Annotated in this window: 100 protein-coding genes and 1 tRNA gene (2 of these 101 only partly in view); 46 read left to right on the top strand and 55 right to left on the bottom strand. The window is 69.6% G+C overall.

Annotated elements, in window-relative coordinates; all coding sequences use genetic code 11:
- On the top strand, window positions 1-480 hold the 3' portion of the coding sequence (locus I7X39_RS03350) for a LysR family transcriptional regulator (RefSeq protein ID WP_198109555.1). It extends 423 nt beyond the left edge of the window; the window shows 480 of its 903 coding nt (coding positions 424-903); its start codon lies off the left edge, out of view; the stop codon is at window positions 478-480.
- 430 nt (window positions 481-910) lie between these two features.
- Complete coding sequence (locus tag I7X39_RS03345; RefSeq protein ID WP_198109554.1) at window positions 911-1591, top strand: hypothetical protein; 681 nt, start codon at window positions 911-913, stop codon at window positions 1589-1591.
- Window positions 1592-2060: 469 nt separating this feature from the next.
- Here I7X39_RS03345 and I7X39_RS03340 read toward each other — a convergent pair whose 3' ends face one another.
- The 5 genes from I7X39_RS03340 to I7X39_RS03320 all read right to left on the bottom strand — a co-directional run bounded on the left by I7X39_RS03340 (window position 2061) and on the right by I7X39_RS03320 (window position 7613).
- Window positions 2061-2774: a hypothetical protein gene (locus I7X39_RS03340; protein ID WP_198109553.1), complete on the bottom strand. Its 714-nt coding sequence runs from the start codon at window positions 2772-2774 to the stop codon at window positions 2061-2063.
- Between the two features lie 144 nt (window positions 2775-2918).
- Complete coding sequence (locus I7X39_RS03335) at window positions 2919-4490, bottom strand: ABC transporter substrate-binding protein (RefSeq protein ID WP_198109552.1); 1572 nt, start codon at window positions 4488-4490, stop codon at window positions 2919-2921.
- 33 nt (window positions 4491-4523) lie between these two features.
- Window positions 4524-4886 carry a hypothetical protein gene (locus tag I7X39_RS03330; protein WP_198109551.1) on the bottom strand — a complete coding sequence of 121 codons (363 nt, stop codon included), beginning with the start codon at window positions 4884-4886 and terminating at the stop codon, window positions 4524-4526.
- Window positions 4887-4889: 3 nt separating this feature from the next.
- Window positions 4890-6761: an ATP-binding protein gene (locus tag I7X39_RS03325; RefSeq protein ID WP_198109550.1), complete on the bottom strand. Its 1872-nt coding sequence runs from the start codon at window positions 6759-6761 to the stop codon at window positions 4890-4892.
- 9 nt (window positions 6762-6770) lie between these two features.
- The gene (locus I7X39_RS03320) at window positions 6771-7613 is read right to left on the bottom strand and encodes a 2OG-Fe(II) oxygenase family protein (protein WP_198109549.1); all 843 of its coding nucleotides are present in this window, start codon (window positions 7611-7613) and stop codon (window positions 6771-6773) included.
- 267 nt (window positions 7614-7880) lie between these two features.
- On the opposite strand from I7X39_RS03320, the gene I7X39_RS03315 reads away from it, so the two are divergent.
- The 8 genes from I7X39_RS03315 (at window position 7881) to I7X39_RS03280 (ending at window position 17835) form a co-directional block, all read left to right on the top strand.
- The gene (locus I7X39_RS03315; protein WP_198109895.1) at window positions 7881-10736 is read left to right on the top strand and encodes a 2-oxoglutarate dehydrogenase E1 component; all 2856 of its coding nucleotides are present in this window, start codon (window positions 7881-7883) and stop codon (window positions 10734-10736) included.
- 21 nt (window positions 10737-10757) lie between these two features.
- Window positions 10758-12011, top strand: coding sequence for a 2-oxoglutarate dehydrogenase complex dihydrolipoyllysine-residue succinyltransferase (gene odhB, locus I7X39_RS03310; protein ID WP_198109548.1), 1254 nt, complete (start codon window positions 10758-10760; stop codon window positions 12009-12011).
- Between the two features lie 15 nt (window positions 12012-12026).
- Window positions 12027-12353 carry a PspC domain-containing protein gene (locus I7X39_RS03305; RefSeq protein WP_198109547.1) on the top strand — a complete coding sequence of 109 codons (327 nt, stop codon included), beginning with the start codon at window positions 12027-12029 and terminating at the stop codon, window positions 12351-12353.
- Between the two features lie 10 nt (window positions 12354-12363).
- Entirely contained in the window at window positions 12364-13785 is a 1422-nt protein-coding gene (gene lpdA, locus I7X39_RS03300) for a dihydrolipoyl dehydrogenase (protein WP_198109546.1), read from the top strand.
- A 7-nt stretch (window positions 13786-13792) separates the two neighbouring features.
- Window positions 13793-14890, top strand: a complete 1098-nt coding sequence (gene zapE / locus I7X39_RS03295; protein WP_198109545.1) for a cell division protein ZapE — start codon at window positions 13793-13795, stop codon at window positions 14888-14890.
- A gap of 227 nt (window positions 14891-15117) precedes the next feature.
- Window positions 15118-15432 (top strand): BON domain-containing protein, encoded by a 315-nt coding sequence (locus I7X39_RS03290; protein WP_198109544.1) that lies wholly within the window; start codon window positions 15118-15120, stop codon window positions 15430-15432.
- Between the two features lie 196 nt (window positions 15433-15628).
- The gene (locus tag I7X39_RS03285; protein ID WP_198109543.1) at window positions 15629-15982 is read left to right on the top strand and encodes a hypothetical protein; all 354 of its coding nucleotides are present in this window, start codon (window positions 15629-15631) and stop codon (window positions 15980-15982) included.
- A 218-nt stretch (window positions 15983-16200) separates the two neighbouring features.
- Window positions 16201-17835, top strand: a complete 1635-nt coding sequence (locus I7X39_RS03280; RefSeq protein ID WP_198109542.1) for a sulfurtransferase — start codon at window positions 16201-16203, stop codon at window positions 17833-17835.
- Here the strand turns inward: I7X39_RS03280 and I7X39_RS03275 are convergent.
- Both I7X39_RS03275 and alaS read right to left on the bottom strand, forming a co-directional pair.
- Complete coding sequence (locus tag I7X39_RS03275) at window positions 17816-18361, bottom strand: GNAT family N-acetyltransferase (protein WP_198109541.1); 546 nt, start codon at window positions 18359-18361, stop codon at window positions 17816-17818. The two genes, I7X39_RS03280 and I7X39_RS03275, sit on opposite strands and share 20 nt — an antisense overlap.
- A complete protein-coding gene (alaS, locus tag I7X39_RS03270; protein WP_198109540.1) occupies window positions 18358-20988 on the bottom strand; it encodes an alanine--tRNA ligase in 2631 nt (876 codons plus the stop codon). The genes I7X39_RS03275 and alaS overlap by 4 nt, the downstream gene beginning before the upstream one ends.
- A gap of 96 nt (window positions 20989-21084) precedes the next feature.
- On the opposite strand from alaS, the gene I7X39_RS03265 reads away from it, so the two are divergent.
- Window positions 21085-22563 carry an NAD-dependent succinate-semialdehyde dehydrogenase gene (locus I7X39_RS03265; RefSeq protein ID WP_198109539.1) on the top strand — a complete coding sequence of 493 codons (1479 nt, stop codon included), beginning with the start codon at window positions 21085-21087 and terminating at the stop codon, window positions 22561-22563.
- 50 nt (window positions 22564-22613) lie between these two features.
- Entirely contained in the window at window positions 22614-28046 is a 5433-nt protein-coding gene (locus tag I7X39_RS03260; RefSeq protein ID WP_198109538.1) for a PAS domain S-box protein, read from the top strand.
- Here I7X39_RS03260 and I7X39_RS03255 read toward each other — a convergent pair.
- The 3 genes from I7X39_RS03255 to I7X39_RS03245 are packed head-to-tail and all read right to left on the bottom strand — an operon-like array spanning window position 28041 to window position 29717.
- Window positions 28041-28730: an RluA family pseudouridine synthase gene (locus I7X39_RS03255; RefSeq protein WP_198109537.1), complete on the bottom strand. Its 690-nt coding sequence runs from the start codon at window positions 28728-28730 to the stop codon at window positions 28041-28043. The genes I7X39_RS03260 and I7X39_RS03255 overlap by 6 nt on opposite strands.
- Window positions 28708-29100 (bottom strand): YchJ family protein, encoded by a 393-nt coding sequence (locus tag I7X39_RS03250; protein WP_198109536.1) that lies wholly within the window; start codon window positions 29098-29100, stop codon window positions 28708-28710. The genes I7X39_RS03255 and I7X39_RS03250 overlap by 23 nt, the downstream gene beginning before the upstream one ends.
- Window positions 29097-29717, bottom strand: coding sequence for a LuxR C-terminal-related transcriptional regulator (locus I7X39_RS03245; protein ID WP_198109535.1), 621 nt, complete (start codon window positions 29715-29717; stop codon window positions 29097-29099). Before I7X39_RS03245 ends, I7X39_RS03250 begins: the two co-directional genes overlap by 4 nt.
- Here I7X39_RS03245 and I7X39_RS03240 point away from each other — a divergent pair.
- From I7X39_RS03240 to I7X39_RS03230, 3 genes are read left to right on the top strand one after another with little or no spacing between them, the layout of a single operon-like run.
- Window positions 29701-31545, top strand: a complete 1845-nt coding sequence (locus I7X39_RS03240) for a 7TM diverse intracellular signaling domain-containing protein (protein WP_198109534.1) — start codon at window positions 29701-29703, stop codon at window positions 31543-31545. The two genes, I7X39_RS03245 and I7X39_RS03240, sit on opposite strands and share 17 nt — an antisense overlap.
- A gap of 49 nt (window positions 31546-31594) precedes the next feature.
- Window positions 31595-32740: a hypothetical protein gene (locus I7X39_RS03235; RefSeq protein ID WP_198109533.1), complete on the top strand. Its 1146-nt coding sequence runs from the start codon at window positions 31595-31597 to the stop codon at window positions 32738-32740.
- Window positions 32741-32760: 20 nt separating this feature from the next.
- Window positions 32761-33903, top strand: a complete 1143-nt coding sequence (locus tag I7X39_RS03230; RefSeq protein WP_198109532.1) for a hypothetical protein — start codon at window positions 32761-32763, stop codon at window positions 33901-33903.
- Here I7X39_RS03230 and I7X39_RS03225 read toward each other — a convergent pair.
- Window positions 33900-34802: a LysR family transcriptional regulator gene (locus I7X39_RS03225; RefSeq protein WP_198109531.1), complete on the bottom strand. Its 903-nt coding sequence runs from the start codon at window positions 34800-34802 to the stop codon at window positions 33900-33902. The two genes, I7X39_RS03230 and I7X39_RS03225, sit on opposite strands and share 4 nt — an antisense overlap.
- A 72-nt stretch (window positions 34803-34874) precedes the next feature.
- Here I7X39_RS03225 and lysA point away from each other — a divergent pair, with 72 nt between their 5' ends.
- From lysA to ahpF, 4 genes are all read left to right on the top strand, one after another.
- Window positions 34875-36140, top strand: a complete 1266-nt coding sequence (gene lysA, locus I7X39_RS03220) for a diaminopimelate decarboxylase (RefSeq protein ID WP_375140736.1) — start codon at window positions 34875-34877, stop codon at window positions 36138-36140.
- A 60-nt stretch (window positions 36141-36200) separates the two neighbouring features.
- Window positions 36201-36908, top strand: coding sequence for a substrate-binding periplasmic protein (locus I7X39_RS03215; RefSeq protein WP_198109529.1), 708 nt, complete (start codon window positions 36201-36203; stop codon window positions 36906-36908).
- 112 nt (window positions 36909-37020) lie between these two features.
- Complete coding sequence (gene ahpC / locus I7X39_RS03210; RefSeq protein ID WP_198109528.1) at window positions 37021-37584, top strand: alkyl hydroperoxide reductase subunit C; 564 nt, start codon at window positions 37021-37023, stop codon at window positions 37582-37584.
- Between the two features lie 134 nt (window positions 37585-37718).
- Entirely contained in the window at window positions 37719-39287 is a 1569-nt protein-coding gene (gene ahpF, locus I7X39_RS03205; protein WP_198109527.1) for an alkyl hydroperoxide reductase subunit F, read from the top strand.
- Between the two features lie 205 nt (window positions 39288-39492).
- Here ahpF and I7X39_RS03200 read toward each other — a convergent pair.
- Window positions 39493-39566, bottom strand: a tRNA-Gly gene (locus I7X39_RS03200).
- A 39-nt stretch (window positions 39567-39605) separates the two neighbouring features.
- Here I7X39_RS03200 and I7X39_RS03195 point away from each other — a divergent pair.
- Together I7X39_RS03195 and I7X39_RS03190 are read left to right on the top strand one after the other, a co-directional pair.
- A complete protein-coding gene (locus tag I7X39_RS03195; protein WP_198109526.1) occupies window positions 39606-41183 on the top strand; it encodes a glycerol-3-phosphate dehydrogenase/oxidase in 1578 nt (525 codons plus the stop codon).
- 33 nt (window positions 41184-41216) lie between these two features.
- Complete coding sequence (locus I7X39_RS03190) at window positions 41217-43742, top strand: ABC transporter permease (RefSeq protein WP_198109525.1); 2526 nt, start codon at window positions 41217-41219, stop codon at window positions 43740-43742.
- Between the two features lie 60 nt (window positions 43743-43802).
- On the opposite strand, the gene I7X39_RS23590 is transcribed toward I7X39_RS03190, so the two are convergent.
- The 6 genes from I7X39_RS23590 to I7X39_RS03160 all read right to left on the bottom strand — a co-directional run bounded on the left by I7X39_RS23590 (window position 43803) and on the right by I7X39_RS03160 (window position 51623).
- Window positions 43803-45824 carry a methyl-accepting chemotaxis protein gene (locus I7X39_RS23590; protein ID WP_198109524.1) on the bottom strand — a complete coding sequence of 674 codons (2022 nt, stop codon included), beginning with the start codon at window positions 45822-45824 and terminating at the stop codon, window positions 43803-43805.
- 23 nt (window positions 45825-45847) lie between these two features.
- A complete protein-coding gene (locus I7X39_RS03180; RefSeq protein ID WP_198109523.1) occupies window positions 45848-47983 on the bottom strand; it encodes a methyl-accepting chemotaxis protein in 2136 nt (711 codons plus the stop codon).
- Between the two features lie 67 nt (window positions 47984-48050).
- Complete coding sequence (locus I7X39_RS03175) at window positions 48051-48566, bottom strand: chemotaxis protein CheW (RefSeq protein WP_198109522.1); 516 nt, start codon at window positions 48564-48566, stop codon at window positions 48051-48053.
- Between the two features lie 21 nt (window positions 48567-48587).
- The gene (locus I7X39_RS03170; RefSeq protein WP_198109521.1) at window positions 48588-50720 is read right to left on the bottom strand and encodes a chemotaxis protein CheA; all 2133 of its coding nucleotides are present in this window, start codon (window positions 50718-50720) and stop codon (window positions 48588-48590) included.
- A gap of 14 nt (window positions 50721-50734) precedes the next feature.
- The gene (locus tag I7X39_RS03165) at window positions 50735-51097 is read right to left on the bottom strand and encodes a response regulator (RefSeq protein ID WP_198109520.1); all 363 of its coding nucleotides are present in this window, start codon (window positions 51095-51097) and stop codon (window positions 50735-50737) included.
- A 31-nt stretch (window positions 51098-51128) separates the two neighbouring features.
- Window positions 51129-51623: a hypothetical protein gene (locus I7X39_RS03160; RefSeq protein WP_232351681.1), complete on the bottom strand. Its 495-nt coding sequence runs from the start codon at window positions 51621-51623 to the stop codon at window positions 51129-51131.
- A gap of 245 nt (window positions 51624-51868) precedes the next feature.
- Between I7X39_RS03160 and I7X39_RS03155 the strand changes: the two genes are divergently transcribed.
- Genes I7X39_RS03155 through I7X39_RS03135 form a run of 5 tightly spaced genes read left to right on the top strand, consistent with a single transcriptional unit; the run spans window position 51869 to window position 57300 of the window.
- On the top strand, window positions 51869-52972 hold the full coding sequence (locus tag I7X39_RS03155; protein ID WP_310739842.1) for a hybrid sensor histidine kinase/response regulator: 1104 nt from the start codon (window positions 51869-51871) through the stop codon (window positions 52970-52972).
- On the top strand, window positions 52969-53607 hold the full coding sequence (locus I7X39_RS03150) for a response regulator (protein ID WP_198109518.1): 639 nt from the start codon (window positions 52969-52971) through the stop codon (window positions 53605-53607). Before I7X39_RS03155 ends, I7X39_RS03150 begins: the two co-directional genes overlap by 4 nt.
- Window positions 53604-54851 carry a sensor domain-containing diguanylate cyclase gene (locus tag I7X39_RS03145; protein WP_198109517.1) on the top strand — a complete coding sequence of 416 codons (1248 nt, stop codon included), beginning with the start codon at window positions 53604-53606 and terminating at the stop codon, window positions 54849-54851. The genes I7X39_RS03150 and I7X39_RS03145 overlap by 4 nt, the downstream gene beginning before the upstream one ends.
- The gene (locus I7X39_RS03140; protein WP_198109516.1) at window positions 54848-56794 is read left to right on the top strand and encodes a TonB-dependent receptor; all 1947 of its coding nucleotides are present in this window, start codon (window positions 54848-54850) and stop codon (window positions 56792-56794) included. The genes I7X39_RS03145 and I7X39_RS03140 overlap by 4 nt, the downstream gene beginning before the upstream one ends.
- The gene (locus I7X39_RS03135) at window positions 56791-57300 is read left to right on the top strand and encodes a YfiR family protein (protein ID WP_198109515.1); all 510 of its coding nucleotides are present in this window, start codon (window positions 56791-56793) and stop codon (window positions 57298-57300) included. Before I7X39_RS03140 ends, I7X39_RS03135 begins: the two co-directional genes overlap by 4 nt.
- On the opposite strand, the gene fliR is transcribed toward I7X39_RS03135, so the two are convergent.
- The 13 genes from fliR to fliF all read right to left on the bottom strand — a co-directional run bounded on the left by fliR (window position 57293) and on the right by fliF (window position 68683).
- Entirely contained in the window at window positions 57293-58057 is a 765-nt protein-coding gene (gene fliR, locus I7X39_RS03130; RefSeq protein ID WP_198109514.1) for a flagellar biosynthetic protein FliR, read from the bottom strand. The two genes, I7X39_RS03135 and fliR, sit on opposite strands and share 8 nt — an antisense overlap.
- A gap of 4 nt (window positions 58058-58061) precedes the next feature.
- Window positions 58062-58331, bottom strand: a complete 270-nt coding sequence (gene fliQ, locus I7X39_RS03125) for a flagellar biosynthesis protein FliQ (RefSeq protein WP_198109513.1) — start codon at window positions 58329-58331, stop codon at window positions 58062-58064.
- Between the two features lie 10 nt (window positions 58332-58341).
- A complete protein-coding gene (gene fliP / locus I7X39_RS03120; protein WP_198109512.1) occupies window positions 58342-59088 on the bottom strand; it encodes a flagellar type III secretion system pore protein FliP in 747 nt (248 codons plus the stop codon).
- On the bottom strand, window positions 59085-59420 hold the full coding sequence (locus tag I7X39_RS03115) for a FliO/MopB family protein (RefSeq protein WP_198109511.1): 336 nt from the start codon (window positions 59418-59420) through the stop codon (window positions 59085-59087). The genes fliP and I7X39_RS03115 overlap by 4 nt, the downstream gene beginning before the upstream one ends.
- Window positions 59421-59505: 85 nt before the next feature.
- A complete protein-coding gene (fliN, locus tag I7X39_RS03110) occupies window positions 59506-59955 on the bottom strand; it encodes a flagellar motor switch protein FliN (RefSeq protein ID WP_198109510.1) in 450 nt (149 codons plus the stop codon).
- Window positions 59945-60949 (bottom strand): flagellar motor switch protein FliM, encoded by a 1005-nt coding sequence (fliM, locus tag I7X39_RS03105; RefSeq protein WP_198109509.1) that lies wholly within the window; start codon window positions 60947-60949, stop codon window positions 59945-59947. Before fliM ends, fliN begins: the two co-directional genes overlap by 11 nt.
- Window positions 60950-60961: 12 nt before the next feature.
- Complete coding sequence (locus tag I7X39_RS03100; protein ID WP_198109508.1) at window positions 60962-61570, bottom strand: flagellar basal body-associated FliL family protein; 609 nt, start codon at window positions 61568-61570, stop codon at window positions 60962-60964.
- 92 nt (window positions 61571-61662) lie between these two features.
- Window positions 61663-63309, bottom strand: coding sequence for a flagellar hook-length control protein FliK (locus tag I7X39_RS03095; protein WP_198109507.1), 1647 nt, complete (start codon window positions 63307-63309; stop codon window positions 61663-61665).
- Between the two features lie 16 nt (window positions 63310-63325).
- On the bottom strand, window positions 63326-63769 hold the full coding sequence (gene fliJ, locus I7X39_RS03090; RefSeq protein ID WP_198109506.1) for a flagellar export protein FliJ: 444 nt from the start codon (window positions 63767-63769) through the stop codon (window positions 63326-63328).
- A 7-nt stretch (window positions 63770-63776) separates the two neighbouring features.
- Window positions 63777-65189 carry a flagellar protein export ATPase FliI gene (fliI, locus tag I7X39_RS03085; protein WP_198109505.1) on the bottom strand — a complete coding sequence of 471 codons (1413 nt, stop codon included), beginning with the start codon at window positions 65187-65189 and terminating at the stop codon, window positions 63777-63779.
- The gene (locus tag I7X39_RS03080) at window positions 65186-65944 is read right to left on the bottom strand and encodes a FliH/SctL family protein (protein ID WP_198109504.1); all 759 of its coding nucleotides are present in this window, start codon (window positions 65942-65944) and stop codon (window positions 65186-65188) included. The genes fliI and I7X39_RS03080 overlap by 4 nt, the downstream gene beginning before the upstream one ends.
- 36 nt (window positions 65945-65980) lie before the next feature.
- Window positions 65981-66976 carry a flagellar motor switch protein FliG gene (fliG, locus tag I7X39_RS03075; RefSeq protein ID WP_198109503.1) on the bottom strand — a complete coding sequence of 332 codons (996 nt, stop codon included), beginning with the start codon at window positions 66974-66976 and terminating at the stop codon, window positions 65981-65983.
- Between the two features lie 9 nt (window positions 66977-66985).
- Window positions 66986-68683, bottom strand: coding sequence for a flagellar basal-body MS-ring/collar protein FliF (gene fliF / locus I7X39_RS03070; RefSeq protein WP_198109502.1), 1698 nt, complete (start codon window positions 68681-68683; stop codon window positions 66986-66988).
- A 111-nt stretch (window positions 68684-68794) separates the two neighbouring features.
- Between fliF and fliE the strand changes: the two genes are divergently transcribed.
- Window positions 68795-69115: a flagellar hook-basal body complex protein FliE gene (gene fliE / locus I7X39_RS03065; protein ID WP_375140730.1), complete on the top strand. Its 321-nt coding sequence runs from the start codon at window positions 68795-68797 to the stop codon at window positions 69113-69115.
- A 184-nt stretch (window positions 69116-69299) separates the two neighbouring features.
- Here fliE and I7X39_RS03060 read toward each other — a convergent pair whose 3' ends face one another.
- The 8 genes from I7X39_RS03060 to I7X39_RS03025 form a co-directional block, all read right to left on the bottom strand.
- Window positions 69300-69797: a pilus assembly FimT family protein gene (locus tag I7X39_RS03060; RefSeq protein ID WP_198109501.1), complete on the bottom strand. Its 498-nt coding sequence runs from the start codon at window positions 69795-69797 to the stop codon at window positions 69300-69302.
- Window positions 69794-70507: a flagellar brake protein gene (locus tag I7X39_RS03055; RefSeq protein ID WP_198109500.1), complete on the bottom strand. Its 714-nt coding sequence runs from the start codon at window positions 70505-70507 to the stop codon at window positions 69794-69796. The genes I7X39_RS03060 and I7X39_RS03055 overlap by 4 nt, the downstream gene beginning before the upstream one ends.
- A gap of 42 nt (window positions 70508-70549) precedes the next feature.
- The gene (locus I7X39_RS03050) at window positions 70550-70849 is read right to left on the bottom strand and encodes a flagellar protein FliT (protein WP_198109499.1); all 300 of its coding nucleotides are present in this window, start codon (window positions 70847-70849) and stop codon (window positions 70550-70552) included.
- A gap of 33 nt (window positions 70850-70882) precedes the next feature.
- Window positions 70883-71320 carry a flagellar export chaperone FliS gene (gene fliS, locus I7X39_RS03045; protein ID WP_198109498.1) on the bottom strand — a complete coding sequence of 146 codons (438 nt, stop codon included), beginning with the start codon at window positions 71318-71320 and terminating at the stop codon, window positions 70883-70885.
- 193 nt (window positions 71321-71513) lie between these two features.
- Window positions 71514-72947, bottom strand: a complete 1434-nt coding sequence (gene fliD / locus I7X39_RS03040) for a flagellar filament capping protein FliD (protein ID WP_198109497.1) — start codon at window positions 72945-72947, stop codon at window positions 71514-71516.
- Between the two features lie 119 nt (window positions 72948-73066).
- Window positions 73067-73930: a flagellin N-terminal helical domain-containing protein gene (locus tag I7X39_RS03035; RefSeq protein WP_198109496.1), complete on the bottom strand. Its 864-nt coding sequence runs from the start codon at window positions 73928-73930 to the stop codon at window positions 73067-73069.
- Window positions 73931-74270: 340 nt separating this feature from the next.
- Entirely contained in the window at window positions 74271-75107 is an 837-nt protein-coding gene (locus I7X39_RS03030) for a flagellin N-terminal helical domain-containing protein (protein ID WP_198109495.1), read from the bottom strand.
- Window positions 75108-75459: 352 nt separating this feature from the next.
- Complete coding sequence (locus I7X39_RS03025) at window positions 75460-76293, bottom strand: flagellin N-terminal helical domain-containing protein (RefSeq protein ID WP_198109494.1); 834 nt, start codon at window positions 76291-76293, stop codon at window positions 75460-75462.
- 452 nt (window positions 76294-76745) lie between these two features.
- On the opposite strand from I7X39_RS03025, the gene I7X39_RS03020 reads away from it, so the two are divergent.
- From I7X39_RS03020 to I7X39_RS02950, 15 genes are all read left to right on the top strand, one after another.
- Window positions 76746-77246, top strand: coding sequence for a tetratricopeptide repeat protein (locus I7X39_RS03020; RefSeq protein WP_198109493.1), 501 nt, complete (start codon window positions 76746-76748; stop codon window positions 77244-77246).
- 148 nt (window positions 77247-77394) lie between these two features.
- On the top strand, window positions 77395-77718 hold the full coding sequence (flhD, locus tag I7X39_RS03015; RefSeq protein WP_198109492.1) for a flagellar transcriptional regulator FlhD: 324 nt from the start codon (window positions 77395-77397) through the stop codon (window positions 77716-77718).
- A gap of 27 nt (window positions 77719-77745) precedes the next feature.
- The gene (gene flhC / locus I7X39_RS03010) at window positions 77746-78285 is read left to right on the top strand and encodes a flagellar transcriptional regulator FlhC (protein WP_198109491.1); all 540 of its coding nucleotides are present in this window, start codon (window positions 77746-77748) and stop codon (window positions 78283-78285) included.
- Window positions 78285-79010: a class I SAM-dependent methyltransferase gene (locus I7X39_RS03005; RefSeq protein ID WP_198109490.1), complete on the top strand. Its 726-nt coding sequence runs from the start codon at window positions 78285-78287 to the stop codon at window positions 79008-79010. Before flhC ends, I7X39_RS03005 begins: the two co-directional genes overlap by 1 nt.
- Before the next feature lie 82 nt (window positions 79011-79092).
- Window positions 79093-79950 carry a flagellar motor stator protein MotA gene (gene motA, locus I7X39_RS03000; protein ID WP_198109489.1) on the top strand — a complete coding sequence of 286 codons (858 nt, stop codon included), beginning with the start codon at window positions 79093-79095 and terminating at the stop codon, window positions 79948-79950.
- Between the two features lie 15 nt (window positions 79951-79965).
- The gene (gene motB, locus I7X39_RS02995; RefSeq protein ID WP_198109488.1) at window positions 79966-80889 is read left to right on the top strand and encodes a flagellar motor protein MotB; all 924 of its coding nucleotides are present in this window, start codon (window positions 79966-79968) and stop codon (window positions 80887-80889) included.
- Window positions 80890-80909: 20 nt separating this feature from the next.
- Window positions 80910-81299, top strand: a complete 390-nt coding sequence (cheY, locus tag I7X39_RS02990; RefSeq protein WP_198109487.1) for a chemotaxis response regulator CheY — start codon at window positions 80910-80912, stop codon at window positions 81297-81299.
- A 17-nt stretch (window positions 81300-81316) separates the two neighbouring features.
- Window positions 81317-81949, top strand: coding sequence for a protein phosphatase CheZ (locus tag I7X39_RS02985; RefSeq protein ID WP_198109486.1), 633 nt, complete (start codon window positions 81317-81319; stop codon window positions 81947-81949).
- Window positions 81950-82112: 163 nt separating this feature from the next.
- The gene (flhB, locus tag I7X39_RS02980; protein WP_198109485.1) at window positions 82113-83276 is read left to right on the top strand and encodes a flagellar biosynthesis protein FlhB; all 1164 of its coding nucleotides are present in this window, start codon (window positions 82113-82115) and stop codon (window positions 83274-83276) included.
- A complete protein-coding gene (gene flhA, locus I7X39_RS02975; RefSeq protein ID WP_198109484.1) occupies window positions 83273-85360 on the top strand; it encodes a flagellar biosynthesis protein FlhA in 2088 nt (695 codons plus the stop codon). Before flhB ends, flhA begins: the two co-directional genes overlap by 4 nt.
- Window positions 85357-87018, top strand: a complete 1662-nt coding sequence (flhF, locus tag I7X39_RS02970) for a flagellar biosynthesis GTPase FlhF (RefSeq protein ID WP_198109483.1) — start codon at window positions 85357-85359, stop codon at window positions 87016-87018. Before flhA ends, flhF begins: the two co-directional genes overlap by 4 nt.
- Before the next feature lie 12 nt (window positions 87019-87030).
- Complete coding sequence (locus I7X39_RS02965) at window positions 87031-87786, top strand: MinD/ParA family ATP-binding protein (RefSeq protein WP_198109482.1); 756 nt, start codon at window positions 87031-87033, stop codon at window positions 87784-87786.
- Complete coding sequence (locus tag I7X39_RS02960; RefSeq protein WP_198109481.1) at window positions 87786-88499, top strand: RNA polymerase sigma factor FliA; 714 nt, start codon at window positions 87786-87788, stop codon at window positions 88497-88499. The genes I7X39_RS02965 and I7X39_RS02960 overlap by 1 nt, the downstream gene beginning before the upstream one ends.
- A 58-nt stretch (window positions 88500-88557) precedes the next feature.
- Window positions 88558-89436 (top strand): transporter substrate-binding domain-containing protein, encoded by an 879-nt coding sequence (locus I7X39_RS02955; RefSeq protein ID WP_198109480.1) that lies wholly within the window; start codon window positions 88558-88560, stop codon window positions 89434-89436.
- Window positions 89433-91187 (top strand): sensor domain-containing diguanylate cyclase, encoded by a 1755-nt coding sequence (locus tag I7X39_RS02950; RefSeq protein ID WP_198109479.1) that lies wholly within the window; start codon window positions 89433-89435, stop codon window positions 91185-91187. Before I7X39_RS02955 ends, I7X39_RS02950 begins: the two co-directional genes overlap by 4 nt.
- Here the strand turns inward: I7X39_RS02950 and I7X39_RS02945 are convergent.
- The 15 genes from I7X39_RS02945 to flgB form a co-directional block, all read right to left on the bottom strand.
- A complete protein-coding gene (locus tag I7X39_RS02945) occupies window positions 91180-93033 on the bottom strand; it encodes a GGDEF domain-containing protein (protein WP_198109478.1) in 1854 nt (617 codons plus the stop codon). The genes I7X39_RS02950 and I7X39_RS02945 overlap by 8 nt on opposite strands.
- 54 nt (window positions 93034-93087) lie before the next feature.
- Window positions 93088-95301, bottom strand: coding sequence for a putative bifunctional diguanylate cyclase/phosphodiesterase (locus I7X39_RS02940; RefSeq protein WP_198109477.1), 2214 nt, complete (start codon window positions 95299-95301; stop codon window positions 93088-93090).
- Complete coding sequence (locus I7X39_RS02935; RefSeq protein ID WP_198109476.1) at window positions 95298-95657, bottom strand: Hpt domain-containing protein; 360 nt, start codon at window positions 95655-95657, stop codon at window positions 95298-95300. Before I7X39_RS02935 ends, I7X39_RS02940 begins: the two co-directional genes overlap by 4 nt.
- Window positions 95654-96814, bottom strand: a complete 1161-nt coding sequence (locus I7X39_RS02930; RefSeq protein WP_198109475.1) for an EAL and HDOD domain-containing protein — start codon at window positions 96812-96814, stop codon at window positions 95654-95656. Before I7X39_RS02930 ends, I7X39_RS02935 begins: the two co-directional genes overlap by 4 nt.
- 61 nt (window positions 96815-96875) lie before the next feature.
- Window positions 96876-98087 carry a flagellar hook-associated protein FlgL gene (gene flgL / locus I7X39_RS02925; RefSeq protein WP_198109474.1) on the bottom strand — a complete coding sequence of 404 codons (1212 nt, stop codon included), beginning with the start codon at window positions 98085-98087 and terminating at the stop codon, window positions 96876-96878.
- 5 nt (window positions 98088-98092) lie between these two features.
- Window positions 98093-100123, bottom strand: a complete 2031-nt coding sequence (gene flgK / locus I7X39_RS02920; RefSeq protein ID WP_198109473.1) for a flagellar hook-associated protein FlgK — start codon at window positions 100121-100123, stop codon at window positions 98093-98095.
- Between the two features lie 171 nt (window positions 100124-100294).
- Complete coding sequence (flgJ, locus tag I7X39_RS02915; RefSeq protein ID WP_198109472.1) at window positions 100295-101161, bottom strand: flagellar assembly peptidoglycan hydrolase FlgJ; 867 nt, start codon at window positions 101159-101161, stop codon at window positions 100295-100297.
- Window positions 101158-102252, bottom strand: coding sequence for a flagellar basal body P-ring protein FlgI (locus I7X39_RS02910; protein WP_198109471.1), 1095 nt, complete (start codon window positions 102250-102252; stop codon window positions 101158-101160). Before I7X39_RS02910 ends, flgJ begins: the two co-directional genes overlap by 4 nt.
- 46 nt (window positions 102253-102298) lie before the next feature.
- Window positions 102299-102964 (bottom strand): flagellar basal body L-ring protein FlgH, encoded by a 666-nt coding sequence (locus tag I7X39_RS02905; RefSeq protein ID WP_198109470.1) that lies wholly within the window; start codon window positions 102962-102964, stop codon window positions 102299-102301.
- Window positions 102965-102973: 9 nt separating this feature from the next.
- The gene (gene flgG, locus I7X39_RS02900) at window positions 102974-103756 is read right to left on the bottom strand and encodes a flagellar basal-body rod protein FlgG (RefSeq protein ID WP_198109469.1); all 783 of its coding nucleotides are present in this window, start codon (window positions 103754-103756) and stop codon (window positions 102974-102976) included.
- Between the two features lie 97 nt (window positions 103757-103853).
- A complete protein-coding gene (flgF, locus tag I7X39_RS02895) occupies window positions 103854-104576 on the bottom strand; it encodes a flagellar basal-body rod protein FlgF (RefSeq protein WP_198109468.1) in 723 nt (240 codons plus the stop codon).
- Between the two features lie 11 nt (window positions 104577-104587).
- On the bottom strand, window positions 104588-105964 hold the full coding sequence (flgE, locus tag I7X39_RS02890; RefSeq protein ID WP_198109467.1) for a flagellar hook protein FlgE: 1377 nt from the start codon (window positions 105962-105964) through the stop codon (window positions 104588-104590).
- Between the two features lie 9 nt (window positions 105965-105973).
- Complete coding sequence (locus I7X39_RS02885) at window positions 105974-106612, bottom strand: flagellar hook assembly protein FlgD (RefSeq protein ID WP_198109466.1); 639 nt, start codon at window positions 106610-106612, stop codon at window positions 105974-105976.
- Window positions 106613-106623: 11 nt separating this feature from the next.
- On the bottom strand, window positions 106624-107052 hold the full coding sequence (gene flgC, locus I7X39_RS02880; RefSeq protein ID WP_198109465.1) for a flagellar basal body rod protein FlgC: 429 nt from the start codon (window positions 107050-107052) through the stop codon (window positions 106624-106626).
- Window positions 107053-107063: 11 nt separating this feature from the next.
- Window positions 107064-107459, bottom strand: a complete 396-nt coding sequence (flgB, locus tag I7X39_RS02875) for a flagellar basal body rod protein FlgB (RefSeq protein ID WP_198109464.1) — start codon at window positions 107457-107459, stop codon at window positions 107064-107066.
- 145 nt (window positions 107460-107604) lie between these two features.
- On the opposite strand from flgB, the gene flgA reads away from it, so the two are divergent.
- The 3 genes from flgA to I7X39_RS02860 all read left to right on the top strand — a co-directional run bounded on the left by flgA (window position 107605) and on the right by I7X39_RS02860 (window position 109189).
- Window positions 107605-108291: a flagellar basal body P-ring formation chaperone FlgA gene (gene flgA, locus I7X39_RS02870; RefSeq protein ID WP_198109463.1), complete on the top strand. Its 687-nt coding sequence runs from the start codon at window positions 107605-107607 to the stop codon at window positions 108289-108291.
- 96 nt (window positions 108292-108387) lie between these two features.
- Window positions 108388-108753 carry a flagellar biosynthesis anti-sigma factor FlgM gene (gene flgM / locus I7X39_RS02865; RefSeq protein ID WP_198109462.1) on the top strand — a complete coding sequence of 122 codons (366 nt, stop codon included), beginning with the start codon at window positions 108388-108390 and terminating at the stop codon, window positions 108751-108753.
- A 55-nt stretch (window positions 108754-108808) separates the two neighbouring features.
- Window positions 108809-109189: a hypothetical protein gene (locus I7X39_RS02860; protein ID WP_198109461.1), complete on the top strand. Its 381-nt coding sequence runs from the start codon at window positions 108809-108811 to the stop codon at window positions 109187-109189.
- Here I7X39_RS02860 and I7X39_RS02855 read toward each other — a convergent pair.
- Complete coding sequence (locus I7X39_RS02855) at window positions 109179-109610, bottom strand: DUF1841 family protein (RefSeq protein WP_198109460.1); 432 nt, start codon at window positions 109608-109610, stop codon at window positions 109179-109181. The genes I7X39_RS02860 and I7X39_RS02855 overlap by 11 nt on opposite strands.
- 59 nt (window positions 109611-109669) lie before the next feature.
- On the opposite strand from I7X39_RS02855, the gene I7X39_RS02850 reads away from it, so the two are divergent.
- Window positions 109670-109915, top strand: the 5' portion of a protein-coding gene (locus I7X39_RS02850) for a nucleotide-binding protein (protein ID WP_198109459.1). The gene runs 378 nt beyond the window's last position; 246 of the gene's 624 nt are visible here — the first part of the coding sequence; its start codon is at window positions 109670-109672; its stop codon lies off the right edge, out of view.

Raw genomic sequence — 109915 nt, 5'->3', positions numbered from 1 at the left:
GACATCGCCTTGCGCCATGTGCGCCCCACCGAGCCCGAGCTCATCGGCCGCCTGCTGCGTGAGGCCAGCGCCAGCTTCTACGCATCCAAGGACTGGGTGCGCCGCCACGGCCACCCGCGCCAGGCCGCCGAGGCCGCGCGCCACGCCTTCGTGGGCAGCGACCGCAGCGGCCACTACCTCGGCTACCTGCGCGCCCATGGCCTGCCGCTGAGCGAAGACAACTTCAGCGCCTACGCCGAGAACTCGCACACCGGCTGGGCCCTGGTGCGCCAGGGCCTGGGCATCGGCGCCATGATGGACGAGGTGGCGCAGAGCGACCCCGATGTGGTGCGCGTGCTCGACGAGGTGCCCCCCGTCGTGTTCCCGATCTGGCTCGTCACCCACCGCGAACTGCGCACGGCGCGGCGCATCCGCATCGTGTGCGACCTGCTGGCGCAGGCCTTGATGGCGCCGGCTGGTGCTGCGGCGGGCTCGGCTTGATGCGGCCTGGCGGGAGCTTGTTGCGATGCCTGCCGCGTCGGTCGCGGGGCCGGTGCGCGAACAGGAGCGCGCGGCAGGGGGTGCTGGCGGTCTGATCACGCGCGGTCGTGCCGCGCCTCGCCCTGCTTGAATGGATGGGGTGGCCGTTCGCTGCACGCGAAGCGCCGCACCGGCGCCCGTGCCCCGCGGCAAGGGCTGCCGCAGAGCGGCAGAGGGCAACGCAGAGGGCGCGCGCGAGCCCGCCTGCACCGCGGCCCGAGAGGCCGCCCCTGCGCGCGCTGCCTTGCACCGTGCGACACCGCTGCGTTAGTATGAAAGCGCTTTCAAACGACGCCGCCGGCATCCGCTAGCGCCCCGCGTTCGCTGAAGCCCCGGGCCCCGGCAGCCGCCGGGCCCGCCCTCCCGCAACCCACTCTTGAACAGGATCTCCATGAAACGCTCGCGTGCGCTCGCCCTGCTGGCCGGCGCGGTATTCAGCCTCAATGCCATGGCCTGGACCGTCAGCTTCTCCGGCACCATCGACCAGGGTTTCGACAACAGCGGCGTGTTCGGCGTGGCCGGTCGCGACCTGCGCGGCCTGAGCTTCACCCAGACCATCGAGATCGCCACCGACCCCGCGCTCTGGAGCGTCACCAACGGCGGCCCGGTGTTCACCGACATCTCCGGCCACGGCCCCGCCTTTGTCGACACCGTCACGGTGGACGGTCAGACCGTCCGCTTCGAGGTCGAGGCCACCGGCTACGGCCGCCAATTCCTGTTCGACGAGTTCAGCACCCAGCACACGGGCGCCGACTACCTCTACACCGACCAACGCGGCCTGGCCCAGGGCGACACCCTGCGCGCCTTCCAGTACGCCTACAGCTACCTGCAGGCCTTCATGCCCAGCCTGGATTTCGACCAGCGCCTGGACCTTCCCGCCAGCGGGCTCACCACCTGGTCGGAATTCGTCATCACCGGCCAGCGCCACGCCAATTTCTACGGCAACGCCAGCTCCATCCGCGTGAACGGCGGCCCGGGCCAGGAAGTACCCGAGCCCACGCCGCTGGCACTGGCGGGCTTCGGCTTGCTGCTGCTGGGTGGGCATGCGCGCCGGCGCGGGCGCGGCGCTTGAACGCTCGACTGCGCCGGCTGCTCTGAGCTTTGCTCGGTGAAGTTGGTGCGAGATCAGGAGGGCGGGGCACCCTGCTCCGTCCATGTCCCCCTCCGCCGCGCTGCCCGCGCAGCGGATTCCTCCTTGACTTCCCTCCGCAAGGCGCCCCGCCCTGCTGATCGACGGAGACCGAGGACGACTGAGATCAAGAGGGCCGTTCTTGCGCTTGTGGCTCTGTGTTCCCGATGCACGCCACGCTGTGGCCGGATCAGGTCGTCAGGGCCCCATGCGTAGGCAAGTCAAGGGGGAATCCGCCGGCCCGGCAGGCCGGCGGAGGAGGACATGGACGGAGCAGGGGGCCCTGGCGGCCTGATCACGCGCGGGGGTTGGCGGGGCAACTGGCTTGGATCAGGCCTTTTGGCGGACGCTGGGCTAAAAACTGAAGGCCTGACCCTGGTTCCCTCATCTCAGACTTGAGGCCGCCGATTTATTAAGGATTCAGATGGAACCGAATGGCTGAGTCAAGCGCCTGGTGCAGAGGGCTTTTCTGTCCTTGCTGTACCTGCTTCATTGGTGAAACGGTACGGGTGAATCGTCGAACCCCTTCGGTATCGCTATCGATGAATACAACGATGGCAGACGTCCCCTCTTTCAATTCCGCCTCGGTATACAGCGCCCGTTTGTACTCATTCTCTCCAGATAAAGCGGCGAAGCTCTCTGGGTTGACTAATGTGTGCGAAGTTTCACCATCTCGGATGATGGTGTCATTTGCGATCGCGGCACCGATCATTCCTCCTAGCGCAGCACCGAGCGCAACCTTCTTTAACTCGGCGCGCATGTTCATGTATACGACGAAGTGATGAAGCTTTGTGCGCGGTACAGGATTTTTTCCATGCTTTTCTTGCAGCATATGTGCGAACAGCCTCGGCCCTGTAGGCTCCGTGAGATCTTGTGCAAGCCGATGGAATCCGTACTGGTCGCTTGTAATCAATAAGCTGAAGATTTCACGCGTCCCTTCGGTTGCAGGGCGGAGATCCTCGACTTTTGTATTGGCTGAGGAATCGATATTGTCAATAGTAAGCGGAACAGGCGTGCTTGCGCAGCCAACCAAAATAATGGTTGCAAGGACCGAAAATAAAGTTCGCATTTGATGGGGTGGGTGAGAAAGAGGGGCGGATATTCTATGCGGGATGGAATGGCGCACACGAGGCTGCAGGGTCAAGTGCCACAGGAGAAGTCCCAGTTTCTGCTGGTGTTGTTCTGCATGGAAATTGACCTCTGCCAGTTGGCGCCAAACACAGACGTGGTGTTGTTCCGATGATCAGTTTGGGGGGCTATCCACTCGCTATCACTTCCCGAAATTCGTAAACCTCGCCTCCGGCTTGTCATCCGACCGATGCACCGTGGTGACATTGGGCTTCATCGCCCAGGGCCGCACCTGGTGGTGGATGGGGATGAAGAACTGCTCTTCCTTCATGCGCTGCAGCACGGCGTTGATCAGCGCGTTGCGCTTCACCGGCTCCAGCTCGACCTTGATGTCGTCGATCAGCTGGTCCATGCGCGGGTCGCTGATCTTGAAGTAGTTGTAGTTGCCGTCCGCCCCGCCGGCACGGCTGCGCGCCAGGCTCTGGAAGCTGTAGAGCGCGTCGTAGGTGGGGATGCCCCAGCCGTACAGGAAGAGCTGGAACTCGAAGTTCTGGATCTTGGGCGAGTAGCTGCTGAAGCTTTCGGTGCCCAGCTTGGCCTTGACGCCCACGCGCGCCCACATGCTGACGATGGCCTGGCAGATTTCCTCGTCGTTGACGTAGCGGTTGTTCGGGCAGTTGAACGGCGTCTCGAAGCCGTTCGGGTAACCGGCTTCGGCCAGCAGTTTCTTGGCGCGCTCGGGGTCGGCCTTGGGTGCGGCGTCGAGCTGCGGGTTGTGGCCGTTCACGCCCGGGGCCACCATGGTGGCGGCGGGTACGGAGAGCCCGCGCATGATGGCGCGCTGGATGCCGTGGCGGTCGATGGCCAGGCTCAGGGCCTCGCGCACGCGGCGGTCCTTCAGCGGGTTGCCCTGCACATTGCTGCCCTTGAGCTGGTCCGAACCCTGGTCCATGCCCACGAAGATGGTGCGGACCTCATTGCCCTCGACCACCTTGAACTTGCCGTCGCCCTTGATCTTGGCGACGTCCTGCGTGGGCATGTCCGTCATCATGTCCACCTCACCCGAGAGCAGCGCGGCCACGCGCGTCTGGTCGCTCTTGATGGGGGTGTAGATGACTTCCTTGACGTTGCTTGCGTTCTTGGCGTCCCACCAGTCGGGGTTCTGCGCCATGGTGATGCGCTGCTCGGGCTGCCAGCTGACGATCTTGTACGGCCCGGTGCCCATGGCGTTGCGGGTGGCGTAGTTCTCTTCTTTGGCCTTGTAGTTGGGCGGGGCGATGGCCTTGTTCTTCTCGGCCCAGGCCTTGCTGACGATGCGGAAGTCGACGATGGTGCGCGTCAGGATGGGGTTGGGGCGCTCAAGGATGAAGTCCACCGTGTGGCTGTCCACCTTCTTCACCTCCTTCACGCCGGCCACGAAGGCCTGCAGCGTGGAGGTGGGCGACATGATGCGCTGGAAGCTGAACACCACGTCGTCGGCGGTGAAGGGCGTGCCGTCCTGGAACTTGACGCCCTTGCGCAGCGTGAAGCGCACCTGGGTGGGGCTGAGCTGCTTCCACTCGGTGGCGAGCGCGCCCTCGATCTTGTAGTCGCGCGTGTAGCGCGTCAGCCCTTCGTAGGCGTGCTGCAGCAGGGCGCTGGTGGTGCTGTGGTTCTGGCTGTGCGGGTCCAGGGTCAGCACATCGTTCTGGGCGGCCCAGCGCAGGGTGTTGGCGGGGGCGGCGGTGGCGAACAGGGCAGCGGCGGCCAGGGCGCCAAGGGTGCGGGTCAGCATGCGGTTTCCTCCGAAGCGAAGGGCGCATGGTAGTCAGGCCGGCGGCGCTTTCTGCTCGTTCGGGTGCAGGGTTTCCAGCTCCGCATCGCAGCCGCTGCCGGCGGCAATCCAGCGGCGCGCCAGGGCGCGCAGCGGGCCGTCCAGCGCGTGCGCCTGCTTGGTTGGGCGGCCCAGCAGATGGGCGAGCGGCGCGCGCAGCAGGCCGCAGCGGTAGCGCATCTGTGTGGGCTCCCATTCCAGCGCCGCGCATTCGCCGTGGCGGCGCCGGCTGGCCAGCACGCCGAGCGGGCAGGGCTCGGCCAGGCAGCATTGGCCGCAGCCGTTGCAGGGCGCGCCCACGGCCGGCTTCGGCGGGGCGGCGGCTTCGATGCGAATCCAGCGCGTGGGGCCGGGCATGGTTCAGGCGTGGGCGGGCAGTGCCAGCTCCACCCGGCAGCCCCGGCCGGGTTGGCTGTGCAGCTCGATACGCCCACCCAGGCGCTGCTCGACGATGGCGCGGCTGACGAACAGACCCAGGCCGCTGCGCCCCTGGCCGAAGCGGCTGGTGGCATAGGGCTCGAACAGCTGGGGCAGCAGCTCGGCCGGCACGCCGGGGCCTTGGTCCTGCACGCTCAAGAGCAGCCAGTCGGGGCGCTCGAACTGCGCGTCCACGGTCACCGCGCCGGGCTGGCCCTGCGGGTAGGCGTGGCGGGCGGTGTTTTGCAGCAGTTGCTGCAGCACCTCCAGCAGGGCCTCGCCGTCCAGGCGCGCGCGCTCGGGCACGGTCAGCTGCAGGCGGATGGTGTCGGGCAGGCTGCGCTGCGCGGCGGCCCGCACCAGCGCGGGCAGGTCCACGGGCTCGCCGGCTTGCTGGCGGGTGAGGGTGGGCAGGTCGCGAAAGCCGCCGAGCAGCTCGGAGGCGCGTGTGAGGCTGGTGACGACGAGGCGGCTGCCTTCGTGCAGGGTCTGCAGCTGGCGTTCCAGCTCGCTGCGGCGCAGCTGCCCGCCCTGCAGGGCGCGCGGCAGCTCGGCGGCCAGCTGCTCCAGCGCGCTGGCGGTGGTCAGCGCATTGCCCACCGGCGTGTTGATCTCGTGCGCCATGCCGGCCAGCATGCGGCCCAGGGCGGCGTGCTTGGCGGCATCCAGCAGCTGGCGTTGCGTGGCGCTGAGGTCGTCCAGCGCGCGCTGCAGGCGGCGGTTGGTGCGGGCCAGCTCGGTGGCATGGGCCTCGCTTTGCGCGCGGCGCTGGCGCTCGTGCGCCAGCTCCAGTGCCTGGCGGGCGGCACGCAGGTCGCCTTCGCCATGCGCGCGCTGGGCCGCCAGGGCCACGCGGTGGCTCTCGGCCAGGCTGTCCAGGGCCTCCTGCGCCTGGCCGGCCTGGGCCTGCCAGCGCGCCAGGCGCTCCAGGAAGAAGATCTGGTCCACCGGCTGCAGCTGCTCGCGCACGCTGGCCAGCCAGTCCTTGGCCAGGGCAATGGCGGCCTCATGCGCGCCTTCGGCGAACAGCAGGCTGCTGTTGGCCAGCTGCAGGCCGGCGCGCACGGGGGCCTGGGGCGGCGCCTGGCGGGCCAAGTGCTCGGCCTCGCGCAGGTAGGCCCTGGCTTCGTCCAGGCGCTGCGCGCCCAGCGCGATTTCGATCTGCTCGCAGGTGAGGTTGCAGGCCTCGGCCCAGCGGCATTGCGCCAGCAGCACCTGTTTGCCTTCGTGGATGACGGCCAAGCGCTCGGCCGGGCTGGCCAGGTTGCGCAGCGCCACGATGAGGGCGGCGTACACATGGGCCCAGGGGCCGCCGTCGCCGCTGCGCTGCAGCAGGGTCAGGGCCTCGCGCAGGTGCTCGGCGGCGCGCATACCGTCGCCCTGGCGGGCGGCAAAGTGCCCCAGCGCCATGTGCGCGTAGCCCCAGGCCAGCACTTCCTCGCCCAGCTGCGCCAGCTGCAGCGCGCGTTCGATCTCCGGCAGCGCTTCATCGAGCCGGCCTTGCGCCACCAGGGCGCGCGCGTGCAGGGCCTGCAGCAGGGCCTGGCGCTGCGGCGCCGCGCCGCGCAGGTTCCAGTTCACCAGCTGCGCCAACGGGGCCCAGCCCTGGCTGTAGCGGCGCGTTTCCAGGCAGAGCTCGATGAACAACAGCCCCAGCTCGACGCCGAACTCGCTTTCGCGGTCGGCCTCCAGCAGGGGCTGCAACTGCGCCTGCACCGGCGCCAGCAGGGTGTGGGCGCGGTCGGGCTGCTCGGAGTAGTGCGCCCGCAGCGCGGCCAGCTCGGCGAGCGTGCTGGGCGGCGGCGGGTGGGGCATGGCCCGAGGTTAGCTTTTCACGCCCAGCTCGCGCAGTCGCTCGTCCAGGTAGCTGCCGGCGGTGTAGCGATCGCTCAGCACCACGTCGTTGCGTGGGTGCAGGAACAGCGGCAAGGAGACGCGGCTGCGCTTGGCGCCCTCGCCGGTGGGGTTCAGCACCTGGTGCAGGGTGCTGGGGTAGTAGCCCTGGCTGGCTTCCTGCAGCATGTCGCCGATGTTGATGGCCAGGGTGCCGAAGTCGCAGGGCACGTCGCGCCACTGGTTGTCGGTGCCCTTGATCTGCAGGCCCGGCTCGTTGGCGGCGGGCAGGATGGTGAGCAGGTTGATGTCGCCATGCGCCGCGGCGCGAACGGCACCGGGCGGCTCGTTGCCGGTCAGCGGCGGGTAGCGCAGCACGCGCAGCAAGGTGTGGTCGCTGCCCTTGATCATGTTGGAGAGCGGCTCGCGGTAACTCTTGGCGATTTCCGGCGGGGTGTAGCGCTCCACCCAGCCCAGCAGCTCCTCGGCCAGGGCGTTGGCCTTGGCGTAGTAATCCATGGCATCGGCCTTCAGCTGCGGCGGGATGCGACCCCAGGGGTAGATGTGGAAGTACTCCTTGATGTCCTTCTGCGTGAAGCCCTTGGCCGTCTCGGAGATGGCGGTGCTGAAGTAGCCGTCCTGCTTTTCCTTGCTGAAGGCGTACTCGTGCTTGGCGTCGGAGTCGAAGAATTCCAGCCAGGTCTTGTAGATGCGCTCGACCAGCTCCTGCGGGATGGGGTGGTTCTTCAGCACGCCGAAGCCGGTTTCATGCAGGCTGCGCGTGAAGCGCTCGGCGGCGTCGGGGGCGCGGTAATCAACAACTTGCACTTCCATCGCCAGGCTCCTGTAGTTTTACCAGTTGGTCGAATTTCGCCAGTCTAGGCCATTGCCCGCCGTCAGCTTCCTGGAAGAGACCCGGTGCTACAGTCGGCGCCCCGCTCAGTCCGTATGTAACTGAGCGGAATGGATTTCAGAGTTTGCCCACTTGTAGCCCTTCCCGTCCCCCATTACGGGTCGCAATCCGCTAACCGGTCTGGCCGTGTCGCGGAAGGTTCGATAACCAGCCAATTGCTTTGGAAACCGAAGCGTGAGGTCAGCGAAATGATGCAGCAATACAGGTCGAACTCGTACCTCTTCGGGGGCAATGCGCCCTATGTGGAAGAGATGTACGAGGCCTACCTCGACAACCCCGGTTCGGTGCCGGACAACTGGCGCGCCTACTTTGACGCGCTGCAACATGTGCCCGCCACCAATGGCACCGACGCCCGCGACGTGGCGCATGCCCCGGTGGTCGAGAGCTTCGCCCAGCGCGCCAAGGCCAACGCCTTCGCCAGCAAGGCCAGCAGTGCCGATCTGGCCGTGGCCCGCAAGCAGGTGCATGTGCAGAGCCTGATCGCGGCCTACCGCTTCCTGGGCAACCGCTGGGCCGATCTGGACCCGCTCAAGCGCGCCGAGCGCCCCAAGATCCCCGAACTCGAACCGGCGTTCTACGACCTGTCCGAGTCCGACATGGACATCAATTTCTCCGCCACCAACACGTATTTCGGTGGCGAGACCATGACGCTGCGCGCCATCCACCAGGCGCTGCGCGAGAGTTACTGCGGCAGCATCGGCGCCGAGTTCATGCACTGCACGGACCCGGGCGAGAAGCGCTGGTGGCAGGAGCGTCTTGAAAAGCAGCTCGGTCGCCCGAACTTCACGGCCGAGAAGAAGAAGGCCATCCTGGAGCGCCTGACGGCGGCCGAAGGCCTGGAGCGCTACCTGCACACCAAGTACGTCGGCCAGAAGCGCTTCAGCCTGGAAGGCGGTGAGAGCTTCATCGCCGCGATGGACGAGCTGATCCGCCGCGCCGGCGAGAACGGCGTGCAGGAAATCGTCATCGGCATGGCCCACCGCGGCCGCCTGAACGTGCTGGTGAACACCCTGGGCAAGATGCCCTCGGAGCTGTTCGCCGAGTTCGAAGGCAAGAAGGACATCGACCTGCCGGCCGGCGACGTGAAGTACCACCAGGGCTTCAGTTCGGACGTCAGCACCCCTGGCGGCCCGGTGCATCTGAGCCTGGCCTTCAACCCCTCGCACCTGGAGATCGTCAACCCGGTGGTCGAGGGCAGCGTGCGCGCCCGCCAGGATCGCCGCGGTGACAAGGAAGGCCGCCAGGTGCTGCCCGTGCTGGTGCACGGCGATGCCGCCTTCGGTGGCCAAGGCGTGGTGCAGGAAACCCTGGCGATGGCGCAGACGCGCGGCTACCGCACCGGCGGCACCGTGCACCTGGTCATCAACAACCAGATCGGCTTCACCACCAGCGACCCGCGCGACCTGCGTTCCACCACCTACTGCTCCGACGTCGTCAAGATGATCGAGGCGCCGGTGCTGCACGTGAACGGCGACGACCCCGAGGCCGTGGTGTGGGCCATGCAGCTGTGCATGGACTACCGCGCGCAGTTCCGCAAGGACGTGGTGCTGGACATCGTCTGCTTCCGCAAGCTCGGCCACAACGAGCAGGACACGCCGGCCCTGACCCAGCCGCTGATGTACAAGAAGATCGCCCAGCACCCGGGCACGCGCAAGGTCTACGCCGACAAGCTGGTGGCCCAGGGCGTGCTGCCCGAGCAGGGCCCTGACGACATGATCAAGGCCTATCGCACCGCGATGGACGAAGGCCGCCACACCGTCGACCCGGTGCTGACCAACTTCAAGAGCAAGTACGCGACCGACTGGTCGCCCTTCCTCGGCAAGAAGTGGACCGACAGCTGCGACACGGCGATCCCCGGCGCCGAGTGGAAGCGCCTGGCAGAGAAGCTGACGACCCTGCCCAAGGATTTCGCCGCCCACCCGCTGGCCGCCAAGGTGTACGCCGACCGCGCCGCCATGGGCAGGGGCGAGACGAACGTGGACTGGGGCATGGGCGAGGCCATGGCCTTCGCCTCGCTGGTGGCCTCCGGCTACCCGGTGCGCCTGTCCGGTGAGGACTGTGGCCGCGGCACCTTCACGCACCGCCACGCCGTGCTGCATGACCAGCAGCGCGCCAACTGGGACGAAGGCACCTACATCCCGCTGCAGAACGTGGCCGAGGGTCAGGCGCCCTTCACGGTCATCGACTCCATCCTCAGCGAGGAAGCGGTGCTGGGCTTCGAGTACGGCTATGCCGCCGCCGAACCGAACACGCTGACGATCTGGGAAGCGCAGTTCGGCGACTTCGTGAACGGCGCCCAGGTGGTGATCGACCAGTTCATCGCCAGCGGCGAGGTGAAGTGGGGCCGTGCCAACGGCCTGACCATGATGCTGCCGCACGGCTACGAGGGCCAAGGCCCCGAGCACAGCTCGGCGCGCCTGGAGCGCTTCATGCAGTTGGCCGCGGACAACAACATGCAGATCGTGCAGCCCACCACGGCCTCGCAGATCTTCCATGTGCTGCGCCGCCAGATGCTGCGCATGTTCCGCAAGCCCCTGGTCATCATGACCCCCAAGAGCCTGCTGCGCGCCAAGGACGCGACCTCGCCGCTGCAGGAGTTCACCAAGGGCGAGTTCAAGACGGTGATCGGCGAGACCGATGCCAACGTCAAGGGCGACAAGGTCAAGCGCGTGCTGGTCTGCTCGGGCAAGGTGGTCTACGACCTGCAGAAGAAGCGCGAGGAGAAGAAGGCCGACGACGTGGCCATCATCCGCGTCGAGCAGCTCTACCCCTTCCCGCACAAGGCCTTCGCCGCCGAGTTGAAGAAGTATCCGAACGCCACCGAACTGGTGTGGTGCCAGGACGAACCGCAGAACCAGGGCGCCTGGTTCTTCGTGCAGCACTACGTGCACGAAAACATGGCCGATGGCCAGAAGCTGGGCTACGCCGGCCGTCCCGCCTCGGCCTCGCCCGCCTGTGGCTACGCCGGTCTGCACCAGGAGCAGCAGAAGGCCCTGCTGGATCAGGCCTTCGCCAAGCTCAAGGGCTTTGTCCTCACCAAATAAGCAAGCAAAGAAGAACACACCATGGCAATCGTTGACGTCAAGGTCCCGCAGCTGTCCGAATCCGTGGCCGAGGCCACCCTGCTGCAATGGAAGAAGCAACCCGGTGAAGCCGTTGCGCTGGACGAAATCCTGATCGAGATCGAGACCGACAAGGTCGTGCTCGAGGTGCCGGCGCCCGCCGCCGGCGTGCTCGCGGCCCATGTGGTGGCCAGTGGCGGCACCGTGGCCAGTGAGCAGGTCATCGCCCAGATCGACACCGAAGGCAAGGCTGGCGCCGTGGCCGCCGCCGCACCGGCTGCGGCCGCGCCCGCCGCCGCTGCAGCAGCCCCGGCGGCCGACAAGAGCGGCGTGGCCATGCCCGCCGCCGCCAAGATGATGGCCGACAACCACCTGCCCGCCGGCTCGGTGCCGGGCACGGGCAAGGACGGTCGCATCACCAAGGGCGATGTGATCGGCGCGCTCGAAAAGCCGGCCGCTCCGGCTGCGGTCGCCGCTCCGGTGGCGGTGGCCGCCGCGCCCGCCGTCGCCAAGCCTCTGCCGGCCGTGGCCGCCCCGGTCGCGCCCAATCTGGGCGATCGCCCCGAGCAGCGCGTGCCGATGAGCCGCCTGCGCGCCCGCGTCGCCGAGCGCCTGCTGCAGTCGCAAGCCACCAATGCCATCCTGACCACCTTCAACGAGGTCAACATGGCCCCGCTGATGGAGATGCGCAAGAAGTTCCAGGAGAAGTTCGAGAAGGAGCACGGCGTCAAGCTCGGCTTCATGAGCTTCTTCGTCAAGGCCGCGGTGGCGGCGCTGAAGAAGTACCCGGTGCTGAACGCCAGCGTGGACGGCAATGACATCGTCTACCACGGCTACTTCGACATCGGCATCGCCGTCGGTTCGCCGCGCGGCCTGGTGGTGCCCATCATCCGCAACGCCGACCAGATGAGCTTTGCTGAGATCGAGAAGACCATCGCCGGCTTCGGTCAGAAGGCCAAGGACGGCAAGCTCAGCATCGAAGAGCTGACCGGCGGCACCTTCTCGATCAGCAACGGCGGCACCTTCGGCTCGATGCTGTCGACGCCCATCATCAACCCGCCGCAGTCGGCCATCTTGGGCGTGCACGCCACCAAGGACCGCGCCGTGGTGGAGAACGGCCAGATCGTGATCCGTCCGATCAACTACCTGGCGATGAGCTACGACCACCGCATCATCGACGGCCGCGAGGCCGTGTTGGGCCTGGTGACGATGAAGGAAGCGCTGGAAGACCCGGCCCGCCTGCTGTTCGACATCTAACCCTCGGGAGCCGCCATGGCCATCGCCGAAGAACTCGAACGCCTGAAGCAGCTGCACGCGCAGGGTGCGCTCAGCGACGAGGAATACACCCGCGCCAAGGAGCGGGTGATCGGCGGCGGTGGCACGGCGGCACCGGCGGGCGGCAGCCCGCTGGACGAGGTGGCCAAGCTGCGCCGCAGCAAGAGTGACCGGATGCTCGGCGGCGTGTGCGGCGGCATTGCCAAGCTCAGCGGCGTCGAGACCTGGATCTGGCGCCTGATCCTGGTGGGTCTGGTGCTGTGCTTCGGCAGCGGCGTCCTCTTGTATTTGCTCCTCTGGCTCTTTGTGCCAGAGGAAGTCTGAAGGTTTCCTCATGAGCACCAAGAACTTCGACGTCGTCGTCATCGGCGGCGGCCCGGGCGGCTACATCGCTGCCATCCGCGCGGCGCAGCTGGGCATGAACGTGGCCTGTATCGACGAGTGGAAGAACGCCAAGGGCGGCCCCGCGCCTGGCGGCACTTGCACGAACGTGGGCTGCATTCCCTCCAAGGCCCTGCTGCAGAGCAGCGAGCACTACGAGCACCTGAACCACCACTTTGCCGAGCATGGCATCACGGCCGACAACGTCCAGATTGACGTGGCCAAGATGCTGGCCCGCAAGGACCTGGTGGTGAAGCAGAACAACGACGGCATCCTCTACCTGTTCAAGAAGAACAAGGTGACTTTCTTCCACGGCCGCGGCAGCTTCGTCGGCGCCAAGGAAGGCGGCTACGAGATCAAGGCCGGCGAGGAAGTGATCCAGGCCAAGCAGGTCATCGTGGCCACGGGCTCGAACGCGCGCGCCTTGCCGGGTGCACCGTTTGATGAGGAGTTCATCCTTTCCAACGACGGCGCGCTGCGCATCGGCGGCACGCCGAAGAAGCTGGGCGTCATCGGCGCCGGCGTCATCGGCCTGGAGATGGGTTCGGTGTGGCGCCGCCTGGGCGCCGAAGTGACCGTGCTGGAAGGCCTGCCGGTCTTCCTGGGCGCGGTGGACGAGGGCGTGGCCAAGGAGGCCGCCAAGGTCTTCAAGAAGCAGGGCCTGGACATCCAGCTCGGCGTCAAGATCAGCGAGGTCAAGACCGCCAAGAGCGGCGTGACCGTGAGCTACGCCGATGCCAAGGGCGAGGCCAAGAGCCTGGAAGTGGACAAGCTGATCGTCTCGATCGGCCGGGTGCCCAACACCATCGGCCTGAACCCCGAGGCCGTGGGCCTGGCGCTTGACGAGCGTGGCGCCATCGTCGTGGACGCCGACTGCCGCACCAATCTGCCCGGCGTGTGGGCGGTGGGTGATGTGGTGCGCGGCCCGATGCTGGCGCACAAGGCCGAGGAAGAGGGCGTGGCGGTGGCCGAGCGCATCGCCGGCCAGCATGGTCATGTCGACTTCGACATCATTCCCTGGGTCATCTACACCAGCCCGGAAATTGCCTGGGTGGGCAAGACCGAGCAGCAGCTCAAGGCCGAAGGCCGTGCCTACAAGGCCGGCCAGTTCCCCTTCATGGCCAACGGCCGCGCGCGTGCGCTGGGCGACACCACCGGCTTCGTGAAGATGCTGGCGGACGCCAAGACCGACGAGATCCTGGGCGTGCACATCATTGGCCCCTTCGCCAGCGAGCTGGTGGCCGAGTGCGTGGTGGCGATGGCCTTCAAGGCCAGCAGCGAGGACATCGCGCGCATCTGCCATGCGCACCCCTCCTTGAGCGAAAGCACCAAGGAAGCCGCGCTGGCGGTGGATAAGCGCACGCTCAACTTCTAAGCACGACGTGTCCACAAGCTCGGCCTACCAGGCCGAACTGGCTTCGCGCGGCTTCAAAGCCGACGCCGCGCAGCTGCAGGGCCTGGCGGCCCTGCAGCGCTGCGAGGACGACTGGATCGCCTACAAGGCGCGACGCGGCAATGCGGTGACCAAGCTGTTGGTCAAGCCGCCGATCCCGCGCGGCGTGTACCTGTACGGCGGGGTGGGGCGGGGTAAGAGCTTCCTGATGGATGCCTTCTTCCACGCCGTGCCACTGCAGCGCAAGGCGCGCCTGCACTTCCACGAGTTCATGCGCGAGGTGCACCGCGAGCTGCACGAGCTCAAGGGCATTGCCGATCCGATCGACGAGTTGTGCCGGCGCATGGCGCGGCGCTACCGCCTGATTTGCTTCGACGAGTTCCACGTCGCCGACGTGACCGACGCGATGATCCTGCTGCGCCTGCTGGAAGGCATGGCCAAGCACCGCATCGGCATGGTGACGACGAGCAACTTCCACCCCGACGGGCTCTACCCCAACGGCCTGCACCGCGACCGCATCCTGCCCGCCATCGCCCTGCTCAAGCAGGGCATGGAGATCGTCAACGTGGATGCCGGCGTCGACTACCGGCGCCGTACGCTGACCGACGCCAAGGTCTACCACTGCCCGCTGGGCCCGCGTGCCGAGACGGCGCTGGACGTGCTGTTCGGCGAACTGGCCGAGGTGGCCGATGAAGACCCGGTGCTGCACATCGAGCACCGCACCCTGCGCGCCAAGCGGCGCGCTGGCGGCGTGGTCTGGTTCGATTTCGCCACCCTGTGCGGCGGCCCGCGCTCGCAGAACGACTACCTGGAGCTGGCGACCCAGTTCCACACCGTCTTCCTGTCCGAGGTGCCGGAAATGCCGGTGCGCCTGGCCAGCGAGGCGCGCCGCTTCACCTGGCTGGTGGACGTGCTGTACGACCGCAAGGTCAAGCTGGTGATCTCCGCCGCGGTGGAGCCGGAGCAGCTCTATACCGAGGGCCCGCTGGCGCATGAGTTTCCGCGCACGGTGAGCCGGCTGCGCGAGATGCAGTCGGCCGAGTACCTGGCGCAGGCGCGTCGCGAGGTGGATACCGGTCTGACCTGACCCGGTCGGTGCGCGGCGCGTCCGCGTGCAGGACGGCGCGCTGGCGCCCGGGCCGAACGGCCCGGCTGTCGGTCCTGTCCGACAGGGAATCGGGGCGCAGGCTGATAGGGCGGAGGGCCGCCCCGGCCTACGGTGTCGGTGCCGGCTCCTGTCACGGGCCGGAAGGAGTCGCGATGAAGTCACCCGTTCGGCCCGAGCCGTTGAGCCCCTTCCGGAAGGAAGGCCCCATGAAACTGCTCAAGTTGCTTCCCCTGACGCTGGCCCTCGGTCTGGGCCTGGGCCCGTTGCAAGGCTGCGCCGTCTGGCGCGAACAGGAAACCGTCGGCGCCTATGTCGACGACGCCACCCTGACCTCGCGGGTGAAGGCGAAATTCGCCGCGGACCCGCGCGTCAGCGCCATGGCCATCAAGGTCGAGACCCTGAAGGGCGTGGTGCAGCTCTCCGGCTTTGCCAAGACGGCCGAAGAGCGCTGGCAGGCGGAAAAGCTGGCCCGCTCCACCTCTGGGGTGGTGGCGGTGCGCAACGACATCGTCGTCAGCTGAATCCGGGGGGCCCCCGCTGGCGCGCCGGCCCCCCCGGTTCGGCGCGCCAGGCCGCAGCTGATCCCCCGCCAAGGCAGTTCATGCCCGCAAAAGGGTCATTCGTCACCCCCGCCTTGTGGCACCCCCCCTGACGCGCAGACACTCCCGGCCATTCCAAACAGGGTTCAACCGACCCCAAGAAGACCTAGGGAAAACCATGAGTGCCGTCCGTCCCCTGCTGTTTGCCGTCCTGGCCGCCGCCCTGTGGGCGCCGGCGCCTGCCGCCCAGGCCAGTGAGCTGGTCAAGCTGGCCAAGTTGATCGTGACCGGCAAGCGCAGCCCGACGGTGCCGCTGGAGACCAAGCCACTGCCGGCCACGACGCCGGTGGCGCCGGTGCAGCCGCGCAGCGAGGCCGCCGCTCCTGCGCCGGCGAACGAGCGCAACGGCCAGTTCGAGCCCCAGGAAGGGCAGGACGGCAGCGCCCCGGCACAGCGCCTGGAGTTGCCGCGCACCGAGCGCGGGGGCGGCGACCGCGTGGGAGCCCATCCCAGCCGTCCGCAGGTCGGCTGAAGCGCGCCGCACCGGATGCGAAGCCGCCCTCGGGCGGCTTCGTCGTTTCTGGGCCGGCCCGCTCACCGCCGTTCGCTCCCGCCGGGCGCGTCTGGGCGCGGCCGGGGCGCGGCTCGTCGCTCGGGGCGCTGCGACGCCGGCGCGGCCCGCCACAGTGGCGTGGCCAGCCGCTGGACCGGGGTGACTGGCCTGTGCATCGCCGGCAAGGGAATTGGCCCATGAACCCCCTCATCCACAACGGTCTGCGCCGCACCCTGCAGGCCTTTCGGGCGGCGCTGGCACTCCTGTTCCTGTTGCTGGCTCGCCCGGCGCTGGCGCTCGATCTGCCCGGCCCACTGGTCAGCGTGGAGTGGCTGCAGCAGCAGTTGGGGCGCGAGGACCTGCGCCTGCTCGATGCCTCGCTGCCGCCCCGGCATGCGGCCGGCCATGTGCCGGGTGCGGTGTCCGTCAATCTCTACGGCTACGCCATCCACGAGCGCAGCCCGGCGCAGATGGCCGAGCTGCTGCGCAGCTGGGGCCTGAACCCCGGCCAGCGCATCGTGGTGATGGACCAGGGGGGCGACTCGATGGCCCCACGCGTCTACTACGACCTGCTGCGGCTGGGCGTGCCGCAGCAGCAGCTGGCCCTGCTGGACGGCGGCCTGGCCCGCTGGAAGGCCCTGGGCGGCGCGCTGACGCAGGAGGCCACGCCGGCGCCCGCTCCCGGCCGGTTGGAGCTGGGCCCCCTGCGCGAGGAGCTGCGCGTGCGCCTGCCGGAGTTCCTGGCTGCCTCGGCGGACCCGCAGCGCCACGCGCTGGTGGAGGCGCTGGAGCCTGAATATCACTACGGCGGCCGGCGCTTCTTCGACCGCGCCGGCCATGTGCCGAACGCCATCCTGGCGCCCTCGGAAGACTTCTTCAACGCCGACAAGACCTTCAAGTCGCCCGCCGAGATCCGCCGCATGGCCCTGCACCTGGGCATCCGGCCCGAGCAGCAGGTGCATGCGCACTGCGGTGGCGGCGTGGCGGCGGCGGTGCCGTTCTTTGCGCTGCGCATGCTGGCCGGCTACCCGGACGTGCGCCTGTTCCAGGAGTCGCAGCTGGCCTGGCTGCGCGACGAGCGCCAGCTGCCTTTCTGGACCTACGGCCGCCCGCAGCTGCTGCGCGAGGCCGACTGGCTGGCCGGCTGGGACGCCCCGCTGCTTCGCCGCATGGGCGTGACACGCATCGCCGTGCTGGACGTGCGCGAGCCCGCGGCCTTTGCCTTGGGGCACCTGCCCCATGCGCAGAACCTGCCGGCCACCTGGATCGAGCGGCATTTGCACGACCCGCAGGCACTGGCCGCCCGACTGGGGCAGCAGGGCGTGCGTCCGGAGGACGAGGCGGTGATCGTGGGCGAGAGCGGCATCAACGAAGCCACGGCCCTGAGCCTGCTGGCACTGGAGCAGCTGGGCCAGCGCCAGGTGGCGCTGCTGCGCCAGTCGGTGGATGAATGGGGTCTGCGCGGCCAGACCCTGAGCCGGGAGGCGATGGGCGCCAAGCCGGTGGCCCGAGCGCCGCGCACGCAGCCCGGGCCGCTGATCCGTCAGGCCGGTGACAGCCAGGGCCAGTACCCCAAGCTGTATCTGGTGTCGGGCGAGCAACGTCCGGCAGGCCTGCCGGAGGGCGAGGTGCGCCAGTTGCCTTACCGCGAGCTGCTGCAGGCCGACGGGGCCCCGAAGCCCGCGCACGAGATCTGGGCCCTGCTGAAGAAAGCCGGAGTGAGCCGCTATGCCGAGATCGTCTGCGTGGGCAGCCGGCCCGGCGAGGCGGCGGTGAACTACCTGCTGCTGCGCCTGATGGGCTTCAGCGACGTCAAGGTTCTGCTGCCATGAGCCCTGGCGGCCGGGGGTGCCAGCGCGCCATGCTCAGGGTATCGACGTACTGCCCGTTGCGCAGGCCGTAGCCGCGCAGCAGGCCTTCGCGCACGAAGCCGAAGCGCTCGTAGAGCGCAATAGCGCGGGCGTTGTCGCTGTAGACCGTGAGTTCCAGGCGCAGCACCCCCAGCCAGTTGTCGGCCAGGTCGGTCAGCGCCGCCATCAGCAGCTTGCCCACGCCCTGGCCCTGGGCCGTGGCGGCGATGGTGATGCCCAGGTGCATGGCGTGGCGGCGCCGTGCCGAGGCACCGGCCGAGTGCAGGCCGGCCATGCCGACGAACTGGCCTTCGCGCTCCGCCACCAGCACATGGTCGCTGCTGCCCGGGGCCAGCATGCCCTCGATGCGCGCGCGCCAGCCGGCCTCGCCCGGGTAGGGCAGTTGCAGCGTGCCGCTGTACATCTCCGGGTCGGCAAAGGCTGCGGCGATGGCCGCCGCGTCGCTGACCGCGATACGGCGGATCCGAACGGCGGGCGCGGCGCTCATGCGGCTTTGCCTGCCACCCAATCCTTCACCGAAGCCAGCGCGCCGGCCAGGGCGGCCGGGTTGCTGCCGCCGGCCATGGCCATGTCGGGCTTGCCGCCACCCTTGCCGCCCACCTGCTGGGCCACGTGGTTCACCAGCTCGCCGGCCTTCAGGCCCTTGGCCACGCCGTCGGGCGTCACCGCAGCGGCCAGCTGCACCTTGTCGCCGTCCACCGTGGCCAGCACGATGGCCGCGCTCTTGAGCTTGTCGCGCAGCTTGTCCAGGGTGTCGCGCAGGGTCTTGGCGTCGGCGCCGTCCAGCTTGGCGGCCAGCACCTTCAGGCCGGCCACGTCCACGGCCTGCTCCAGCAGGGCGTCGCCCTGGCTGGAGGCCAGCTTGCCCTTGACGGCGGCGAGTTCCTTGTCCAGCTGGCGGATCTGTTCCAGCAGCGCATCCACCCGCGTGGCGGCGTCGGCCGGGGCCACCTTCAGGCTGTGGGCGATGTGGCCGATGCGGCCTTCCAGCTGCTGCAGATAGGCCAGCGCGTTGGCGCCGGTGACGGCTTCGACGCGGCGGATGCCGGCCGCGACCGCGCCTTCGCCGACGATCTTGAACAGGCCGATGTCACCCGCGCGCTTCACATGGGTGCCCCCGCAGAGTTCCTTGCTGGAGCCGATGCTGAGCACGCGCACGGTCTCGCCGTACTTCTCGCCGAACAGCATCATGGCGCCGCTCTTCTGGGCGTCGTCCAGCTTCATCACCTGGGCAGCGGTGTCGGCATTGGCCAGGATCTCGGCATTCACCAGGCGCTCGACCTCGGCGATCTGCTCGGCCGTCATGGCGGCGCCATGGGCGAAGTCAAAGCGGGTCCGCTCAGCATTCACCAGCGAGCCCTTCTGCTGCACATGGTCGCCCAGCACCTCGCGCAGGGCCTTGTGCATCAGGTGGGTGGCGCTGTGGTTGCGCATGGTGTGGGCGCGCGCCTCGGCATCCACCTTGGCGGCCAGCTTGTCGCCCACCTTCAGCTCGCCTTCCAGCACCGAGCCATGGTGGCCGAACACATCGGCCTGGATCTTCAGCGTGTCGTGCACGGCCACGCGGCTGGTGGGGTTGCGCAGCTCGCCGCGGTCGCCCACCTGGCCGCCGCTCTCGGCGTAGAAGGGGGTGTGGTCCAGCACCACCACCACGTCGTCGCCGGCGCGCGCCACGGCCACCGGGGCGCCGTCCACGTAGAGGGCGGTGATCTGGCTGGTCTCGCACACCAGGTGCTCGTAGCCGTGGAAGGCGGTGGGCTGGCCGTCATAGGCCAGGCCCTGGGCCATCTTGAACTTGCCGGCCTCGCGGGCGCGGGTCTTCTGCTCTTCCAGCAGTTCGTTGAAGCGGGCCTCGTCCACGCTCACGCCGCGCTCGCGGCAGACGTCACCGGTCAGGTCGACCGGGAAGCCATAGGTGTCGTGCAGCTTGAAGGCGGTGTCGCCGTCCACATTGCCGCCCTTGGCCAGGGCCGCTTCGAGGATTTCCATGCCGTTGGCGATGGTGCGGAAGAAGCGCTCTTCCTCTTGCTGCAGCACCTCGGTCACGCGGCTTTCGGCCTGGCGCAGCTCGGGGTAGGCCTCGCCCATCTGCTCCACCAGGGCCTTCACCAGCTTGTGGAAGAAGGGCGTGCGCGCGCCCAGCTTGTAGCCGTGGCGGATGGCACGGCGGGCGATGCGGCGCAGCACGTAGCCGCGGCCGGCGTTGCCGGGGATGACACCGTCGCAGACGGTGAAGCTGCAGGCGCGGATGTGGTCGGCGATGACCTTCAGGCTCGGGCTGTCCTTGTCGCAGTCACCCGCGCCGGCCTCGTCCACCGCCTTCTTGGCTGCGCCCAGCAGGGCGGCGAACAGGTCGATCTCGTAGTTCGAGTGCACATGCTGCAGCACGGCGGTCAGGCGCTCCAGGCCCATGCCGGTGTCCACGCTGGGCTTGGGCAGCGGATGCATCACACCGTCTTCGGTGCGGTTGAACTGCATGAAGACGTTGTTCCAGATCTCGATGTAGCGGTCGCCGTCCTGCTCCGGGCTGCCCGGGGGACCGCCGGCCACGTCGGGGCCGTGGTCGTAGAAGATTTCCGAGCAGGGGCCGCAGGGGCCGGTGTCGCCCATCATCCAGAAGTTGTCAGACATGTAGCGGCCGCCCTTGTTGTCGCCGATGCGCACGATGCGCTCAGGCGGCAGGCCGATGACGTTCTTCCAGATGTCGTAGGCCTCGTCGTCCTCGGCGTACACGGTGGCCCAGAGCTTGTCGGCCGGCAGCTTGAAGTGGACGGTCAGCAGCTCCCAGGCGTACTGGATCGCATCCTTCTTGAAGTAATCGCCGAAGCTGAAGTTGCCCAGCATCTCGAAGAAGGTGTGGTGGCGCGCGGTGTAGCCGACGTTGTCCAGGTCGTTGTGCTTGCCGCCGGCGCGGATGCACTTCTGGCTGGTGGCGGCGCGGCTGTAGGGGCGCTTGTCAAAGCCCAGGAACACGTCCTTGAACTGGTTCATGCCCGCGTTCGTGAACAGCAGCGTGGGGTCGTCACCGGGCACCACGGGCGAGCTGGCCACGACGGCATGGCCCTTGGACTCGAAGAACTTCAGAAACGTGGCGCGGATGTCGGCGGCTTTCATGGCACGGCGGGGCTCGTCGGGCGAGCCGATTCAATCGGTTGCAGGGGAGGGTGGGGCGGCGGCTAGAGTGCGGTCCCTCCCATCAGGATTTACCCCATGAGCGAGACCACCAGCGCCCTGCCAGCCCTCAATGATGCCAGCCTGCTACGGATTGCCGGCCTGATCGACGGCGAATGGGTGGCCGGCTCCAATCCCCTGGCCGTGCACGACCCCGCCAGCGGCGCCTTCCTGGCCGAGGTGGCCGGTCATGGGGCCGAGCAGGCGCAGGCCGCGATCCAGGCCGCGGAACGGGCCCTGCCGGCCTGGCGCGCCCGCAGCGCGCGCGACCGCGGCCTGATGCTGGCCCGCTGGGCCCAACAGCTGCGTCAGCACGCCGCCGACCTGGCCGCGCTGATGACCGCCGAGCAGGGCAAGCCCCTCACCGAAGCCAAGGGCGAGGTGCTGTACGCCGCCAGCTTCCTGGACTGGTATGCCGAGGAAGGCAAGCGCGTCTACGGCGAGACCGTGCCGGCCAGCGACCCGAGCAAGCGCTACTGGGTGTGGAAGCAGCCGGTCGGCGTGTGCGCCGCCATCACGCCCTGGAACTTCCCGCTCGCCATGATCACCCGCAAGGTGGCGCCGGCCCTGGCCGCGGGCTGCACGGTGATGGTCAAGCCGGCCGAGCAGACCCCGCTCACCGCCCTGGCCTGCGCCGAGCTGGCGTTGCGCGCCGGCCTGCCCGCCGGCGTGTTGGGGGTGCTGCCGGCCACGGCCGAGGAGTCGATCGCGATCGGCAAGGTCTGGTGCGAGTCGCCCGTGGTGCGGCACTTGAGCTTCACCGGTTCCACCGAGGTGGGCCGCCTGCTGGCCGCGCAGTGCGCACCCACGCTCAAGCGGCTCTCGCTGGAGCTCGGCGGACATGCCCCCTTCATCGTCTTTGACGACGCCGATGTGGACGCCGCGGTGGAAGGCGCGATGCAGAGCAAATACCGCAACGCCGGCCAGACTTGCATCTGCGCCAACCGCTTCTATGTGCAGGCCGGCATCCACGACGCCTTCGTGGAGCGCTTGGCCGAGCGCGTGGCGGCCCTGCAGCTCGGCCCGGGCAACGCGGCGAATGTGCAGGTCGGCCCGCTGATCGACGGCCAGGCCCTGGCCAAGGTGCGCTCGCACGTGGACGACGCCCTGGCCCTGGGCGCACAGCTGCGCGTGGGCGGGCAGCTGCGCGGCGACCTGGGCGCCAGCTTCTTCGAACCCACGCTGCTCACCGGCGTGACCGCGCGCATGCGCGTGGCGGTGGAGGAGACCTTCGGCCCGGTGGCCGCGGTGCTGAAGTTCGACACCGAGGCCCAGGCCATCCAATTTGCCAATGCCACCGAGTTCGGCCTGGCCAGCTACTTCTACACGCGCGACATCGGCCGCGCGCTGCGCGTGGCCGAGGCCCTGGACTACGGCATGGTGGGCCTGAACACCGGCCTGATCGCCAGCGCAGAGGCGCCCTTTGGCGGTGTCAAGCAAAGCGGCTATGGCCGCGAGGGCGGCCACCAGGGCATCGACGAGTACCTGGACATCAAGACCGTCTGCGTGCAGGTCTGAACGCCGAACTTCGCCCCTAGACTGGGCCCCTCCCACCCGAGCGGCCCTGCATGACCGTCGCCTCCCCGAACGAGCCCGGCCTGACGGCCCCGGCCCTGCGCCGGGTGATCCGCACCGGCTTGCTCAGCCTGCTGGCCGGCCTGGCGCTCACGGCGGCCTGCCTGTTCGGTCTGTACGAGCTGGAGCGCCGCGCCGAGCGGCAGCGCCTGCAGCGCCTGGGCGAGTGGATCGAGCAGGATCTGCAGCGCCGCCTCACCCCGCTGCAGCAGCTGATGGTGATGGCGCGCGTGCTGGTGCAGCAGCCCCAGGCCGATGGCCAGCACCCCGACCTGCAACTGCTGAGCGAAGGCCAGCCGCTGCAGCGCCAGGTGCCGGGCCTGGAGGAATTGCGCTGGGTGGAGCGCGTGGCCGGTGAGTCCGAGCAATGGCTGCAGCGCAGCGGCTTGCCGGTGCGCACGGAACGGCGCGACCAGCCTCTGCCGCTGTCTCCCGCGCTGCGCACCCTGCTGGAGCGCAGCAGTGCCGGCGGGCAGCTCTTCCTGGCGCTGGACCCGCAGGCCGTGCCGACGCGGCTGTGGGCGGCGCTGCCGGTCTACCGCAGCGGCTCGGAGCCCGGCAACCCGGCGCAGCGCGCGCTGACCCTGCGCGGCTGGTTGCTGGCCGATCTGGACCCGCAGGCCTGGCTGCTCAACCTGGGCGAGCAGGGCCAGGGCCCGCTGCCGCTGGCCCTGCTGACGCTGGACGCCCCGGCCCAGCGCTTCTGGGGCGCGCCGCTGCCCAGCGACGTGGCGCGGCGCGAGCTGCAGCTCGCCGGCCTGCGCCTGGAGCTGCAACTGGGGCGCCGGCTGGCGCTGGGCCTGCTGCAGGGCCATTGGGTGCTGCTGGGCCTGGGGGGCGGCATGAGCCTGCTGTTCGCCCTGGCCATGACCCGCCTGCGCGCGCGCCGCGAGCAGTTGCAGGCGCGCAACCTGCGCGAGGCCGAGGGCCTGGAGCGCCTGGCGCGCGTGGCCGAGCACACCCGCCAGGCGGTGCTGACGCTGGACCGCGAGGGCCGCGTGGAATGGGCCAATGCTGCCTTGCTGGAGCTCAGCGGCCGGCGGGACTTCGAGGTGCAGGGCGCCGATGCGGCCGAGCTGCTCGGCCTGCCCGCGGGCGAGCCGCGCACGCAGCTGGAACAGGCCCTGCGCGAGGGCCGGGCCCTGCGCCTGGAGCTGGCGGTGCAGGATGCCGAGGGCCGCGAACGCTGGCTGGACCTGGAACTACAGCCCGTGCACAAGGCTGATGGTGCCCCCGCGGGCATGGTGCTGCTGGGCCTGGACCTGAGCCAGCGCCGCCAGACCGAGCAGCGCCTGGCGGCGGCGCTGCGCGAGCACGAGGACCTGCTGCGCACCGTGCGTGAGCACGCCGTCGTCTGCGTCACCGATCCGCAGGGCCGCGTGGTGGACGTCAACGAGGCCTTCTGCCAGCTCAGCGGCCACCCACGCAGCGAGCTGATCGGCATGGCCCACGCCCAGCTGGCGGGCCTACGCGGTGCGGCCTTCTGGGAGCCGATCTGGCGCCAGCTGCAGGCCGGCAAGAGCTGGCGCGGCGCCATCGGCAACCGCCGGCCCGATGGCGGCGTGTACTGGATCGACGCCATCCTTGCGCCCTTCTTCGATGCCGGCGGGGCGATCGAGCGCTTCGTCTGCATCGGCTTCGACATCACCGCCAGTGAGGCCGCGCAGGCCGAGCTGCAGCGCGAGCGCGAGCGCCTGAACGCCATCATCGAAGGCACCCAGGCTGGCACCTGGGAATGGAATTACCAGAGCGGCGAGTGGCTGGTGAACCCGCGCTTTGCCGAGCTGCTGGGCGAGACGCCGCGCACCCTGCAGCCCTGGAACCAGGCCGCCTGGCTGGAACGCGTGCACCCCGACGACCAGGAGCGCGCCCGCGAAGCCCTGCTGCAGCACCTGGGTGGCAGCGCGCCGGCCTACCAGCTGGAGCTGCGCCTGCGCCACGCCCAGGGGCGCTGGATCTGGGCCCAGCTGCGCGGCACCGTGGTGGGCCGCACGCCCAAGGGCCAGCCGCTGTGGCTGGCCGGCACGCTTTTCGATGTGAGCGAGCGCCGCCAGCACGAGGAGCAGACGCGCGTGCGCCAGCAGGTGCTGGACCGCACCGAGCGCATCGGCCAGATCGGCGGCTTCGAGCTGAACCTGGCCGAGAACCGACTGACCTGGTCGGACCAGGTGTTCCGCATCCACGGCCTGAGCCCCGGCCCCACGCCCAGCCTGGAGCAGGCACTGCGCTACTTCTTCGAGGAAGACCAGGAACGCCTGAAGCTGGCCATGAGCCGCGCCGTGCAGGAGGCCAAAGGCTGGGACCTGGAGCTCTGCCTGATCGACGCGCTCGGCCGCTTCGTGTGGGTGCGCTCGGTGGGCGAGGCCGAGTTCGACGAGCAGGACGGCCCGCTGCGCATCGTCGGCGCCTACCAGGACATCACCCAGCGCCGTGAGCTGGAGCAGGCCGCCCAGCGCCAGCGCGACCTGATGCAGACCGTGATCGAGAACCTGCCCTGCGGGCTCTCGGTGTTCGACGGCGAGTTGCGCCTGCAGGCCTACAACCTGGAGCTGCAGCGCCTGCTCGACGTGCCGGCCGAGCTGCTGGAGCCCGGCCGCACCCGCTTGCAGGACCTGCTGGCCTTCAATGCCGAGCGCGGCGAGTACGGCGCGGGCGAAATGGCCCGCCAGACCCTGGGCGAGCTGGAGGCGCGTGCGCTGGCCGCCGCGCCGCACCACTTCGAGCGCACCCGCCCGAACGGCGTGACGCTGGACGTGCGCGGCTCGCCGCTGCCGGGTGGCGGCCTCGTGACCACCTACATCGACATCAGCGAGAGCAAGCGCGCCCAGGAGCTGATGCGCGCCCAGGAGCACTTCCTGCGCCTGGTGGCCGACAGCGTGCCCGGCCGCATCGCCTACTGGACGCGCGAGCGCCGCTGCGTGTTCGTCAACCGCAGCTATGCCGCCTGGTGCGGCTGGGAGCCCGAGCGCATGCTCGGCGCCACGCTCGAAGACGTATTCGGGCCCGAGCGCGTGGCCAGCCAGGAAGAGCGCCTGCAGCAGGTGCTGGCCGGCCAGCTGCTGCAGTTCGAGCGCACCGAAGCGCTGCAGCCGGAGGGCGAGCGCACGATGCTGGTGCACTACGTGCCCGACACCCAGGCCGGCGAGGTGCGCGGTTTCGTGGTGATGGCGCTGGACATCAGCGAGCTCAAGGCCGAGCAGCGCCGCGCCGAGGCGCTGAACGACGAGCTCGCCGTGGAGCGCGACCGCGCCAACGCGGCGTCCATTGCCAAGAGCCAGTTCCTGGCCAATATGAGCCACGAGATCCGCACGCCGATGAACGCCATCCTCGGCATGCTCAAGCTGCTGCGCCACACGCCGCTGCAGCCGCGCCAGCTCGACTACGCCGCCAAGGCCGAGGGCGCGGCGCGCTCGCTGCTCGGGCTGCTGAACGACATCCTCGACTTCTCCAAGGTCGAGGCCGGCAAGATGGTGCTGGACCCGCAGCCCTTCGCGGTGGACGAGCTGCTGCGCAACCTGGCCGTCATCCTGGCCAGCAATGTCGGCGCCAAGCCGGTCGAGCTGATCCTCTACGTCGACCCGCGCGTCCCCGCGCACCTGGTGGGCGACGCGCTGCGCCTGCAGCAGGTGCTCATCAACCTGGGCGGCAATGCGGTGAAGTTCACCGAGCGCGGCGATGTCGTCATCAGCCTGCGCCGTCTGGGCGAGCGGGGCGGGCGCGTGCGTCTGGAGTTCTCGGTGCGCGACACCGGCATCGGCATCGCCGAGGACAAGCAGGCCAGCATCTTCGGCAGCTTCACCCAGGCCGAGGCCAGCACCACGCGGCGCTTCGGCGGCACCGGCCTGGGCCTGGCCATCAGCCAGCGCCTGGTGCAGCTGATGGGCGGCGAGATCGGGTTCACCAGCCAGGTCGGCCGCGGCAGCCGCTTCGCCTTTACGCTAGAGCTGCCGCTGACGCCGCGGCAGGAGCCGGGGGCACAGGCGCGTGGCCTGCGCCTGCTGGTGGTAGACGACAACCCGGTGACCTGCGCTGCGCTCGAGGCCATGGCCGAGGGCCTGGGCTGGCAGGCCCTCTACACCGCCACCGCGGCCGAGGCGCAGACCCTGTGGGACACCGAGCAGAGCGAGGGCCGCCACTTCGACGTGGTGGCGCTGGACTGCCAGCTCGCCGACCGCGACGCCTGGGATTTCGCCTGCCAGCTGCGCAACCGCGCCCGCGCCCTGGGCCACACCCTGCCGGTGCTGGGCCTGGGCTCGGCGCAGGACCGCGAGCGCCTGCACCCCGGCCCCGAGGTGGGCGGCTACGACGGCTTCCTCGTCAAGCCCGTCACCGCCGGCATGCTGGACGAGGCCGTGGCCACCGTGCTGGGGCGCGCCCGCCCGCGCCGCCTGCAGGCCCAGGCGGCCGACGGCGCCAGCCTGGCCGGCCTGCGCCTGCTGCTGGTCGAGGACAACCCCAACAACCAGCAGGTGGCGCAGGAGCTGCTGCAGGCCGAGGGCGCCGAGGTGGTGGTGGCCGACCACGGTGCCCAGGCCCTGGAGCGCCTGCGCGAGCAGAGCTTCGACCTGGTGCTGATGGACATGCAGATGCCGGTGATGGACGGCCTGGCCGCCACGCGCGCCATCCGCCAGGAGCTGGGTCTGGCCGATTTGCCCATCGTTGCCATGACCGCCAATGCCCTGGCCGCCGACCGCCTGGCCTGCCTGGAAGCGGGCATGAACGAACATGTCGGCAAACCCTTCGAGATGGCGTCGCTGGTGGCCTTGATCCAGCGCCTGGTGGGTGTGGCCGCGCAGGGGCTGGCCCAGCCCGCCGGCCCGGCCATCGACCCCGCGCGCCTGCAGCAGGCGCGCGCCGAGGGCATCGACCTGCAGGCCGCGATGGAGCGCTTCATGGGCCGCGCCGGCTTGTACCTGCGCACCTGCCGCTCCTTCGCGCGCTCGGCGCGCGCGCTGCCAGCCCAGCTGCGTGGGCACCAGAGCCTGCCCACCACCGAGCGCGCCGAGGCCGACCGCCAGGCCCTGCACGGCTTCAAGGGCCTGGCCGCCACGCTGGCCGCCAGCACGCTGGCGCAATGGGGTGCCACCGGCGAGGCCCAGGCCCGCACCGGCGAGGCCCTCGATCCGGCCTGGATTGCCGCGCTGGACCAGGAGATCGAACGCGGCTGCACGGCGCTGCTGCGCCACGCCCAGGCCTTGGCTGACGAACGCAGCGAGCCCGGCAAGCCCGCCCCGGCGGCGCAGGCCGAAGGGCCGCTGAAGGAGCTGCGCCTGCTGGTGCAGGCGCAGGACCTGCGCGCGCTCAGCGTGGCGGCCGAGCGCCGGTTGGAATTGGAGCGCTTCCTGGGCGAGGAACTGGCCCACCTGGACGAGGCCCTGGCCAGCCTGGATTTCGAGCGCGCCAAGGCCTTGCTCGAAGCCTCATAAGGCCGCCCACTCCGGCCCCGGCGCCGCTTCGAAGCGGCGGCCATCGGGCAGTTCCAGCCACTGCGCGTGCAGCCACAGGCGGCTCAGGCCCAGGTAGGCCGCCAGCGCGCGGTTCAGCGGACCCTTGCCATGCGTGGCGTCGCCAATCAGCGGGTGGGCCATGTGCTTGCAGTGGCGGCGGATCTGGTGGCGGCGGCCCTGCAGCGGTTCGAGCGCCAGCAGGGCGGCCCGCGTGGCGGCGAACTGCGGGTGCGTTGGCACCGGCCACTCGAAGCGGTGCAGGCAGCGCCAGTCGGTCTGCGCCTCCAGCTGCGGCTGGCCCTGGCTGGGCAGTTCGGGGTCGCGCGCCAGGGGCTGGTCGATGCGGCCCTGCTCGCCGGACGGCCAGCCCCGTACCAGGCCCAGATAGCCCTTGCGCACCTGGCCGTCGCGAAACCAGGCGCCGAGCTGGCTGGCGGTGGCGGCATCGCGCGCCAGCAGCAGCACACCGCTGGTGCCCTTGTCCAGCCGGTGCGCTGGCGTCAGCCAGCCGCCGAACTGCGCCTGCGCGCGCGCCAGCAGGGTGTCGGTCTCGTGGGCGTCCAGGCCGCTGGGGTGGACGAGCAGGCCCGCCGGCTTGTCCAGCACCAGCAGCTGGGCGTCCTCGTACAGCGGCCGCAGTTCAGGCGATGTCGCCGTCGACATAGAGCCATTCGTCATTCACACGCTCGAAGCGGCTCGTCTCCATCAGACGGTGCGCCCGCCCGCCCAGCTTGCTGCGCGCCACGAAGCGCACTTCGGCGTGGTCTTCGTCGAGTACCCGGTGGCTCAGCACGTCCAGCCCCAGCCAGCGCAGTCCGGGCTCGGGGGCTTCGAGCTGGCGCGGGCGGGTGCGCGGGTGCCAGGTGGCCATCAGGTAATCGCGCCGGTCCTTGACGAAGGCGCTGTAGCGGCTGCGCATCAGCGCCTCGGCGTCGGGCGCCGTCAGGTGGCCGCTGCGGTCGTATTCGTCGTGCAGGGCGCCGCAGCACTGCGCGTAGGGCAGGGGGCGGCCGCAGGGGCAGGGGTCGCTCATTCGAACAGCCCCAGGTCCTTGACCTTGGCCACCAGCTGGGCCGCACTGCTCACGTCGAGCTTGCGCATCAGGTTTTCGCGGTGCTTGTCCACGGTCTTGGGGGAGAGGTTCAGGTGCTCGGCCATGGCGGCATTGTTCAGGCCTTCGCTGATCATCTTGGCCACCTGCAGCTCGCGCGGCGTCAGGCCGGGGTCGCTGGCCTGGGCCTGAGAGGCCAGTTCGGGGTGGATGACGGTTTCGCCGCGCAGCACGCGTTGCAGCGCCAGCACCAGCTCGGCGCCGCTGCCCAGCTTGGGCTGCAGGCCGTGCACCCCGCAGTCGATCAGCTGGCGGAACACGGTGGGCGAGGTGGCGCCGGTCAGCAGCACGATCTTCAGCGCCGGGTGGCGTTGGCGCAGCCAGGCGGCAGTGGCGGCGGTGTCGCCGCCGGGCATGTGGTAGTCGAGCAGCAGCAGATCGGGCTGCAGCTCGGCCACGCGCTCGCGCAGGCCTTCGAGGCTGGAGGCCTCCCCGACAATCTGCCACCCGGGCTCCAGGCCCAAGAGCAGCTTGAGGCCCTCCCGAAACATGACGTGGTCGTCCGCCAGCAGGATCCGAACGGTGGCTGAGCTGCTCATGCGGGGCCTGCTGATCCTGATGTTGTGGGGGCTGGCAGTTTATGAAGCCCGTGCTCAGAGCTGCAGCACGGCGCCGGAGGCCCAGAACCTGCAGGCCTGCAGCCAGCTTGCGGCCGCGCCGTCCGGGGCGGATGCGAGCCTGCGCTGGCAGCGCATCGAACTGCAGGGCGCCGGGCCGCAAACGCGCGTGCTGGCCTTGGGCGTTCCCGATGTGCAGGCGCTGGAGCTCTGGCAGGCGCAGGGTGGCGAGCCGCAGCGGCGCTGGCGGCTGCAGGCCCTGGATGCGCAAACCGCCCGGCCCCTGCCCGGGCCGCGCCTGGCGCTGCCGCTCAGCCTGGCGCCTGGCCGCAACACGCTCTGGCTGGGCTATCGCGTGCATGGCGATGGCCGCCTGGACCCGCAGTTGCTGAGCCCTGGGGCCGAGCGCCAGGCCCAGCAACGCCGCGATGTGCTCAATGGCCTGATCTTCGGCGTGATGGTCACGCTGGCGGCGGTGGTGGCCACCGCGCGCTGGGTGGGTGGGCCCAGCGCCTATCTGGCCTATGTGGCCCTGGTGCTGGCGCAGCTGCTGATGTTGTTGCACACCGAGGGCTATGCCTTTGCCTGGCTCTGGCCCGAACTGGCGGGCTGGAACCAGCGCGCGCCTTTGGTGCTGGGCCTGTTGAGCCTGGCTGCGCACGCGGCCTTTGCCATGCAGTTCCTGCAGATGCGCCAGCACATGCCGCGGCTGTGGCGCGCGCATGCCCTGCTGCTGGCGCTGCTGCTGCCCGCCCTGGGGGCGGTGCTGCTGCCCGATGCTGTGCGCCTGGGCGTGCTGATGGGCCTGCTTTACGCCCCGCTGGCCCTGGGCGCGGCCGTGCAGGCCTGGCGCCTGGGCCTGCCCGGCGCACCGCTCTACACCCTCGGGGCGGGTGCGCTGCTGCTGGTCTCGGTGCTGTTCTTCAGCCTCGGCGTACTGGGATTGAACCCGCTGCCGAGCGTGCACTTTCTGGACTACCCCAAGATCGGCGCCTTGCTGGAGGCCGCCTTCTTCTCGGCTGCCTTCATCAACCGCGTGCGCGCCGAGCAGCGCCGCCAGGCCGAGCAACGCCTGCGCCGGCTGGCCGAAGCCGAGGAGCTGCTGGCCCTGGAGCAGCAGCGCCAGGCGGCGCTGGCCTTGGCGCAGCGCCAGGGCCTGCGCCTGGCCGGCGCCAGCCACGACATCTCGCAGCCCCTGGCCTCGCTGCGCTTCGCCATCGAGGCGCTCAAGCGCAGCGCCGCACCGGGTGCCATCACCCAGCACCTGGACCACACCCTGGCCTATGCGCAGACCCTGTTGAGCGACCTCATCCAGCAGACCCGCGCCGAACTGCCCAGCGGGCCGGACCGCATCGCCCTGGGGCCCTGGCTGCGCGAGCAGCTGGCCCAGCACGAGGCGGCCGCCGCCGCGCGCGGCCTGCGCCTGCGCCTGGCGCCCTGCCGCGCCGAGCTGCAGGCCTCACAGCTGATGCTCGCCCGCGTGCTGCACAACCTGCTGGGCAATGCACTGCGCTACACGGCGCGCGGCCGCGTGCTGGTGGGGGTGCGGCGCCGGCCCGGCGCCCTGGAGCTGCAGGTGTGGGACAGCGGGCCGGGCCTGGCGCCCGCGCAGCTGGAGCGCCTGCAGCAGCCCTTCGAGCGCGGCAGCAGCGCGGCCGATGGCGGCCATGGCCTGGGCCTCTTCATCGTCAAGAGCCTGTGCGAGCAATGCGGCTGGACGCTGCGCATCCACAGCCGCCTGGGCCGGGGCAGCGGCTTTTGCGTGCGCATCCCGCAGGCGCCAATTACGGTGGACACCGTATCGGCTTGAGCGGCCCCCGTTCCTAGCATGAAGGCATTCCCAAAGAACGCCTTCTGCCATGCCCCTCTCGCCCCTTGCCCTGACCCGCCTGCGCCGCAGCGTTTGCCACCTGAGTGACCTGCCGGGCCACTGGCGCGCGCTGAGCTCGCAGCCACGCCTGGATGTGCTGAGCCTGCGTCCGCTGGAGGATGAGGGCGAGCGCAGCCGCTGCTTCAGCGCCAACTCCGCCCGCCGCAGCCATGCCCGCGCCGCTCGCTGGGCCTGGCAGGGTGTGCGCGCCCAGCAGCGGGTCATCAACATCACCCGCGCCGAATTGGGCAGCCGCGCTGGCCGCAGCCTGGCCCAGCAGGCCTGTGCCGATGCCATCGCCCAGGCCCAGCGCCAGGGCGTGCGCGTGGTGCAGTTCAGTGCCGAGCTGCGCCGCCTGTTCGGCGCGGACAGCAGCCTGCTCAAGCAGCGCTTCCCCGGCCTGCTGTTCTGCAACGGCGACAACGCCGCCGCCCTGCTGCTGCTGGAGGACGTGCAGCGGGCGCTGGGCCAGGCCTTTGCAGGCAGCCAGGCGCCCATCCGCGTGCTGCTGCTGGGCAGTGACAGCGCGCTGGCCCAGGCCCTGCAGGACGGCCTGCGCAGCCAAGGCGCCGTGGTGCTGGGCTGCACCGCGGCCGAGGCCGCGCGCGGCCACCTGCGCACGCTTGCCCCCGTGGACGCCGTGGTCGTCTGCAGCGCCGACCCGGCGCTGCACCTGGACCTGGCACGCGTGCACCAGCTGCGCCGCCGCCAGCGTCGCCTGCTGGTCATCGACGGCGTGGCGCCCCCCAGCATGGATGCCGCCACCCGCGCCGCCTGCGGCGACTGGGTGCTGCACCAGCAGGCCAGCCGGGTGCAGCTCCCCGGCCTGCGCTGGGGCCTGGCCACCGCCGGCCTGCACGGCGAGCGCCGCCTGCTGGATGCGCGTGCCCTCGAAGCCCTGCTGCTGCACCGGGCCCTGTTCCAGCGCCAGGAGCCCGCCGCCTTGGGCTGCGACTGGCTTCAGCACGGCGGTCTGCAGCGCCTGCTGCTGGGTGAGGCGCTGCGCCAGCTGGCCGTGCAGCTGGACGCGCCGTACTCCGGCAGCTTGCGCGTGCGCAGCTTCAACCTGGCCTGCCCCGAAGCCTCGCGGGCGCCCGTCAGCGGCTTCAGCGACACGCTGTCCCTGGCCGCCTGAGCGCCGCGAGCGTCGCGCCCATGGGCTTGCCTGCTGCGCTGTGCCGTGCCGCGCGCCACTTGATCGACAGGGTGGATGCCGGCAGCCTGTGGCGCCGCTGGCAGGGCCGCCCGGCGGTGGACGCCGTGTGCCTGCGCGCCGCACACGACGACACCGAGCGGCGACGCTGCTTTGCCCGCCGCGTGGGGGGCGAGCCCACCGCGCTGGCGCGGCGGTACGGTCTGGCTGGGGTGCGCGGCCAGACCCGGCTGCTCAACCTCACGACCGCCGAGCTGGCCACACGGAGCGGCCGCCGCCGCGCCCGGCCGCTGCTGCTCGAAGCGCTGCAGGCCCTGCAGCAGCAGGGGGTGCGCGTGGTGGCGCTGCCAGAAACCTTGCAGCGCCTCTTCGGGCGCGAGGGCCGGGGCCTGAGCGCCCGCTTCCCCGGGCTGGTGTTCACCCATGGCCTCAATGCCCGCGTCTGCCTGCTCGGGCAGGAGCTGGCGCGCCTGCTGCAGGTCAGCGGCCTGCGCCGGCCGCGCCTGCTGGTGCTGGGGGCTTGCCAGCCCTTGGGCCAGGCGTTGGCCGAGCGCCTGCAGGCCCAGGGCCACGACCTGCTCGCGTGGGGGGCGGGGCGGGCGCGCCTGCTGGCCTGGGCACAGCGCAGCAGCGTGGCGGTGCAGCCGGTGTTCGAACGCATCGGGCCGGTGGACGTGGTGCTCGTTTGCGGCCCGGTTCCGGCCAGCCAGCTGGTGCGCTTGCAGCCCGGCCCCGGGCGTCCCCTGCTGTTGCTTGACGGCGCCGAGCCCGCTGGCGTGGCGGCCGGCACGCTGCGTACCGCGGCCGGCCGGCTCTGGCACCAGCGCGTGGGGCAATGCCAGGCCCCGGGCCTGCGCCAGGGCCTGGCCTGGGCCTGGCGCTCCGGGTGCCCGGTGCCGGCCGTGGTGGCCGAGGCGCTGGCGCTGGTTCAGCTGCTGGCGCGGCAGCCGCAAGGCTTGCAGGGCTTCCAGGACGGCCAAGGCTTTCAGCCCAGTGCGGCCCAGCAGTTCCGCGTGGCGCGGGCCTTCGCCGAGCTGGGGCTGGACTTGCCCCCGCCGTGCAGCCGGGGCCGCCCGGTCGGCATCCCGCGTCTGGCCGCTTTGGTCGAAAGCGCCTGGCCCGAGGTCAGCGTCACGCAGCCCTAGTTCGGCGCGGGTTCCAGCACGCCCAGCAGCGCCTGGCGCAGCACCGCGGCCAGCCGGTGGCGGGGCCGGTGCAAAGGGGTGAGCAGCACCACCCGGAAGGGGATGCGCACCGCCAGGGCGCGCACCACCAGCTGCGCGCCCGCGCAGGCCTGGGCCGCCTGGGCCGTCAGCGGGTTGACGATGGCCAGCCCCAGCCCGGCGGCCACCAGCGCGCAGACGGTGGCGGCGCTGTGCGTCTGCAGGCGCAGCTCGCGGCGGATGCCGGCGGCGGCGAACAGGGCGTCGATCTGCAGCCGGTAAGGGTCGTTCGGCGCCAGGCTGATAAAGGTCTGATCGGCAAAGTCCGCCAGCTCCAGCACGGGCTTGGCGGCCAGCGGGTGGGTGGCGGGCAGCACCGCCACCTCGGCCCGGTCGGCCAGCACCTCGGCCTGGCAGCCGCTCGGGGCCTCCGCGCGCTCGGTCAGCGCCAGGTCGTAGCGCTGCTCGGCCATCCAGGCTTCCAGCAGCGGGCTCTCGGCCGGGGTGATGCTGACGGCCGCCGCCGGGCCGCGCGCCAGGGCCGCCGGCACCAGGGCATGGGCCAGGGCGGGTTGGGCCAGCAGCTCAAAAGGTTGCTGCTCGGCCTGCGCCAGCGCGCGGGCTTGCGCCTGCACCTCGGCCAGGCCGCTGTAGTGGCGCTGCACGGCCTCAAACAGGGCCAGGGCGGCGGCGGTGGGGCGCAGGCGCGCGCCGCCGCGCTCGAACAGGGCGTAGCCCAGGCGCTGTTCCATCAGCGCCAGTTCGCGGCTGAGCGTGGGCTGCGAGCTGTGCAGGGCTTGGGCGGCGGCGGTCAGGCTGCCGGCCTGCATGACGGCGCGGAAGACTTCGACCTGGCGGTGGCTGATGGGGGCATCGCTCATCGGGTCAGCATATCGAAAATGGATGATGTGCCGACAAATTGCGATTGGACTGAATGACTCGGTTCGGGCACGCTGCACACCATGCTGAGTGACACCCAAGTTCAGGCCCTGGCCACCGAGTTCGGCACCCCGCTGTGGGTGATGGACGCCGACACCATTCGTGAACGCGTGGCGCAGTTGCGCGCCTTCGACACCCTGCGCTACGCGCAGAAGGCCAACCCCAACACCCATTTGCTGCGCCTGCTGCGCGCCGAGGGTGTGAAGGTGGACGCCGTGAGCCGCGGCGAGGCGCTGCGTGCGCTGAAAGCCGGCTACCAGGGCGGCGCCGCCCAGGCCCCGCTCGCGCAGGCGGCCGCGGCCGAGATCGTCTACACCGCCGATCTGCTGGACCGCGAGAGCCTGGACTTCGTCGTCGCCCAGGGCCTGGTGGTGAACTGCGGCTCCATCGACATGCTGCGCCAGCTGGGGGCGCGCTCGCCCGGCCACGCCGTCTGGATCCGGCTCAATCCCGGCTTCGGCCACGGCCACAGCCGCAAGACCAATACCGGCGGTGAGGGCAGCAAGCACGGCATCTGGCACGAGCAGCTGCCCGAGGCCCTGGCGGTGATTCGCCAGACCGGCCTGCGCCTGGTGGGCCTGCACATGCACATCGGCTCGGGCGTGGACTACGGCCACCTGGCCCAGGTGGGCGGCGCCATGGTGGCGGCGGTGCAGGCGGTGCAGGCGGCGGGGCTGGACCTGCAGGCCATCTCCGCCGGCGGCGGCCTCTCCATCCCCTACCGCGCCGGCGAGCCCCGCGTGGACACCGCGCATTACTTCGAGCTCTGGGACGCTGCCCGGCGCGAGGCGGCCGCGTTGCTGGGCCACCCGCTGCATCTGGAGATCGAGCCCGGCCGCTTCCTGGTGGCCGAGGCCGGCTGCCTGCTGGCCGAGGTGCGCGCCGTCAAGCGCCAGGGCAGCGTGGACTATGTGCTGGTGGACGCCGGCTTCAACGAGCTGATGCGCCCGGCCATGTACGGCGCCCACCACGGGCTGCGCCTGATGGCCCACGACGGCCGGCGCTTGGGCGAGGCGCGACCCACCGTGGTGGCCGGCCCGCTGTGCGAAAGCGGCGATGTGTTCACGCAAGGCGAGGGCGGCGAGCTGCGCCCGCAGGACCTGCCCGCCGCCCAGGTGGGGGACTGGCTGCTGATCGAGCACACTGGCGCCTACGGCAGTGCGATGAGCAGCAACTACAACAGCCGCCCGCTGGCGGCCGAGGTGCTGCTGGAAGGCGGCCGGCCGCGCTTGATCCGCCGCCGCCAGCGCGTGGAGGAATTGCTCGCGCTTGAGGACTGATCCGGATGGCGCAGCGCCGCCGGGCTGAGACAGTTCGGCATGCTTTGGCGCACGCTGTGCTTGACCTTTCTCCTGGGTTGCTGGATCCCTGTGGCGCAGGCCCAGCCGGTGCTGGAAGTGCGTTACGACGCCGGCAACCCGCCCTTTGCCTCCGAGCGTCAGGGCCAGGCCGTGGGCTACTACCCCCAGATCGTTGAAGCCGCGGCGCGCCGCGCTGGCTTGGTGCTGCAGGGCCAGGCCGTGCCCTGGATGCGGGCGCTGCGCGCGCTGGACGAGGGCCAAGCCTGCGCGGTGGGCGCCTACTCCACCCCCACCCGGCGCGAGCGCTACCTGCTGAGCGAGCCGGTGTTCCGTGACCGCATCCTGGTGGTGGGCCTGCGCGAGCGCCGCTTGCCGCCGGTGCGCGAGGTGTCGGATCTCCAGGGCCTGCGCGTGGGCATGATCCGCGGCTGGGTCTACGGCCCGCTGGAGCCGCACCTGCCCAGCCTGCAGCGCGTGGACGCCACCTACGACGACCAGCTCTTCATGAACCTGGCCTCCGGCCGCGTGGACGTGGTGCTGGCGGTGCAGTACGCCGCCCAATACACCATGGCCCAGCTGGGCGTGGACGGCCAGGTGCTGGGCGAACTGGCCCAGGCGGACCTGCACCTGCTCTGTCCCCGCAGCCCCGAGTTCCGCGCCTTGCTGGAGAAGTTCGACCCCGTGGTGCGCGAGCTGCGCCGCAGTGGCGAGATGGCGCGCATCGAGGCCCAGGCCCTGGGCAAGTGACCCTATGCCATCGCCTTTGCCGATAGGGGTCATTTAATAAATCAAAACTAACGACAGTGCGGCGTCGATACAGTTCAGCCCATTCCTTCACACCCCTCATGGAGCTGAACCGATGTCCCTGATCAACACCACCGTCGCCCCCTTCAAGGCCGAGGCCTTCCACAACGGCAAGTTCGTGGCCCTGACCGAAGAGAGCCTGAAGGGCAAGTGGTCCGTGCTGGTCTTCATGCCGGCCGCCTTCACCTTCAACTGCCCCACCGAAGTGGAAGACGCTGCTGAGCACTACGCCGAGTTCCAGAAGCTGGGCGCCGAGGTCTACATCGTCACCACCGACACCCACTTCGCCCACAAGGTCTGGCACGAAACCAGCCCCGCCGTCGGCAAGGCCAAGTTCCCGCTGGTGGGCGACCCCACCCACGCCCTGACCCGCGCTTTTGGCGTGCACATCGAAGAAGAAGGCCTGGCCCTGCGCGGTACCTTCGTCATCAACCCCGAAGGCCAGATCAAGACCGCCGAGGTGCATGACAACGCCATCGCCCGCGACATGAAGGAAACCCTGCGCAAGCTCAAGGCCGCGCAGTTCGTCGCCAAGAACCCGGGTCAAGTCTGCCCGGCCAAGTGGAACGAGGGTGCCGCCACCATCACCCCGTCGCTGGACCTGGTCGGCAAGATCTAAATGAAGCTGATGGCTGCAGGCCCGGGAGGGCTTGCAGCTTCCCCAGAGCCGCGCAAGCGACTCTGAAAGGGCCCGCGCCAACGGGTCCTTTCAGAGTGGCTGGCTTCGCCACACCTTTTCTGAGGAGACCGAGCATGTTGGACAGCACCCTGAAGACCCAGCTCCAGGCTTACCTGGAGCGCGTCAAGGAACCCTTCGAGATCGTCGCCTCGCTCGACGACTCGGACAGCTCCCAGCAACTGCTGGCGCTGCTGCAGGACATCGAGGCGATGTCCGACAAGATCAGCCTGCGCTCCGACGGCCAGGACGCCCGCCGCCCCTCCTTCAGCCTGCAGCGCACCGGCACGGCGATGGACCTGCGCTTTGCCGCCATCCCGCTCGGCCACGAATTCACCTCCCTGGTGCTGGCCCTGCTGTGGGTGGGCGGCCACCCGCCCAAGGTCGAGCCGGAACTGATCGAGCAGGTGCGGAGCTTGAGCGGCGACTACCGCTTCGAAGTGTTCATGTCCCTGAGCTGCCACAACTGCCCGGACGTGGTGCAGGCGCTCAGCCTGATGGCGGTGCTGAACCCGCGCGTGCAGACGGTGGTGATCGACGGCGCGCTGTTCCAGGACGAAGTGAAGGCGCGCGAGGTCATGGCCGTGCCCATGGTCTTCCTGAACGGCCAGGAGTTCGGCTCCGGCCGCATGAGCCTGGAGGAGATCGTCGCCAAGCTCGACACCGGCGCCGCTGCGCGCGACGCCGCCAAGCTGGATGCCAAGGCGCCCTACGACATGCTGATCGTCGGCGGCGGCCCGGCCGGCGCGGCCGCGGCCGTGTATGCGGCGCGCAAGGGCATCCGCACCGGCGTGGCGGCCGAGCGCTTCGGCGGGCAGGTCAACGACACGCTGGCGATCGAGAACTACATCTCGGTGCTGGAAACCGATGGCCCGAAGTTCGCCGCGGCGCTCGAAGCCCACGTCAAGGCCTATGACGTGGACATCATGAACCTGCAGCGCGCTGATGCGCTGATTCCGGCCGCCGAGCCGGGCGGGCTCATCGAAGTGAAGCTGGCCAACGGCGCCACGCTGAAGAGCAAGACGGTGATCCTCTCCACCGGCGCGCGCTGGCGCAATGTCAACGTGCCGGGCGAGCAGGAATACAAGAACAAGGGCGTGGCCTACTGCCCGCATTGCGACGGCCCGCTGTTCAAAGGCAAGCGCGTGGCGGTGATCGGTGGTGGCAACTCGGGCGTCGAGGCCGCCATCGACCTGGCCGGTATCGTGGCCGAGGTGACGCTGCTGGAATTCGCCGAGCAGCTGCGCGCCGATGCCGTGCTGGTCAACAAGCTCAAGAGCCTGCCGAACGTGCGCATCCTGACGAATGTGCAGACCACCGAGTTCACCGGCGCCGAGGGCAAGCTCAATGGCCTGAGCTACCTGGAGCGGGCCAGCGGCCAGTCCCAGCACATCGAGCTGGAGGGTGTGTTCGTGCAGATCGGCCTGGTGCCCAACACGGAGTGGCTGCGTGGCACCGTGGAGCTGAGCCGCTTTGGCGAGATCGTGGTGGATGCCAAGGGCGCCACCTCGGTGCCGGGCGTGTTCGCGGCGGGGGATTGCACGACGGTGCCCTTCAAGCAGATCGTGATTGCGGCGGGGGATGGGGCGAAGGCGGCGTTGGGGGCCTTCGATCATCTGATGAGGATGCCGGTGGTGGCTGGCTGAAATCGCCTTTGGACCGGGGCGTGCGGCGGGCGCTGGGAATGCTCGGAATCGCTTGAGGCGATTCCTCGGCCTTCGCGGGGCTCAGGCCCGGTGCTGCGCACCGTCCAAGGACAGGCCCCCGGCCTGTCCTTGAGCGAACCGGTGGGGGCTCATCCCAAGTGCTCACTCCAAACGCCAAGGGGTCCCGGTGGGACCCCTTTGCGTTTGGAGCGGGCGATGGGAATCGAACCCACGTCTTGAGCTTGGGAAGCTCAGGTCCTGCCATTGAACGACGCCCGCTTGGAAGGCGCGCATGTTAAGCGATTAACCTTGGCAGCCATGTCGCTTCCGATGAACGCCGCGCCACGCAGCCGTGCCCAGACCCTGAGCGAGTTGGCGGCCGATCCGCCCTTGGACCTGATCGTCGTGGGCGGGGGCGCCACCGGCCTGGGCGTGGCGCTGGATGGCGCCGTGCGCGGCCTGCGCGTGGCGTTGCTGGAGGCCGAGGATTTCGCCAAGGGCACCAGCTCGCGCGCCACCAAGCTGGTGCATGGCGGGGTGCGCTACCTGGCGCAGGGGCATATCGGCCTGGTGCGCGAGGCGCTGCGCGAACGCGCCACGCTGCTGCATAACGCACCGCATCTGGCCCAGCCCTTGCCCTTCGTCATGCCTTCCTATGCCTGGTGGCAGACGCCCTTTTACGGGATGGGCCTGGCGCTGTACGAGCTGATGGCCGGGCGCGCCAGCCTTGGGGCCACGCGCTGGCTGGGCCGCGCGCGCACGCAGGCCCTGCTGCCGGGTGTGAACCCGCAAGGCCTGACAGGTGGCGTGCAGTACTGGGACGCCCAGTTCGACGACGCGCGGCTCGCGCTGGCGCTGGCACGCAGCGCCGAGGCCGCGGGCGCTCGGGTGCTGAACCATTGCGCCGTCGAAGGGCTGCGCTTCACGGGCGGCCGCGTGGCCGGCGTGGTGGCGCTGGATGCCGAGACCGGCCAGCGCCTGGAGCTGCGTGCCCCCTGCGTCGTCAACGCCACCGGGGTCTGGGTGGACGATCTGCGCGCCCGCGACGGCCAGCAAGGCCCGGCGCCGGAGCCCCTGGTCACCGTCAGCCAGGGCGTGCACCTGGTGGTGGACCGTGAGTTCCTGCCCGCCGACTGCGCGTTGCTGGTGCCGCGCACCGCCGATGGCCGGGTGCTGTTCGCCGTGCCCTGGCTGGGCAAGACCATCCTCGGCACGACCGACACGCCGCGGCCGGACCGCCCGCTGGAGCCCCAGCCCTTCGAATCCGAGCTGGACTTCATCCTCGGCGAGGCCGGCCGCTACCTGGCGCGGGCGCCGCGCCGTGCCGATGTGCGCAGTTGCTGGGTCGGTCTGCGCCCGCTGGCCCGGCCCAGTGGGGAGGGCAGTGGCGGCACCGGGGGCATCAGCCGCGAGCACCACATCGAGCGGCGCGAGAGCGGGCTGGTGTCCGTCACCGGCGGCAAGTGGACAACCTACCGCGCCATGGCCGAAGAGGTGCTGGAGGTCTGCATGGACAGCGGCCTGCTGCCCGCGCGGCCGGGCGGGCGCACGCGCGACTGGCCGCTCGTCGGGGCCCAGGCCGGCGCCAGCCTGCGCCAGCCGCAGGGCCTGGCGCGCTACGGCAGCGAGGCAGCGCAAGTGCAGGCCCTGCCCGGCGCGGACCGCTGGCTGGCGCCGGACCTGAGCGAGGCCATGGTGCGCTTTGCCGCCCGCCAGGAATACGCCCGTACGGTCGAGGACCTGCTGGCGCGGCGCGTGCGGCTGCTCTTCCTGGACGCGCGCGCGGCCCTGCAGGTGGCCGAAGCGGTGGCGGCCATCCTGCGTGAAGAAACCGGGGTGGACCCGCAGCTGGAAGCCTTCCGGACGCTGGCGGCGGGCTATTGCCTGTCACCTTAGGAAGGGCGGGGGCGGAACTCCCACAATCCGCCCATGCAATCCCCATCCCTTCTGCGCCTGGCCTTCAAGCGCCTTTGGCGCGATGCCCGTGCCGGTGAACTGCGCCTGCTGCTGATCGGCGTCTGCCTGGCCGTGGCCGCGGTGACGGCCGTGAGCCTGCTCGTCAACCGGCTGGAACAAGGCCTGCTGCGCGATGCCGCGCAGCTGATCGGTGGCGATCTGGTGCTCACGAGCGACCAGCCCGCCCCGGCCTGGGTGCGCGAGCAGGCACGGGCGCAGGGTTTCGAGGCGTCCGAATCCGCGAGCTTTCCAAGCATGGCGCGCGCCGACGACGCCCAGGGCGGCGCCAGCCGCCTCGTGGCCGTCAAGGCCGTGGCACCGAACTACCCGCTGCGCGGCCGCGTGCGCCTGGAGGGCGGACGTCTGGCCGGGGCGCCGCCGGCCGGCGAGGTCTGGGTGGACCGCGCGGTGCTGGACGCGCTGCAGCTGCGCCTGGGCGACTCGCTCTGGCTGGGCGAGGCCCGGCTCAAGCTCGGCGCCGTGATCGAAACCGAACCCGACCGCGGCGCCGGCTTCCTGGCCTTTGCGCCGCGCGTGCTGCTGGCCCAGGCCGATCTGGCCGCCACCGAGCTGGTGCAGCCCGCCAGCCGCGTGGGCTACCGCCTGGCCCTGGTGGCCACGCCGCAGCAAAGCAAGTCATTGGCCCAATGGCGTGAGCAGCTGAACACCCGCATCAACAAAGGGGAGTGGCGAGGCGCGCGCATCGAGACCCTGGAGGGCGGCCGGCCCGAGCTTCGCCAGACCCTGGAGCGTGGCACGCGTTTCCTCAGTCTGGTGGCGCTGCTGGCCTCGCTGCTGGCCGCGGTGGGCGTGGCCCTGGCGGCGCGCGACTTCGCCAACCGCCATGTCGACGAATGCGCGCTGCTGCGCGTGCTGGGCCTGAGCAGCGCGCGCATCGCCGGCAGCTATGCGATCGAGCTGCTGGTGGTGGGCGTGGCCGCCACCCTGCTCGGCGGCCTGCTGGGCCTGGGCGTGCAGGCGCTGCTGCTGGTTTTGCTGCAGGGCCTGGTGCCGGTGGAACTGCCCGGGCCCGGCTTGCAGCCCTTTGCCCTGGCCGCCGGCCTGGGCCTGAGCCTGCTGCTGGCCTTCGGCCTGCCGCCGGTGCTGCGCCTGGCCCAGATCAGCCCGCTGCGCGTGTTGCGCCGGGAGCTGGGGGCCAAGCTGAACCCGCTGGCCGCCCTGGTGGGCGTGGCGGGCCTGGCCGCCTGGATGGCGGTGCTGGCCCTGGCAGCCGGAGACGCCACGCTGGGTGCACTGACCATCGGCGGCTTCGTGCTGGCTGCTGCCCTGCTGGCGCTGCTGGCCGGCCTGGCCCTGCTGCTGCTGCGCCGCGTGGCCGTCGGCCCGGCCGCGCCGCCCTGGCTGCGCCTGGCCACGCGCCAGGTGGCGGCGCGCCCTGCCCTGGCGGTGGCGCAGGTGGCGGCCCTGGGCCTGGGCCTGCTGGCCCTGGCCCTGCTGGTGCTGCTGCGCACCGATCTGCTGGAGAGCTGGCGCCTGGCCACCCCGGCCAAGGGGCCGGACCGCTTCGTCGTCAACCTGCAACCCGACCAGGCCGAGCCCTTCAAGGCCCAACTGGCGGCGGCCGGCGTGCATCCGCTGGATTGGTACCCGATGTTCCGCGGCCGCCTAATCGCCATCAACGGCCAGGCCGTGCACGAGCTCAAGCTCGGCAGCGACCGGGCGCGCCGTTTGGTGGAGCGCGAGTTCAACCTCAGCCACATGAGCGCCATGCCGGCGCACAACCAGGTGCTGGAGGGCCGCTGGGGCGAGGGCCTGAGCGTGGAAGACGGCCTGATGAAAGAGCTCGGCCTGAAGCTCGGAGACCGCCTGACCTTCGAGGTGGCCGGGCAGCGCCACGAACTGGCGGTGACGCAGCGCCGCCAGGTGGACTGGTCGTCGATGCGCGTCAACTTCTTCGTCATCTTCCAGCGCAGCCAGGACCCACAGGCCTCGCAGCAGCCCGAGCTCCCGAGCACCTGGATCGCCACCTACCGCGCCCCTGCCGACAAGACCCTGGACCGCCAGCTCGCCGCGCGCTTTCCGAACGCCACGCTGATCGATGTCTCGGCGCAGATCAGCCAGGTGCAAGGGGTGCTGGAGCAGGTGGCCAATGCGGTGCAGCTGCTGTTCCTGTTCACGCTGGCGGCCGGCCTGGTGGTGCTGGTGGGCGCACTGACGGCTACCCGCGAGGCACGGCTGCGCGATGTGGCGCTGATGCGCGCCCTGGGAGCCAGTGGCGCGCTGCTGGCGCGCGTGCAGCGCGCCGAGCTGCTGGGCCTCGGGCTGCTCTCCGGTGTGCTGGCCGGCGGCCTGGCGCTGGGGATCGGGGCGCTGCTCGCGGTGCAGGTGTTCGAGTTCAGCTGGCGCCCGCAGCCCTGGGTGCCGCTGGGCACGGCCCTGGCCGGCGCCCTGCTGGCCGGTGCCGCCGGCTACTGGGGCCTGCGCGGCGTGCTGCGCCGCCCGGTGGTGCAGACGCTGCGCTCCGCCACGCAGGAGTAGGGCGCCCGGGCAGCAAAAAGGCCGCCCCAGGGGCGGCCTTGTGTGGGTTCGTGACGGTGCTTAGAACGATTCCCACTCGCCGTCGCCCGCCGCAGGGGCTGGGGCCGGGGTGGGGGCCGGCTTGGGCGGGACCGGCCGCGCGGCTGGCTTGGCGGCGCTGCTGGCCTTGGCTGCCGGTGCGGGCTTGCTGCTTGCACCGGCCAGGCTGGGCGCAGCGGCCGGACGCACCGCGCTGGCGGGCCGATGGCCCATGCCACCCGAGCGCGCCGGGGCGTCGATTTCGCCGACCTTGAAGACCGAGATGATCTCGGAGAGGCGATGCGCCTGGTCGCGCAGGCTCTCGGCCGCCGCGGCCGATTCCTCGACCAGGGCGGCGTTCTGCTGCGTGGCCTGATCGAGCTGACCCATGGTGACGTTGACGCCGCCGATGCCCTGGCTCTGTTCGCCCGCGGCTGCGGAGATCTCGCCAATGATGTCGGAAACGCGCTGCACGCCCGCCACGATCTCGCCCATCGACTCGCCGGCCTCCTGCACCAGGCGCGAACCGGCCTCAACGCGTTCCACACTGGCGCTGATTAGGCTCTTGATCTCCTTGGCCGCCTCGGCGCTGCGCCCGGCCAGGGTGCGCACTTCGCCGGCCACCACGGCAAAGCCGCGGCCCTGCTCGCCGGCCCGCGCCGCTTCCACGGCGGCGTTCAGGGCCAAGATGTTGGTCTGGAAGGCGATGCCGTCGATGACGCCGATGATGTCGCTGATCTTGCGCGAGCTGGCGCTGATCTCGTCCATGGTGTTGACGACCTGACCCACCACCTCACCGCCCTTGGTAGCGGCCCCGGAGGCCGAGCTGGCGAGCTGGTTGGCGGTGGTGGCGGCATCCGCGGTATGGCGCACCGCGGCAGTGAGCGCGTCCATCGAGGAGGTGGCCTGCTGCAGGTTCGAGGCCGTCTGCTCGGTGCGCTGCGAGAGGTCCTGCGCGCCCGAGGCGATCTCGCTGGAGGCCACGCTGATCGAGCCGGTGGCCTGGTGCACATCGCGCAGGATGCCTTGCAGCTTCTCGGCGAAGTCGTTGAAGGCGCGGGCGATGCCGGCCACTTCATCCTCGCCCAGCGCCGGCAGCCGGCGCGTCAAGTCGCCACCGCCAGCGCTGATCTCGTTCATGGCATCCTGCACGCGCTTGAGGCCGGCGGTCAGCGCCGACACCACGCCCGTGATCAGCGCGGCGGCCAGGCCGACCATCAGCACGGTGACCATCACCGCCTTGCTCAGCAGCGAGCTCAGCGCAGCCAGCGCCTCGCCGGCATCGCTGACGACGATCAGCGACCAGTCCGAGCCTGCCACGGGCGCGGCACGCAGCAGCACCGATTGCTCGCCGATGCGGGTCTCCAGCCAGTCCGACTTGTCGCTCCCCAGGGCCTTGATGGCGGCGGGGGTCAGCGCGGGCGAGAGCTCGGTGGCGGGCTTGAGCACGTACTTGGCATTGGCATGGGCCATCACCCGACCATCTGCCGCCACCAGGAAGGCAAAGCCCGAGGGGGTGGGCTTGATGGCCTTCAGGATGTTGACGACACCGGTGAGGTAGACGTCGCTGGCCACCACGGCCTTGACGCTGCCGGCTTCCTTCACCGCCAGGGCGAAGGTGACGACCGACAGCTGGGTGCTGGCGTCCAGATAAGGCTCGGTCAGCACCACGGCATCGCTGCCTGAGGCCAGCTTGTACCAAGGCCGCCCGGTGGGGTCATAGCCGTCCGGCAGTTGCTGGTCCTTGCTTTGCAGCATGCGCTTGTCGGCGTGGCCGATGTACGCCATGTCCAGCCCGCCTGAGAGGGCCGCCTGGGCCAGCGGCACGCGCGGGTTTTCCAGGGCCACCGCCGGACGCAGCGACTGCAGGATGGCGCCTTGAAAGCCCATCCAGCCGGCGATGGACTGTGCCTGGCCCCGTGCCACCTCGGCCAGCTGCGCGTTGGCTTGGGCGCGTACATGGGCGCGCGTGTCGAAGTAGCTGGCGGCGGTGGCCACCAGCAGGGCCAGCAGCACCACGCCGCTGCACAGCGCAATCAGTCTTTGCTTGATCGTCTTCAACATGGGCGAGCGCTCCGGTGTGCCGTTCAGAAGGTTTCCCAATCGCCGTCATTGGCCGGCGCAGGGGCCGGGCGGCTGGCGGGCGGCGGGGTGGGCGCGGGCCGGGGTGCCGGAGGCTTGGTTTTGAGGGGCGCCGGAGTGCGGCTGACCGGAGTGGCGCTGCGCGCCGCGGGCTTGGGCGGTGGGCTGCTCACGGCCTTGGGTGCCGCGGCCGCGCTGTAGCCGCGACCGGAGTCTTGCGCCGTGCGGAACACCGCCACGGCCTCGACCAGGCGCTGGGCCTGATCGCGCAGGCTTTCAGCGGCGGCCGCCGATTGCTCGACCAGCGCGGCGTTCTGCTGCGTGGCCTGATCGAGCTGCACCACGGAATCATTGACCTGGCCGATGCCATCGCTCTGCTCGCCGGCAGCGGCGGCAATCTCGCCAATGATGTCGGAGACGCGCTGCACGCCGGACACGATCTCGTTCATGGCCGTGCCGGCGTCCTGCACCAGGCGCGAACCGGCCTCGACGCGTTCGACGCTGGCGCCGATCAGGCTCTTGATCTCCTTGGCCGCTTCGGCACTGCGGCCGGCCAGGGAGCGCACCTCGCCCGCCACCACGGCAAAGCCGCGGCCCTGCTCGCCGGCACGGGCCGCTTCCACGGCCGCGTTCAGGGCCAGGATGTTGGTCTGGAAGGCGATGCCGTCGATGACGCCGATGATGTCGTTGATCTTGCGTGAGCTGGTGTGGATCTCGTCCATCGTGCTCACGACCTGCGAGACCACCTGACCTCCCTTGGCCGCCGCCGCCGAGGTCGAGGCCACCAACTGGTTGGCGGTGCGGGCCGAGTCGGCCGTCTGGCGCACCGTGCCGGTGAATTCCTCCATCGACGAGGCGGCGATCTGCAGGTTCGAGGCCGTCTGCTCGGTGCGGTGGCTCAGGTCCTGGTTGCCGCTGGCAATCTCGCTGCTGGCCGTGCCGATCGAGTCGACCGAGCTGCGCACGGTGGAAATCATCTCGGCCAGCTTGGCGCGCATCGATTCGGCGTCGCGGATCAGTTGGCCGATCTCGTCCTGGCGGCTGCTGTCCACGGACTGCGACAAGTCACCTGCGGCGATCGCTTTCATGGCACCCGAAAGCTTGGCCATTGGCTGTGCCACCCACTTGTTCATCAGCCAGAACAGCCCAAACATCAACGCCAGCGTAGCCACGACCAGCAGGGCCCAGAACGCAGCAAGGGTGCGCCAATGCCCGGCCATGGCCTCGCTGCGCTTCACTTGGGCGATGGTGATCAGGCCGGTCTTTTCGTCCCGGTAGGCGGCGCCGAAGTAGCCCGAACCGCCACTGCTGAGCGCGTCCGGGATGTCGGACAGCAGGGCGCTGTTCTGCTTGGCCGTGAGCATCTCCGAAAGCTGTTTCTCCAGACCGGGCGCCACGTCCACCACCTTCTTACCCTTGGCGCTGGGGTGTGCGGCAAACACGGCCTCGCTGGGGCCCGTAGCCATGTCCACCGTGAAGGCGCCACCAGACTCGAAGAAGCGAGTCTCCTTGATCATCTTGTCCAGCGCCGCCTGGAACACGTCCAGATCGAAGCCGACGAAGAGGATGCCGATGATCTTGCCGTCGTCGGACTTGACCGGCTCGTAGTACGTCATGTACGGGCGGCCGAACAGCACGGCACGGCCGGCCCAGGATTTGCCGGCCATCATCAGCGCATGGGCGGGATGCTGCTTGCCCAGCAGCGTGCCCATGGCACGGCTGCCGTCGGGCTTCTTCACCGAGGTGGTGATGCGCAGGAAATCGTCGCCCTGGCGCGCGAACACCGTGGCCACACCGCCGGTGGTGTTGGCGAACTTGTCGACGGCGGTGAAGTTCTCGTTGAGCTTGGGGCCCCAGTCGCGCAGTTCGCCGGTGGCTTCATCCAAGGTGAACGAGGGGCCAAAGTCCTGGCGGAAGGCGCCGAAGCTGCGCTGCACCAGCACCTTGGCGGTGGCGTCCATGGCGCTGATGGAGTCGGAAATGGACTGCGCTTTGTCTCCTGCCCAGCTCTCTACCGATTGACTGGCATTGCGCCAAAGCAGAAAGCTCAGCAGCAGGCTGGTGGCGAAGAGCACGGCCGCCAGGGCGACGGCGCCGATCAGGGTGACGCGCCGGGCGAGTGAAGCCTGTCCAGAAAACATGCGTTGCCTTTGTAGTTATGTGGAGGGGTGCCCACCACAGCCACGGGCCACGCACCCCAGGTTGTTGTTATTGGGTGATCGACTCCATCAGGCCCATGTCAGCGCTGCTCATCAGGCCCTCGATGTCCATCAGGATCAGCATGCGCTCAGCCACCGTGGCAATGCCGGTGATGTAGCTGGTGTTCACGGCGGCGGCCGTCATTTCGGGCGCCTGGCGGATCTGGTCGCGGCTGAGTTCCAGCACGTCCGACACCGAGTCGACCACCGCGCCGACCACGCGGTTGCGCACATTCAGCACGATGACCACCGTGAAGGCATTGACCTCGGCACTGGCGCAACCGAGCTTCACGCGCAGGTCGACGATGGGCACGATGACGCCGCGCAGGTTCACCACGCCCTTGATGAAGTCGGGCGCATTGGCGATGCGGGTCGGCTGCTCGTAGGAGCGGATTTCCTGCACCTTGAGGATGTCGATGCCGTACTCCTCGGTGCCGAGACGGAAGGTCAGGTATTCACCCGTGGCCGCCATACGCGCCGATGCGCTGGGGACGATGGCATTGCTGGACGCTTGAACGAGTTCCATGGCTTCTCTCTGGGGGAGTTGTCAATGACGTGATTTGCGGACCAGGCTGCCGATGTCCAGGATCAGCGCCACCCGGCCGTCGCCCATGATGGTGGCGCCCGAGACGTCGTTGACCTTGCGGTAGTTGGCTTCGAGGTTCTTCACCACGACCTGCTGCTGGCCCAGCAATTCATCCACCAGCAGGGCCACGCGGCCGCCCTCGGCCTCGACCACCACCATGATGGTGGAGACATGCTCGAAGTCGAAGCGCGGCACGTCGAACACCTTCTCGAGTTCGATCACCGGCATGAACTCGTCGCGCACCTCGACCACGCGGCCCGAGCCGGCCACCGTCTTGATGGTGTCGGACTTGACTTGGAAGCTCTCGACCACCGAAGACAGCGGCAGAATGTAGACCTCGTCACCGACGCCCACGCTCATGCCGTCCATGATGGCCAGGGTCAGCGGCAGACGCACCGAGACCTTCATGCCATAGCCCTCGGCGGAGTCGATCTCGACCGTGCCGCCCAGGCTGGTGATGTTCTTCTTCACCACGTCCATGCCGACGCCGCGGCCGGAGACGTCGGTGACCTGGTCGGCGGTGGAGAAACCGGGCGCGAAGATCAGGTTCCAGACCTCCGAGTCGCTCATGCCCTCGTGCGCCTCGATGCCCTTTTCCTGCGCCTTGCGGATCAGCTTCTCGCGGTTCAGGCCGCGGCCGTCGTCGCGCACCTCGATGACGATGCTGCCGCCCTGATGGCTGGCCACCAGGGTGATGGTGCCGTGCTCGGGCTTGCCCTTGGCGACGCGGTCGGCCGGCGGCTCAATGCCGTGGTCGCAGCTGTTGCGCACCAGGTGGGTGAGCGGGTCAGTGATCTTCTCGACCAAGCTCTTGTCCAGCTCGGTGGCTTCACCCTGTGTCACCAGCTCGACCTTCTTGCCCAGCTTGGCGGCGAGGTCGCGCAGCATGCGCGGGAAGCGGTTGAACACCACCGACATCGGAATCATGCGGATCGACATCACCGCTTCCTGCAGGTCGCGAGTGTTGCGCTCGAGGTCGGCCAAGCCCGAGGTGAGCTGCTGGTACAGCGCCGGGTCCACATTGCGGCTGTTCTGCGCCAGCATGGCCTGGGTGATGACGAGCTCGCCCACCAGGTTGATCAGCTGGTCGACCTTCTCGATCGAGACGCGCAGCGTGCTCTGGTCGCCCGCGGCGGCGGCGGGCTTCGGGGGCGTGGCGGCCGAGGGCTTGGTGGTGGGCACCACGGCAGCACTGGGCTTGGCGGCCTCGGCCGGCGCGGCCGCGGGGGCCGGCGCAGCGGCCTGGGGTGAGCCGGGGGCGTCGTCGAAGAAGCCGTAGCCCAGGTCTTCCTTCTTCTCTTCCTTGGGGGCGCCGGGGGCGCCCTCGTAGAAGCCGTAGCCCGGTCCCATGGGGATCAGCTTGACCTGCTCGCGCGCCACATGGAAAGTGAACAGATCCAGCAGGTCGTTGTCACTGCTGGCGGTGGTGACCTTGAAGCGGCGCATGCCGTCGGCGGATTGGCCGCCGTCCAGCATCTCGATCGTGCCCAGGTCGGTGATCTCCTGGAACAGCTCGACCAGGTTGTTGGCCTGATTGGGGTTGTCCAACGGGCCCACCAGCAATTCCAGCTGGCGCAGACCGCCGGCCGAGGAGGGCGCCGGTGCCGCGCTCGGCGCAGGGGCGGGGGCTGCCTTGGGCGCGGCCGCCGCGGCCGGTGCGTCCGCCAGGCTGCCGCCGTCCACCAGGGTGCGGATGCTGGCCACCAGGCCTTCGCTCTCGACCTGTTCCGTGCTGGTACCGGCATGGCGCGCCAGCAGGCCGCGCAATGCATCGCCCGACTGCAGCAGGATGTCGACCATCTGTGTGGTCGGCTTCAATTCATGGCGACGCAGCTTGTCCAGCAGGGTCTCCATGATGTGCGTGAGTTCGGCGACGTCGCCGAAGCCGAAAGTCGCAGCCCCGCCCTTGATCGAGTGCGCGCAGCGAAAGATCGCATTCAGCTCCTCGTCATCGGCGGCCTCGACGTTCACATTGAGCAGCAGCTGCTCCATGTTGTCGAGGTTCTCACCAGCCTCCTCGAAGAAGACTTGGTAGAACTGGCTGAGGTCGATGCCAGCGCCGAGGTTGGCGCCTTCGTTCGTCATCTCGCCCATGGGAGCTCCTCGGTTTAGCGGATGACCTTGCCGATCACTTCGATCAGCTTGGCCGGATCGAAGGGCTTGACCAGCCAGCCGGTGGCGCCGGCGGCGCGGCCGGCCTGCTTCATCGCGTCGCTGGACTCGGTGGTCAGGATCAGGATCGGCGTGCTCTTGAACTTGGGGTTCTCGCGCAGCTTTTTGGTCAGCGAGATGCCATCCATGCGGGGCATGTTCTGGTCGGTGAGCACCAGGTCGAAATCGCGTTGGGTCGCCTTCTCCCATGCATCCTGGCCGTCCACGGCTTCGACGACGTTGAAGCCCGCGTTCTTCAGGGTGAACGCCACCATCTGGCGCATCGAGGCGGAATCGTCCACCGCAAGGATCGAGTGCATCGTCTGCTCTCCGGTTTTCTACAAATCAGGGTTAAAACAACTCGACGGAGCCGGCATCGACTTCGTCCTGCGTCACGGGGTTGGGCCGGTTGGGGGCCTCGATCACCAAGGCATCGCCGTCCTCGTCGTCGCTGCCGAAGGCCTCGCGCGCCAGCTTGTCGGCGCAGGCGCGCAGGCGTTGGCTGGTGTGGGCGATCAGCTGGGTGGACATGTCCTGGAACTGCAGCGCCGTGATGGCCCCGGCGATGAACTGCAGGGCCTCGGCAAACTCGCCGGGCGTCAGCGCGCCACCGCCGTTCACGCGTTGGGCCAGCGATTGCACTTCGGCCGAAGCGCCGAAGAAGTTCACCGACAGGGCCTCACCGGCGTCGTCGAGCAGGCGTTGCAGACGCTCCAGATCGTTGGTGACCGACATCAGGTGATCCTGGATCTCGGCGGCGGCGAGCAGGGTGAAGCGGGCTTCCTCGGCGGGCGATCCAACCACTTCCGCGTCCAGCGGTGCGTCAGTCGGTTCGTTTCCCTGCATGAGGCCTCCAGTGGCGCGTTGGGTGGCGCAGCCGAGCTGCTGATGGCGATTAGCCTAATCGAAGGCGTTCGCTCGCTGCGTCCAGTGCGCCTAGGGTAATCCCTTTTGATGGTGCTTCCCCCACAGGGGAGTGTGCGCTTGGCACGCCTGAGGGCCGCGGCATACTCGGTCGCATGTTGGAAACCCTGGCAAACGCCCCTGCCGCAAGCCCCTTGGCGCCGCCTTCGCCCCCGGCCTCGACGCCGGTGTTGCGGGTCCTGCATGTCGAAGATTCCGAGGTCGATCACCTGCGCATGCAGGCCCTGGTGCGGCAGGCAGGGCTGCCGGCCGAGTGGACGCGGGTCGAGACCCTGGCGGACTTCGCCGCCGCGCTCGACCAGGACTGGGACGCGGTGGTGTGCGACTACCAGCTGCCCGAGCACAGCGGCCTGGACATGCTGCGCCATCTGCGCGCCAGCGGGCGCGTCTTGCCCTTCGTGCTGGTGTCGGGCGAGATCGGCGAAGACGTGGCCGTGGCGGCCATGCGCGAAGGGGCATCGGACTACTTGCTCAAGAGCCGCCTGGCGCGCCTGGGCCCGGCCTTGCAACAGGCCGTCAAGGCGGCCGAGGCCGAGCGCTCGCGCCGGGCCGCCGACGCGGCGCTGCGCGAATCGACGCGCCGCCTGCAGGAGCTGACCGCGCATCTGCAGCAGCACATCGAGGCCGAGCGCGCGGCGCTGGCGCGCGAGCTGCATGACGATGTGGGCAGCGGACTGACGGCGCTGAAGTACGAGCTCGGCTGGCTGCAGCGTCATCTCGAGGATGCCCCCTTGCGCGAACGGACCGAGCGCGCCATCGAGACCTTGAACGCGGCGATCGAGGCCAGCCGTCGCCTGATGGAGAACCTGCGCCCGCCCATCCTGCAGGAGGGGCTGGCGGCGGCGCTGCAATGGCTGGTGCAGGATTTCGAGCGTCGCCATGGGCTGACGGTGTTGTGCGCAGGCCTGGATCAGGAACTTGAACTGCCCGAGGCGCTGGCCCTGGTGGCCTACCGCTTCGTGCAGGAGGCCCTGCACAACGTGGCCAAGCATGCACAGGCCAGCCAGGTGCAGCTGGAGCTGCAGTGCGCGTCCGGCGTGCTCGGTGTGGAGGTGCACGATGACGGCCGCGGCATGGAGGCGAACGAGGTGGACAAGCCCGGCCGCTTCGGCCTGCGCGGCCTGCAGGAGCGCGCCGCCAGCGTGGGCGGTTGGGTGGATCTGAGCACCCGGCCCGGGCGCGGCGTGCACCTGGTGCTGTCGATCCCGCTGGACGGGCGCTGGGAGCCCGGCCACCCGAGCGACGCCGCCTGGCTGGGGGAGGGCGCATGATCCGCGTGCTGCTCTGCGACGACCACGCGCTGATCCGGCGCGGCATGCGCGACACCCTGATCGACGCCGGCGACATCGAGGTGGTGGGCGAGGTGGGCGATTACGGCAGCCTGCGCGAGGCCCTGCGCACCGGCCCGCGGCCGGATGTGCTGCTGCTCGACATCAACCTGCCCGGGCGCAGCGGCCTGGACGTGTTGCATGTGCTGAAGGACGACGCCGATGCGCCGCGCACCCTGGTGGTCTCGATGTACCCCGAGGAGCAGTACGCCATTCGCAGCCTGCGCGCCGGCGCCTTCGGCTACGTGAACAAGGGCGGCGACCCGGCCGAGCTGGTGCAGGCCGTGCGCATGGTGGCGCAGGGGCGCAAGTACGTGACGCCCGAGATCGCCCAGATGCTGGTGGAGAACCTGACCGCGCCGCAGCCCGAGCAGGCTCACCACAAGCTCTCCGATCGCGAGCTGCAGACGCTGGTCATGATCGCCTCCGGCCGGCGCCTGTCGGACATCGCCGAGGAGCTGCTGCTCAGCCCCAAGACCGTCAGCGTCTACCGTGCCCGCGTGCTGGAAAAGCTCGGCCTCACCAACAACTCCGAGCTGACGGTGTACGCGATCCGGCAAGGCCTCGTGCAGGGATGACTGCCAACCCCCGGCTCGGGCGCGGCTCGCTGGTTCAGCGGCTGACGCGTCTGAATGTCGGGGTGCTGGCCCTGACCCTGTTCCTGAGCTTCGTGCTCGTGCAAGGCATGGCCTACTACACGGCGCGGGCCCAGCAGCGCGAGGCGGCCGGTGCGGCCGCCACCCTGCTGGCGCAGAACCTCGCGCCCATGCTCGCCTTCCAGGACCCGCGCGCGGCGCAGATCCAGCTTGACGAGGTGGCTGGGCGGCGTGCCGACCTGCGCGAGCTGCAGCTGCTTGACGTCCAGGGCCGCAGCTTCGCGCACTGGCGCTCGCGCGCCCAGGTGGCGACGCTGGCGCGGCTGCCCGGCTTCGGCCAGGCCTTCGAGTTGCGCGTACCCATCGTGCTGCAGAACGAGCCGATCGGCGCCCTGCATTGGCGCGAGGCCCAGGCCGGGCTGGAGGCCATGATGGCGCGCATCTGGCTCGGCGGCCTGGCCTTGCTGTTGCTGGCCCTGCTGCTGGCGGCGCTGGCCCTGCGCTGGGTGCAGCGGCGTGCGCTGGCGCCGCTGGTGGCGCTGGCCGAGCTGACCGAGCGCGTGGCCACGACGCAGGACTACGGCCTGCGTGCCGCCGTGGTGCATGGTGACGAGGTAGGGCGGCTGGCCGGCCAGGTGAACGAGATGCTGCGCCGCATTCAGGTCTGGCACCAGGACCTGCACCAGCAGCTGCAGCAGCAGCGGCAGGACGGTCTGGCGCTGCGCCAACTGGCGCACCGCGACCACCTGACTGGCCTGCCCAACCGGCTCTCCTTCGACATTGAGCTGGAGCGCCAGGTGATCGAGGTGCAGCACGGCCTGCAGGCCCTGGGCCTGCTGTTCATTGACCTGGACCATTTCAAGGCCATCAACGACCAGCTGGGTCATGCGGCGGGCGACGAGGTGCTGATCGAGGCCACGCAGCGCCTCTCCAGCGTGCTGCGGGATCAGGACACCCTGTTCCGCCTGGGCGGCGACGAGTTCGCGCTGCTGGTGGCGCCGCTGCACAGCGCGGCCACGCTGGAGCAGCTGGCCGGGCGGCTGATTGCGGCCGTGAGCGCGCCGCTGCAGGTGCGCGGCCAAGCCATGCCACTGGGTGCGAGCATCGGCGGTGCCATCGCACCCCAGCATGGCCAGGAGGCCGCGGCCCTGCTGCGCCAGGCCGACGCCGCCATGTACGCCGCCAAGGCGGCTGGCAAGAACTGCTACCGCATCGCCACGCCATGAAAACGCTGCTGCCCGCCCTGCTGATGCTGGCGGCCGGCGCCGCGGCGGCCGAACCCACGCTGGAGGAGCTGCTGCGCCAGGAGCTGGACCGGCCCAGCGCCGAGCTCGGCGTCAGCACCGCCGCGCGCCTGGCCCAGAGCGGCTCCGCCGCGCCCGGCGTCACCCATGTGGTGACGCGCCAGGACATCCAGCGCCTGGGCCTGCGCAGCCTGGCCGACATCCTGCAGCTCTTCCCCGGCGTCTACCTCAGCGAAGACGGGCTGTTCACCCAGGTGGGCGTGCGCGGCCTGGGCCGGCCGGGCGACCTGAACTCGCGCGTGCTCTTCCTGCTCGACGGCCTGCGCCTGAACGAGAACATCTACGACGCCGGCCAGATCGACCAGGACTTCCTCGTCGAGGTCAGCCAGATCGAGCGCGTCGAGTTCACGCCCGGCTCGGGCTCGGCGCTCTATGGCAATAACGCCTTTCTGGGCGTGCTCAACGTCATCACCCAGCGCGCCAACCAGGCGCGCGGCCTGCGCGTGCGCGCCACGCTGGGCGAGCAGCTCAACCGCACCGCCAGCGCCAGCTGGGCGCAGCGGCTGGAAAGTGGCAATGAATGGGGCCTGGCTTTCAGCCGCTGGTGGGGCCAGCGCCTGCCCTTGACCGTGCCCGACCCCGATCCGCTCAAGCGCAGCAGCGCCGCGCGCGAGCTCAACTGGGACCGTGCCGAGCGCTTCAACCTCTATGGCCTGTACCGCGGCCTGATGCTGCGCGTCGGCACGGTGGACCGCGTGCACGGCCTGCCCACCCCACTGAACCCGTCCGACGATGACGGCGAGCTGGGCCAGGGCCTGGACCGCACCCGCATCCACTACGGCCATGCCAGCTGGGAGGGCGATCTGGGCGCGGGCTGGCAGCTGCAGCTGGCCGGCGCCAAGCAGCTGCTGGTCTACCGCAACGACGAGCCCTTCGTCAGCGCCAGCGGGCGCCGCGGCGTGTTCCTGTACGAGACGCGCGGCCGTTGGGACCTGCTGGAGGCCCGTGCCGCCGGCCCGCTGGGTGAGCGCCACGAGCTGATGCTGGGCGCCGAGGTGCAGCGCGACCGCCAGCAGCGCATCCGCTACTTCATCGCCGGCCAGGAGGACGAGGGGGTAGACCGGCGCAGCCGCCGCATCGGCCTGTTCGTGCAGGACAGCTGGACGCTGGCGCCGCGCCAGCACCTGCTGCTGGGCCTGCGGCACGACGCCGTGCGCGGCCAGGGCAGCCGCCTCAGCCCGCGCCTGGCCTACAGCGCGGCGGACGAACAGGGCCGGCAGTTCAAGCTCAGCCTGGGCAATGCCTTCCGGGCGCCGAACCGCAGCGAAATCCTGACCAACGAGTTCCAGGACATCCCGGTGCCGCCACCCGAGCGCATCCGCAGCCTGGAGGCGGCCTGGGACGCGCCGCTGAGCCCGCGTTGGCGCTACCGCCTGGTGGCCTATGTGGGGCGCATCCGCAACCTCATCGACGCCGGCCCCGAGGCCAGCTTCTACAGCGCCAGCGAACCCGTGCGCAGCAAGGGGCTGGAGGCCCAGCTGGACGGCCGCTGGGGCCAGGGCGGCAGCGCCCAACTGTGGCTGGCGCTGCAGCGCAGCCGCTATGCCAGTGGGAGCGAACTGAGCAACAGCCCGCACGGCCTGGCGGGCTGGCGCGCCTGGCACCCGCTGGGTGCGGGCTGGCGCCTGGCCCTGCACGGCAGCGCGGTGCAGCGCCGCCAGGCCGAGGCCTACAGCCTGCCCGGCCACGCGCTGCTGCACGCCCATCTGCAGTGGGAGCACCCGCAGGGCGGCGAGGTCTTCCTGGGCCTGCGCAACCTGGCCGGGCGGCGCTACTGGGATGCACCGGGTGTGTCCGGCGGGCCGCCTTCCGAGCACGAGGGCCGGGTGGTCTGGCTCGGCTTCGACTGGCGCTTCGGGCCATGAAACCGGCCCTGCTGCTCTGCCTGGCCCTGGCCCTGCCGGCCGTGGCGCAGATCGAGCTGCCCGAGGAAGCGCGCCTGCGCGCCGCCTTCGTCTACCGCTTTTCCCAGTTCACCGAATGGCCGAACCCACCCCAGGGCGGGCTGACGCTGTGCGGCGTGCAACTGGGGGCGGCCGAGCAGGCGCTGCGCCAGCTCAGCGTGCGCAGCCGTGGCACGGCGCCGCTGCGCTACCGCGAGGTGGAGAGCCCGCGCGATGCCGCCCAGCACTGCCAGGTGCTGGTGCTGGGCCAGAGCGAGCCGGCCAGCCTGCGCCGTTGGGTGGAGGGCCTGGGGGAGGCCCCGGTGCTGGTGGTGGGCCTGGCGCCCGAGTCGCTGCGCGCCGGCGCCAGCATCGCCCTGCTGACCGAGCCGCAGGGCCTGGCCTTCAGCATCAACCAGACCGAGGCACGCCGCCGCGGCCTGGCGCTGTCCAGCCAGATGCTCAAGCTCGCGCGCGAGGTCAGGTAAAGCCCGCCAGCAGGCGCGCCAGCGTGGTCTCCAGCGGCACCTGCATCAGCGGCAGCGTGGCCACAAGACCCAGCAGACCGATGCTGACCGTGAGCGGAAAACCCACCGCGAACACATGGATCTGCGGCGCCACGCGCGACACCACGCCCAGCGCCAGATTGACGAACAGCAGCAGGGCCACCACCGGCAGCGCGATCCACAGCCCGGCGCGGAAGATTTCCGCCCCCCAGGCCTGCGGCGCGGTGGCGCGCAAGAAGGCGAAGGGTTCGGTACCGACCGGAAAGGCGTGAAAGCTCTGCGCCAGTGCCTGGATCAGCAGCAGATGGCCATTGGTGGCGATGAACAGGAAGGCCACCAGGGTGCCGAAGAAGCGCGCCGTGGCCGTGCCCTGCATGCCGGTGGCGGGGTCGAAGAAGCCGGCGAAGTTCAGGCCCATCTGCAGGCCGACGATTTCCCCGGCGAACTCCAGCGCCGCGAACACCAGGCGCACGGCAAAGCCCATGGCCAGGCCGATCAGCAGCTGCTGCGCGATCAGCAGCACCAGCAGCGGCGGGCTGTCCAGAGGCAGCACCGGCATGGGCGGCAGGGCGGCTTGCGAGGCCACGGCGAAGAACAGCGCCAGACCCACGCGCACCGGCATGGGCACATTGCGCTGGCTGAACAGCGGCATGCCGGCGAACAGCGCCAGACAACGCAGGAAGGGCCAGAGCAGCGGATTCAGCCAGGCCAGGATCTGGGCTTCGCTGAAGCTGATCACCTGACTACCCGATGGCCGTTGGAATGGACTGCAGCACGCGCTGGATGTACTCCACCAGCGTGCTCAGCATCCAGGGCCCGGCGATGGCCAGCGTGGCAATGGCGGCCAGCATCTTGGGCACGAAAGAGAGCGTGGCCTCGTTGATCTGCGTGGCCGCCTGCAGCACCGAGATGACGACGCCGACCACCAGCACCACGATCAGGATCGGCGCGGCCACGATCATCAGCATCCACAGCGCCTGCTGGCCGACGGTGAAGACTTGTTGGGCATCCATGGCGGCTCCGCTAGGTGTTGAAGGAGGCGGCCAGCGAGCCGATCAGCAGGTTCCAGCCATCGGCCAGCACGAAGAGCATCAGCTTGAAGGGCAGGGCCACCAGCACCGGCGACAGCATCATCATCCCCAGGCTCATCAGCACGCTGGCGACGATCATGTCGATCACCAGGAAGGGGATGAAGATCAGGAAGCCAATCTGAAAGGCGGTCTTGAGCTCGCTCGTCACGAAGGCCGGCACCAGCACCGAGAACGGCACCTGCTCGGGCTTGATGGACGGATCCACCTTGCCCAGGCGCGAGAACAGCGCCAGGTCGCTCTGGCGGGTCTGCTTGAGCATGAAGCCGCGCATCGGCGCTTGTGCCTTGTCGAGCGCCTCCGGGAAGGCGATCTGGCCGGTGGAGTAGGGCAGCCAGGCCTCGTTGTAGACGCGGTCCAGCGTCGGGCTCATGACGAAGAAGGTCAGGAACAGCGACAGACCGATGATGACCTGATTGGGCGGCGCACTCTGCGTGCCCAGGGCCTGACGCATCAGCGATAGCACGATGGCGATGCGGGTGAAGCCCGTCATCATCAGGATCACCGCGGGCAGGAAGCCCAGGGCGGTGAAGAACAGCAGGGTCTGGATGGGGACCGAGTAGCTGGTGCTGCCGGCCCCCTGGCCGACGAGCAGCGGCAGATTGCCGCCCGGCGTGGCGGTCTGGGCCAGCGCCAGGCCGCTGGCCAGCAGGGCGCCCAGCACGAACAGGCCGCGCTTCATGACTTGGGCAGGCGTGCGCGCGCCAGCAGGGCAGCAAAGCTGGGGGCCGGGGCGGCCACCGCGGCCGGGCACTCACCCGGCTGCAGCTCCTGCAGGAACTGGATGTTCTGGGCCGTCACGCCCAGCAGCAGGTGGCGGCGTGCCTCGCCCTCGCCCAGCGCCACGGTGATCAGGCGCTGGTTCGGGCCCAGAAAGGTGCTGCCCACCACGCGCACGCCGCCCTGGGCGTTCAGGCCCTGCAGCGGCGAGCGCTTGAGCAGCCAGAGCGCGAGCGGGATCAGGGCCAGGACGGCCAGGAACCACAGCGCCGGAACGAAAGAGGAAGAACCCATGTCGGCGATTCTTCGCGGGCCTGGAGGCCCGCAATCGCCGGGAATGGGGAGGGAAGCGCCCGTTGATCGGGCGTTTGCGCGGAACTCAGGCCTTGGACAGCCGGCGCATGCGTTCGCTGGGGGTGACGATGTCGGTCAGGCGGATGCCGAACTTGTCGTTCACCACCACCACCTCGCCCTGGGCGATCAGATAGCCGTTCACCAGCACGTCCATCGGCTCGCCGGCCAGTGCGTCCAGCTCCACCACGGATCCTTGAGCCAGCTGCAGGATGTTCTTGATCGGGATGCGCGTGCGGCCCAGTTCAACCGTCAGCTGGACCGGGATGTCCAGGATCATGTTGATGTCGTTGCCGGTGCTGGGCAGCGAGGTGGGCGCAAAGTTGTTGAAGGCCGCTGGCGCCACCTGCTCGGCCGGCGTCTGCACCTCTTCGGCCACGGCCGCGCCGCCGCCCCCTGCCTCCGCCAGGGCCGCAGCCCATTCGGCCGCCAGGGCGTCCTGGTCGTCGCCGCCAGTTGAAGGATCGTCAGGTGTCATGGCGTGCTCCCAACCAGGATTGGGTGGACCCGGTCAGCATTTCGTGGATCTTGATCGCGTAGCGGTTGTTGCTGGTGCCGTACTGGCAGTCGAACACCGGTACCCCATCGACCTTGGCCTTGATCATGGGCTCCAGGTCCAGTTCGATGAAATCGCCGGGTTTCAGCGCGAGCAGCTGCTCGATGGTGGCCGGGGCGGTGCCCAGCTCCGCCACCAGTTCCACCTCGGCGGCCTGGATCTGCGTCTTCAGCAGGTTGATCCAGCGCCGGTCGGGTTCGGAGGAGTCGCCCTGCGTGGTGCTGTAGAGCACGTCGCGGATCGGCTCCAGCGTGGAGTAGGGGATGCAGAAGTAGATCGTGCCGGTGGTCTCGCCCACTTCCAGCGTGAAGCTGCTGGACACGACGATCTCGCTCGGCGTGGCGATGGTGGCGAACTGCGGCTGCATCTCGCTGCGTTGGTATTCCAGCTCCAGCGGGTAGATGCCGCGCCAGGCCTTGTGGTACTCGGCGCAGATCACTTCCACCAGGCGCGTGATGACGCGCTGCTCGGTTGGGGAAAAATCACGGCCCTCGATGCGTGCGTGGAACTTGCCGACGCCGCCGAACAGGGAGTCGATGACGGCGAACACCAGGGTCGGGTCGCAAACGATCAGGCCGTTGCCGCGCAGCGGCTTGACCGACATGATGTTGAAGTTCGTCGGGACGACGATCTCGCGCAGAAAGTGGCTGTACTTCTGCACCTTGATACCGCCGATGGCGACTTCCGGGCTCTTGCGGATGAAGTTGAACAGGCCGACGCGGATGTTGCGGGCGAAGCGCTCGTTGATGATTTCCATCGTGGGCATGCGCCCACGCACGATGCGTTCCTGGCTCGCGAGGTTGTACTCACGTATGCCACCTTCCGCGACTTCCTCTTCCTCGAGCTTCTGGCTTTCGCCGGTGATGCCCTGGAGGAGTGCGTCGACTTCGTCTTGCGACAGGATCTGCTGGTTCATATCAGCTCCTGTTCACTGCACGATGAACTGCGAGAACAGCACGTTCGTCACCGGCAGATTGGGTTCGGCCTTCTTCTTTTTCTTCTTCTTTTTCTTCGGCGTGTCGGTCTCTTCGTCGGGCGGGGCTTCCTCTTCGAGCTCCACCTCGATGCCCAGGGGGCGCAGCGCTTCGCGCTGGATTTCCTTCTGCAGCCGCTCCTTGCCTTCCTTGGTCAGCAAGTCGGCCGCGCTCTTGTGCGCCAGCACCATCAGCACGCCCGAGCGGATGCTGGGCATGTAGTTCTTGAGCTCGTCGGCGGTCTTCTGATCCACCACCTCCAGGCTGACGGCGACCTGGGCGTAGCGGTCCACTTCCTTGTCCGTCAGGTTGACGGTGAAGGGTTCGACCGGCAGGTAGACCGGCGGCGTGCCCGACTTGGCCTTGGGCTTGGCCTTTTCCACCTGGGCGGTGATGTCTTCCTCGGCACCATCCTCTTCCGCGGCGGTGTGCTTCTTCTTGAGCAGCAGCAGGGCCGCGGCCGCACCGACGAGCACGACCACCAGCCCGATCACGATGATCATGATCAGCTTCTTCTTGCTGCCGGCGGCAGGGGCGGCAGCTTCGGGCGCGGCGGTGGCCATGCAATCTCCTGGTGACTTCGGCGGGCAGGGTGACCCACCATTCCATTATTGGCAGTGCAGCTGGGGGCGAAAGCTCCAATCAGGCGTGGGTTTCAGGCGTAAAGGTCCAAAAGTCCGCGCGAGGCGGGTTTGCGGGGCTGCGGGGTGTTGGGGCTGGAGGGCTCGCCGGCCCAGGGGCTGGCGGCGCGCGGGCGACCTTCGCCGCGGCCGTCCTGGCCCTGGGCCGCGGCGCCCTGGGCGGAATCACGGCCGCTGCCGGTGTGCACATCGGCGCGGCCCAGGCTCAGGCCTTCGCCCTTGAGCGCCTGGTTCAGCTCGGCCACGCCGGCCTGCAGGGCCTCGCGGGTTTGGCTGTGCTCCACCACGAACTGCACCTGCGCCTGCTGACCTTCCAGCAGGATGCGCACCTGCACCGGCCCCAGTTCGGCCGGGTTGAGGTTCAGCTGCGCCTGCTGCACGCCCTCGCGCACCCACACGGCCACCTGGGCCCCCAGCTCCTGCGCAAAGCCGGCTTGGCCGGGCGCGTGGCGCAGATAGGCCGAGCCGACCGGACTGCCACCGCTGAGCGGCAAGGCGGGGCTGCCGGCTGGTGCGCCGCCGGCCTGCGGCGGCAGGGTGTTGATGCCCGGCTCGGCGCGCGGCGCCTGGCCTTCGGCCGCGGCAGGGTGCTGCAGGCCGGCGGCCGCCACCGTGGCGCTGGCCTCGGGCGGCACGGCCGCGGCGGCGCTAGGGGCCAGGGCGGGGGGCTCCGGCGGCGTGGGCGGCGTGTCGGGGGCGGCTGCTGTCTGCGGCGGCGTGGCGTTGCTCAGCTCCAGCGGGGCGGCTTCGTGCTCGCTTTCCCGCTCGGTCTTGATGGGCAGCTCAGCGCCCGGGGCGGACTTGGCCCCTGCCGCCGGCTTGGCGCCGGGTGGGCCCTCCTCGGCTGCAGCAGGGGCGGCCGTCACCTGGGGGTTGGTGGCCGCGTGCAGGGCGGCGCGTACGCCGGTGGCGGCGGTGGCGGCGGGCCGAACGGCCTCGGGGCCATCGGTGGTCTGTTCCCCGGCGGGTCGGATCTGCGGCGCCACGGATTCGGCCAGGCTGTGCGCCACCTGGGTCTGGCCGGGGTTCGAGGCCTGCTCGGGCGGGGTGGCTGCTGCGCTCTCTGCCGCTTCCGGTGCAGGCTCCTGCTGGGGGGGCGCCAGCAGGGCGGCGATGGCCTCCTGCACGCTGGCCGCTTCGGCACTGGCCGGGTCTTCCTCCGGGGCCGCAGGCGTGGCCGTGCCCTCGGCGATGCTGGCCGTGGTGTCGCTGGCGGGTGCGGCGGTGGCGGTCGAAGCGGCCGGCGTGCCGGCCTTGGCTTCCGCGGCGCCGCCGCCCGGTTTGGTGGCCGCTTTTGGCTTGCGCAGCGCAGCGGCCGGCTCGGCGGCGCGCTGGGGTTCGGGGCTGCGCTCGGCAGCGGGTTCGCGCTCGGCGCGCGGCGTGTCGCGTTCCTGCGCGCGGGCGGGTTCGGGGGCGCGGGCCACCGGGGTGCTGGGGGCGTTCGGTGTGCCGGCGGCTTGCGCCCTGCATCCGGTTTCGCGTTCGGCTGCTGGCCGGGGCGGCTCTGCGCGGCGCTCCAGCCCGGGCGGGGCTTCGTTCGGGGCTTGCAGTTGCAGCGCCAGCAGATTGGCAAAGCCCGCGCCGGCGCGGCCGGGCTCGGCGGCCGGGGCGGGCTGGGGGCGCAGGTCCTGCGTGTGCAGGCTCAGGGCGGGCGTGGGCATGGGCGGTCTCTCGGTTTCAGGCCTTGGGCAGGCGCGCGCTGCGCGCGGCCCATTCGTCGTTCAGCTTCTGTTCCTGGCGGTGCGCCTTCTGCAAGGCCTCGGCCTGGCGGCGCTCAATGAGCTTGCGCAGCGCGGCCACGCGCAGCTCGCGCTCCTGCAGCTCGGTGCGCTGGGCCTGCCAGCGCGCCTCCAGCACCTGGATCAACTGGCCTTGCTGGCCGATGGCTTCGCGCAGGCGGCCGCCGTAGTTCTGGTAGCACTGCAGGGTCTCGATGCCCAGGCCGCTGCGGGCCTGGCCCTGCCAGCGCTGGTGGTACTCGCCCTGGTAGTTCTGCAGATCGTCGGCCTGGGCCTGGGCGCGGGCCAGGCGGGTCTGCGCCTCGCTGGCGGCGGCCAGGGCCTCGTCGCGCGCGCGCTCGGCCTGTTCGAGCAGCAGGGTGAGAGTGTCCAGGCCGGCCATAACGGTCTCAGTTGCTCAACACCTGGCCCAGCTGGGCCAAGGCCTGGCCAAGCGTGGCGGGCGCATGCATGTCCTGCTGCAACAGGCGGCTCATCTCGCCATGCAGGCGCACGGCGGCGTCCAGGTCGGGGTCGTGGCCGGGGGCGTAGGCGCCGAGCTGGATTAGGTCGCGCGCCTTGTTGAATTTGGCGAGCAGCTGGCGGAAGCGGCGCGCCTGCTCGATGTGCTGCTGCGGCGCCACCGCCGGCATGACGCGGCTGATCGAGCGCTCGACATCGATGGCGGGGTAATGGCCGGCCTCGGCCAGCTCGCGGCTGAGCACGATGTGGCCGTCCAGGATGCCGCGTGCGGCGTCGGCGATCGGATCTTGCTGGTCGTCGCCCTCGCTCAGCACCGTGTAGAAGGCGGTGATGCTGCCGCCGCCGGGCATGCCGTTGCCGCTGCGCTCCACCAGCTGGGGCAGCTTGGCAAAGCAGGAGGGCGGGTAGCCCTTGGTGGCAGGCGGCTCGCCGATGGCCAGGGCGATTTCGCGCTGCGCCTGGGCGTAGCGGGTCAGGCTGTCCATCAGCAGCAGCACATGCTGGCCGCGGTCGCGGAAATGCTCGGCAATTGCGGTGGCGTAGGCCGCACCCTGCATGCGCACCAGCGGCGGGGCATCGGCGGGGGCGGCTACCACCACCGAGCGCGCCAGGCCCTCCTGCTCCAGGATGTCCTCGATGAACTCCTTGACCTCGCGGCCACGTTCGCCGATCAGGCCGACGACGATGACGTCGGCCGCGGTGTAGCGCGCCATCATGCCCAGCAGCACCGACTTGCCCACGCCGGTGCCGGCGAACAGGCCGATGCGCTGGCCGCGGCCCACCGTCAGCAGGGCGTTGATGGCGCGCACGCCGGTGTCCAGCGGGGTGCGCACCGGGTCGCGGTCCATCGCATTGATCGGTCGGCGCACCATCGGTTCGCGGCTCACCTCGTGCAGCGGGCCCAGGCGGTCGAGCGGGTGGCCGTGGGCGTCCACCACGCGGCCCAGCAGGCCGGGGCCCATGGGCAGGTGCAGGCCGCGGTCGGCGTCGCGCCGCCAGGGGTGGCGGGCTTCGCCCAGGCGCGGCGGGCGTGGCGGGGTGTTGCGCGGGCGCACGCGGGCCCCGCTGGCCAGGCCGTGCAGCTCGTCGGTGGGCATCAGGAAGGCGCGGTCGCCGCTGAAGCCCACCACCTCGGCGCGTGCGGGGCGGTCGCCGGGGCGGGAATCGGGCATCTGGATCTCGCACAGCGAACCGACCGGCACCTGCACCCCGCTGGCTTCCAGCACCAGGCCGGCCACGCGCGTGAGCTTGCCCGCGGGCTCAAAGGCCAGGGGCTCGGCCGCGTGGCGCTGCAGTTCGCCAAGGAACTGGCCCCAGCGTTCGGTGCGCGGGGTGTTCATGTTTCCTCAACCAGATCGTCGCCCGCCTCGGGCGCTTGCCACTCGCTGCGCGAACCCAGTTGTGCCGCGGCCTGACGCCAGCGCTGGGCCACCAGGGCGTCCACGCTGGCGATGTCGGATTCAACCCGGCAGCCGCCGCGCTCCAGGCTGGCGTCGGGCATCAGCTGGGCGCCGCGCGCCTTCAGGGTGTCGGCCGCGCCGGCCTGCACCAGGGGCAGGTCCTCGGGGTGGACGAACACACGCACATGGCGGGCGCTCAGCATCAGGGCCTCGATGGCGTCGTGCGCCACCTTGGCGATGTGCTCGGGGTGCTGGCGCAGTTCCTCGCGCACCACCTGCTTGGCCAACTCCACGGCGGTGTGCGTCAGGGCCTCGGCCATGCGCTGCTCCAGCTCCTGGAAGGCGGCGTCAAAGCTTTCCACCAGGGCACCGAGCTGGCGGGCCACCTGGCGGGCATGGTTCTGCTTGAAGGCATCGGCGCTGGCCTGGCCGTCGCGCAGGCCGTCCTGGTAGCCGGCCTGGCGGGCCATGGCGAGCAGCTCGCGCGGGTCCGGTGGCGGCGGGGGCGGCGGCATCGGCTCCGCCTTGGGCGGTGGGGCGCTGACCGGCGGCCGGGCCGTGGGCGCGCCACCCAGCGAGTCGGGCTTCCAGACCTGGGCGCCTTCCAGCTCCTCGCGCGGGATGAAGCGCCCATAGCTGGGCTTGGCCGCCGTGCCCTGCGGCGGCGGAACGTTGCGGACCGTCTTGGCGTTCATAGAGCCGAAGGATGACATGGGGCGGCCGCGCGTGGTTTACAGGAATTGGTCGTCCCCGCCGGTGGCGAGCACGATCTGGCCCTCGTCCACCAGGCGGCGGACGATCTTGAGCATTTCCTTCTGCTCGGCTTCCACTTCCGACAGGCGCACCGGTCCGCGCGACTCCAGGTCCTCGCGCAGGGTCTCGGCGGCGCGCGTGGACATGTTGCGGAAGATCTTTTCGCGCAGCTCGGGGTTGGCGCCCTTGAGGGCCAGCACCAGCGACTCGCTCTGCACTTCCTTGAGCAGGGACTGGATGCCCTTGTCGTCGATCTTCTCCAGGTCGTCGAAGGTGAACATGTTGTCCATCACCTTCTGCGCCAGCTCGGAATCCAGCTCGCGGATGTAGTCCAGCGCCGAGGCTTCGGTGGCGCTGCCCATCATGTTGATGATCTCGGCCGCGGCCTTCACGCCGCCCAGGCTCGACTTCTTCATGCGGTCGCCGCCAGCCAGGATCTGGCTCATCACCTCGTTCAGGTCTTTCAGCGCGGTGGGCTGCACGCCGTCCAGCGTGGCGATGCGGATCAGCACCTCGTTGCGTTGGCGCTCTGTCCAGAGCTTGAGCACCGAGCTGACCTGGTCGAAATCCAGATGCGCCAGGATGGCGGCGACGATCTGCGGGTGTTCGTTGCGCAGCAGCTCGGCCACCGAGGCCGGGTCCATCCACTTCAGGCTCTCGATCGAGGAGACGTCGCTGCCCTGCAAGATGCGGTCGAGCAGCAGGTTGGCCTTGTCCTCGCCGAGTGCCTTGCGCAGCACCTGGCGCACGTACTCGTCGGTGTCCGACACCAGCATGCTCTGCGTGCCGGCGATCTTGTCGAACTTTTCCAGCACGTCCTCGACACGCGTGCGCGGCACCACCTTGAGCTTGGCGATGGTCTCGCCGAGCTTTTGCACTTCCTTGGGCTGCAGGTGCTTGAAGACCTCGGAGGCTTCTTCCTCGCCCAGGGTCATCAGCAAGATGGCTGCGTCCTCTACGCCTTTGTCGTCCATGGCGGGTCCTTAAATCGTGGGTTCTTCGCCGTTGATCCAGGCGCGCACGATGTTCGCCACCGCCAGCGGGTTGTCCTTGGCCAGTTCGCGGGCACGCTGCAGCTTGGTCTGGTCCAGCGGCGCTTCCAGGCGTGGCAGAACCTCCTCCGGCGCCGGCAGGGCCGCCTGATCCCCCACCACCTCGGAGAGCGTGGCCCCGGGCTTGCCGGTCGGGCCCTTGGTGTCTTCCGCGGCCGGGTAGGCGGCACGCAGGGCCGGGCGCACCATGCCGAAGACCACGATCAGGGCCACCAGTACCAGGGCCATCGGCACGGCGCCAAAGCTGAACAGTTCGCGCACCACGGGCTTTTCCCAGATTGGCACGTCAACGGTCTCAACCTTGGGCTGCACGAAGGGGGTGCTGACGACCTGCAGGGTGTCGCCCCGCTGCTCGACGAAGCCGATCGCTTCGCGCACCACCGCATTGATGCGATCGATCTCGGCCTGCGGCAGTGCCTCGGTGGTGGTCTTGCCTTTGGCGTCGGTCTTGCTGCGGTGGTTCAGCACCACGGCCGCGGCCAGGCGCTTGACGGTGCCGGTGGCATTGCGCACCACGCGCACGGTCTTGTCCACCTCGTACTGGCGCACTTCATCGCGGCGGGTGCTGCCCGTGCCGGTGCCACCGGCGGCCTGCAGCGGTGCTGAGGCGCCGTTCACCGGGGCCGTGGCCGGTACCGGCGGCTGATTGCTCACCGCGCCGGGGATGCCGGTGGGCGGCGCGGTGGCCGTGTTGCTGCTCTCGTTCAGCGTGTGGCTGCGCAGGGTTTGCTGGGCGTTGTTGCCCTGGTTGGGGGCGAAGGCCTCGCTGGTCTGCTCGCTCTGCGAGAAATCGAGGTCGGCCGTCACCGTGGTGCGCAGGTTCTCGCGCCCCACCATGGGTTCGAGCAGGGCTTCGATGCGGCGCGTCAGCGTGGCTTCGAGGTTCTGCTTGTAGAGCTGCTGCTGGGCATCGAGGCCCAGGCCGCTGGCTTCGTCCTCGTTGTTGGAGAGCAGCTTGCCGGTCTGGTCCAGCACGCTCACGGCGCGCGGGTTCAGCTCGGGCACCGAGGCTGAGACCAGGTGCACGATGCCGGCGATCTGCGCGCGGTCCAGCATGCGGCCGCCGCGCAGCTGCAGCATCACCGAGGCCGAGGGCTTCTGCTGCTCGCGGAAGAAGCCGGTCTGCTGCGGAATGGCCAGGTGCACGCGCGCGTCGGACACATCGGCCAGGGCGGTGATGGTGCGTGTCAGCTCGCCTTCCAGCGCGCGCTGGAAGTTCAGGCGCTCGTTGAACTGGGTCTGACCGATCGAGGGCTTGTCCAGCAGTTCGAAACCGACCAGGCTGCCCTTGGGCAGGCCCTGGCTGGCCAGCTTCATGCGCACGTCGTACACCTGGCTGGCTGGCACCAGGATCGTGCCGCCGGGCTCGCTCTTGTAGGGCACCTGCATCTGCGCCAGCTGGGCGATGACGGCGCCGCCGTCCTTGTCGGCCAAGCCGGTGAAGAGCGGGCGGTAGTCGGAACTGCCGGTGCGCGAACTCAGCAGCAGCAACACGACCACGAGCAGCAGCAGACCGAGCCCCAGGCCGATCTGGTTGCGGCGGGGCAGCTGCTGCAGGCGTTGCGTGAAGCTGGGCGGGCCAGCGGGCACGACGTCGGCAGGTGGGGGGGCAGCGAGGGCGGACTCCATGGCGGCCGATTATTTGGACGCGCTCCCTCAAGTAGGCGCCGATCAGGCCGATAAAGCCAGCCCTTATGCCGGCTTGGCGGCGGCTGGCGCGCGCCTAAGCTGCCGCCCATCATGAATCCGGTGCAGCTCAAGCCCTTCGACTTCGCCAGTGCCGTGGCGCGTGCGGGCATGAACCTGCCGGCCGCGCAGACCGGCAAGGCGGTCGAGGCTGGCAACTTTGCCGACGCAATGAGCCAGGCCCTCAAGGCCGTCAGCCAGCAGCAGCTGCAGGCCCAGGGCCTGCAGCGCGAGCTTCAGCTGGACAACCCGACCGTCAGCCTGGAAGAGACCATGGTCTCGATGCAGAAGGCGCAGGTGGGCTTCCAGGCCGTGATGCAGGTGCGCAATCGGCTGGTGTCGGCGTACTCCGACATCATGAACATGCAGATCTAAGACCCCCCCGAGGGCGCCAAGGGCCCGCCTTGCAGGCCGCGCCCTCGCAGAGCTCGGGCCCTTCGCTCGGCGTCGTCAGCCCTCAGGGCTGACTCGGTCCGAGCTCAGCCCCCCAAGGGGGCGCCACTGGCAGACCGGCGGAGCCGGATCTGCGGTGGCACTTGATCGCAGAGCTGTTCAGCGGTCAGCAGGGGGTTGCGGTGCGGCTGGCGCTGCCGCAGGCGTTGGGGCGGCCTTGGGCGTCGAGCTTCAGGGTCAGGGATTCGCCGCTGGTGCTCGTGAGGGTGATCTGGCCCAGCGAGCCGGAATGGCCCAGGCTGGGGTTCCATTCCAACTGCTGGTCCCGCCGCACCTGGACATTGCGATGCTCCTGCGCATGGTGCGTTGCGATCCGGCAAGCGCGTACTGCTTGGCGGCAGTCACAGGGGGCCGCCACGCTGACGCCCCAGCACCAGTTCGTCTCCCCGCCCTTGAGCACCAGAAAGGCCGGTCGGCCCTGGGCGATGGCGGCTTCGCGGGCGGCCAGCGCATCGCGAGCCAGGGCGTCGCCCGCCAGGCGCAGCTGCTGGCGCTGCTGGTAGCGGTTGTAGGTGGGCGCCGCCAGGGTGATCAGCACGGCCAGCACGGCCAGGGTGACGCCCATTTCCAGCAGGTTGAACCCGCGCAGGCTTCGCGGCGTCATCGCAATCCCCGCTGGCGGCGCTGCAGATTGTCCAGGTACAGCGCTAGCTGCCGCTCGGTCTGCGGGCTGAGGCCAACGAACGCGCAGCCCACCCGCGGATCGGGCTCGGCGCGGGTTTCGTCCAGGTGCTGGACCTGCAGCTGCAGCGCCACCCGCTGGTCACGCCCGAGCTCCAGCTCCACGCCGGGCAGCAGGTCGCCGGGGTGCGGCAGCGGCTGGCTCGCCGGCCAGAGCAGAGACAGGCCGCCGGCGCTCAGATCGGCGGTGCGCAGGCACAGGGGCAGCGCGCCTGGGCGGGGCAGCCAGGCGCGGGGGTGGTGCAGGCTGGTGGGCTGTACGCGGAACGCCTGGCGGCGCTGGTGCCGGCGCAGCAGCGCCGGCAGCGGCAGGCAGAGCAGGGGCAAGCCGCCGTTGACACGCAGCTCGCGTGCGGCGGGCAGCTCGAAGTCCAGGCGGATGCGGTTCAGCGTGGCGTGGGCCTGCACCGGGCCCTGCAGCACCCAGGCGGGCGCTTCGGGCTTGAGGCTGGGCAGGCGCAGCTCCAGGGCATGGCTGCCGGGCTGCACCCGCTGGGCTTGCAAGGTCCAGGTCTGGCCGGCCGGGCCTTCCAGATGGACGCTGGCCTGCTCGTCCGCCAAATCCTGGAACCAGGCGCCGATTTCGGCGGGGTTCGCGATGTCGAGATCGGCGAGGGCTTCGGGACGATTCATGGGGCGGTAGGCCCCGAGGGGTGAGGGGGCGGCAGGGCCGAATCAGTGTACGGTCTGCCCCTTGGTCTGGGCGCGCAGGCCCAGCTCGTCCATCCAGGGTTCGGCCAACTGGCGGATCTCGGCGTCGTTCAGCAGGATGCGCTGCATGATGCGCGCCTTCAGCGGCGCCTCGTCACTGGCCAGGGTCTGCGTGTCGGCAGCCGTCTTGAGCTGCGAGATCAGCAGGGCGCAGGCCCCTTCCATCCGGACCACTTCATCCCAATCGCCCTGACGGGCGGCGGAAAGCATTTGGGCGCTGGCCTGTTCGATGGCTTCGTAATAGCTAAGGAGTTGGGCGTTCATGGGCGGCAGCGTTCAAAGGCAGAGGGGAAAGGATCAAGCGGCGACCGGGCTGCTCTCCACCCGCGGAGCGATCGCTCCCCAGGCTTCCTGCACCGGCTGCAGCAGCTTGCGCACTTCAAGAATCGCCTCCAGGTCGTCGCGCAGATTGGCCTGGGTCAGGCGCAGGCTGGCGTAGGCGTAGAGCTCGCTGAGTTGGCGGGCCAGTGGTCCGCCGGCCTCCAGATTGAGACCGGCCTTCAGGCCTTCATCGAGGATGCGGACGGCGCGCGACAGCGCCCGCGCCTTCACCTCACGCTCGCCCGCTTCCAGCGCGCCCTGCGCCTGCGCGAGGGCCGAGAACAGGCCGTCGAACAGCATGGCGATCAGGCGGTGCGGGCTGGCGTCGTGCACCTCGGTTTCGAGGCCCACCCGCGTGTACATATTGCTGGGCCGGTAGTGGCGGGGCGCAAAGGGGGAGGCTTGGCCGTACATGGTGGGATTCCTGTGTGTGACAGGTTTTCGGCGCGGTGGGGGGCAACTTGAGTCGCTTTCAGCGCGGGAAAGCGCCCTCCGATCGGTGCATTTCACGGCAATTGCACGGCGCCGGCAAGGCCCCAGTGGAGGCTCCAAAGCAAAACGGCCACCGCCCCGTCGGGGAGGTGGCCGCAGCTGCCACGGGCTGGCCTCAGAGCTTCTGAAGCTGCTGGTTGAGGTAGGACGACAGGCCCTGCATCTTGCCCATCGTGGCGTCGAGCGCGGTGTACTGCGCGCGCAGGCGCTTTTCCACCAGTTCTACGCGGCGCTCCACCTGTGCTTCCTGCTTGCTGGCTTCGTCGATGCGGGTCTGGATGCCCTTCTGGCGGTTCGTCACCCGCCCGTCGACCGAGAGCAGGTCGTCCGTCAGCTTGCGCAGGCGCACGGCCAGGCCGCTGTTGCCGGCTTCGAGCTCATCCACGGCCGAGAAGAAGGCCTTGAGGTCGCTGCCCTTGTCCAGCGCGGCATCCAGCTTGGTGTCGTTCACCTTGAAGGTGCCGTCGCTTTGCGGGTCGAGGCCGATCTCGGCGAAGCGGGTCAGGGTGCCGCCCAGGCTGGTGTTGCCGCCGCCCAGGCCGCGCAACTGGTTGAGCACGCTGGTGGCTGTGCTGTCACCCAGCAGCGGGCCGCCGGTCTTGCTGCCGGGGTCGTAGCGGCTTTGCTCGCGCAGGAACTTGACGGTCTCGTTGTAGGCGTTGGCGAAATCGGTGATGGACTTCTTGATCGCGGACTTGTCCTGTGCCACGGTCAGGGTCACCGGGTCGGCACTGACCTTGCCCAGGGTGATCGTCAGGCCCGACACCGCGCCGGTGACGGTATTGGTGGCCGAGACGATGTCGATGCCATCGATGTTCGCCTCGGCGTTTTGCGCCGCCTGCTTGCGGGAACTGGTGTTGACGCCGGTGGCCAGGTCGTAGGCCAGGGCGGAGAGGCCGCTGGTATCGGTGTTGTTGCCGTCGTCATCGGCCACGCTGACGCGGAAGGCATTGGCGGCGCCGGGGTCCACGCCGCGCATCACCAGGCGCGAGCCGTTGGCATCGGACACCACGCTCGCGACGATGCCGCGTTTCATCGCGTTGATCTTGTCGCGGATCTGCTCCAGCGCATCTTCGCCGGTGGCGACCGGGATGATCACCGAGGTGCGGGTCGGGTCGGCGTCAAAAGTGAAGCCGCCCATGCCGTCGTCCGTGTAGGAGCCGAAATCGATGGTGATGGTGCCGGTGCCCAAGGCGCTACCGCTGGGCACGGCGTTGGTGGCGATCGACTGGGCGGCGGCCAGCTTGTCGACCCGCACGGTGTAGCTGCCGGCCGTGGTGCCCGTGGCGGCGGTGGCGCTGGCGGTGGTGGCGTTGCTGCTGGTGGCGGTGACGGCGCCGAAGGTATCGGCGCGCGTCAGGCGGGCCGCGGCGTCACGCAGGGTGGAGAGGTTGGACTGCAGCTTGCCGTAGGCCGACAGCTGGGTCTTGAAGCCCGTGGCGCGCTGCTGGATTTGCTGGATGGGCGTGCGCTCGACAGCCACCAGCCGAGAGATCAGGGTCTCGACGTCCAGGCCGCTGCCGATGCCGGCTGAAGTGATGGTGGCCATGGTGAAACTCCTTGCTCTCCTTCATGCACTCAGGGCGAACGCCCCGAAATGGGAGGTTCGCCCAGGCTGTATCGGCGGGGCTGCGGGCAACTTTAGGCCCAGAACGAAAAATTTTTCGTTCAGCGCAGCAGCTGGAGCACCTGCTGCGGCAGCTGGTTGGCTTGCGCCACCATCGCCGTGCCGGCCTGCTGGAGGATGTTGGCCCGGCTGAGGTTGGACGTTTCGGCCGCGTAGTCGGCGTCCATGATGCGGCTGCGGGCGGCCATCTGGTTCTCGTAGGCGATCTGCAGATTGGTGATCACCGCCTCGAAGCGGTTCTGCTGGGCGCCCAGGGTGGCGCGTTCGCCGTTGATCAGGTCGAAGGCGGTGTCGATTTCCTGGATCACGACGGCCAGGTCATCGATGGTGGTGGTGCCGTTGATGACGCGGCGGCCGGAGCCGGCGTTGTCGGAGCCTGCCACCGTCACGATCTCCGGCGCCACCGAGAGGTCGGTGGTGGTGAAGTCGATGATGTCGTTCGGCGTGGTGTTGGGGCCGATCTGGAAGGTCTGCGTGCCCGCAGCCTGGGCCAGGATGGCCTTGCCGTTGAAGGTGGTGCCCTGGATGATCCGCTGGATTTCCTTGGACAGCTCGCCGAATTCCTTGTCCAGCGAGTCCTTGTCGCTGCTGGAATTGGTGGCATTGCGGGCCTGCACGGTCAATTCGCGCATGCGCTGCAGGTTCTCGGTGACCTTGGCCAGCGCACCTTCCGCCACCTGGGCCAGCGAGATGCCGTCGTTGGCGTTGCGCATGGCCACCGCCATGCCGCGGGCCTGGGCGTACATGCGCTCGGCAATCGCCATGCCCGCCGCATCGTCCTTTGCCGAATTGACCCGCAAACCCGATGACAGCCGCTGCGTCGCCGTGAGCAGCGAGTTCTGCGACATGTTCAGGTTGCGCTGCGCGTTCAGCGAAGCGATGTTCGTATTGATGATCTGAGGCATGACGGCACTCCTTGCTGCGTTTGCCGCCGCGCACGAAAAGGGCGGCGGCGTCGAGCGGCACAAAGGCCGTCTCTATGGCGCAGATTCTTGGAGTGAGGTCGCTGCCTCAAAGGGCCGATAAGAGCCTGGAAAAGCGGCCAATCCCCGCCCGTAGCGGGCGAAGTTCAGTTCGCTGTGGTCTCTCCGAGCCGGCCGCCGCGAGAGGGCGGCCGTCCCTCGGCCGGGGGCGAAAGGTCCTCAGGACCCTTCTCGCTACGGCCTCGCCCAGCCGGCCGCCGCGAGATGGTGGCCGTCCTTCGGCCGGGGTCGAAGGGTCCTCAGGACCCTTCTCGCTCCGGCCTCAGCCACGCAGCAGGGTCAGCACGCCTTGGGGCAGGGCGTTGGCCTGCGCGATCATCGAATTGCCGGCCTGCTGCAGGATGTTTGCGCGGCTCAGGTTGGCGGTCTCGACGGCGAAGTCGGCGTCCATGATGCGGCTGCGCGCGGCCACCTGATTTTCATAGGCCACCATCAGGTTGCTGATGACGGCCTCGAAGCGGTTTTGCACCGCGCCGTAGGTGGCGCGCTCCCCGTTCACGGCGTCCAGCGCGGAGTCGATGTTGTCGATCACCGTGGCCAGGGCAGCGGCGTCACCGGTCAGGTTGTCGGCGGCCACTGCCACGATGTTCGGGTCGGCCGTGAAGTCCTGGGTGGTGACGGTGATGATGTCGTTCGGCGTGGTGTTGGCGCCGATCTGGAAGACCTGATCGCCGGCATTCCCGCCCACCACGGCCTTGCCGTTGAAAGTGGTGCCGGCCAGGACGCGCCCGATTTCCGCATTGAGCTGCTGGAATTCCTTGTCCAGCGATGCCTTGTCGGCATCGGTGTTGGTGCCGTTGCGAGCCTGCACGGCCAGTTCGCGCATGCGCTGCAGGGCGTCGCCCACCTTGGAGAGCGCGCCTTCGGCCGTCTGCGACAAGGAGATGCCGTCGTTGGCATTGCGGATGGCCACGGCCATGCCGCGGGCTTGGGCGTTCATGCGCTCGGCGATCGCCAAGCCGGCCGCGTCGTCCTTGGCCGAATTCACGCGCAGGCCCGAGGACAGGCGCTGGGTCGAGATCAGCAGCGAAGCCTGGCTCATGGCCGTATTGCGCTGCGCATTCAGGGACGCGATGTTGGTATTGATGATGGCGGGCATGAAGCACTCCTCTCAAGGAAGAACGGGGGTACAGACCGGCATGCAGCTTGAGCGCCCGGTGCCGGCTGGCACTGGGGGCCGCTGAGCGGCTGCGATCCCGATGGATCCCTTTTCGTCGAGAGCGAGGGCGACTTGAGCCGAATACTGAATAGCGGGGTGTTTGGGGTTCTTTTCTCACGGCCGACCGGCGCTGGGTCCTGAAATTGACCGCCCCCCGTGCGCGGGCTGGGGGTGCGGTCAAGGAGGGGCTTGTGCTGGTGGGCTCAGGTTGTCCGCTTCTTGGATGAGCTCCGTCGTTTGCGCGACAGAGAGGCCGGCGGCTGCACCAGAGGTCAGCGAGGCCGGCCAGGCTTCATCGAAGCAAGGACAGCACTTGCTGCGGCAGGGCGTTGGCCTGGGCAATCATCGAGGTGCCTGCCTGTTGCAGGATCTGGGCCCGGCTCAGGTTGGCAGTCTCGATGGCGAAGTCGGCATCGGTGATGCGGCTCTTCGCGGCGGCCTGGTTCTCGGACGAGACCATCAGGTTGCTGATCACGGCGTCGAAGCGGTTCTGCACGGCACCGTAGGTGGCGCGCTGGCTGTTCACCGTGTTCAGCGCGGTGTCGATGTTGTCGATCACCGTGGCCAGGGCGGTGGAGTCGCCGGTCAGGTTGCCACCGGTCACGGCCGTGATGTCGGCATTGCCGGTCATGTCGGTCGTGGTCACCGTGATGATGTCGTTGGCCGTGGTGTTGGCGCCGACCTGGAAGACCTTGTCACCGGCATTGGCGCCGACGATGGTCTGGCCGTTGAAGGTGGTACCACCCAGCACGCGGCCGATTTCCGCGCCCAGCTGCTGGTATTCCTGGTCCAGCGAGGTCTTGTCGGCATCGGTGTTGGTGCCGTTGCGGGCCTGCACGGCCAGTTCGCGCATGCGCTGCAGGGCGTCGCCCACCTTGGACAGCGCGCCGTCGGCCGTCTGGGCCAGCGAGATGCCGTCATTGGCGTTGCGGATGGCCACATTCATGCCGCGGACCTGGGCATTCATGCGTTCCGAGATCGCCAGACCGGCGGCGTCGTCCTTGGCGGAGTTCACCCGCAGGCCCGACGACAGCCGTTGCACGGCCAGAGTCAAGGATTGCTGGCTGGCGGCGGCATTGCGTTGCGCGTTCAGCGAGGTGATGTTGGTATTGATGATGGCGGGCATGGTGCGTTCCTTTCAGCTCGGATGAACAAGGCCCGGCATGGGCCCGTGGAGAGGTCTTGCGACCCCGCCCGGCCCTTCCGCTTCCACTGTCTGGACCCCTTGCGGGGTTCGGGCCTGAAGCTGGTCTGCCGGACAACGTGATCCGTCGCCAGATCCGTTGTGTTGGTTGTCGGCAGGCCGCCTTAGGAACTTAAGAGCCAACTGTCAATCCCCTCGATCTTTCGATAAGCAGGGTCTTCAAGTGCCAATTAATTGTGATCTTGGCGGGGGCGGCGCGGAAGTGGGGCGGGGTGGGGCGCCTGGGCAGCGATCTGGGTGGCTGAAGCAGCGCAATTCCGCCGCTTGAGCCGGGGGCGAAATTCCTAAAGTTTGTTTGCCCGATGCCGAGCGCGCGGGCGCACCTCGTATTCATCCAGCGGCTTGCACAGCAGGCCCAACCCGGAGCCGCCGCCATGTCTGCACTGTCGACCGTGACCCCCACCAATGACCTGGGCCAGCGCATGGCCGCCTCCGGCGTGGTGCCGGCGCCGGGTCAATCCATGAACGAGGCCATGGCGCTGTTGGCCGCCGCGCGCAACGCGGCCTACGCCGAGGCGGCCCGCGGCCGGCTCGGGCATGGGGTGACGGTGCTGCTGCGCGCACTCAACACCCAGCCGGCCAGCTTCGACCTCAAGTCCGACATGGCGGCGCTGCTGCTGTCGGCCGGTGAGCTGGCCCACGCGGCCTCCTACGCCCGCGGGGCGCTGGCGGTGCAGCCCACCCACGGCCCCAGCCTGTACGCGCTCGGCTTTGCGCTCAGCGGCCTGGGCGAGGCGGAGGAAGCCCAGCGCATCCTGCGCCGGCTGCAGCGCGGCAAGCCCCGCGCCAGCCTGCTGGCCGAAGCGCCGGAGCTGCTGCCGGTGGTAAAGGCGGAACTCAAGCGCCTGCAGCAGCTCTCCAAGCCGCGCCGCTGACCGGCGTGTAGGAATTTGTCTGACAGCCGGGCCTGGAAAGGCTGACGGCGCAGCTGGAAAGGGCCTGATTTCGGGCCCTTTCTTCGTTTTTCAGAATCTGGCTCCATGGCGTCGCACTTCGCGGCGCTGCTCAAACAAGGAGCGAGCCGTGAGCCCTGACCAAATCCTGGCCGAGATCCGCGAGACCAACCTCTCGTACCTGATGCTGGCGCAGAGCCTGATCCGCGCCGACCGCGAACAGGCGCTCTACCGCCTGGGCCTGTCGGAAGAGACGGCCACCTTGCTGGCCCAGCTCTCGCCGGCGCAGATCATGAAGCTGGCCGGCTCCAGCACCCTGTTGTGCCGCTTCCGCATGGAAGACGATCTGGTGTGGAGCCTGCTGACCAGCAGCCACAAGCCCAGCGTGAACGAGCAGTCGGCCCGCCTGCATGCCTCGATCCTGATGGCCGGTCGCCACAGCGAAACCGCCTGATCTCGAATCCCTCAGAGAGGAGCCAGCATGGCCCGCGTCAAAAGCATCCTGTCCGAAGCCCGCCAGATTGAGCGTGCCGTGACCCTGATCCACCTCGGCGCGCGCCTGCAGGTGCTGGAGTCCGAGACCGAGCTGAGCTACGAGCGTCTGCTGCGCCTTTATAAAGAGGTGTCCGGCCGCTCGCCCTCGAAAGGCCAGCTGCCGTTCTCGACCGACTGGTTCATGACCTGGCAGCCGAACATTCACGCCTCGCTGTTCATGAACATCCATGAGTACCTGAACAAGGCGGCGGCGCTGGATGAGATCGACACCGTGATCAAGGCCTACCAGCTCTATCTGGAGCACACCCAGGCGCAGAACATCGAGGCGCTGCTCTCGGTCACGCGCGCCTGGCGCCTGGTCAAGTTCATCGACAACGGCATGCTGACCCTGACCGCCTGCACGCGTTGCCGCGGCCAGTTCGTCACCCATCCGCACGAGATGGCGCGCCACTACGTCTGCGGCCTGTGCAACCCGCCGGCGCGCGCCGGCAAGGGGCGCAGCCCCGATCTGGCCAGCACGCACTGATGGCTGAGGGCCTGGCTCGGCTCTGGCCGCTGTCGGCCCTGCTGAGCTGGGCGCTGGCCTGGTCGGCCTGGCAGGCGTTCGGGCCCGACTGGCCTGGCGGGCTGGCGCTGCTGGCGGTGTCGCTGGCCTGCGCCCTGTTGCACCGCCGGCCCTGGCGCCGCCTTTGGGTGGCGCTCGGCTTGCCGCTGGGCCTGCTGCTGTCGCAGGCTGCCTTGCCGGCCGGCTTCTGGCTGGTGCTGGCGGTCGCCCTGCTGGCGCTCTACCCGCGCCGGCTCTGGGGCGACGCGCCTCTGTTCCTGACTCCACGCGGCGCCCTGACCGACTTGGGCACGCACCTGCAGCTACCGGGCGCGCCGCGGGTGCTGGACGCCGGCTGCGGCAGCGGCGCCGGCCTGCGCGCCTTGCGCGCCGCGCTGCCGGCTGCCCAACTGGCGGGGACCGAGGCGAGCTGGCCGCTGGCCTTGTGGGCGCGCTGGCGCTGCCCCTGGGCCCGCGTGCGGCGCGGCGACATGTGGGCCGACAGCTGGCGCGAGCTCGATCTGCTCTACCTGTTCCAGCGCCCCGAGACCATGACGCGGGTGCTGGCCAAGGCACGCACCGAGCTGCCACCCGGCGCCTGGCTGCTCAGCCTGGACTTCGAGCTGCCCGGCATCCGCCCCCACGCGCAGTGGCCCTCTATCGGCCGTCACCAGCTCTTTCTTTACCGTGCTGAAGACTTGAATTGACCGTGGGGCTGGGCCTGTTTGCCCGCGGTCGCCCGTTTGAATCCCTGCACAATCGCCCGACGTTCCGCTCACCCACACCCCCATGTTCGTCATCGTCGGCTGGGTCATCATGCTCGTCTGCATCTTCGGCGTGTTCATCGCGCACGGGGGCAATATCGGGGTGATCCTGCACGCGCTGCCCTTCGAGCTGACGACCATCTTCGGGGCCGCGCTCGGCGCCTTCCTGGCCAACAACCAGATGCCCGTCATCAAGGCCGCCGCGTCCGGCCTGGGCATGTGCTTCAAGGGCAGCAAGTACACCAAGGCGCGCTACCTGGAGCTGATGGCGCTGCTCTACGACATCCTGCAGAAGGCCCGCAAGGAGGGCCTGATGTCGATCGAGAAGGACGTCGAGGAGCCAGAGAAGTCGCCGCTGTTCCAGAAGTACCCGAACGTCGGCACCGACCACCATGTGACCGAGTTCATCACCGACTACCTGCGCATGATGGTCAGCGGCAACCTGAACGCGCACGAGATCGAGGCGCTGATGGATGCCGAGATCGACACCCACCACGCCGAGGCCCATGCCCCCGTGGCCGCTTTGAACCGCTTGGCCGGCGGCCTGCCGGCCTTCGGCATCGTGGCCGCCGTGCTGGGCGTGGTGAACACCATGGGCTCGGTCGGGCAGCCGCCGGCGGTGCTGGGCGGCATGATCGGCTCGGCGCTCGTCGGCACCTTCCTGGGCATCTTCCTGGCCTACGGCTTTGCCGAGCCGCTGGCGGGCCTGCTGGAGCAGAAGCTGGATGAGGCGGGCAAGGAGCTGGTGTGCATCAAGACCACGCTGCTGGCTTCCATGCAGGGCTATGCGCCCCAGGTGGCGGTGGAATTCGGCCGCAAGGTGCTGTACTCGAACGTGCGGCCCACCTTTGCCGAGCTCGAAAGCCACGTCAAGAAGAAGTAAAGAGGCGCGCTAGCCATGGCAGGCGACACCAAGAAGCTCCAGCCCATCATCGTCAAGAAGGTCAAGAAGGGCGGCCACGGAGCGCACGGTGGAGCCTGGAAGATCGCCTACGCCGACTTCGTCACGGCCATGATGGCCTTCTTCCTGCTTATGTGGCTGCTGGGCAGCACCACCGAGGGCGATCGCAAGGGCATTGCCGACTACTTCTCCTCGCCGTTGAAGATCGCCATGCTGGGCGGCTCGGGGGCGGGCGATGCCTCCTCCGTCGTCAAGGGCGGCGGCAAGGACCTGACGCGCCAGGATGGCCAGGTCAAGGATGGCGACATCGAGGCCGCCAAGCGGCTCTACAACCTCAAGGCACTCAAGGAAGAGCAGCGCCGTGCCGAGCGCTCGCGCCTACAGGAGCTCAAGCAGAAGGTCGAGGAGAAGATCAAGCTCAGCCCGGCGCTGTCCGCCCTGGGTGGGCAGATCAAGCTGGACATGACGAAGGAAGGCCTGCGCATCCAGATCGTCGACGAGGGCAACCGGCCGATGTTCGACTCCGGCTCGGCCGTGGTGAAGCCCTATATGCGCGAGCTGCTTCAGGAGCTCGGCGCCGTGCTGGCCGAGGTGCCCAACCGCCTCACCGTCGAGGGGCATACCGATGCCAAGCCCTTCAGCGCCGGCGAGCGCGGCTACAGCAACTGGGAATTGAGCGCCGATCGCGCCAATGCGTCACGCCGCGAGATGGTTGCCGGGGGTTTGCCCGAGGCCCGCATGCTGCGTGTCCAAGGTCTCGCTTCGAGTAAGCTTCTTGACACCCAGGCGCCTGAAAGTCCCGCCAACCGTCGCATCAGCATCATCGTGATGAACCGGGATGCCGAGGACGCCGTGCTGAAGAACCTGGGCGATGAGGACGAGGCGGCTCCGCCCGCTCCCGCCGCATCGCCCCCCGCTTGAGAGAAGAGAAGGATTGGCCCATGAGCACCGACATGCGGTTTTTGATCGTTGACGATTTCTCCACCATGCGGCGCATCGTGCGCGGCCTGCTGAAGGAGATCGGCTACACCAACGCCGAAGAGGCCGAAGACGGCGCCGAAGCCCTGAACATGCTGCGCGCCTCGAAGTTTGATTTCGTCGTCAGCGACATCAACATGCCCAATATGACGGGCTTCGAGTTGCTGAAGGCGATCAAGGAAGACGCCAACCTCAAGCACCTGCCGGTGCTGATGGTGACTGCCGAGGCGCGCAAGGAAGACATCGTGCTGGCCGCCCAGACGGGTGCGGCGGGCTACATCGTCAAGCCCTTCACGAAGGCCACCCTCGAAGAGAAGGTGCAGAAGATCATCCAGAAGATGGCTGCGGCTTAACCCCGGAGGTCGGCATCATGCAGATGGAAGAACTCGCGAAGCTGGCCCAAGGCCAGGGTCTTGCAGTGGATCCGGCAGTGTTTCAGCAGATCGGGACCATCACCCGGCTGCTGCACGACACCATGGAACAGCTGGGCGTGATGCCGAAGCTCCAGGTGGCGACCGATGGTCTGCCCGACGCACGCAGCCGCCTGACCTACATCGCTGACAAGACCGCGGCAGCCGCCAACAAGGTGCTGAATTCGGTCGATCAGGCCAAGCTGGACCACGAGGCGATTGCCAACGCCACTCGGGAGCTGGCAGCCAAGCTGACGGCCGATCCGGTGCGTGCCGTGGCCAGTGGGGCGGTGATGAACTTCGTCACCGACATCGAGACCCGCACCGCCCATATCGACCAGCACCTGACCGACATCATGATGGCGCAGGATTTCCACGACCTGACGGGCCAGGTGGTCAAGAAGGTCGTGCAGCTGACCTCCGACCTGGAGGACAGCCTGGTCAAACTGCTGGTGCAGGTGGTGCCACCCGAGCAGCGCGAGAAAGTCAGCCAGGAAGTGCTGCAGGGCCCGGTGGTGAACCCCGAAGGCCGCACCGATGTGGTGGCCGATCAGGGCGAAGTGGACGATCTGCTGGCCTCGCTGGGCTTCTGATCGCATCCGGTTTCTGAAAGCGGCGGGCGCCAAACGGTGCCCGCCGCTTTTCTTTGCGGCTTCGAATAGGCGGGTGATCGTCCCGCTTCTCGGGCTCAAGTGCGCGGGGGCGAGTCAGAACAATGCCGGCACAGGCCGAACTTGATCGCGGCCTGTGCCCCGCATGGCCGACAAAGACGCCCAAGACCACAACTTACCCGCCTCGCAGCGCAAGATCCGCAAAGCGCGCGAAGAGGGCCAGCTGCCCCGCTCGCGCGACCTCGCGCACGCGCTGGTGCTGGCGGCCATGGTCCTGCTGGCCTGGTTCTGGCTGCCGCAGGCGCTGCAGGATTGCCAGCGTCTGCTGGCCGACGGCCTGCGCTTCAATGCCCAGAGCCTGAGCCACCCCGGGGCGATGCAGCACAGCCTGGCGAATCTGGGCGGGCGGCTGGTGCAGGCCCTGCTGATGATCGGCGCCGTGCTGGGCGGTGCGGCCGTGGCCTCACAGCTCGCGCTGGGGGGCTGGAACTTCACCTTGAAGGCCCTGGGGCCGCGCTGGAACCTGCTGGACCCGGTGGCCGGCCTGGGGCGCCTGTTCTCGGGCCAGAACGCCGGCCAGGCCTTGAAGGCCGTGCTGCTGGCAGTGCTGCTGGGCGCCGTGGCGGCCTGGGCCCTGCATCAGCGCCTGGACCAGTACGTCAGCCTCATGTCCACCCCGCTGGAACAGGCGCTCGCGCAGGCCGGCCGCTTGCTGCTGGCGGGCCTGTTTGCGCTGACCTTGGCCCTGGCCGTGTTCGCCGCGCTGGATGTGCCCCTGCAGCGCCAACTCTACCTGCGCCGCCTGCGCATGAGCCGCGTCGAGGTCAAGCAGGAAATGAAGGAGACCGAGGGCTCGCCCGAGATCAAGGCCCGCCAGCGCGCCCGCATGCGCGAGCTGACGCGCCAGCGCATGATGGCCGCGGTGCCCAAGGCCGACCTGGTGGTGATGAACCCCACCCACTACGCCGTGGCCCTGAAGTACGACGAGGCCAAGGACGGCGCACCGCGCGTCGTGGCCAAGGGCGCCGACCTGCTGGCCCTGCGCATCCGCGACGTGGCCAAAGAGCACAAAGTGCCGGTGCTGCAGGCGCCGGCGCTGGCGCGGGCGCTGTACGCCCACGCCAAGCTGGACCGCGAGGTGCCCATGAGCCTGTTCGGCGCCGTGGCCCAGGTGCTGGCCTGGCTGTACCAGCTGCGCGCCGCGCGCCCGGGGCGCGAGCCGCAGGCGCCGGACCCGGCCGTGCCCAAGGGCATGGATCCGCATGAAGAGCAGGCCCTGGCGCCATCTGACGAGGAGCAGGCCGTATGAACGAGCTGACGCAGAAGCTGCAGGCCTGGATCGGCCCGCACAGCCAGATGCTGACGGCGCTGGGCGCGCCGGTGGCGGTGCTGCTGGTGCTGACCATGATGGTGCTGCCGCTGCCGCCTTTCGCGCTGGACTTCCTGTTCACCCTCAACATCGCGCTGGCGCTGATGGTGATGATGGTGGCTGCGCACATGATCCGGCCGCTGGATTTCGCCGCCTTCCCGACCGTGCTGCTGCTCACCACGCTGATGCGCCTCTCGCTCAACGTGGCCTCGACCCGCGTGGTGCTGCTCGAGGGCCATACCGGCCCGGGCGCGGCCGGCAAGGTGATCGAGAGCTTCGGCCACTTCCTGATCGGCGGCAATTTCGCTGTCGGTCTGATCGTGTTCGCCATCCTGGTGGTGATCAACTTCATCGTCGTCACCAAGGGCTCGGAGCGCATCGCCGAGGTGTCGGCCCGTTTCACCCTGGACGCCTTGCCGGGCAAGCAGATGGCGGTGGACGCCGATCTCTCCGCCGGGCTGATCGACGAGAAGGAGGCCAAGCGCCGCCGTGCCGAGCTGGGGGACGAAGCCGACTTCTTCGGCTCCATGGACGGTGCCAGCAAGTTCGTGCGTGGTGACGCCGTGGCAGGCATCCTGATCCTGGTCATCAACATCATTGGCGGCTTTGCCATCGGCATGGCGCAGCACGGCCTGTCGCTCGGTCAGGCGGCCGACAGCTACATCCTGCTGGCGGTGGGCGACGCGCTGGTGGCGCAGATCCCCGGCCTGCTGATCTCGGTGGCCGCGGCCATGGTGGTCTCGCGCGTGGGCAAGGAGCGTGACATCAGCGCCATGATCGGCACGCAGATGTTCGGCAGCTGGCGCGCGCTGGCCATCACCGCCGGCGTGGTGGCCACGCTGGGCCTGATTCCGGGCATGCCGCATGCGGTGTTCCTGCTGATGTCCGGCCTGCTGGGCTGGGGCGCCTGGTGGCTGCGCGAGCGCGAGCGCCGCGCCAAGCTGGCCCCGCCGGCGCCACCCCCCGCCCAGGCCGCCACCGATGGCGAAGCCAGCTGGGACGACTTGCAGCCGGTGGACACCCTGGGCCTGGAAGTGGGCTACCGCCTCATCACCCTGGTGGACAAGGCGCGCGACGGCGATCTGCTCAGCCGCATCAAGGGCGTGCGCAAGAAATTCGCGCAGGACGTCGGCTTCCTGCCGCCGGCCGTGCACATCCGCGACAACCTGGAGCTGCGCCCCAGCCAGTACCGGCTGCTGCTGCGCGGCGCCGTGGTGGCCGAGGCCGAGGCCTACCCCGGCCTGTGGCTGGCCATCAACCCCGGCCACGCCACCACCAAGCTGCCCGGCACCAAGACCACCGACCCCGCCTTCGGCCTGCCGGCGGTGTGGATCGAAGAAAAGCAAAGGGAAGCCGCGCAAATGGCCGGCTACACCGTGGTTGATTGTTCGACTGTCATTGCCACCCATCTTTCACACTTGATGCAAATCCATGCGGCCAAGCTCCTGGGCCGCACGGAGACCCAGCAACTGGTCGAGCACTTGACCAAGCTGGCCCCCAAGCTGATGGAAGACGTGGTTCCGAAGATGGTCGCCCTGCCTCTGTTGCAACGCGTGCTGCAGGCCCTGCTGGAAGAGGGTGTGCATATCCGCGACATGCGCTCCATCGTGGAGGCGCTGGCCGAGCACGCGGGCGGCACCGCCGACCCGACCGAACTGGCGCGCCGGGTGCGCGTGCAGCTGGCCCCGGCCATCGTGCAGCAGATCTACGGGCCGGTGAAGGAACTCGACGTGATCGCCCTGGACCCCGAGCTGGAACGCCTGATCGTGCAGGCCCTCACCAGCCCGCACGGCCAGGCCCTGGACCCCGGCGTGGCCGACCAGCTGGCCCGCCGCGCCGCCGAAACCAGCAACCAGCAGGAAGAGCGCGGCGTGCCCGCCTGCCTGCTGGTGCCCGACCTCATTCGCGCCCCGCTGGCGCGCTTGCTGCGCCGCGCCGCGCCGCGCCTGAAGGTGCTGTCGCACAGCGAAGTGCCTGAGACCCACTCCATCCGCATCGGTTCCGTTATTGGAGGTGCCGCATGAACATGAAGCGCTTCACTGCCCCCACCACCCGCGAGGCCATGAATTTGGTGCGCGCCGCCTTCGGCGACGACGCGGTGGTGCTGGCCACCAAGCCCTGTGCCGAAGGCATCGAGGTGCTGGCCATGGAGCCCGAGGGCCTGGCCAAGGTGCAGGAGATCGCCGCGCGTGGTGCCGGCCCCGGCACCTCGGTCAAACAGGATGTCTCCGCCATGGGCATGAGCACCCTGTCGTTCCAGGACTATGTGCGCGAGCGCATGCTGCGCCGCCGCCAGGCCGAGCTGCAGGGTCAGCCCGACCCGGTGGCCCCGCCGCAGCTGCAGCGCAAGCCCGACAGCGAAGGCGAGCGTGCCCGCCGCGCCCAGGCGCAGATCGAGGCCATGCGCGCGCAGCGGGTGGAGCAGGCCAGCTTCGCCGCTGCTGCGCCCGCCGCGCCCGTGCAACGCCAGGGCAGTGCCGCGCAACGCTGGGCCGCCGCCGGTGCGGGCCAGCCCACACAGCGCATTGAACCCCGGCTGGAAGACCCGGCCCCGGCGCCTTCGCGCCTGGCCGAGCCGCCGCGCAATCTGCGCCAGGAGGCGCGCGAGCGCCTGCACGCCGATGCACCGCGAGCCGCCGCCGTCGAGGCCCCGCGCATGCGTGGCATCGATGCCCCGGCTTTGCGCCGCAACCCGCCCGTGCTGCGCGATGAAGTGGCGCCGCCCACCCCGGCCAGCGACTTCGGCGCCGGCGCCTCGCGCAACGAGCGCGAGCGTGCCGACGTGATGCGCGAGCTGCAGGACATGAAGGGCCTGATCGAGCAGCGCTTCGGTGCCCTGGCCTTCATGGAAAAGCTGCAGCGCCAGCCGGTGCAGGCACGCCTGGCCCAGCAGCTGCTGGAAGCGGGCTTTTCACCGGCACTGACGCGCAAGCTGGTCGATGCCTGCCCGAGCGCCTTTGCCGCCGGGGCCGACGAAATGCAATGGGCCGCCGCCGTGCTAGCGCGCAATCTGCATGTCGCCCCCACCGCGCTGGAGGACCGCCAGGGCGTGTTCGCGCTGATCGGCTCCACCGGCGTGGGCAAGACCACCAGCACCGCCAAGATCGCCGCCAACTTTGCGGCCAAGCACGGCGCCAGCCAGCTCGGCCTCATCACCCTGGACGCCTACCGCCTGGGCGCCCACGAGCAGCTGCGCGCCTATGGCCGCATCCTGGGCGTACCAGTGCACACCGCGCACGACCGCGCCTCGCTGGACGACCTGCTCGACTTGCTGGCCAACAAGCAGATGGTGCTGATCGACACCGCCGGCATGGCCCAGCGCGACAGCCGCACGCAGGAGCTGCTGGAGATGGTGGCCCACCCCTCGATTCGCCGCCTGCTGGTGGTCAACGCCAGCGCTCAGGGCGAGACCCTGGACGATGTGGTGGGCGCCTGGCATGCCAGCCAGTGCGAGGGCGTGGTGCTGAGCAAGATTGACGAGGCGGTGCGCCTCGGCCCGGCCCTGGACATCCTGATCCGTCACCGCCTGACCCTGCAGGCCGTGGCGAACGGCCAGCGGGTGCCCGAGGACTGGTTGCGCCTGAGCCCGGACGAACTGGTGCAGCACGCCTTCAAGCCGCGCGCCACCAGTGCCTGGAGCAAGGACCCGCAGGACCTGCAACTCGTTTTCGCGACCCACTGATCGAGGAGCGCCATGCTGCGAACCCCGCGTGACCAGGCCGCTGGCCTGCGCCGCCTGTTCGCCCCCCGCGGCGGGGTGCTGGTGCCGGTGCTGGCGCAAGCCGGCCTGGAAGCCGCCGAACTGATGCTGGACGCCCTGGTGGGTGCTTACCTGGAGCGTGGGCTGCAGGTGCTGGTGGTGGACGCCGGGCCGGCTGCCAAGCCGGCGCCGGAGCTCGCGCGCATCAACCTGGCGGCCTGCCTGGAAACGCTGTCGGACGATGTGCAGTTCCTGGAGGCGCGCGGCCTGCCCGGCCATTACCTGGATGCACGCGGCAATGCCGGCAGCCTGGTGGAGGCGCTGCGCAGCGCCGCCCCGCAGGCCGACGTGATCCTGCTGCATGCGCCGGTGGCCGAGCTGGCGCGGGTGCTGGTGGGGCAAGGGGACTGCCGACCCATTCTGCTGACCGACCTGCAACCGCAGGCCATGACCCAGGCCTATGCCGCGATGAAATGGCTGCAGCAGCGCGCCCACTGCCAGGTGTTCGGCCTGCTGGTGGCGGGCCACCCGCGCCTGGCGCTGACGCGCCGCATCGCCGAGCAGCTGGCCGACTGTGCCGAACGATTCTTGGGCGCCGCCTTGCCGGTTTGGGCGGCGCTGGACCCCAGGGCCGGATTGCGCGCCGCACCGAGTGCGGAATTGCGCCGCCTGGCGCGCGACAGCCTGCTGGGGTTGGAGCCCCAGAGGGTGCATCATGGAGCCCTGGAATACGCGCCGCTGATGACCTGATGTACACCGCCAAAGGCAAGCTCGACACCAATGTGCTGCTCAAGCAGTACAGCCCGCTGGTTCGCCGTCTGGCGCATCAGATGATTGCCAAGCTGCCCGCCAATGTGGAGCTGGACGACCTTGTGCAGGTCGGCATGATCGGCCTGACCGATGCGCTGAGCCGCTTTGATGCCGGCCAGGGCGTGCAGTTCGAAACCTTTGCCACCCAGCGCATCCGTGGCGCCATGCTCGACGAGCTGCGCGGCGGCGACTGGCTCAGCCGCGGCACGCGCCGCCAGCAGCGCGAAATCGAGGACGCCGTGCACAAGGCCGAGCAGAAGCTGGGCCGCGCGCCCAGCGAGAGCGAGGTGGCGGCGCAGATGGGCATCTCGCTGGCCGAGTACCAGGAGGCGCTGACGCGCGTGCGCGGCACGCAGCTTGTCTACCTGGAAGACATCGGCGGCGGCGAGGACGGCGACGACTACCTGGACCGCCATGTCGTCGACCATGCCAACAACCCCTCGCTGCAGCTGCAGGACCACCGCATGCGCGCCGCCCTGGTCGAGGCCATCAAGGCCCTGCCCGAGCGCGAGGGCTATGTGATGAGCATGTACTACGAGCACGACATGAATCTCAAAGAGATCGCCGCCGTGCTGAAGGTGACGGAAAGCCGCGTGTGCCAGCTGCACAGCCAGGCCATCGCCCGCCTGCGCGTCAAGCTGCGGGAACATTGAGGGCCAGCCCCCTGTAACAACTTGAGCAATGGGGCTACCCTGCACGGCAGGGGGTCCCATGGAACGCAACCGCCGGGAACGACGCACCTGCCTGGCCATGCTGCTGGGCACGGCGGCCTGCGTGCCGGCGCGGCCCCCACGCGAGCTGGAGCTGCGCTTCGGCGTCGAACGCGATTACGGCCCCTTCGTGTTCCGTGATGCCGACGGCGCGGTCAAGGGCCTGTCCGTCGACATCCTGCGGGCACTGCTGCCGGCTGCCCATCTGCGCCTGCGCTGGAGCGAGCCGCGTCCGCTGGCCGAGCTGCTGCAACTGGCCGAGGCTGGGCAGATCGAGCTGCTGAGTTCGCTGCGCCCCACGCCCGAGCGCGACAGCTACCTGGACTTCACCGCGCCCTATGTGGTGGTGCCGGCCGTGGTGGCCCTGCGCAGCGGCAAGGGGGATGGCCAGCTCTGGCGCCTGGCCGGAAGGCGGGTGGCGGTGGGGCGCGGCTATGCCATCGAGGCCTTCGTGCGCCGCCACTACCCGCACATCGAGTGGCAGGCCTATAGCGACGACGGACTCAGCTTGCAGGCCTTGATGAGCGGCCAGGTCGAGGCCCTGGTGGCCGACCTGGCCAGCGTGGAGCATGCGCGCCGGCGCCTGCGGCTGCAGCCCGGTGCGCTGCAGCTGGTGGCCGACCTGGGCTACTCCTACCCGCTGAGCTTCGGCTACGCCAAGGGCCGGGCCGATATCGGTGAGCGCCTGGAGCAGGCCCTGGATGCCCTGCCGCACACCCAGCTGCGCGCCATCCTGGCGCGCTGGCTGCCGGAAGGCGGGCTGGACCAGGTGGCGGTGCAGCCCGAGCGCGAACAGCTGCGTGGCGTGGGCCTGGCCAGCCTGGCGGCCGCCGGTGCCGGGGCTCTGTGGACCTGGCACCTGCGCCGGGGCGCGGCATGAGCACCCGCACGCTGCCGAACGCCGAGCGCCTGGCCCTGGTGCTGCTGGTCTATGCGCTGGCGCTGGCCGTCTCGCTCGGCCTGGCGCGCCTGCCGCAGGCCCTGGCGCCGCTTTGGTACGCCAATGCGGTGGCGGTGGCCGGCCTGCTGGCGCTGCCTCTGCGCTGGGCCGCCCCGGCCTTGGGCCTGATGCTGGGCCTGCTGGCGCTGGGCAACCGGTTGGTGGGCTGGGAGTGGCAGCAGACCCTGCTGTTCCTGCCGGCCAACGCGATGGAAATTGCGCTGGGCGCCTGGCTGCTGCGGCCCTGGGGGAGCCGCCTGCAGCGCCGGCTGGAGCCGCTGCAGTGGCTGAAGGTGCTGAGCCTGGGCGCGCTGGTGCCGGGCCTGCTGGGCGCCACGCTGAGCCTGGCGCTGGCGCAGCCCGACGAGGCCCCCTGGGTGCAGGCCCTGACCTGGTGGACCGCCAGCGCCGCCGGCGCCATGGCCGTGCTGCCGCTGGCCCTGCTGGGGGTGGCGCAGGCGCGCGAGCTGCGCCAGAGCCTGGCCACGCCCGAGTGCTGGGTGGCGCTGCTGGGGGCGGTGGGCCTCACCCTGGTGGTGGTCACGACGCTGCAGATGCCTTACGTCTTCGTCGCCCTGGGCCTGGTGCTGGTGGGCTTGTGGCAGGGCCTGGGCGTCACGGCGCTGGCCACGCTCAGCGTCTCCCTACTGCTTTCCTATGCGCTTGGCGCCGGGCTGATGGCCGCGCCCGTCGGGGCTTCCAGCTGGAGTGCCTGGGCCAGCGCGCTGCCGCTGGTGGCCTTGCTGCTGCCGCCCCAGCTGCTGGCGGTGGCGGTGGAGCAGCTGCGCGCCCAGCAGCGCCGCATCACCGCCTATTACGAGCACACGCCGGTGATGCTGGCCTCGCTGGACCCGAAGCTTCGCCTGCGTGCCGGCTCCGAGGCCCTGGTGCGCTGGCTGAGTCGTCCGCGCACCGAAGTGCTGGGGCAGCCCCTGGCCGAGTTGCTGGGTCTTAACGAGGCCCAAAGCAAGCGCCTGCGCCGGCATCTGGAGGAGCTGCCACTGGAAGGGGCCGCCAGCCCCGAGCTGCGCCTGAACGCCGAGTTCGCACCGCCCGAGCGGGCCGCGCTGCGCTTGCGCGCGTTACGCCTGGGCCTGCCCGACGAACCCGGCTACGAGCTGGTGCTCGAAGACCTGTCCGAGCAGGTCCAGATGCAGGAGGCCCTGCAGCGCACGGCCTACCAGCTGGAGGCCGCCCGGCGCGACGCGCTGACCGAGTTGCCACTGCGCGCGGGTTTTCTGGACGACCTGGAGCAGGCCTTGGCGCGCGCCAGCTTTGCGCGCCGCCGCCTGGCGGTGGTGTTCGTGGATGTGGACGAGCTCAAGCGCGTGAACGACGCCCATGGCCATGCGGTGGGCGATGCCCTCCTGCACGCACTCGGCCAGCGCCTGCGCGCCCAGCTGCGCCCGGGTGACCTGGCCGGCCGCCTGGGGGGCGACGAGTTCGCCATGGTGCTCAGCGATGTGCACGCCGAGGCCGACCCGCTGGCCCTGGCCAGCCGCGTGGCGGAGGCCCTGGAGGGGCCGGTGCGCCAGCAGGGCCCCGAGCTGCTGCTCCGCGTCAGCGTGGGGGTGGCGGTGTTCCCGGACGACGGCCTGGCGGCCGAAGAGCTGCTGCGCCGGGCGGACGCAGCCATGTACCGCGCCAAGGGCGGGCCGGCGCGGCGCAGCCGCGCGCAGGGGCTCAGTTGACGCAGGCCCGGTTCTTGCCGGTGCGCTTGGCCTCGTAGAGCGCCTCGTCGGCGCGCTGCAGGGCGTCTTCCAGCGCCTCGCCGCTGCGGTACAGGGTGGCGCCGGCCGAGAAGGTCACGAACACGTCCTTGCCCTCGTGCATGAACAGGCTGGCCGAGAGCGCGCGCTGCAGCCGGCCCAGCACCTGGCGGGCTTCGTCCAGCGGCGTGTTGGGCAGCAGCAGCACGAATTCCTCGCCGCCGTAGCGCGCCACCAGGTCGCCCGGGCGCAGGATGGACTGGGCGCGTGCCGCCAGGCCCTTGAGTGCCTCGTCGCCGGCGGCGTGGCCCAGGCTGTCGTTGAGCTTCTTGAAGTTGTCGATGTCCAGCAGCGCCAGGGCCAGCGGGGCACCCTCGCGCTCCTGGCGCGCCTGCTCGGTGACGAAGGCGGCCTGCAGGCCGCGCCGGTTGGCGACCTTGGTGAGCTGGTCGGTCTGCACCTCTTCCGACAGGCGCAGCAGCTCCACTTCCAACTGGTTCACGCGTTCGGCCAGGGCGCTGGCGCGCTGGTGCTCGCCGCTCAATTTGGCCTGCGTCTGCTGCACCAGGCCCTGCACGGTGCGGCTTTCCTGCAGCATCTCGCGCACGGCGCCGGTCAGGCTCTCGATCGAGTCGGCCTTCTCGATCACCTCGGTGTAGCGGCCCAGGTGCTGGTGGAAGCGGTCGGTGTGCTCACCCAGCGCACCCAGGTCGCTGAGCAGGGTCTGCATCAGGCCCTTGAGCGCGTCGCGGGCGGCGCGGCGTTCCTCGCGCAGCGCGTGCTGGCGCGCGCGGGTGTGCGCCAGGCGCTCGGCCACGCTGCGCACCGCCAGGGCGGACAGGCCCTGGTCCAGGGTGTCGTTCATGGCCACGGCCTGGCCCTGGGCCCAGCTCTCGTCCTCACTGAGCTCGACCAGGCTGGCGCTCAGTTCACGGCACAGGCTGCCGAGCTGGCTGCTCAGGTGCAGGCGGTGCTCCAGCAGGCGGCGCGCCTGGGCGCAGAGCTGGGCGATGGCTTCGGCGCGTGCCGCGCTGGCGTCCCCCTGCTGCGCGGCCTGCTGCTCGCGCTGCAGGTCGGCCAGCAGCTGCTCGATGCGCTGCACCAGGGCCGGCGCATCGCCCGCCGGCTGCAGCGCCACCTGCACGGTCTGGTGCAGCTCGGCGCCAATGCGGGGCCAGTGTGAAGGTGGCGCCTCCAGCGAGATGCGTTCGAGCGGGGGAGCCGAAAGCGACGCGGCGGCGGGCTGCTGCTCCTCTTCGCTGAAGAACTGGCTGGGCGTGCCGCCCGGCTCCTCGGCGCCGGGCTCGCCCTGGGTTTCGACCGCGGTGGCGGCCTCATCGCTGTCCCAGCTCAGCACCAGTTGGCGCAGGCGCTTGATCAGACGGGTGCCGTCGCCGCGGTTGGCCGCCAGTACGCGCTGCAGGCCGTCCTTCTTGCGCGCCAGCGTCCATTGCCTGCCGCCGCGCTCCAGGCCGCGGGCCAGCTTGTCAACCGCCTGGGCCAGCGCCTCACCCTGTGCGGCCGGGCCCTCGGTGGCCAGCAGGCGTTCGCTGCGGCGCTGCACGGCATCAAACTCGCCCAGGCGCAGTTCGCGTTGCAGTTCCTGGCGCTCGCCCAGATCGCTCACGCCCAGCTGCAGCAGGCGCTGCAAGGCCGCCAGGGCGCGCTCGGACAGGCCGGACTCGGCACTGCTGCCGGCCGGCTCCTGGCCGGATTCCAGCGCGTAGGCGCGGGCGTAGTTTTCGGGCGTGGGCTCCAGCTTGGCGGCGGCCAGCCGGCGCAAGGCCTGCTTGGCGAGCTGGGCCGGGGGGAGGCTTGGATCGGGCATGCGGATTTGTAGCAGCGCTGGCGCCGCCTGCGCGGCTTGCGCCGCGAAATTCGCTCAGCCGCGGCTGCCGAACGACTGCGGCAGGCTCTCCAGCCCGTCCGGCAGCGCGTGGCGCAGCCAGTCGGCCTGGCGCGGCAGCAGAGTTTGTTCGACCCATTGCACCACCGCGTCGCCGCTCATGGGCTTGGCGAACAGATAGCCCTGCATCACGCGGCAGCCCTGGCGCAGCAGCACGTCCATCTGGCGTGGCGTCTCCACGCCCTCGGCCACCACGCTCAGGCCGAGCGAGCGGGCCAGCGCGATGATGGCCGTCACCACCGCCGCGCTCTGGGGCGAGACACCCAGATCGCGCACGAAGCTGCGGTCAATCTTGAGCTCGGACAGGGGCAGGCTGGTCAGGTAGGAGAGCGAGGAGTAGCCGGTGCCGAAGTCGTCGATCGAGATCTCGACGCCGATGGCGGTGAGGCGGTGCAGCGTGGGGATGACGGAGTGCAGGTCCCTCATCAGCCCGGTCTCGGTGATCTCCAGCTGCAGGCTGCGGTGCGCCACGCCGGCGCTGCTGACGGCCTCATGGATCTGCTCAACCAGATCCACGCGCTCGAACATGCGGTTGGGCAGGTTGACGGCGATGGACTCCTCGAAACCGATGCGCTGCTGCCAGGCCCGCGCCTGGCGCGCGGCCTCGCGCATCGCCCACTCGGACATCGGCACGATCAGGCCGGTTTCCTCGGCCAGCGGAATGAAGTCGCCCGGCGGCACCAGCTGGCCGCCGCGCTGCCAGCGCATCAAGGCCTCGACGCCCACCATGCGGCCGGCACGCACGTCCACCTTGGGCTGGTAGTGCAGCACCAGCTCGCCGCGCTCCAGCGCGCGGTGCAGCGCGGCCTCCAGCTCCAGGCGCTCGCGGCCCTTGCCGCCCAGCTGGGGCGAGAACAGCGCGCAGCCGTTGCGGCCCTGGTCCTTGACGGCGTACATCGCCACGTCGGCATTGCGCAGCAGGTCGACGACATTGGCGCCGTCCTGCGGGAACAGCGAGATGCCCACGCTGGCGCTGATGAAGCAGTCCTGCCCGGCCACGAACACCGGCTCGCGCATCGCTTCGAGCACGCGCGCCGCCACGCGCTCGGCATCGGCCACCTGGGTGATCTCGGGCAGCAGGGCGACGAATTCATCGCCCCCGAGGCGGCCCACGGCTTCCAGGTTGCGGTGGCCGCGGCCGTTGCCGCCATCCAGCAGGCCCTCGACCAGCTGCTCCGAATGGCGCACACAGGCGCGCAGGCGGCGCGCCACTTCGATCAGCAGCTCGTCCCCGGCGGCGTGGCCCAGGGTGTCGTTGATGTTCTTGAAACGGTCCAGGTCGATCAGCAGCAGGGCGGCCATATGGCCCTGGCGGCGCGCGGCGTCGATGGCGCGCTCGGCGCGCCAAATCAGCTGGCGCCGGTTCGGCAGGCCGGTCAGGGCGTCGAAATGCGCCAGCTGGCGGATCTTGTCCTCTGCCTGGCGGCGGTCGGTCACGTCCTGCAGCACGCCGGAGTAATCGGTCAGGCGGCCGCTCTCGTCGAACTCGGGTTCGGCCTCCAAATGCAGCATGCGCAGGCGGCCGCCCTTGGCGCAGAAGGGCAGGTCGGTCACCAGGGCACTGGCCTGCGCGAACAGCTCGCGCAGCAGGCCGATCAGCAGCCCCCGGTCGCTGCGCGGCACCAGGCGCAGCAGGCGCGAGAGCGGCCAGTGTGTCTGATTGGCAACACCCAGCACCCGCTGGGCCTCAACCGATAGGCGCACGCCGGCGCCGACATGCCAGTCGAAGCTGCCCATGCGGGCCAGATCCTGGGCGCGTGCCAGCCGGGCCTTGGAGCGTTCCAGCTCCTGGCGCGTGCGCGCCGAGCGCAGCAGGTAGCGGAGGCGCCCCACCAGCAAGCTCCACTGCCGGCTTTTGACGAAGAAGTCGGTGGCGCCGACCTCGTAGGCGCGCTCGATCGAGGCCTCGTCGTCCAGGCCGGTGAGCATCAGCACCGGCAGGCCCGCCAGGGTCGGGCGCGCGCGCACCTGACGACAGACTTCAAAGCCGTCCATCTCGGGCATCAGCGCATCCAGCACCAGCAGATCGGGCGTGGCGTGGCGCAGGGCCTCCAGGGCCTCCGGCCCGGTGTGCATCTCGACGGTCTCGAAGCCGCGCGCGCGCAGCGCGGCGGCGGTCGCCATCAGGCCGACCTCGTCGTCGTCAACGATCCAGACCAGGCCCTGGTCGGACAGGCACTCGGGCTTCATTCGACTGCGCGCAGTGCCTCACGCACCCGCAGCGTGCCGGCGCGTGCTTGCGCCAGCTGGCCTGCGAGGCCTTCGGCCCGGCCCTCCTTGCATTGTTGTTCGATCGTCTGCCACTGCGCCGACAAATGCAATGCCGCCAAATTGGCGGTGCTTGATTTCAGCGTATGTGCGATACGGCGGATCGCGTCCAGGTCGGGGCCGGCAGCCGCCCGGTCGAGTTCGGGCAGCAGACGCTCCAGGCTGCGCGCCCAGGCCTCGCCCAGTCGGCGCAGCAGGCCCTGGCTGCCGTCCGGGTCCAGCGCCCGCAAATCGGCCAGGGCCTGGGGGTCGAGCAGTTCGGCTGAGCCTGCCGTCATTCGAGCTGGGCGCCCTTGAGCAGGCAGTTCAGCACCGCCTGATTCAGTTCGGCCGGGCCGATCATCAGGGTCTCGGCGGCCTCGCGGTAGTCAAACACCGACTCCAGCTCGATGGCATGCACCAGCTGCATGAAGGGCTGGTAGGGACCGGTGTTCTCCACCAGCGCCTGGCGCACGCGCTCGGGGCAGGGGATGGATTCCAGCAGCTTGACCACCGGGGTCTTGAGCAGGTGGTCGAGCAGCGAGAACAGGCCGCAGATGAACATCTCGTCCTTGGCGTCGCTGTCCTGCAGGGTCTTGGAGAGTTCCTCCATCAGCAGGCCGCGGCGCAGTGCGGCCCACATCACCGGGCGCATCGTGCTGTCCTTGCTGGCGGTGGCCAGCAGCAGGGCCAGCCAGCGCTTCAGGCGGTTCAGGCCCAGCAGCATCATGGCGTGGCGGAAGGAGGTCACCTCCACCGGCAGGCCGAACGCGGCGCTGTTCATGTAGCGCAGCAGCTTGAAGGCCAGGCCGGGGTCGCGCTTGAGCGTGGCTTCCATCTTCTCGACGCTCTCGCCCTGGTCCACCTGGCCCATCAGCACGATGATGACCTGCAGGTCGGCGCTGACCTCGCTCTTGGCGGGCGCGCCGGCCGGGGCTTCGTAGTGGCCCTCCACGGGCACGCCGAACACGGCGGCGGCGCCGCGCTCAAAGGCCTCACCGGCCTCAGGGCCGGAGCGCACCACATTGCACCAAAGCGGCAGCTTGTTGGGGTCCTGCACGCCGCGGCGCAGGTCGTCCAGATCGAGCTCGGTGGCCTTGAAGGCGGCCCGCTCGGCCCCGAGTGCGCTGGCTCCCTTGAGCAGAAGGCCCTTTTTGCCTTCGAGCCCGCCGGCCAGGCCGGCGGCCAGGAAGGCAGGGATTTCCAGCACGATGTTGGCCGGCAGCTCCTGCGCCAGCAGGCCCTGCAGCGCGGCTTCCTGGGGCACGTTCAGCACCACCGGCTTGTCGGGTGCGGCCTCGCTGATGGCGGCCAACAGGGCCGTGGGGTCGATGGCGGCGTCGGGCTTGAGGGGAATACAGCTGATCCGGGTGGCCAGGACCTGGCGCTGCTTGTCGTACAGCGGGGCGAAACCCAGCGCCAACTGGGCCAGGACAGGGTGCTTGGTGCTGCTCATCGAGATCGGGCTCCCGGCGCGGTGCCGGGCCCCTTGCGATCAAGCGCAGGACCGCGGCGCCTCAGAAGTTCAGGTAGTCAAACAGGTTCAAACGCTGCACGGCAGCATAGGAACGGAGCGCTGCATCGTAGCTGGTCTGCTGCACCTGGAACTTCGAGATTGCCTCGGTCATGTCGAGGTCTTCGGCGGCGCTGCGCTCGCTCTGGTTGTAAAGCTTCAGATCGGCCAGACGGTTCTCGGAGCCGTCGAGCAGATTGAGCTGTTCGCCCACCAGGCTGCGCACGTTCTGCATGTTCTGGAAGCTCTGGTCCAGATCGCGCAGCGCGATCACATTGCTCTGCTGGATTTGCTGGGCGTTGCGGCCGGGCGTGCGCAGCGCGGCCACGGCGGTGTCCAGCACGTCGAAGACCTGCAGATTGCTCTGCGAGGCGCCGATGGAGAAGCGGTCGCCGTCCTGCACCAGGCCGCTGATGGTGAAGGCCATGCCGTCGATCGTCAGGGTCTTGCCCAACTCGTAGGGCAACACGGTGGTGACGGCCCCGGTGGTGATGTTGGTGATGGTGGCCTGGGCCAGGCCGGAGGTGCCGTTGATCTGGATCTCGTAGTCGTTGCCGGTCAGCAGCGCCGGGTCGGTGACGCGGCCGGGGTCGATCCAGGCGCGCGGCGGCCCGCCGGTGATGGCGTTCGTCATCGGCGCGGTGACGTAGTAGCCATTGCCGCTGCGCGCCTCCTCCCAGGCCAGCCGACCATCCACGGTGAGCGGGAAGTCGTCCAGATTGCCGGTGATCACCGAGCCGGGCAGGCCATTGAAGCGCACGCCGCCGGCTTCGTCCAGGAAGGGGGGCTGGCTGGCCCCCTGACCGCTGAAGACGAAGCCGCCGCTGCCGTCGGGCCGGTTGGCGATGGAGAGCAGCTGGTTGCGCAGGCCCTCGATCTTGGCGGCCAAACCAAGGCGTTCGGCATCGCCATAGCTGGCGTTGCCGGCGGCCACCAGGGTTTCGCGGATCTGCTGCAGGATCTCGCTGCCGTCGGCCAGCGCCGATTCGGCCAGGCGCATGCTGTTGCGGCTGGCCTCCAGCGCGCGCTGGTTCGCTTCCACGCGACCCAGCGAGGCCAGGGCGCGCTCCACGCGCGCCGCGCCGGTCGGGTCGTCGCTGGCGGCGGCGACCTTCTTGCCCGAGGTCAGCTGCACCTGGGTGGTCTGCATTTCCATCTGCCGGCGCATCAGCTGGCTGATGGTGGCGTCGTACATATTGGCGGTGGCAACACGCATGGTGCTTACCTCACGGTGTTGATCAGTTCATCGAATACCGTCTGCGCCACCTGCAGCAGCTTGGCGGCGGCCTGGTAGGCCTGCTGGTACTGCATCATTCGCGCAGCCTCCTCGTCCAGGTTCACGCCGGCCTCGGCGGCCTTGGCGGCGTCGGCGTCCCGTGCCACCTGATCGGACACACCGGCCAGGTATTCGGTGCCCTGCACACGTGAGCCGATCTCGCCCATTGCCGCGCTGTAGGCCTCGTTGAGCGTGGCGCCGGCGGAGATGTCGCCGGTCAGCGGGTTCAGGCGCTTGCCGACGAAGCTCTCGCCCTGCAGCTCGATGAAGGCCTTGACGTTGCCGTTGTTCTGGGCGGGGTAGGGCGTGGGCACCAGGGTGATGGTGTCGCCGAAGTAGGGTGGCGTGGCGGCCAGGTCCTCGCCCTTGGGCACGCCGTTGATGCGCATCTCGAAGCCCAGCGCGATGCCGGGCTCGTTGCCGATCGGTTGCCCGGGCGTCCAGATGCCGGCCAGGGTGCCGAACGGTCCGGTGATCTCGTAGTTCACGCGCCCATCCGGGTTTTGCACGGTGAAGCGCACGGTGGTGGGTGCGGCCGGCGGTGCGGGGAAGTTGGCCGGGGTGAAGGTGGCGGGGTCGACGGCAAAGATGCTGTCCAGCGTGGCCGAGCCCCGGTTGGTGATGGTGGTGACGGCGCTCACCGGGCTGGCCGCGGCGATGCCGGCCGGCAGGTCCAGCACGCGGCGCATGTCGGGCGCGGCATTGGCCACCGGCTCCAGGCGGTAGGTGTCGAGCGGGCCGGGCGGGGCGAGCAGGGGGTCGAAGTCGATGCGGAAGCCGTCGATGGTCTGGCCGTCAACCACCGACTGCGTGAAGCCATCGCTCTCGCGCACCAGCAGGTAGGTGCCAGCGAGGGCCGGGTCCCCCTTCAGGATGTAGCTGCTGGCCTGCAGGAAGTCGGGGTCGACGCGGGTGATGGTGACGTTGCTGAGGAAATTGCCGGCGATGTCGCGCGCATTGGTGGTGGCGGGCAGCACGCGCTCGGCGCCCACCGCCAGCAGGGCCACACCGGCGCCCGAAGGGGTGGACAGGTCCAGGCCCAGCGACTGCTGGGTGTTGACGCGCATCGTGAGGGCGGTGGCCAGCTGACCGATGTAGTTGCGCGCGTCCTGCAGGTCGCGGTTCTGGAAGCTCAGCAGCGCGGACATCGAGCCGCCCGTGAGCAGCGCGGCGTCCAGCGGCAGGGTGTTGGTCGGCCCCTTCAGGGCCAGCTGCACGCGCTGGGAGTCATACGGGTCCTGCTCCACCACCAGTTCGGCCGCCTGGTTGGAGAGCACCAGGCGCTGGCCGCCGCCGATGAACACCCCCATCGAGCCGTCCTCGGCCTCCAGGGTGCTGACGGTGACGTACTTCGAGATCTCGTAGATCAGGTTGTCGCGCTGGTCCAGCAGGTCATTGGTGTCGTGCTCGCCGCCATTCAGGCGCTGGATCTGCCCGTTCACATTGGCCAGTTGCTTGGCCAGCGCGTTCACCACCTGCACGTTGGCGCGCAGGTCGCTGGACACGCCGGCCTGCAGGTCATTGAGCTGGGCGCCGGCGCTGCTGAAGCGCGTGGCCATCTCCTTGGTGCGGCCCAGCACCACCTGGCGGGCGGCCGGGTCGGCCGGGCGACTGGCCACGTCCACCATGGCGTTCAGGAAGTCGCTCATGGCCTTGCCCAGGCCGGCCTCGCCGGGGGGCAGCACCTTCTCCAGGCGCTGCAGGTTGAGCAGCAGGGCCTCGTCGCCACTGGCGGCGGCGCGCGAGCCATAGGCCTCCTGGGTCAGGAAGCGGTTGTAGACGCGGTTGATGGTGTCCACCGCCACGCCCTTGCCCTGGAAGCCCGCGCCGGTGAACTGCGGCGTGGCGGTCTTGAGCACCGCCGTCTGGCGCGAATAGCCCGGCGTGTTGGCGTTGGCAATGTTGTGCCCGATCGTGCTGATCACCGTCTGACTGGCGTTCATCGCCCGGGCGCCGAGGTTGAGCAGCAAGGACATGGGGAAACTCCGGATCTAGTTCGTTATCGGCCAGACGAAAAGCCAATCAATGGCTGACGGCGGCAAAAGGTCGCACAAATCCGATCAAGGGGCCACGGTGGAACCGGCTTTGCCGGGCCAGTCGTGGCGCCCCCTTGAGGGGGAGGCGCGAAGCGCTTCGGGGGTGGGCCATCATGCAAGGGCGCGCTGCACCCGAACCGTGGTGTTGATCACGCGGGCCAGCTTGTTGGCGTACTCCGGGTCGGTGGCGTAGCCGGCTTTTTGCAGGTGTTTGGCGAAGGCTGCGGCGTTGTCGGGAGCGGCTTGGGCGCTGGCCACGGCTTGGGCGTAGCGCTGGTTGCCGGTCAGCAGCTTGGCGTAGTCGCGGAAGCTCTCCTCCGGGCTGTCGTAGGCGCGGAACTTGGCCACCACCTTGCGCGCCTGGCCGTTCACGTACTCGGTCGTCGTCACTTCGGCCACCTTGCCGGTCCAGCCGGGGCCGGCCTTGATGCCGAACAGGTTGTGCGCGTCGCTGCCGTCGCTGGCCTTCATGCGGGCGCGGCCCCAGCCGGTTTCGTGGGCGGCCTGCGCCAGCATGAAGTCGGCCGGCAGGCCGGATTCCTGCGCCACGGCGCGCGCGGCGTCGCCATGGCGCTGGATGAAGCGGGCTACATGCTCGGGCACGTTCTTCTTCGGCAGGTCGGGCAGCGGCTCCGCCGGCTTGGCCAAGCCACCAGTGCTCAGGGCATCGCCGGGCGTGCTGGGCAGGCCGCGGCTGAGCTGGCGCTCGATCGCCGCCGACAGCCCGCCGGGCAGGCCGGTCATCTGGGTGGCGAACTGCTGGTCCAGCATCTCGGTGCCGATCTGGCTGAGGCGGTTCTCCATCAGGCCGGATTCGAGCGTGGCGGCGCGCATGCGCTTCATCACCTCGTTCATGAACAAGGCTTCGAACTGCTTGGCCGCCGCCTTGGTGGCCGATTTGGGGTCGCGCGCCGCCTGGGCGCGCAGCGCATCGGTGCTTTGCGTATCGAGCGCAAAGCTCGCAGCGTTGAGGGTCATATCACCTCCAGCTCCGCCTGCAAGGCGCCGGCCGATTTCATGGCCTGCAGGATGGCGAGCAGATCGCCCGGCGTGGCGCCCAGGGCGGACAGGGCCTTGACCACGTCGGCCAGCTTGGCGCTGGCGGGCATCTGGACGAGCGGACCGGGCTCCTGCTTGAGCGTGATGTCCACTTTTTCGGTGACCACGGTCTGGCCGCCCGAGAGCGGCCCGGGCTGGCTGACCTGGGGCGTGCTGGCAATCGTCACGCTCAGGTTGCCATGCGCCACGGCGCAGGGGCCGAGCGTGACGGCCTGGTTCATCACCACCGAGCCGGTGCGGGCGTTGATGACGATGCGCGCGGCCGGGGTGGCGAGATCGAAGGGCAGGTTCTCGATGTCGGCCAGGAAGCCGACGCGCTCGTCCGGGTTCAGCGGCGCCTTGACGCGGATCACCCGGCCGTCCATGGCCTGGGCCGTGCCCTCGCCCTTGGCCTTGTTGATGGCACCGGCCACCGCGCGGGCGGTGGCGAAGTCCACGCTGTTCAGGTCCAGCTGGATGAAGGCACCCTGGTTCAGCGGCGTGGGCACGGCGCGTTCCACAGTGGCGCCGGCCGGCACGCGCCCGGCCGAGAGGTGGTTGATCTGCACCTTGGAGCCGCCGGCCGAGGCGCCGGCGCCGCCGACGATCAGATTGCCCTGCGCCAGCGCGTAGATCTGGCCGTCCGCGCCCTTGAGCGGGGTGGTGATGAGCGTGCCGCCGCGCAGCGACTTGGCGTTGCCGATCGAGGCCACCGTCACGTCCAGCTGCTGGCCGGGCTGCGCAAAGGCAGGCAGCTGGGTGGTGACGACCACCGCGGCGATGTTGCGCGGGCTGGCCGTGACGCCGGGCGGCAGGGTGATGCCGAACTGCTGCAGCATCGCCGTCAGGCTCTGGTTGGTGAAGGGCGACTGGGTGGTCTGGTCGCCCGTGCCGTCCAGACCCACCACCAAGCCATAGCCCGTCAATGGGTTGGAGCGCACGCCGGCCACGGCAGCGACTTCCTTGATGCGCGTGGCCTGCGAGGGCAGGGCCAACACGATCAGCAGCAGGGCGGTGAGGAGGGACTTCATGGGGTCGAGCGGAAGAAGGGGAGGCTCGACCGAATCTTGAAGTTCTTTAGGTCGGCGAAAGACTCAAGAAGAACCGGGAAAGCCAGCCGATTCCATGCAATCCCTCGGCCGGACCGCGGCCGCGCTGTTCGATGCGCACATTGGCCACCGCGGTGGAGGACACCACGTTGCCGGCGCCGATGGTGCGCGGATCGACCTGGCCGGAGAAGCGCAGCACGTCGACGTTGTTGTTCACGCCGATCTGTTTCTCGGCGCTGATCAGCAGGTGCCCGTTGGGCAGCACGGCCTGGACGACCGCGGTGACGCTGCCGCTGAACTCGTTGCTGTTCTCGTTGCTGCCCTTGCCGGTGGTCTTGTTGGCACTGCTGGCGCCAGCGGTGGCGCGCGCCAGGGCCTTGGCGGGGTTCAGGCCCGGAATGGCCGTGACCTCGCCCGAGAGCGAGCCGCTGCGATCGGCCTCGGAGCTGGAGGACTGCGAGGCGCTGATCTTCTCGGTGATGGCGATCATCAGGGTGTCGCCCACCAGCCGGGCCCGGTGTTCCTCGAACAGCGGGCGGTAGGTGGCGGCATGGAAGATCGCGCCGTTGCGGGCCTGCGGCGGCGGCACGTCGGGCAGCTGCACGGCGGGCGGCGGGTCCATCTCGACGCGCGGATCCAGCCAGGCGGCGCAACCGGTGGCTAGGGGCAGCAGCAGCAGGGCGAGCTTCTTCATGATGAAACCTCAGATCTGAGAGAGGCGCTGCAGCATCTGGTCGCTGGTCTGCACCGCCTTGGAGTTCAGCTCGTAGGCGCGCTGGGTCTGGATCATCTGCACCAGCTCTTCGACCACATTGACGTTGGAGCTTTCGATGAAGCCCTGCTTGATGCCGCCCAGGTTGTTCGTGCCCGGCGCGCCGACCTGCGGGGCGCCGCTGGAGGCGGTCTCGGCATAGAGATTGCCGCCCAACGGATCCAGGCCATTGGGGTTGATGAAATTGGCCAGTTGCACCTGGCCGATGCCCTGCGGCGTGGGGTTGCCGGGTAGGGTGACGGAGACCGTGCCGTCGGCGCCGATGCTGACCGAGAGGGCATTGGCGGGCACGGTCAGGCCGGGCAGCAGGGTGTCGCCGTTGTTGGTGACGATCTGGCCATTGGCGTCGACCTTGAAGCTGCCGTCGCGCGTGTAGGCGGTGGTGCCGTCGGGGCGCTGGATCTGGAAGAAGCCCTTGCCGGTGATGGCCATGTCCAGGCTGTTGCCGCTCTGCGAGAGATTGCCCTGCGTGAACTGGCGGCCGGTGGCGGCGGTGCGCACGCCCAGGCCCACCTGCAGGCCGGCGGGCAGGTTCGTCTGCTCCGTTTCCGGCGCGCCGGCCTGGCGCAGGTTCTGGTACATCAGGTCCTCGAACAAGGCCTGCGAGCGCTTGTAGCCATTCGTCGAGACGTTGGCCAGGTTGTTGGAGATGTGGTCCAGCTGGGTTTGCTGGGCCTCCATGCCGGTCTTGGCGATCCAGAGGGCGCGCATCATGCTCGGTACTCCTTAATGCGGTCGGCGCCCGCCGGGCCGTCCCAAGGGCGCCGCGGCCCCCTTGGGGGGTGGCGAACGAAGTGAAACTGGGGGCTCTTCACGTCGGTGAAAGCAGTTTTGCGGAGACTTGGCCCTGCGTCTGCGCGATGTTGAGCAGCTTCATCTGCTGCTCGAACTGGCGCGCGGCCGAGATCATGGAGACCATGGTCTCGACGGCGCTGACGTTGGAGCCTTCCAGCACGCCGGCTTCGAGGCGCGCATTGGGGTCCGCAGGCAGGGGATCAACCGTGCGAAACAGGCCGTCCTCGCCGCGCGTCATGCGCTCCTCGGGGGTGACGAGCTTGAGCCGGCCAACGTTGGCGGGCCGGCCCGTGGCTCCCTTGGCGGAAACGGTGCCGTCCTCGCCGATCTGGATCTCGGAATTGGGCGGGATGGTGATGGGGCCGCCATCGCCCAGCACGGGCAGGCCGCCGCGTGTCACCAGCAGGCCCTCGGCGTTGACGTCCAGCGCGCCGGCCCGGGTGTAGGCCTCGGTGCCGTCCAGGCCCTGCACGCTGAGCCAGCTCTTGCCCTTGACGGCGACGTCCAGATTGCGCGCCGTGGTCTGCAGCGGCCCGGCCTTGTCGTCGTAGCCGATGGTGGTTTCCAGCGCGTAGACGCGGGTGCTGGCGCCATCGCCGCGCACCGGAACGGCCCGGAAGGCCTGCAACTCGGCGCGAAAACCGGTGGTGGTGACGTTGGCCAGGTTGTGCGCCAGCACCTCCTGGCGCTGCATCGCCGCCTTGGCCCCCGCCATCGAGTTGTAGATCATCCGGTCCATGGGTCAGCCCCTTAACGGAGGTTGGTGATCGTCTGCAGCACCTGGTCCTGCGTGCGGATGGTCTGGGCGTTGGCCTGGTAGACCCGCTGCGCCGTGATCATGTTCACCAGCTCGATCGTCAGGTCGGTGTTGCTGTCTTCCAGTGCGCCGGCCTGCAGGGCGCCGAAGTTGCCCACGCCGGGAACACCGAGGATGGCGTCGCCGGAGGCGAAGGTGCTGGCCCAGACGTTGCCGCCCATGGGCTGCAGGCCCTGCACATTGCGGAAGTTGGCCAGTTCGACCTGGCCGGCCGGCTTGGTCTGGCCATTGCTGTAGCGCGCCGTGACGATGCCGTTGCCCTCGATCAGGATGCCGCTGAGCTGGCCGGGCGAGTAGCCGTCCTGGAACACATCGGTGACGGAGAAGGCCGAGCCGTTCTCGGTCAGGCTCAGCAGGTTGATGGCCACCGGCGTGGCGGCGTTGTCGTTGGTGAAGTCGGCAATGCCGAGCTTGAGGATCTGGTTGGGCGGGTTGGGGTCGACCTGGTCCGGGATGCGCAGGTTCAGCAGCACCGGCGGGCTGGCCGTCGGGTCCGGAATGCGCGGCAGGCCGCCATTGCGTGGGAAAACCACCGTGGTCCAGGGCAGGTCGGGGTTGCCGTTGGCGTCGGGCGTGATCGCGGCGTCGGCATCCGTGGTGGTGACGGCGCGGCCGTCGGCGGTCACGTAGATGTGCCACTGGTCGTTGTCCAGCAGGCCGGTCACCGGGTCGGCCACCGGGTCGCCCTTCTGGAAGTACATCGTCACCGCAATCTCTTCGCCCTTGGCGTTGAAGACCGAGAGCGAGGTGGCGTTGTTGTAGGTGGTGGCGTCGTTGAGGATGATGCCGGCGCCCGTGCCGGTCTTTGGCAGGCGCGAGTCCAGGTTCAGTTCGAGCTTGACCTCGGTGGTCTGGTTGGCCTCGATGCCCGAGGTCGGCAGCTGCAGCGGTTGCGCGATGCCGGGCTGGATCACGCCCGTGCCGTCGGCCGGGTAGCCGACCAGGCGCAGCTGGTCGTTGTTGACGATGAAGCCCTCGCGGTTGACCTTGAACTGGCCATTGCGGGTGTAGAGGCGCGGGTTCACGCCGTCCGAGACCTGGAAGAAGCCCTGACCATTGATGGCCAGGTCCAGCGGGTTCTCGGTGGTGGTGATGTTGCCCTGGGTGAACTGCTGCGCTACCGCGGACAGGCCCACGCCGATGCCGACGTTGTTGACCCCGGCCCCGCTGAGCGCGGCGGCGTAAACGTCGGAGAACTCGGCCCGTGAGGCTTTGAAGCCCACCGTGCTGGCGTTCGCCACGTTGTTGCCGATGACGTCCAGGTTCTTGCTGGCAGCGTTCAGGCCGGAGAGACCTTGTTGAAAGCCCATGGTGGCTCCTCAGTCAACAGAAAGAATGGCGTCGGCGCCGGCAGTGGCGCCGCTGGCCAGTTGGAAACCCAGCTTGCCGCCCTGGGTGGTGACGGCCACGACCGTGTCGCGGGTGTAGGTGGTGGCGCTCACCGGCTTGCTGCCGCGCAGCGCCTCCACCTTGAAATGCAGTTCGGCATTCGGGTTGATGCCCGCACGCGGCCAGCCGAAGCTGTGGGTGCCGCTGCCCGCGGCGCCCAGGTCCACGGTGTCGATCACCGTGCCAGCGGCGGTGGTGATGTGCACGCGCACCTGGTCGGCGGGGCCCTCGAGCTTGAAGCTGCCCTCGGCGCCGTCGCTCTTGATGGCCAGGCGGCTGCCTTCCAGCGTGACGTCGTGGCCCACCATGGCCACGCCCTGGAAGGCCTGGGCCTGCTGGGTCTGCGAGACCAGCTTCTCGATATTGGTGTTCAGGTTCTCGACGCCGGTGACCGTCTGGATCTGCGCGATCTGCGTGGTCAGCTGCGCGTTCTCCATCGGGTTCATCGGGTCCTGGTTCTTCATCTGCGCGACCAGCAGGGTCAGGAAGCGGTCCTGGTTCTCCTGGGACTTGCTCGTGGCCGCCTTTTCCTTGGGTGTGGGCGGGTTGATGACGGCACCGACATCCATGCTCTAGCTCCTTATTGGCCCAGCTGCAGGGTCTTCTGCAGCAGCACCTTCGCGGTGTTCATGACCTCGACGTTGTTCTGGTACGAGCGCGAGGCGGCAATCATGTTGACCATCTCCTCCACGCTGTTGACGTTCGAGTACGTCACATAGCCCTGGGCATCCGCCTTGGGGTGCTTGGGGTCGTGCACACGCCGGCCCGGCGTGTTGTCTTCGGTGATGTTGGTGACCTTCACGCCAGCCGCGGCAGCGTCGGGCGGCGTCATGCCATCGCGCGCGCCCACCAGATGGGTCTGGAACACCACCTGGCGCGCCTTGTAGACGCTGCCATCGGGCCCGGCCACCGTGTCCACATTGGCCAGGTTGCTGGCCACCACGTTGAGGCGCTGGCTGTTGGCCGAGACGGCGCTGCCGCTGATGTTGAAGATCTGGAACATCGACATGACAAGACTCCTCAGGCCGAGTTGTGCGACTTCATGGCGTCCTGCAGGGTGCGCAGACTGCCGTTGATGAAGCGCAGCGTGGCTTCGTAGCGCAGGCTGTTGTCCGCAAAGGCGGCGCGCTCGCGGTCCATGTCCACGCCGTTGCTGTCCAGGCTGGTCTGGGCCTGCAGCGCGAAGCGCGCAGTGCTCTGGGCCAGTTCGGTGGGGCTGGCGCGCTGGCCTGTGGCCTGGGCCTGCTGGGCGGCGCTGGTGGCATTGCGCAGCGCGCTGGCGAAGTCGAAGTCGTGCGCCTGGTAGCCGGGGGTGTCGGCGTTGGCGATGTTGCCGGCCAGCATGCGCTGGCGTTCGGCCCGCAGCAGCAGGGCCTGGGTCTGGAATTCAAGTCCGGTGGTGAGCCGATCCAACATGGCGCCTCCGGTCAGCGCGAAAACCCTTGATGGGCGATGGCGCTCATTCTGGGCAGGGGGTGGCCGAACTTGAGCCGGAAAAGGCCGGTCACTCACCCCCATTTCCGGCCCTGGCGGGCGGCGTCCCTGCCTAGAGTGCGGCGGCATGAAGTTCGCTGTGCTGCCCCTGCTGTGGATGCTGGCCCTGCCCGCAGTGGCCGCGCTGGCGCCGCAGTGGCAGCAGGAGCTGCAGCAGCTGACCGAACAGGCCGCCCGGGCCGCGCTGCCGCCGCATGCCGAACTGCAGGTGCAACTGGGCGCGCCCGACCCGCGCCTGCGCCTGGCGCCCTGCGAGCAGGTGCAGGCCTTCGTGCCGGCCGGCCAGAGCCTGTGGGGACGCAGCCGCATCGGCCTGCGCTGCGTGGCGGGCGCGGTGCGCTGGTCCATCAGCGTGCCGGTGCAGGTGCGGGTGTTCGCCCCCGCCTGGGCCGCCACCCAGGCCCTGCCCGCCGGCGTCACGCTGGAGGCTGCGCATCTGGAGCGCCGCCGGGTGGAGCTCAGCGCCGAGGCCTCGCCCGCGCTCGCCCAAGCCGAAGCGCCGCTGGGCCGGGTGCTCGCCCGCCCCCTCGAAGCGGGCGAGGGCTTGCGGCAATCCCATCTGCGCCAGCGCCTCTGGTTCGCCGCCGGCGCGCCGGTGCAGCTGCGCCTGGCCGGCAGCGGCTTTGCCGTGAAGGCCGAGGGTCAGGCCATGGCGCCGGGCCTGGACGGCCAGCCGGTGCGCGTCCGGCTGGACAACGGACGCACCGTTTTGGGGCAGGCTGTGGGCCCCAATGAAGTGGAGTTGGCCTGGTGAGCCCTACAAATCCCCCTAAAGTTGCTGCTCCCGGGGCCGAAGTAGTCCCCAAGACCTGGGCATGCGGGCCCGGGATCTAGGAAGTGGAGCTCAGTCATGGAAATCGGCAACAACCCCAATCGCCCGGTGCAACAGCCGGCCCAGGAACGCTCGGCACGCCCCGAGTTGTCCCCGCAGGCCGGTCGCGCTGCCGCTCCGGCGGTGCAGCCGAACCAGACCGGTGCGCGGCCTGAACCCGTCAACGCCAATCCGCCGGCCAGTGCCCAGGTGGCGCTGTCCAGCAGCGCCGTGCAACTGCTCAAGGGCAGTGATGACCAGGACAGCTTTGACACTGCCAAGGTCGAGCGCCTCTCGCGCGACATCGAGGAAGGTCGTTTTGAGGTCGATGCAGAAGCCGTGGCCGACCGCCTGATCGCCAACACCCGTGAGCTGCTGAGCAGCCGCAAGTCTTCCGAAACCTGAACGCCCGCGCTGCCGCCCCTGGCGGGCCCGGACGCTCCCTAGCCTGTGCCCCGCCATGCAACGCAACTCCTTCCCCATTCCCCGCGCCCCCAGCCCGGTTGAACTGCTGACCGAGCTGGAGGCGGCCCTGGCCGGCGTGCATGAGGCCCTGGCCCAGCGCGACACCGACGCGCTGGAGCGCCACAGCCTGGCCGTGCAGCGCCTGATGGCCGCCGCGCTGGAGCAGGCGCGCCGTGGCCAACTGCAGCCCGAGGCGCGCCAGCGCCTGGCCCAGGCCGGCGCCCAGCTGGCGGCCGAACGGGTCAGCCTGTCGCGTGCCACCGCCGCCTTCGATCGCGCCATCGACGCCCTGATGCCGGCCGAGACCCTGGGCCTGTATGGCGAGTCTGGCCGTTCCCTCAAACGCCGCAGCAGCGGCGACAGCGTCAGCGCGTAGCCGCGCGGCGCACCGCCTCCAGGTAGGCGTGCCCATCGGGCGGCAGACCGCTGCGCTGGCTGGTCCAGATCATTTCCCCCAGCGCCTCCATGGCCACATGGTGGGCTTCGTGTAGCGAGCCCAGGCGTGCCGCCAGCAGCTCCAGCGCCTGCCGGATGCCCGAGGGCTGGTCGATCGACACCTGCTCGCTGATCGACAGGTGCATGGCCAAGTGCAGGAAGGGGTTGGTCTGACCGTCTTCCACCCGGTACTCCAGCGCCAGCGCCGAGGCTTCGTCGGCGAGCTCCGCAAAGTACTCCGGGTGCTCGGCCACCCAGGGCTGGGCCAGCTTCTGCATCGGGTCCAGCGCGGCGCCGGCCTGCCATTGGCGGTAGGTGGCGCAGAAGAAGCGCCGCACGTCGAGTTGGGAAGGCGTGTACATGGGCCGCATTGTCCCTGGCCCTACCATGGCGCCCGGTGGCAACTCGTGGGAGCTTGGACATGGGCGTGATCGTGGTGGCCAATACCAAGGGCGGGGTGGGCAAGAGCACGCTGGCCAGCAATCTGGCCGGCTACCTGGCGCGCCAGGGCCGGCGCGTGATGCTGGGCGACACCGATGCCCAGCAGTCCGCCCGCCAGTGGCTGGAGCAGCGCCCCGAAGGGCTGCCGGCCATCGAGGGCTGGGAAGCCGAGGGCGACAAGTTGCGCAGCCCCAAGGGCGCCCAGCACCTGGTGCTGGACACCCCG

This window comes from Inhella proteolytica (assembly GCF_016093275.1).
In the GTDB taxonomy this organism is placed as follows: domain Bacteria; phylum Pseudomonadota; class Gammaproteobacteria; order Burkholderiales; family Burkholderiaceae_C; genus Inhella; species Inhella proteolytica.
The sequence above is the reverse complement of the archived record's forward strand: the minus strand, read 5'-3'. Positions and strand labels throughout refer to the sequence as shown.

What these genes read in the sequence shown, in the direction of transcription:
- I7X39_RS03345 (WP_198109554.1), top strand. Translation starts at nt 911, where the DNA reads ATGAAACGCTCGCGTGCGCTCGCCCTGCTGGCCGGCGCGGTATTCAGC.
- I7X39_RS03335 (WP_198109552.1), bottom strand. Translation starts at nt 4,490, where the DNA reads ATGCTGACCCGCACCCTTGGCGCCCTGGCCGCCGCTGCCCTGTTCGCC.
- I7X39_RS03330 (WP_198109551.1), bottom strand. Translation starts at nt 4,886, where the DNA reads ATGCCCGGCCCCACGCGCTGGATTCGCATCGAAGCCGCCGCCCCGCCG.
- I7X39_RS03325 (WP_198109550.1), bottom strand. Translation starts at nt 6,761, where the DNA reads ATGCCCCACCCGCCGCCGCCCAGCACGCTCGCCGAGCTGGCCGCGCTG.
- I7X39_RS03320 (WP_198109549.1), bottom strand. Translation starts at nt 7,613, where the DNA reads ATGGAAGTGCAAGTTGTTGATTACCGCGCCCCCGACGCCGCCGAGCGC.
- I7X39_RS03315 (WP_198109895.1), top strand. Translation starts at nt 7,881, where the DNA reads ATGATGCAGCAATACAGGTCGAACTCGTACCTCTTCGGGGGCAATGCG.
- odhB (WP_198109548.1), top strand. Translation starts at nt 10,758, where the DNA reads ATGGCAATCGTTGACGTCAAGGTCCCGCAGCTGTCCGAATCCGTGGCC.
- I7X39_RS03305 (WP_198109547.1), top strand. Translation starts at nt 12,027, where the DNA reads ATGGCCATCGCCGAAGAACTCGAACGCCTGAAGCAGCTGCACGCGCAG.
- lpdA (WP_198109546.1), top strand. Translation starts at nt 12,364, where the DNA reads ATGAGCACCAAGAACTTCGACGTCGTCGTCATCGGCGGCGGCCCGGGC.
- I7X39_RS03290 (WP_198109544.1), top strand. Translation starts at nt 15,118, where the DNA reads ATGAAACTGCTCAAGTTGCTTCCCCTGACGCTGGCCCTCGGTCTGGGC.
- I7X39_RS03285 (WP_198109543.1), top strand. Translation starts at nt 15,629, where the DNA reads ATGAGTGCCGTCCGTCCCCTGCTGTTTGCCGTCCTGGCCGCCGCCCTG.
- I7X39_RS03280 (WP_198109542.1), top strand. Translation starts at nt 16,201, where the DNA reads ATGAACCCCCTCATCCACAACGGTCTGCGCCGCACCCTGCAGGCCTTT.
- I7X39_RS03275 (WP_198109541.1), bottom strand. Translation starts at nt 18,361, where the DNA reads ATGAGCGCCGCGCCCGCCGTTCGGATCCGCCGTATCGCGGTCAGCGAC.
- alaS (WP_198109540.1), bottom strand. Translation starts at nt 20,988, where the DNA reads ATGAAAGCCGCCGACATCCGCGCCACGTTTCTGAAGTTCTTCGAGTCC.
- I7X39_RS03265 (WP_198109539.1), top strand. Translation starts at nt 21,085, where the DNA reads ATGAGCGAGACCACCAGCGCCCTGCCAGCCCTCAATGATGCCAGCCTG.
- I7X39_RS03260 (WP_198109538.1), top strand. Translation starts at nt 22,614, where the DNA reads ATGACCGTCGCCTCCCCGAACGAGCCCGGCCTGACGGCCCCGGCCCTG.
- I7X39_RS03255 (WP_198109537.1), bottom strand. Translation starts at nt 28,730, where the DNA reads ATGTCGACGGCGACATCGCCTGAACTGCGGCCGCTGTACGAGGACGCC.
- I7X39_RS03250 (WP_198109536.1), bottom strand. Translation starts at nt 29,100, where the DNA reads ATGAGCGACCCCTGCCCCTGCGGCCGCCCCCTGCCCTACGCGCAGTGC.
- I7X39_RS03245 (WP_198109535.1), bottom strand. Translation starts at nt 29,717, where the DNA reads ATGAGCAGCTCAGCCACCGTTCGGATCCTGCTGGCGGACGACCACGTC.
- I7X39_RS03235 (WP_198109533.1), top strand. Translation starts at nt 31,595, where the DNA reads ATGCCCCTCTCGCCCCTTGCCCTGACCCGCCTGCGCCGCAGCGTTTGC.
- I7X39_RS03230 (WP_198109532.1), top strand. Translation starts at nt 32,761, where the DNA reads ATGGGCTTGCCTGCTGCGCTGTGCCGTGCCGCGCGCCACTTGATCGAC.
- I7X39_RS03225 (WP_198109531.1), bottom strand. Translation starts at nt 34,802, where the DNA reads ATGAGCGATGCCCCCATCAGCCACCGCCAGGTCGAAGTCTTCCGCGCC.
- ahpC (WP_198109528.1), top strand. Translation starts at nt 37,021, where the DNA reads ATGTCCCTGATCAACACCACCGTCGCCCCCTTCAAGGCCGAGGCCTTC.
- ahpF (WP_198109527.1), top strand. Translation starts at nt 37,719, where the DNA reads ATGTTGGACAGCACCCTGAAGACCCAGCTCCAGGCTTACCTGGAGCGC.
- I7X39_RS03195 (WP_198109526.1), top strand. Translation starts at nt 39,606, where the DNA reads ATGTCGCTTCCGATGAACGCCGCGCCACGCAGCCGTGCCCAGACCCTG.
- I7X39_RS03190 (WP_198109525.1), top strand. Translation starts at nt 41,217, where the DNA reads ATGCAATCCCCATCCCTTCTGCGCCTGGCCTTCAAGCGCCTTTGGCGC.
- I7X39_RS23590 (WP_198109524.1), bottom strand. Translation starts at nt 45,824, where the DNA reads ATGTTGAAGACGATCAAGCAAAGACTGATTGCGCTGTGCAGCGGCGTG.
- I7X39_RS03180 (WP_198109523.1), bottom strand. Translation starts at nt 47,983, where the DNA reads ATGTTTTCTGGACAGGCTTCACTCGCCCGGCGCGTCACCCTGATCGGC.
- I7X39_RS03175 (WP_198109522.1), bottom strand. Translation starts at nt 48,566, where the DNA reads ATGGAACTCGTTCAAGCGTCCAGCAATGCCATCGTCCCCAGCGCATCG.
- I7X39_RS03170 (WP_198109521.1), bottom strand. Translation starts at nt 50,720, where the DNA reads ATGGGCGAGATGACGAACGAAGGCGCCAACCTCGGCGCTGGCATCGAC.
- I7X39_RS03165 (WP_198109520.1), bottom strand. Translation starts at nt 51,097, where the DNA reads ATGCACTCGATCCTTGCGGTGGACGATTCCGCCTCGATGCGCCAGATG.
- I7X39_RS03160 (WP_232351681.1), bottom strand. Translation starts at nt 51,623, where the DNA reads ATGCAGGGAAACGAACCGACTGACGCACCGCTGGACGCGGAAGTGGTT.
- I7X39_RS03150 (WP_198109518.1), top strand. Translation starts at nt 52,969, where the DNA reads ATGATCCGCGTGCTGCTCTGCGACGACCACGCGCTGATCCGGCGCGGC.
- I7X39_RS03145 (WP_198109517.1), top strand. Translation starts at nt 53,604, where the DNA reads ATGACTGCCAACCCCCGGCTCGGGCGCGGCTCGCTGGTTCAGCGGCTG.
- I7X39_RS03140 (WP_198109516.1), top strand. Translation starts at nt 54,848, where the DNA reads ATGAAAACGCTGCTGCCCGCCCTGCTGATGCTGGCGGCCGGCGCCGCG.
- I7X39_RS03135 (WP_198109515.1), top strand. Translation starts at nt 56,791, where the DNA reads ATGAAACCGGCCCTGCTGCTCTGCCTGGCCCTGGCCCTGCCGGCCGTG.
- fliQ (WP_198109513.1), bottom strand. Translation starts at nt 58,331, where the DNA reads ATGGATGCCCAACAAGTCTTCACCGTCGGCCAGCAGGCGCTGTGGATG.
- fliP (WP_198109512.1), bottom strand. Translation starts at nt 59,088, where the DNA reads ATGAAGCGCGGCCTGTTCGTGCTGGGCGCCCTGCTGGCCAGCGGCCTG.
- I7X39_RS03115 (WP_198109511.1), bottom strand. Translation starts at nt 59,420, where the DNA reads ATGGGTTCTTCCTCTTTCGTTCCGGCGCTGTGGTTCCTGGCCGTCCTG.
- fliN (WP_198109510.1), bottom strand. Translation starts at nt 59,955, where the DNA reads ATGACACCTGACGATCCTTCAACTGGCGGCGACGACCAGGACGCCCTG.
- fliM (WP_198109509.1), bottom strand. Translation starts at nt 60,949, where the DNA reads ATGAACCAGCAGATCCTGTCGCAAGACGAAGTCGACGCACTCCTCCAG.
- I7X39_RS03100 (WP_198109508.1), bottom strand. Translation starts at nt 61,570, where the DNA reads ATGGCCACCGCCGCGCCCGAAGCTGCCGCCCCTGCCGCCGGCAGCAAG.
- I7X39_RS03095 (WP_198109507.1), bottom strand. Translation starts at nt 63,309, where the DNA reads ATGCCCACGCCCGCCCTGAGCCTGCACACGCAGGACCTGCGCCCCCAG.
- fliJ (WP_198109506.1), bottom strand. Translation starts at nt 63,769, where the DNA reads ATGGCCGGCCTGGACACTCTCACCCTGCTGCTCGAACAGGCCGAGCGC.
- fliI (WP_198109505.1), bottom strand. Translation starts at nt 65,189, where the DNA reads ATGAACACCCCGCGCACCGAACGCTGGGGCCAGTTCCTTGGCGAACTG.
- I7X39_RS03080 (WP_198109504.1), bottom strand. Translation starts at nt 65,944, where the DNA reads ATGAACGCCAAGACGGTCCGCAACGTTCCGCCGCCGCAGGGCACGGCG.
- fliG (WP_198109503.1), bottom strand. Translation starts at nt 66,976, where the DNA reads ATGGACGACAAAGGCGTAGAGGACGCAGCCATCTTGCTGATGACCCTG.
- fliF (WP_198109502.1), bottom strand. Translation starts at nt 68,683, where the DNA reads ATGGAGTCCGCCCTCGCTGCCCCCCCACCTGCCGACGTCGTGCCCGCT.
- fliE (WP_375140730.1), top strand. Translation starts at nt 68,795, where the DNA reads ATGAATCCGGTGCAGCTCAAGCCCTTCGACTTCGCCAGTGCCGTGGCG.
- I7X39_RS03060 (WP_198109501.1), bottom strand. Translation starts at nt 69,797, where the DNA reads ATGACGCCGCGAAGCCTGCGCGGGTTCAACCTGCTGGAAATGGGCGTC.
- I7X39_RS03055 (WP_198109500.1), bottom strand. Translation starts at nt 70,507, where the DNA reads ATGAATCGTCCCGAAGCCCTCGCCGATCTCGACATCGCGAACCCCGCC.
- I7X39_RS03050 (WP_198109499.1), bottom strand. Translation starts at nt 70,849, where the DNA reads ATGAACGCCCAACTCCTTAGCTATTACGAAGCCATCGAACAGGCCAGC.
- fliS (WP_198109498.1), bottom strand. Translation starts at nt 71,320, where the DNA reads ATGTACGGCCAAGCCTCCCCCTTTGCGCCCCGCCACTACCGGCCCAGC.
- fliD (WP_198109497.1), bottom strand. Translation starts at nt 72,947, where the DNA reads ATGGCCACCATCACTTCAGCCGGCATCGGCAGCGGCCTGGACGTCGAG.
- I7X39_RS03035 (WP_198109496.1), bottom strand. Translation starts at nt 73,930, where the DNA reads ATGCCTCAGATCATCAATACGAACATCGCTTCGCTGAACGCGCAGCGC.
- I7X39_RS03030 (WP_198109495.1), bottom strand. Translation starts at nt 75,107, where the DNA reads ATGCCCGCCATCATCAATACCAACATCGCGTCCCTGAATGCGCAGCGC.
- I7X39_RS03025 (WP_198109494.1), bottom strand. Translation starts at nt 76,293, where the DNA reads ATGCCCGCCATCATCAATACCAACATCACCTCGCTGAACGCGCAACGC.
- I7X39_RS03020 (WP_198109493.1), top strand. Translation starts at nt 76,746, where the DNA reads ATGTCTGCACTGTCGACCGTGACCCCCACCAATGACCTGGGCCAGCGC.
- flhC (WP_198109491.1), top strand. Translation starts at nt 77,746, where the DNA reads ATGGCCCGCGTCAAAAGCATCCTGTCCGAAGCCCGCCAGATTGAGCGT.
- I7X39_RS03005 (WP_198109490.1), top strand. Translation starts at nt 78,285, where the DNA reads ATGGCTGAGGGCCTGGCTCGGCTCTGGCCGCTGTCGGCCCTGCTGAGC.
- motA (WP_198109489.1), top strand. Translation starts at nt 79,093, where the DNA reads ATGTTCGTCATCGTCGGCTGGGTCATCATGCTCGTCTGCATCTTCGGC.
- motB (WP_198109488.1), top strand. Translation starts at nt 79,966, where the DNA reads ATGGCAGGCGACACCAAGAAGCTCCAGCCCATCATCGTCAAGAAGGTC.
- cheY (WP_198109487.1), top strand. Translation starts at nt 80,910, where the DNA reads ATGAGCACCGACATGCGGTTTTTGATCGTTGACGATTTCTCCACCATG.
- I7X39_RS02985 (WP_198109486.1), top strand. Translation starts at nt 81,317, where the DNA reads ATGCAGATGGAAGAACTCGCGAAGCTGGCCCAAGGCCAGGGTCTTGCA.
- flhB (WP_198109485.1), top strand. Translation starts at nt 82,113, where the DNA reads ATGGCCGACAAAGACGCCCAAGACCACAACTTACCCGCCTCGCAGCGC.
- flhA (WP_198109484.1), top strand. Translation starts at nt 83,273, where the DNA reads ATGAACGAGCTGACGCAGAAGCTGCAGGCCTGGATCGGCCCGCACAGC.
- flhF (WP_198109483.1), top strand. Translation starts at nt 85,357, where the DNA reads ATGAACATGAAGCGCTTCACTGCCCCCACCACCCGCGAGGCCATGAAT.
- I7X39_RS02965 (WP_198109482.1), top strand. Translation starts at nt 87,031, where the DNA reads ATGCTGCGAACCCCGCGTGACCAGGCCGCTGGCCTGCGCCGCCTGTTC.
- I7X39_RS02960 (WP_198109481.1), top strand. Translation starts at nt 87,786, where the DNA reads ATGTACACCGCCAAAGGCAAGCTCGACACCAATGTGCTGCTCAAGCAG.
- I7X39_RS02955 (WP_198109480.1), top strand. Translation starts at nt 88,558, where the DNA reads ATGGAACGCAACCGCCGGGAACGACGCACCTGCCTGGCCATGCTGCTG.
- I7X39_RS02950 (WP_198109479.1), top strand. Translation starts at nt 89,433, where the DNA reads ATGAGCACCCGCACGCTGCCGAACGCCGAGCGCCTGGCCCTGGTGCTG.
- I7X39_RS02945 (WP_198109478.1), bottom strand. Translation starts at nt 93,033, where the DNA reads ATGCCCGATCCAAGCCTCCCCCCGGCCCAGCTCGCCAAGCAGGCCTTG.
- I7X39_RS02940 (WP_198109477.1), bottom strand. Translation starts at nt 95,301, where the DNA reads ATGAAGCCCGAGTGCCTGTCCGACCAGGGCCTGGTCTGGATCGTTGAC.
- I7X39_RS02935 (WP_198109476.1), bottom strand. Translation starts at nt 95,657, where the DNA reads ATGACGGCAGGCTCAGCCGAACTGCTCGACCCCCAGGCCCTGGCCGAT.
- I7X39_RS02930 (WP_198109475.1), bottom strand. Translation starts at nt 96,814, where the DNA reads ATGAGCAGCACCAAGCACCCTGTCCTGGCCCAGTTGGCGCTGGGTTTC.
- flgL (WP_198109474.1), bottom strand. Translation starts at nt 98,087, where the DNA reads ATGCGTGTTGCCACCGCCAATATGTACGACGCCACCATCAGCCAGCTG.
- flgK (WP_198109473.1), bottom strand. Translation starts at nt 100,123, where the DNA reads ATGTCCTTGCTGCTCAACCTCGGCGCCCGGGCGATGAACGCCAGTCAG.
- flgJ (WP_198109472.1), bottom strand. Translation starts at nt 101,161, where the DNA reads ATGACCCTCAACGCTGCGAGCTTTGCGCTCGATACGCAAAGCACCGAT.
- I7X39_RS02910 (WP_198109471.1), bottom strand. Translation starts at nt 102,252, where the DNA reads ATGAAGTCCCTCCTCACCGCCCTGCTGCTGATCGTGTTGGCCCTGCCC.
- I7X39_RS02905 (WP_198109470.1), bottom strand. Translation starts at nt 102,964, where the DNA reads ATGAAGAAGCTCGCCCTGCTGCTGCTGCCCCTAGCCACCGGTTGCGCC.
- flgG (WP_198109469.1), bottom strand. Translation starts at nt 103,756, where the DNA reads ATGATGCGCGCCCTCTGGATCGCCAAGACCGGCATGGAGGCCCAGCAA.
- flgF (WP_198109468.1), bottom strand. Translation starts at nt 104,576, where the DNA reads ATGGACCGGATGATCTACAACTCGATGGCGGGGGCCAAGGCGGCGATG.
- flgE (WP_198109467.1), bottom strand. Translation starts at nt 105,964, where the DNA reads ATGGGCTTTCAACAAGGTCTCTCCGGCCTGAACGCTGCCAGCAAGAAC.
- I7X39_RS02885 (WP_198109466.1), bottom strand. Translation starts at nt 106,612, where the DNA reads ATGGATGTCGGTGCCGTCATCAACCCGCCCACACCCAAGGAAAAGGCG.
- flgC (WP_198109465.1), bottom strand. Translation starts at nt 107,052, where the DNA reads ATGTCGATGTTCCAGATCTTCAACATCAGCGGCAGCGCCGTCTCGGCC.
- flgB (WP_198109464.1), bottom strand. Translation starts at nt 107,459, where the DNA reads ATGTTGGATCGGCTCACCACCGGACTTGAATTCCAGACCCAGGCCCTG.
- flgA (WP_198109463.1), top strand. Translation starts at nt 107,605, where the DNA reads ATGAAGTTCGCTGTGCTGCCCCTGCTGTGGATGCTGGCCCTGCCCGCA.
- flgM (WP_198109462.1), top strand. Translation starts at nt 108,388, where the DNA reads ATGGAAATCGGCAACAACCCCAATCGCCCGGTGCAACAGCCGGCCCAG.
- I7X39_RS02860 (WP_198109461.1), top strand. Translation starts at nt 108,809, where the DNA reads ATGCAACGCAACTCCTTCCCCATTCCCCGCGCCCCCAGCCCGGTTGAA.
- I7X39_RS02855 (WP_198109460.1), bottom strand. Translation starts at nt 109,610, where the DNA reads ATGTACACGCCTTCCCAACTCGACGTGCGGCGCTTCTTCTGCGCCACC.